The 111,511-nt window shown below is 71.2% G+C and carries 93 protein-coding genes and 1 riboswitch (1 of these 94 running past the window's edge); of the genes, 52 read left to right on the forward strand and 41 right to left on the reverse strand.

From position 1 onward, the window contains the following. Positions 1-155, forward strand: partial view of an FAD-dependent monooxygenase gene (locus K8638_RS30980; RefSeq protein WP_223758276.1) — the end only. The gene continues 1,342 nt to the left of window position 1, outside the view; only the last 155 of its 1,497 coding nucleotides appear in the window; the start codon falls outside the window, past its left edge; its stop codon occupies positions 153-155. 565 nt (positions 156-720) lie between these two features. Here K8638_RS30980 and K8638_RS30985 read toward each other — a convergent pair. Next, positions 721-1,497, reverse strand: coding sequence for an SDR family oxidoreductase (locus K8638_RS30985; protein WP_370644148.1), 777 nt, complete (start codon positions 1,495-1,497; stop codon positions 721-723). A 197-nt stretch (positions 1,498-1,694) separates the two neighbouring features. On the opposite strand from K8638_RS30985, the gene K8638_RS30990 reads away from it, so the two are divergent. Then, positions 1,695-2,924: a metallophosphoesterase gene (locus K8638_RS30990; protein WP_223758278.1), complete on the forward strand. Its 1,230-nt coding sequence runs from the start codon at positions 1,695-1,697 to the stop codon at positions 2,922-2,924. 12 nt (positions 2,925-2,936) lie between these two features. On the opposite strand, the gene K8638_RS30995 is transcribed toward K8638_RS30990, so the two are convergent. Further along, complete coding sequence (locus tag K8638_RS30995) at positions 2,937-4,493, reverse strand: alkaline phosphatase (protein WP_223758279.1); 1,557 nt, start codon at positions 4,491-4,493, stop codon at positions 2,937-2,939. A 255-nt stretch (positions 4,494-4,748) separates the two neighbouring features. On the opposite strand from K8638_RS30995, the gene K8638_RS31000 reads away from it, so the two are divergent. The 3 genes from K8638_RS31000 (at position 4,749) to fghA (ending at position 7,696) form a co-directional block, all read left to right on the forward strand. Further along, entirely contained in the window at positions 4,749-5,546 is a 798-nt protein-coding gene (locus K8638_RS31000) for a tetratricopeptide repeat protein (RefSeq protein WP_223758280.1), read from the forward strand. A 189-nt stretch (positions 5,547-5,735) separates the two neighbouring features. Then, positions 5,736-6,848, forward strand: coding sequence for an S-(hydroxymethyl)glutathione dehydrogenase/class III alcohol dehydrogenase (locus K8638_RS31005; RefSeq protein WP_223758281.1), 1,113 nt, complete (start codon positions 5,736-5,738; stop codon positions 6,846-6,848). After that, positions 6,845-7,696 (forward strand): S-formylglutathione hydrolase, encoded by an 852-nt coding sequence (gene fghA / locus K8638_RS31010; protein ID WP_223758282.1) that lies wholly within the window; start codon positions 6,845-6,847, stop codon positions 7,694-7,696. The genes K8638_RS31005 and fghA overlap by 4 nt, the downstream gene beginning before the upstream one ends. Before the next feature lie 68 nt (positions 7,697-7,764). On the opposite strand, the gene K8638_RS31015 is transcribed toward fghA, so the two are convergent. The 3 genes from K8638_RS31015 to K8638_RS31025 all read right to left on the reverse strand — a co-directional run bounded on the left by K8638_RS31015 (position 7,765) and on the right by K8638_RS31025 (position 13,278). Continuing rightward, a complete protein-coding gene (locus K8638_RS31015) occupies positions 7,765-7,983 on the reverse strand; it encodes a DUF3185 family protein (RefSeq protein ID WP_223758283.1) in 219 nt (72 codons plus the stop codon). 285 nt (positions 7,984-8,268) lie between these two features. After that, positions 8,269-11,817: a ribonuclease R gene (gene rnr, locus K8638_RS31020; protein WP_223758284.1), complete on the reverse strand. Its 3,549-nt coding sequence runs from the start codon at positions 11,815-11,817 to the stop codon at positions 8,269-8,271. A gap of 108 nt (positions 11,818-11,925) precedes the next feature. Beyond that, positions 11,926-13,278, reverse strand: a complete 1,353-nt coding sequence (locus K8638_RS31025) for a protease inhibitor I42 family protein (RefSeq protein WP_223758285.1) — start codon at positions 13,276-13,278, stop codon at positions 11,926-11,928. A 197-nt stretch (positions 13,279-13,475) separates the two neighbouring features. Here K8638_RS31025 and glp point away from each other — a divergent pair, with 197 nt between their 5' ends. The 3 genes from glp (at position 13,476) to K8638_RS31040 (ending at position 16,388) form a co-directional block, all read left to right on the forward strand. Further along, the gene (glp, locus tag K8638_RS31030; RefSeq protein ID WP_223758286.1) at positions 13,476-14,711 is read left to right on the forward strand and encodes a gephyrin-like molybdotransferase Glp; all 1,236 of its coding nucleotides are present in this window, start codon (positions 13,476-13,478) and stop codon (positions 14,709-14,711) included. A gap of 119 nt (positions 14,712-14,830) precedes the next feature. Next, positions 14,831-15,505, forward strand: coding sequence for a GTP cyclohydrolase II (gene ribA, locus K8638_RS31035; protein WP_223758287.1), 675 nt, complete (start codon positions 14,831-14,833; stop codon positions 15,503-15,505). A gap of 49 nt (positions 15,506-15,554) precedes the next feature. Further along, positions 15,555-16,388, forward strand: coding sequence for an MBL fold metallo-hydrolase (locus K8638_RS31040; protein WP_223758288.1), 834 nt, complete (start codon positions 15,555-15,557; stop codon positions 16,386-16,388). Here K8638_RS31040 and lipB read toward each other — a convergent pair. The 4 genes from lipB to lipA all read right to left on the reverse strand — a co-directional run bounded on the left by lipB (position 16,378) and on the right by lipA (position 21,432). Further along, entirely contained in the window at positions 16,378-17,475 is a 1,098-nt protein-coding gene (gene lipB / locus K8638_RS31045; RefSeq protein WP_223758289.1) for a lipoyl(octanoyl) transferase LipB, read from the reverse strand. The genes K8638_RS31040 and lipB overlap by 11 nt on opposite strands. Beyond that, entirely contained in the window at positions 17,472-18,992 is a 1,521-nt protein-coding gene (locus K8638_RS31050; RefSeq protein WP_223758290.1) for a ClpX C4-type zinc finger protein, read from the reverse strand. Before K8638_RS31050 ends, lipB begins: the two co-directional genes overlap by 4 nt. A 127-nt stretch (positions 18,993-19,119) precedes the next feature. Next, positions 19,120-20,409 (reverse strand): dihydrolipoamide acetyltransferase family protein, encoded by a 1,290-nt coding sequence (locus tag K8638_RS31055; protein WP_223758291.1) that lies wholly within the window; start codon positions 20,407-20,409, stop codon positions 19,120-19,122. 93 nt (positions 20,410-20,502) lie between these two features. Then, the gene (gene lipA, locus K8638_RS31060) at positions 20,503-21,432 is read right to left on the reverse strand and encodes a lipoyl synthase (RefSeq protein WP_223758292.1); all 930 of its coding nucleotides are present in this window, start codon (positions 21,430-21,432) and stop codon (positions 20,503-20,505) included. 175 nt (positions 21,433-21,607) lie between these two features. Here lipA and K8638_RS31065 point away from each other — a divergent pair, with 175 nt between their 5' ends. Next, a complete protein-coding gene (locus K8638_RS31065) occupies positions 21,608-22,399 on the forward strand; it encodes a DUF72 domain-containing protein (RefSeq protein WP_223758293.1) in 792 nt (263 codons plus the stop codon). A gap of 41 nt (positions 22,400-22,440) precedes the next feature. On the opposite strand, the gene lpdA is transcribed toward K8638_RS31065, so the two are convergent. Next, complete coding sequence (gene lpdA, locus K8638_RS31070; RefSeq protein ID WP_223758294.1) at positions 22,441-23,838, reverse strand: dihydrolipoyl dehydrogenase; 1,398 nt, start codon at positions 23,836-23,838, stop codon at positions 22,441-22,443. Positions 23,839-23,918: 80 nt separating this feature from the next. Here lpdA and K8638_RS31075 point away from each other — a divergent pair, with 80 nt between their 5' ends. Further along, on the forward strand, positions 23,919-25,058 hold the full coding sequence (locus tag K8638_RS31075; protein ID WP_223758295.1) for a hypothetical protein: 1,140 nt from the start codon (positions 23,919-23,921) through the stop codon (positions 25,056-25,058). A gap of 35 nt (positions 25,059-25,093) precedes the next feature. Here K8638_RS31075 and K8638_RS31080 read toward each other — a convergent pair whose 3' ends face one another. The 11 genes from K8638_RS31080 to hisG all read right to left on the reverse strand — a co-directional run bounded on the left by K8638_RS31080 (position 25,094) and on the right by hisG (position 33,466). After that, complete coding sequence (locus K8638_RS31080) at positions 25,094-25,543, reverse strand: DofB protein (RefSeq protein ID WP_223758296.1); 450 nt, start codon at positions 25,541-25,543, stop codon at positions 25,094-25,096. Positions 25,544-25,804: 261 nt separating this feature from the next. Then, the gene (locus K8638_RS31085) at positions 25,805-26,158 is read right to left on the reverse strand and encodes a hypothetical protein (protein ID WP_223758297.1); all 354 of its coding nucleotides are present in this window, start codon (positions 26,156-26,158) and stop codon (positions 25,805-25,807) included. 83 nt (positions 26,159-26,241) lie between these two features. Then, a complete protein-coding gene (hisIE, locus tag K8638_RS31090) occupies positions 26,242-26,883 on the reverse strand; it encodes a bifunctional phosphoribosyl-AMP cyclohydrolase/phosphoribosyl-ATP diphosphatase HisIE (RefSeq protein WP_223758298.1) in 642 nt (213 codons plus the stop codon). Beyond that, complete coding sequence (gene hisN, locus K8638_RS31095) at positions 26,880-27,662, reverse strand: histidinol-phosphatase (protein ID WP_223758299.1); 783 nt, start codon at positions 27,660-27,662, stop codon at positions 26,880-26,882. Before hisN ends, hisIE begins: the two co-directional genes overlap by 4 nt. Continuing rightward, complete coding sequence (gene hisF, locus K8638_RS31100; RefSeq protein WP_370644149.1) at positions 27,659-28,423, reverse strand: imidazole glycerol phosphate synthase subunit HisF; 765 nt, start codon at positions 28,421-28,423, stop codon at positions 27,659-27,661. The genes hisN and hisF overlap by 4 nt, the downstream gene beginning before the upstream one ends. After that, positions 28,420-28,956, reverse strand: coding sequence for an imidazoleglycerol-phosphate dehydratase (locus tag K8638_RS31105; protein WP_223758301.1), 537 nt, complete (start codon positions 28,954-28,956; stop codon positions 28,420-28,422). The genes hisF and K8638_RS31105 overlap by 4 nt, the downstream gene beginning before the upstream one ends. Further along, on the reverse strand, positions 28,953-29,669 hold the full coding sequence (locus K8638_RS31110; protein WP_223758302.1) for a 1-(5-phosphoribosyl)-5-[(5-phosphoribosylamino)methylideneamino] imidazole-4-carboxamide isomerase: 717 nt from the start codon (positions 29,667-29,669) through the stop codon (positions 28,953-28,955). The genes K8638_RS31105 and K8638_RS31110 overlap by 4 nt, the downstream gene beginning before the upstream one ends. Beyond that, entirely contained in the window at positions 29,666-30,259 is a 594-nt protein-coding gene (hisH, locus tag K8638_RS31115) for an imidazole glycerol phosphate synthase subunit HisH (protein WP_223758303.1), read from the reverse strand. Before hisH ends, K8638_RS31110 begins: the two co-directional genes overlap by 4 nt. Beyond that, positions 30,256-31,296 (reverse strand): histidinol-phosphate transaminase, encoded by a 1,041-nt coding sequence (locus K8638_RS31120; RefSeq protein ID WP_223758304.1) that lies wholly within the window; start codon positions 31,294-31,296, stop codon positions 30,256-30,258. Before K8638_RS31120 ends, hisH begins: the two co-directional genes overlap by 4 nt. Beyond that, a complete protein-coding gene (gene hisD, locus K8638_RS31125; RefSeq protein WP_223758305.1) occupies positions 31,293-32,606 on the reverse strand; it encodes a histidinol dehydrogenase in 1,314 nt (437 codons plus the stop codon). Before hisD ends, K8638_RS31120 begins: the two co-directional genes overlap by 4 nt. Continuing rightward, positions 32,606-33,466 carry an ATP phosphoribosyltransferase gene (hisG, locus tag K8638_RS31130; protein WP_223758306.1) on the reverse strand — a complete coding sequence of 287 codons (861 nt, stop codon included), beginning with the start codon at positions 33,464-33,466 and terminating at the stop codon, positions 32,606-32,608. The genes hisD and hisG overlap by 1 nt, the downstream gene beginning before the upstream one ends. A gap of 301 nt (positions 33,467-33,767) precedes the next feature. Between hisG and thiO the strand changes: the two genes are divergently transcribed. The 3 genes from thiO (at position 33,768) to moaA (ending at position 37,417) form a co-directional block, all read left to right on the forward strand. Beyond that, positions 33,768-34,886: a glycine oxidase ThiO gene (gene thiO, locus K8638_RS31135; protein ID WP_223758307.1), complete on the forward strand. Its 1,119-nt coding sequence runs from the start codon at positions 33,768-33,770 to the stop codon at positions 34,884-34,886. Positions 34,887-35,179: 293 nt separating this feature from the next. Continuing rightward, the gene (locus K8638_RS31140; protein WP_223758308.1) at positions 35,180-36,415 is read left to right on the forward strand and encodes an HD domain-containing phosphohydrolase; all 1,236 of its coding nucleotides are present in this window, start codon (positions 35,180-35,182) and stop codon (positions 36,413-36,415) included. Positions 36,416-36,424: 9 nt separating this feature from the next. After that, on the forward strand, positions 36,425-37,417 hold the full coding sequence (moaA, locus tag K8638_RS31145) for a GTP 3',8-cyclase MoaA (RefSeq protein ID WP_223758309.1): 993 nt from the start codon (positions 36,425-36,427) through the stop codon (positions 37,415-37,417). 85 nt (positions 37,418-37,502) lie between these two features. On the opposite strand, the gene K8638_RS31150 is transcribed toward moaA, so the two are convergent. Both K8638_RS31150 and thiC read right to left on the reverse strand, forming a co-directional pair. Then, the gene (locus K8638_RS31150; RefSeq protein ID WP_223758310.1) at positions 37,503-37,871 is read right to left on the reverse strand and encodes a DUF4870 domain-containing protein; all 369 of its coding nucleotides are present in this window, start codon (positions 37,869-37,871) and stop codon (positions 37,503-37,505) included. A gap of 130 nt (positions 37,872-38,001) precedes the next feature. Beyond that, entirely contained in the window at positions 38,002-39,882 is a 1,881-nt protein-coding gene (thiC, locus tag K8638_RS31155) for a phosphomethylpyrimidine synthase ThiC (RefSeq protein WP_223758311.1), read from the reverse strand. 41 nt (positions 39,883-39,923) lie between these two features. Then, positions 39,924-40,032, reverse strand: a riboswitch (TPP riboswitch). Positions 40,033-40,257: 225 nt separating this feature from the next. Here thiC and K8638_RS31160 point away from each other — a divergent pair. The 6 genes from K8638_RS31160 to K8638_RS31185 all read left to right on the forward strand — a co-directional run bounded on the left by K8638_RS31160 (position 40,258) and on the right by K8638_RS31185 (position 46,619). Next, positions 40,258-40,689: a CBS domain-containing protein gene (locus K8638_RS31160; protein WP_223758312.1), complete on the forward strand. Its 432-nt coding sequence runs from the start codon at positions 40,258-40,260 to the stop codon at positions 40,687-40,689. 108 nt (positions 40,690-40,797) lie between these two features. Next, entirely contained in the window at positions 40,798-42,210 is a 1,413-nt protein-coding gene (locus K8638_RS31165; RefSeq protein ID WP_223758313.1) for an SLC13 family permease, read from the forward strand. Between the two features lie 119 nt (positions 42,211-42,329). Next, the gene (locus tag K8638_RS31170; RefSeq protein ID WP_223758314.1) at positions 42,330-42,812 is read left to right on the forward strand and encodes an OsmC family protein; all 483 of its coding nucleotides are present in this window, start codon (positions 42,330-42,332) and stop codon (positions 42,810-42,812) included. Next, positions 42,803-44,221, forward strand: a complete 1,419-nt coding sequence (locus K8638_RS31175; RefSeq protein WP_223758315.1) for a sigma-54 dependent transcriptional regulator — start codon at positions 42,803-42,805, stop codon at positions 44,219-44,221. Before K8638_RS31170 ends, K8638_RS31175 begins: the two co-directional genes overlap by 10 nt. Before the next feature lie 104 nt (positions 44,222-44,325). Then, on the forward strand, positions 44,326-44,718 hold the full coding sequence (locus tag K8638_RS31180) for a BlaI/MecI/CopY family transcriptional regulator (protein ID WP_169348348.1): 393 nt from the start codon (positions 44,326-44,328) through the stop codon (positions 44,716-44,718). Then, positions 44,718-46,619, forward strand: a complete 1,902-nt coding sequence (locus K8638_RS31185) for a M56 family metallopeptidase (RefSeq protein WP_223758316.1) — start codon at positions 44,718-44,720, stop codon at positions 46,617-46,619. Before K8638_RS31180 ends, K8638_RS31185 begins: the two co-directional genes overlap by 1 nt. Before the next feature lie 31 nt (positions 46,620-46,650). Here K8638_RS31185 and K8638_RS31190 read toward each other — a convergent pair whose 3' ends face one another. From K8638_RS31190 to K8638_RS31210, 5 genes are all read right to left on the reverse strand, one after another. Next, positions 46,651-47,760: a sensor histidine kinase gene (locus tag K8638_RS31190; RefSeq protein WP_223758317.1), complete on the reverse strand. Its 1,110-nt coding sequence runs from the start codon at positions 47,758-47,760 to the stop codon at positions 46,651-46,653. Next, positions 47,757-48,470 (reverse strand): response regulator, encoded by a 714-nt coding sequence (locus K8638_RS31195; protein WP_223758318.1) that lies wholly within the window; start codon positions 48,468-48,470, stop codon positions 47,757-47,759. The genes K8638_RS31190 and K8638_RS31195 overlap by 4 nt, the downstream gene beginning before the upstream one ends. Next, entirely contained in the window at positions 48,445-49,635 is a 1,191-nt protein-coding gene (locus K8638_RS31200; RefSeq protein WP_223758319.1) for a sensor histidine kinase, read from the reverse strand. The genes K8638_RS31195 and K8638_RS31200 overlap by 26 nt, the downstream gene beginning before the upstream one ends. Before the next feature lie 82 nt (positions 49,636-49,717). Further along, positions 49,718-50,545 (reverse strand): hypothetical protein, encoded by an 828-nt coding sequence (locus K8638_RS31205; protein WP_223758320.1) that lies wholly within the window; start codon positions 50,543-50,545, stop codon positions 49,718-49,720. 216 nt (positions 50,546-50,761) lie between these two features. Continuing rightward, positions 50,762-51,943, reverse strand: coding sequence for an SRPBCC family protein (locus K8638_RS31210; protein WP_223758321.1), 1,182 nt, complete (start codon positions 51,941-51,943; stop codon positions 50,762-50,764). A 219-nt stretch (positions 51,944-52,162) separates the two neighbouring features. On the opposite strand from K8638_RS31210, the gene K8638_RS31215 reads away from it, so the two are divergent. From K8638_RS31215 to K8638_RS31270, 12 genes are all read left to right on the forward strand, one after another. Then, a complete protein-coding gene (locus K8638_RS31215) occupies positions 52,163-52,846 on the forward strand; it encodes a phosphoribosyltransferase (RefSeq protein ID WP_223758322.1) in 684 nt (227 codons plus the stop codon). Positions 52,847-53,025: 179 nt separating this feature from the next. Next, positions 53,026-53,799, forward strand: coding sequence for a hypothetical protein (locus tag K8638_RS31220; protein ID WP_223758323.1), 774 nt, complete (start codon positions 53,026-53,028; stop codon positions 53,797-53,799). A gap of 167 nt (positions 53,800-53,966) precedes the next feature. Beyond that, on the forward strand, positions 53,967-56,090 hold the full coding sequence (locus tag K8638_RS31225) for a PAS domain-containing protein (protein WP_223758324.1): 2,124 nt from the start codon (positions 53,967-53,969) through the stop codon (positions 56,088-56,090). After that, on the forward strand, positions 56,087-57,448 hold the full coding sequence (locus K8638_RS31230) for a sigma-54 dependent transcriptional regulator (RefSeq protein WP_223758325.1): 1,362 nt from the start codon (positions 56,087-56,089) through the stop codon (positions 57,446-57,448). Before K8638_RS31225 ends, K8638_RS31230 begins: the two co-directional genes overlap by 4 nt. A gap of 96 nt (positions 57,449-57,544) precedes the next feature. Then, positions 57,545-57,922 (forward strand): response regulator, encoded by a 378-nt coding sequence (locus K8638_RS31235; RefSeq protein WP_223758326.1) that lies wholly within the window; start codon positions 57,545-57,547, stop codon positions 57,920-57,922. A 4-nt stretch (positions 57,923-57,926) separates the two neighbouring features. Beyond that, entirely contained in the window at positions 57,927-59,876 is a 1,950-nt protein-coding gene (locus tag K8638_RS31240) for an OmpA family protein (RefSeq protein ID WP_223758327.1), read from the forward strand. Beyond that, entirely contained in the window at positions 59,873-61,042 is a 1,170-nt protein-coding gene (locus tag K8638_RS44985) for a FecR domain-containing protein (RefSeq protein WP_370644151.1), read from the forward strand. The genes K8638_RS31240 and K8638_RS44985 overlap by 4 nt, the downstream gene beginning before the upstream one ends. Positions 61,043-61,052: 10 nt before the next feature. Continuing rightward, positions 61,053-62,468, forward strand: a complete 1,416-nt coding sequence (locus tag K8638_RS31250) for a CHASE2 domain-containing protein (protein WP_223758328.1) — start codon at positions 61,053-61,055, stop codon at positions 62,466-62,468. 103 nt (positions 62,469-62,571) lie between these two features. Continuing rightward, a complete protein-coding gene (locus K8638_RS31255) occupies positions 62,572-64,371 on the forward strand; it encodes a diguanylate cyclase domain-containing protein (RefSeq protein ID WP_223758329.1) in 1,800 nt (599 codons plus the stop codon). Between the two features lie 51 nt (positions 64,372-64,422). Further along, complete coding sequence (locus K8638_RS31260; protein WP_223758330.1) at positions 64,423-65,034, forward strand: aspartyl/asparaginyl beta-hydroxylase domain-containing protein; 612 nt, start codon at positions 64,423-64,425, stop codon at positions 65,032-65,034. Then, positions 65,024-65,230, forward strand: coding sequence for a Nif11-like leader peptide family natural product precursor (locus K8638_RS31265; RefSeq protein ID WP_223758331.1), 207 nt, complete (start codon positions 65,024-65,026; stop codon positions 65,228-65,230). The genes K8638_RS31260 and K8638_RS31265 overlap by 11 nt, the downstream gene beginning before the upstream one ends. Beyond that, positions 65,227-66,216: a sulfotransferase family protein gene (locus K8638_RS31270; protein ID WP_223758332.1), complete on the forward strand. Its 990-nt coding sequence runs from the start codon at positions 65,227-65,229 to the stop codon at positions 66,214-66,216. The genes K8638_RS31265 and K8638_RS31270 overlap by 4 nt, the downstream gene beginning before the upstream one ends. Here K8638_RS31270 and K8638_RS31275 read toward each other — a convergent pair. Then, entirely contained in the window at positions 66,213-67,181 is a 969-nt protein-coding gene (locus K8638_RS31275; RefSeq protein ID WP_223758333.1) for a ribokinase, read from the reverse strand. The genes K8638_RS31270 and K8638_RS31275 overlap by 4 nt on opposite strands. Before the next feature lie 384 nt (positions 67,182-67,565). Between K8638_RS31275 and K8638_RS31280 the strand changes: the two genes are divergently transcribed. The 5 genes from K8638_RS31280 to K8638_RS31300 are packed head-to-tail and all read left to right on the forward strand — an operon-like array spanning position 67,566 to position 72,184. Then, positions 67,566-68,261: a TetR/AcrR family transcriptional regulator gene (locus K8638_RS31280; RefSeq protein ID WP_223758334.1), complete on the forward strand. Its 696-nt coding sequence runs from the start codon at positions 67,566-67,568 to the stop codon at positions 68,259-68,261. Beyond that, on the forward strand, positions 68,258-69,055 hold the full coding sequence (locus K8638_RS31285) for a CoA transferase subunit A (protein ID WP_223758335.1): 798 nt from the start codon (positions 68,258-68,260) through the stop codon (positions 69,053-69,055). The genes K8638_RS31280 and K8638_RS31285 overlap by 4 nt, the downstream gene beginning before the upstream one ends. Further along, positions 69,052-69,792, forward strand: coding sequence for a CoA-transferase subunit beta (locus tag K8638_RS31290; protein ID WP_223758336.1), 741 nt, complete (start codon positions 69,052-69,054; stop codon positions 69,790-69,792). The genes K8638_RS31285 and K8638_RS31290 overlap by 4 nt, the downstream gene beginning before the upstream one ends. A 42-nt stretch (positions 69,793-69,834) precedes the next feature. After that, positions 69,835-70,872, forward strand: coding sequence for an alcohol dehydrogenase catalytic domain-containing protein (locus K8638_RS31295; protein WP_223758337.1), 1,038 nt, complete (start codon positions 69,835-69,837; stop codon positions 70,870-70,872). A 52-nt stretch (positions 70,873-70,924) separates the two neighbouring features. Next, the gene (locus tag K8638_RS31300) at positions 70,925-72,184 is read left to right on the forward strand and encodes a hydroxymethylglutaryl-CoA synthase family protein (protein ID WP_223758338.1); all 1,260 of its coding nucleotides are present in this window, start codon (positions 70,925-70,927) and stop codon (positions 72,182-72,184) included. 49 nt (positions 72,185-72,233) lie between these two features. Here K8638_RS31300 and K8638_RS31305 read toward each other — a convergent pair whose 3' ends face one another. Both K8638_RS31305 and K8638_RS31310 read right to left on the reverse strand, forming a co-directional pair. Further along, positions 72,234-74,573 (reverse strand): PQQ-dependent sugar dehydrogenase, encoded by a 2,340-nt coding sequence (locus tag K8638_RS31305; protein ID WP_223758339.1) that lies wholly within the window; start codon positions 74,571-74,573, stop codon positions 72,234-72,236. A gap of 270 nt (positions 74,574-74,843) precedes the next feature. Further along, positions 74,844-75,800 carry a hypothetical protein gene (locus K8638_RS31310; protein ID WP_223758340.1) on the reverse strand — a complete coding sequence of 319 codons (957 nt, stop codon included), beginning with the start codon at positions 75,798-75,800 and terminating at the stop codon, positions 74,844-74,846. Positions 75,801-76,055: 255 nt separating this feature from the next. Here K8638_RS31310 and K8638_RS31315 point away from each other — a divergent pair, with 255 nt between their 5' ends. Continuing rightward, the gene (locus K8638_RS31315; protein WP_223758341.1) at positions 76,056-76,400 is read left to right on the forward strand and encodes a hypothetical protein; all 345 of its coding nucleotides are present in this window, start codon (positions 76,056-76,058) and stop codon (positions 76,398-76,400) included. A 12-nt stretch (positions 76,401-76,412) separates the two neighbouring features. Here K8638_RS31315 and K8638_RS31320 read toward each other — a convergent pair whose 3' ends face one another. Beyond that, positions 76,413-77,651, reverse strand: coding sequence for a mechanosensitive ion channel family protein (locus K8638_RS31320; RefSeq protein WP_223758342.1), 1,239 nt, complete (start codon positions 77,649-77,651; stop codon positions 76,413-76,415). 307 nt (positions 77,652-77,958) lie between these two features. Here K8638_RS31320 and K8638_RS31325 point away from each other — a divergent pair, with 307 nt between their 5' ends. Further along, positions 77,959-79,260: a DUF2254 domain-containing protein gene (locus tag K8638_RS31325; protein WP_223758343.1), complete on the forward strand. Its 1,302-nt coding sequence runs from the start codon at positions 77,959-77,961 to the stop codon at positions 79,258-79,260. A gap of 6 nt (positions 79,261-79,266) precedes the next feature. Here the strand turns inward: K8638_RS31325 and K8638_RS31330 are convergent, their stop codons facing one another. From K8638_RS31330 to K8638_RS31350, 5 genes are all read right to left on the reverse strand, one after another. Continuing rightward, positions 79,267-80,376: an AI-2E family transporter gene (locus tag K8638_RS31330; RefSeq protein WP_223758344.1), complete on the reverse strand. Its 1,110-nt coding sequence runs from the start codon at positions 80,374-80,376 to the stop codon at positions 79,267-79,269. A gap of 123 nt (positions 80,377-80,499) precedes the next feature. After that, the gene (locus tag K8638_RS31335; RefSeq protein WP_223758345.1) at positions 80,500-81,084 is read right to left on the reverse strand and encodes a superoxide dismutase; all 585 of its coding nucleotides are present in this window, start codon (positions 81,082-81,084) and stop codon (positions 80,500-80,502) included. A gap of 31 nt (positions 81,085-81,115) precedes the next feature. Continuing rightward, complete coding sequence (locus tag K8638_RS31340) at positions 81,116-81,586, reverse strand: flavin reductase family protein (RefSeq protein WP_223758346.1); 471 nt, start codon at positions 81,584-81,586, stop codon at positions 81,116-81,118. 84 nt (positions 81,587-81,670) lie between these two features. After that, positions 81,671-83,014, reverse strand: a complete 1,344-nt coding sequence (locus tag K8638_RS31345) for a hypothetical protein (protein ID WP_223758347.1) — start codon at positions 83,012-83,014, stop codon at positions 81,671-81,673. A gap of 6 nt (positions 83,015-83,020) precedes the next feature. Further along, positions 83,021-84,115 (reverse strand): amidohydrolase family protein, encoded by a 1,095-nt coding sequence (locus K8638_RS31350; RefSeq protein ID WP_223758348.1) that lies wholly within the window; start codon positions 84,113-84,115, stop codon positions 83,021-83,023. Between the two features lie 294 nt (positions 84,116-84,409). On the opposite strand from K8638_RS31350, the gene glsA reads away from it, so the two are divergent. Further along, positions 84,410-85,477: a glutaminase A gene (gene glsA, locus K8638_RS31355; protein ID WP_223758349.1), complete on the forward strand. Its 1,068-nt coding sequence runs from the start codon at positions 84,410-84,412 to the stop codon at positions 85,475-85,477. 4 nt (positions 85,478-85,481) lie between these two features. Here the strand turns inward: glsA and K8638_RS31360 are convergent, their stop codons facing one another. Next, the gene (locus tag K8638_RS31360; protein WP_223758372.1) at positions 85,482-86,708 is read right to left on the reverse strand and encodes a DcaP family trimeric outer membrane transporter; all 1,227 of its coding nucleotides are present in this window, start codon (positions 86,706-86,708) and stop codon (positions 85,482-85,484) included. Positions 86,709-87,012: 304 nt separating this feature from the next. Here K8638_RS31360 and K8638_RS31365 point away from each other — a divergent pair, with 304 nt between their 5' ends. After that, the gene (locus K8638_RS31365) at positions 87,013-87,594 is read left to right on the forward strand and encodes an Imm52 family immunity protein (protein WP_370644154.1); all 582 of its coding nucleotides are present in this window, start codon (positions 87,013-87,015) and stop codon (positions 87,592-87,594) included. Positions 87,595-88,198: 604 nt separating this feature from the next. Here the strand turns inward: K8638_RS31365 and K8638_RS31370 are convergent. Beyond that, positions 88,199-89,116: a DUF2381 family protein gene (locus K8638_RS31370; RefSeq protein ID WP_223758351.1), complete on the reverse strand. Its 918-nt coding sequence runs from the start codon at positions 89,114-89,116 to the stop codon at positions 88,199-88,201. Positions 89,117-89,211: 95 nt separating this feature from the next. Continuing rightward, complete coding sequence (locus tag K8638_RS31375) at positions 89,212-91,122, reverse strand: serine/threonine-protein kinase (protein ID WP_223758352.1); 1,911 nt, start codon at positions 91,120-91,122, stop codon at positions 89,212-89,214. 172 nt (positions 91,123-91,294) lie between these two features. Here K8638_RS31375 and K8638_RS31380 point away from each other — a divergent pair, with 172 nt between their 5' ends. Beyond that, positions 91,295-92,854: a hypothetical protein gene (locus K8638_RS31380; RefSeq protein ID WP_223758353.1), complete on the forward strand. Its 1,560-nt coding sequence runs from the start codon at positions 91,295-91,297 to the stop codon at positions 92,852-92,854. A gap of 87 nt (positions 92,855-92,941) precedes the next feature. On the opposite strand, the gene K8638_RS31385 is transcribed toward K8638_RS31380, so the two are convergent. After that, the gene (locus K8638_RS31385) at positions 92,942-93,763 is read right to left on the reverse strand and encodes a hypothetical protein (RefSeq protein ID WP_223758354.1); all 822 of its coding nucleotides are present in this window, start codon (positions 93,761-93,763) and stop codon (positions 92,942-92,944) included. Positions 93,764-93,859: 96 nt separating this feature from the next. Here K8638_RS31385 and K8638_RS31390 point away from each other — a divergent pair, with 96 nt between their 5' ends. From K8638_RS31390 to K8638_RS31440, 11 genes are all read left to right on the forward strand, one after another. Continuing rightward, entirely contained in the window at positions 93,860-94,810 is a 951-nt protein-coding gene (locus K8638_RS31390; protein ID WP_223758355.1) for a RimK family alpha-L-glutamate ligase, read from the forward strand. 237 nt (positions 94,811-95,047) lie between these two features. Further along, positions 95,048-97,402: a phosphoenolpyruvate synthase gene (gene ppsA, locus K8638_RS31395; RefSeq protein ID WP_370644152.1), complete on the forward strand. Its 2,355-nt coding sequence runs from the start codon at positions 95,048-95,050 to the stop codon at positions 97,400-97,402. Positions 97,403-97,430: 28 nt separating this feature from the next. Further along, positions 97,431-99,308, forward strand: coding sequence for a GAF domain-containing sensor histidine kinase (locus K8638_RS31400; RefSeq protein WP_223758356.1), 1,878 nt, complete (start codon positions 97,431-97,433; stop codon positions 99,306-99,308). After that, positions 99,305-100,045 (forward strand): TVP38/TMEM64 family protein, encoded by a 741-nt coding sequence (locus K8638_RS31405; RefSeq protein WP_223758357.1) that lies wholly within the window; start codon positions 99,305-99,307, stop codon positions 100,043-100,045. Before K8638_RS31400 ends, K8638_RS31405 begins: the two co-directional genes overlap by 4 nt. Positions 100,046-100,098: 53 nt before the next feature. Then, positions 100,099-101,361 (forward strand): cytochrome-c peroxidase, encoded by a 1,263-nt coding sequence (locus K8638_RS31410; protein WP_223758358.1) that lies wholly within the window; start codon positions 100,099-100,101, stop codon positions 101,359-101,361. A gap of 144 nt (positions 101,362-101,505) precedes the next feature. After that, positions 101,506-102,975, forward strand: a complete 1,470-nt coding sequence (locus tag K8638_RS31415) for an NADH-quinone oxidoreductase subunit F (RefSeq protein ID WP_223758359.1) — start codon at positions 101,506-101,508, stop codon at positions 102,973-102,975. Then, on the forward strand, positions 102,963-105,644 hold the full coding sequence (gene fdhF, locus K8638_RS31420; protein ID WP_223758360.1) for a formate dehydrogenase subunit alpha: 2,682 nt from the start codon (positions 102,963-102,965) through the stop codon (positions 105,642-105,644). The genes K8638_RS31415 and fdhF overlap by 13 nt, the downstream gene beginning before the upstream one ends. Then, positions 105,644-106,126: an adenosine-specific kinase gene (locus K8638_RS31425; protein WP_223758361.1), complete on the forward strand. Its 483-nt coding sequence runs from the start codon at positions 105,644-105,646 to the stop codon at positions 106,124-106,126. The genes fdhF and K8638_RS31425 overlap by 1 nt, the downstream gene beginning before the upstream one ends. 178 nt (positions 106,127-106,304) lie before the next feature. Further along, entirely contained in the window at positions 106,305-109,514 is a 3,210-nt protein-coding gene (locus K8638_RS31430; protein WP_223758362.1) for a kelch repeat-containing protein, read from the forward strand. Between the two features lie 171 nt (positions 109,515-109,685). Then, the gene (locus K8638_RS31435) at positions 109,686-110,987 is read left to right on the forward strand and encodes a hypothetical protein (protein ID WP_223758363.1); all 1,302 of its coding nucleotides are present in this window, start codon (positions 109,686-109,688) and stop codon (positions 110,985-110,987) included. Beyond that, positions 110,984-111,358: a DUF2019 domain-containing protein gene (locus K8638_RS31440; RefSeq protein WP_223758364.1), complete on the forward strand. Its 375-nt coding sequence runs from the start codon at positions 110,984-110,986 to the stop codon at positions 111,356-111,358. The genes K8638_RS31435 and K8638_RS31440 overlap by 4 nt, the downstream gene beginning before the upstream one ends. Positions 111,359-111,511: the final 153 nt, after the last annotated feature.

A 111,511-nucleotide genomic window follows, 5' to 3' on the forward strand; every position in this document is an offset into this window, starting at 1 on the left:
CGGGCGCGTGGGAGCTCCCGGTGTTCGGTGCGGTCGCTGCGCCCACGGCCGTTCTGGTTCGGCCCGATGGCCATGTCGCGTGGGTGGGAGACGGCACGGATTCGGGGCTGCGTGACGCGCTCACCCAGTGGTTCGGACCGCCCACGCCGGCGTAGCGCTGCTCGTACCAACGCCGAGCCCCCCATGGGGCACACTGCTGCCCAGGCCGCCCTCCCATGAGGTGCGCGGCAGCAGCGGGTGGCCCCATGCCCCTGGAGACGGCCTGGCCCCATGTGGCTGGCGAAAGTGTCCGTCCCCTGGCCCCATGAGCCTGGAGACCGACACTCGCGGTGTCCGCTCCTTCATCCGCTCCTTCCTGGCCGCTGCCTCAAGCCCCGCGCGCACCTCCTCCGCACCTGCTTGAGGGACCAGAAATGGCCGCAGTTTGGCGCCTGGAGCGAAGACGCCGTGGAACCTCGTGAGGTTTGCCCGAGGCACCAGGCACGAGGGACGCCAGGCGACGCAGCAACTCCAACCCGGTGAAGAAGATCCTTCAGCGCTCCACGCGGCCTTCGAGGGTGATGACGCACTTCGCGAAGAAGGGGCCCTTCACCCCCCTCCTACACACGATTCGGGACTTGACCCTTCCCGGCGCGGTGCCCCGGAGTTGCCGGCTTCCTCCGTCTCTTCGACCCCCTCGGGCAGTGGGGCCCGGGGCGGGAGCAGGACCGATATGAGCATTCAGCGTCCGAAGCGGGCGGCCATCTCCTGCTCGAACGCTCCCACGTCGCGGTAGTAGCGCTCGACCTGGGCCTGGGTGGCCAGCTGGGTATAGGCCTCCGCACACGGATGCTCGATGACGTCGAGGATGGCCTTCGCGGCGTCCTCCACACCCTGGGCTCCGGACAGCGTGCGTGAGTCCGGGCCTCCGCCCAGCGCGTTGTCTCCGAAGCCCGTCGCAACCACGCCCGGCATCACCACGGTGACGGTGATGCCCGGATGCGTCTCCAGCAACTCCTGACGCAGGCAGGCGCTGAGCGCGTTGAGCGCGTGCTTCGCCGCGCTGTACGCCGAGCGGTGCGGAACGATGGGCAGCCGCCCCAGCGTGCTGGAGATGTTCACAATCTGCCCCGCGTTCCTCGACTGGAAGTGCGGCAGCACCACCTGCATCCCATAGAGCGCGCTGTTCACGTTGTCGCGCCACATGGCTTCGAGGTCCTCGTCCGTCAGCTCCGCCACGGACCGGGTGATGCCGCGGCCCGCGTTGTTCACCCAGACGTCGATGCGGCCGAAGCGCGCCAGCGCCGCGTCACGCAACCGCTCCATGTCCGCCCGCCGCGTTGCATCCGTGACGACGGCGATGGCCTCACGCCCTGCCTGGGCCGTAGCGGCCTCCAGCTCAGGCTGCCTGCGCGCGGCCAGCACCAGCTTCGCACCCTTCCCTCCCGCCTGGCGCGCCAGCTCCGCGCCGATACCCCCACTCGCTCCCGTGATGACGATGACCTTGTCCATGACCATTCCTTGATGCCACGTCCGTGCCGCTGGCCGGAATGTAGCCGCACGAGCCGGCATGCCACGGGACGAAGACCGTCCGCGAACATGCGGACGGAATCACTGTCCATTACTCCCCCCCCCGGTGCTTGCGGCTCGGAGGCCCGTTCACATCGTCTCGCCGTGGTACCCTCCTCTCACGCCTCATCCGTGGGACCCGCCCAATGTCGTTCCGGCTCTTCTCCTTCTCGATGCTCATCGGGCTCGGCGCCGTGCTCGGCCACCTGTACCTGTACCGGCGGCTGGTGCGGCACCTGCTGCATGGCCGCCTGCCGAGGCTCCTGGCCCTGACCGTGTTCGTCCTGCTGACGCTCGTGCTGGGCTTCCGGCGCACGCTGCTGGACGCACTGCCGGAGCGGCTCGGGGGCTCCGTCACCGTGGCGACGTACACGTGGATGGGCGTGGCGCTGTGCATGGTCATCGCGCTGCTCGTGCTGGACGCGGGCCGGGGGCTCGCCTCTCTCATGCGCCGGGTCCTGCCCTACAGACCTGCCGGGCCAGTGCCTGCCTCCCAGGTCGCCTCCCCTGCCCTGGCGCCTGTCCCTTCACCGGCCATCGACGAGGGTCGGCGCCGCTTCCTCGCGCGCACCATGGCGGGCGGAGCCTTCGTCGCGGGCGGAGGGCTGGCCACGTATGGAAGCTGGCGGGCCTTCGCGCCGCCCCAGGTCACCGAGCTGGCGGTGAAGATTCCGAAGCTCCCCAAGGCGCTGGATGGGCTCAGCATCGTCCAGCTCACGGACATCCACGTGGGCCACTTCATCCAGCGGCGCTTCATGGACGAGCTGGTCCGGCAGGCCAACGCGCTCCGCCCGGACCTCTTCGCCATCACCGGAGACCTGGTGGACGGCGACGTCCCCTCGCTGGGCGGGGCCGTCGCCGCGCTCCGTGACTTGAAGTCGCGCTACGGCAGCTTCTTCGTCACCGGCAACCACGACTACTACTCCGGCGACGAGGAGTGGACGGAGTTCCTCCAGTCGCTCGACATCCAGGTGCTGCGAAACCGCCATGTGCGCATCGGCGACGCGGGCGGTTCGCTGGACCTCGTGGGCGTGGACGATTGGAGCGGTGGCAGGAGGCGGAACAAGCAGGGCTATGACCTGGAACGGGCGCTCATGGGGAGAGACCCAGACCGGGCGGCGGTGCTGCTCGCGCACCAGCCCGCCAACTTCAAGGCCGCGGCGGAGCGCGGCATGGACCTGCAGATCTCCGGGCACACGCACGGCGGGCAGCTCGTGCCGATGACGCTCTTCATCGGCCTGGCCTGGGAGCACGCCGCGGGGCTCTACCGGCATGAGGACTCCCACATCTACGTCAGCCGCGGCTGCGGCTTCTGGGGGCCGCCCATGCGCGTGGGCAGCCCGCCGGAAATCGTCAAGCTCGTGCTGACTGCGTGACGCCCGCGTCCCTCAGGCCTCGGGCTCCAGCTCCACCTGGTGGAGCGCCGCTCCGGTCAGGTCATGCAGGGCCACGGTGAGCGCCCCGCTCTTTCCGCGGATGCGCACGCTGCCGAAGTACTGCTGCCCTTCCCAGGGCGCCGCGTTCATCACCGTGGCCGGGCGCTGCCAGTGCACCTTGGGACCGAAGGTGTCATCCAGCGGGCTGGGGCCGAAGGTGCCCGCGTGCAGCGGCCCCGCGACGAACTCCCAGAACGGGTCGAAGTCGCGGAAGCGCGCGCGGTCCGGGTGGTAGTGGTGCACGGCCGGGTAGTGCACGTCCGCCGTGAGGAAGAGCACGTTGCGCACCCGCCGGGCCTTGAGGAAGGACAGCAGCTCGGCCAGCTCCAGCTCGCGGCCCAGGGGCGCTCCGGCGCCGTTGGCCCAGGCCTCCATGTGGGGGCCGTCCGCGTGCGAGCCATCCGCGACGACGAGCCCCAGGGGCATGCTGGTGGCAATCACCTTCCACGTCGCGGTGGACGCGGCCAGGGCCGCCTTCAACCCGTCGAGCTGCGCGCGCCCCAGGAAGGCCGTGTCGGGGCCGGGGCGCTCCTGCCGGTTGGGGGTGTTGGGTCCCCGGAAGGCGCGCACGTCGGGGATGAACACGTCCAGGTGCTGGCCGTAGGAGAGCTGCCGGTGGATGCGCCCCTCGGCGCGCGCCGCGCCGCCCACGGGTGTGTACTCGAAGAAGGCCTGCCGCGCCCGCGCCGCCAGCACGCCCGCGTCCGACACCTGCGTGTAGCGCGGGTCATCCGCGAGGCTGCGCCCCGGGTACCAGTTGTTGCGGACCTCGTGGTCGTCCCACTGGTACGCGATGGGCACCTCGCGGGCGAAGGCACGCAGGTGCTCGTCCAGGAAGTTGTAGGCGAAGTTGCCGCGCATCTCCTCCAGCGTCTCGGCCACCTTCGACTTCGCGGGGGTGACGCGGTTGCGCCACACGCGGCCGTCCGGCAGGGGGACCTCGGACACCAGCGGGTTGTCCGCGTAGATGACGTCTCCCACGTGCAGGAAGAAGTCCGGGCGCAGGGCGCGCATGGCCGCGAAGCCCCGGTAGCCACCCCACTCCGGGTTGATGCCCCAGCCCTGCCCGCACACGTCCGCGCTCCACGTGAAGTGGACGTCCGTCCCCCCGCCCGCCGCCGTGCGGAAGCGCCCCTCCCACGACTCGCCCGCGCGGCCACCGTCCTCCGCGAGCACCCGCACGTGGACCTCCCGCCCGGGCGGCAGCCCCGTGAGGTCCACCACGCCGGTGAAGTTGGAGGCCTCCGTCAGCGCCGGGCCCTCCACGCGCTGCACGCCCTTCACCCACCGGGGGTCCTCGCTCCACTCCACCACCAGGCGCGAGGCCCGGTCCGCCTTGCCCCACACCGTCACGGCGCCGGCCCTCAGGTCTCCGAGCTGCGCTCCCAGCGGGAGCCCGGGCCCGGGACGCGGCGCGGGCGTGCGGCGGGTCGTCGTGGCCGGGGCGGCGCAGCCGGCGGCTGCGAGCATGAGCCCCTGGATGACGGTGCGGCGGGGAAGGACGGGCATGGCGTGGGCCTCCATTCGCGGGGAGCGCAAGTTAGCAGTGACACGGTGGGTGGGCGTGCCGAACACACCGGGGGCGCGGACGGGCCGGGAGACCGGGGCGGCAGGCGTCCGTGGCGAGCGGCGGCAGCCAGGCGACTTCGGGTATGCTCCCGGCACCATCAGGACCCGTGAGGGAGGGTCCGCTGGATGCTCTCACTGGCAGTTCAAGACCGGGCCGGGGTCGACGCCCCCGGGCCCCGCGCGAAAGGTTCACACATGAAGCGACTGGGAAGGGTCGGTCTGGTGCTCGGAGTTCTCGCCCTGGGTGGCACCGTCGGCTGTAAGGACGAGAAGCAGGAGGCCGCCAAGGCCCACCGCATCAAGGGCAGCGACCACATGAGCAAGAAGGAGTGGAAGGAGGCGGCCGCCGCGTACGCCCTTTCGCTCGAGGCCGACCCCAAGCAGGAGAAGGTCTGGGAGAAGAAGGCCTTCGCTCACATGCAGATCGGCGAGATGGACGAGGCCTCCAAGTCCGTCATGAAGATCATGGAGATGAAGACCACGCCGGCGGAGAAGGCGGAGCTCTACCGGACGCTGGCCAGCATGTACATGAACAGCAGCACCGAGGAGGCCGAGAAGTACTTCAACGAGGCGCTGAAGCTCGAGCCGAAGGACGAGGCGTCCCTGGGCTGGATTGCCGAGATCTACGCGCAGCGCGGCGGCGCGCGCTCCATGTCGGCCCCCATCGTCAAGGCCGACCTGGAGAAGTCGCTCAGCTATTACGACCAGGTGCTGGCCATCAACGTCAACTCCGCCAACACGTACCTCAACAAGCGCGTGGTGATGGGCCGCCTCATGGAGTACGAGCGGCAGCAGAAGGAGATGGCGCTGGCGGAGGCCGCGGAGAACGCCAAGGACAAGACCATCGTCGACGAGGCCAACGCCCGCGCCGAGGAGCACCAGAAGCGCATCGACGAGTACCAGGCGCAGTTCGCCGAGATGACCAAGAAGTTCAGCGAGGCGCAGAAGGCCGCCAAGGCCGGCGCCGGCGCGCAGGCGACGAACAAGCCGTAGGCGTCACGCCACTCGCAGCACGCAAGGGCCTGGGACCGCGAGCCGGTGCCGGGCCCTTCGCGTTTCCGGTGTCCCTCACCTACCTCCAGGTGAGTGTCCACTCATCGAGGCTCGCGGAATTCTTCCTGCCCTCCCCACCGCGCGCGGCCTACTCTTCGCGCTTCAACAACCTCGCAGGGAGATGGGTGTATGGACATCCGAGCAGCGGTGGCGGTCGCGGCGGGCAAGCCCTTGAGCATCGAGACGGTGCACCTCGAAGGTCCGAAGGCGGGCGAGGTGCTCGTCGAGCTGAAGGCCACCGGCATCTGCCACACGGATGAGTTCACGCTGTCGGGGGCGGACCCGGAAGGACTGTTCCCCGCCATCCTCGGCCACGAGGGCGCGGGCATCATCGTGGACGTGGGCCCCGGCGTGACGTCGGTGAAGAAGGGAGACCACGTCATCCCGCTGTACACGCCCGAGTGCCGCCAGTGTAAGTCCTGCCTGTCTCGCAAGACGAACCTGTGTACGGCCATCCGCGCCACGCAGGGCAAGGGGCTGATGCCGGACGGCACCAGCCGCTTCCGCCTGGGCAAGGAGCGGGTCCACCACTACATGGGCACGTCCACCTTCGCGCAGTACACGGTGCTGCCGGAGATCGCCGTGGCGAAGATTCGCGAGGACGCCCCGTTCGACAAGGTCTGCTACATCGGCTGCGGCGTGACGACGGGCATCGGCGCCGTGGTCTACACCGCGAAGGTGGAGCCGGGAGCCAAGGTGGTGGTGTTCGGCCTGGGCGGCATCGGGTTGAACGTGGTGCAGGCGGCTCGCATGGTGGGCGCGGACCAGATTGTCGGCGTGGACATCAACCCCGCGCGCAAGGCCATGGCGGAGAAGTTCGGCCTCACCCACTTCGTCAACCCGAAGGAGGTGGAGGGCGACCTGGTGCCGTACCTCGTCAACCTGACGGGCGGCGGCGCGGACTACAGCTTCGAGTGCATCGGCAACGTGAAGACGATGCGGCAGGCGCTGGAGTGCTGCCACCGGGGCTGGGGCGAGAGCATCATCATCGGCGTGGCCGGCGCGGGGCAGGAGATCAGCACCCGGCCGTTCCAGCTCGTCACCGGGCGCGTGTGGAAGGGCAGCGCCTTCGGCGGCGCGCGCGGCCGCACGGACGTGCCGAAGATCGTCGACTGGTACATGGAGGGGAAGATCAACGTCGACGACCTCATCACCCACACCCTGGCGCTGGAGGACATCAACAAGGGCTTCGACCTGATGCACCGGGGCGAGTCCATCCGCAGCGTGGTGAAGTACTCATGACGGCCGCCCCCACCCTGCTGAGCGAGCACCGCTGCTTCGGCGGCACCGTGGGCTTCTACCGCCACGCCTCCGAGGCGTGCGGCGGCGACATGCGCTTCGGCGTCTACGTCCCGCCGCAGGCCCGCGAGCGGAAGGTGCCCGTGCTGTACTACCTCGCCGGCCTCACGTGCACGGAGGACACCTTCCTCATCAAGGGCGGCGCGCAGCGCATGGCCGCGGAGCTGGGGCTGATGCTGGTGGCTCCGGACACCAGCCCTCGCGGCGCGGGCTTCCCCGGCGAGGACGCGTCCTGGGACTTCGGCGTGGGCGCGGGCTTCTACCTGGATGCCACGGTGGCACCGTGGTCCTCGCGCTACCGCATGGGCACGTACGTCACGAAGGAACTGCCGGCGCTCATCGCCGCGCACTTCCCCGCCCGGGCGGACCGCGAGGGCATCTTCGGGCACTCCATGGGCGGGCATGGCGCGCTGGTGTGCGCGCTGCGGCAGCCCGGGCGCTACCGCTCCGTCTCCGCCTTCGCGCCCATCGCCGCGCCCATGCGCGTGCCGTGGGGACAGAAGGCGTTCCGGGGCTACCTGGGCGAGGACACGGAGGCGTGGCGCCAGTACGACACCACCGAGTTGCTGCGCGCCTCGAAGACGCGCCTGCCTCCGCTGCTGGTGGACCAGGGGACGGGTGACAAGTTCCTCCAGGAGCAGCTCAAGCCGGAGTTGCTGCGGGAAGCCTGCGAGGCGGTGGGCCAGCCGCTCGAGCTGCGCATCCACGAGGGGTACGACCACGGCTACTACTTCGTCTCCACCTTCATGGAGGACCACCTGCGCCACCATGCGGCGGCGCTGAACGCATAGGCGGGTTGGCCTCAGGTCCGATGAGGATACGCGGAGCGCGGCCGAGGTGCCGCGCTGCTCGTCTTCGGCTACCGGCGCCGGCGGCCACCTCCGAAGAGCGCCAGCAGCACGCCGCCCGCGAGCGCCGCGGCTCCGCCCGCGACGTACATCGTGTTCTCCTCGGTGTGGCGGCCGGTGACGACCTGCATGGCACGCTCCGAGAGGGACTCCCTCGCGCGCAGCCCCGTCCACAACACGATGCCTCCCGCGACGGCGAGCATCACTCCCACGAGCCGGACGACTCCCACGTTGCCTCCTTGCGGTTCGCGGAGAGCATACCCGCTCCGCGCCATGGCGCGGGGGGGACCGTTGGACTGACGGCGCCTCGGCGGCTGGAGCGGAAAACCCGGCACCGCCGCGCCTTGCCAGCGCGGAACGTTCCATTCCGGCGCGGCCGGATGGCGGTGGGCAAGGGGCACCTTTCGCGGTGGCCGGAATGGAGGCTCCGTTCCGGCATGGCCCAGGGTGGCGGGCGCGGGGCACCCATCCCTCTCCACCTGAAAGAGGAAGCGGGTGCCCCGTGGCTGCGGGACTCAGCGCTTCCGGCCCGTCGACGTCCTGGTCCGCGTCCCGGCCCCGGGGGCGCGGGACTTCGGGGGCTTCCTGGCACTGGCCTTCGTCGTCTTCCTGGCCTTGGCCTTCGTCGCCTTCGCCTTCGCCTTCGCGACCTTGGCCTTGCCCGTCTTCTTCGCGGCCCTGGCCGTGGCCTTCTTGCGCGGAGCCGCGCTCTTCTTTTTCGCCGCGGCCTTCCGCTTCGCCGCCTTGCGCGTGGCCCTCCGCGACGGCCCAGGCCCGCCCTCCTCGCGTATGGCGGGGGCCGGCTCGGCCGCGGTGCTCACCTGCTCGGGCACGGTGGGCATAGCCTCGGCGGCAACGTGAGGCACTCGCTCCTGTGGCCTCGGCTCCGGCGTGACGGCCACGGGCTCCGGCACCGCACGCTCCGCGGGAATCTCGGGCCTCGCCTCGGGTGCGAAAGCCCGCGCCTCGGGAGCCTCGGGCTTCTGCTCGGACGGAGCGAATGCCCGCTCCTCGGCGGGCTCAGGCCTCGGCCGGGGCGCGGGGAACCTGGGGCCCTCGGGCCGGCTCGGCCCGGACCTCGGAGGATGGGCGGCGCCACGGACTTCCGCCCTGCCCCGCTTGCCCTGCGCGGCCAGCGCCCGGATGCGGTCGAACCCGGGATGGGGAGACCGGGCGGCCTCTCCGCCCTCGGCCGGCCCGCCCGCGGCCTCCCACGGCGCCGGAGCGCGTGTCACCGGCTCCGGCACCTGGACTGCCGGCTGGCGCTCCTCGCGCTCCGCCGCGGGGAACGGCGGCGGCTCGGGCCGCACGAACATCCGGCGCTTCGGGCCCTTGCCCGCGCCCTGGACCGGACCGGGCCTTCGCAGCTCCTCCTGCCACGGGCGCTGGAACCGGGTGCCGGCCCGGGCCGGAGCCGCTTCCTCGCGCCGGCCGTCGCGAACGAAGCGCCCACGCGGGGCCTCCCGCACGAACTCCCTCGGACCACCCGCCGCGGCGGCCTCGCGCTCGCGGCGTCCGGGACGTCCCGCCCGCTCACGGCCAGGCCCACGAGGCGCCTCCGCCTCCCAGGCCCGGCGGCGGTGTGGCGCGCCCATCTCGGCGCGGGACAGCGGCGCCTCGCCGTCGAACTGGAGCGCCTCGAAGTCCATCTTCCGCGCCGTGACGTTCACCGACGCCAGCCGCACGCGCAGCCTCTGTCCCACGCGCACGCGGCGCCCGTTCGCGTACACCAGCGCGTGCGTCAGCTTGTCCAGCTTCCCGCCCGGGCCGAGCGTCTCCGCCTTCACCAGCCCTTCCACGTGCTCCTCGTCCAGCTCGACGAAGAAGCCGAAGTCGGTGATGGCCGCCACCGTCGCGGCGAACTCCTCGCCCACGCGGTCCTTCATCAGCAGGCACGCGTAGAAGGACACCACCTCGCGCTCCACCTGCATGGCCGCGCGCTCGCGCTCGGAGCTCTGCATGGCCATGTCCTCGAGCTGCGCCTCCTCGCGCTCCAGCATCGCTTCCGAGGGTTTCTTCCCGTGCCGCGCCCAGTGCGCCTTCAGCAGCCGGTGCACCAGCAGGTCCGGGTAGCGGCGAATCGGCGAGGTGAAGTGCAGGTAGTGCTCCGCCGCCAGGCCGTAGTGCCCCACGCGCGACGCCGTGTAGACGGCCTGCATCATCGAGCGCAGCAGGAGCTGGTTCAGCGCCCGCTGCTCCGGGTGGCCGGAGAGCTGGGAGATGAACGCATCCAGCTCCTTCGACGGCACGCCGTCCTCGAAGCGCAGCTTGAAGCCATACGCCTCCGCCAGCGCGGCGAAGGTGGCCAGCTTCTCCGGGTCCGGCTCTCCGTGGAACCGGTACACCGTGGGCAGGCCCTCGTCCTGGAAGAAGCGGGCCACCGCCTCGTTGGCGGCGAGCATGCACTCTTCAATCAGCCGGTGGCTGTCCTTGCGCTCGTGCTTCTCCATGCGCTCGGGCAGGCCGTCCTTGCCCAGCACCACCTTGTGCTCGGGCAGGTCGAAGTCGATGGCGCCGCGGTCCTTGCGCATCTTCATCAGCGCGCGCGCCAGCGCCATCAGTTGCTCGAAGTGCGCCTTGAAGGCGTTGCGGTGCGGCACGTCCTTGCCGTCCAGGACGTCCTGCACCTCGTTGTACGTGCACCGCGCGGCGCTGCGCATCACCGCCGGGTACAGCGCGTACGAGCGCCGCTGGCCGTGGCGGTCGAACGTCATGTCCGCCACCATGCACAGCCGGTCCTCTTCCGGCCGCAGCGAGCAGATGCCGTTGCTCAGCCGCTCCGGGAGCATGGGCAGCACCCGGTTCGGCAGGTACACGGACGTGGCCCGCCGCAGCGCCTCGGTGTCGAGCGCGCTGCCCCGGCGCACGTAATGGGACACGTCGGCGATGGCCACCACCAGCCGCCACCCGTCCCCCTGGGACTCCGCGTAGACGGCGTCGTCGAAGTCGCGTGCGTCCTCGCCGTCGATGGTGATGAGCGGCATGGAGCGCAGGTCGCGCCGCCCTTCGCCGCGCGCCTCCTCCTCCGTCACCGTCACCGCGTAGCGGTCCGCCTCGTCCATGGCCTCCGGAGGGAACTCGTCGGAGAAGCCCTGGGAGAACGCGGTGCCCAGCACCTCGGCGCTCGGCTCACCGGGCTTGCCGAGCGAGCCGGCCACCTCGCCGAACAGCCCCCGGTCCGGGTCCAGCAGGTGGGCGCCCACGCCCAGCCGCACCTTCACCAGGTCGCCTTCCTGCGCCATCTGGGTGAAGGGCACGCGGATGGGGCCCGGCAGGCTCGTGTCCGTGGGGTACACCAGCGCGTGGCGGCCCTGCTCCACGTAGGTGCCCACCGCCAATTCGCGCCGGCGGTCCACCACCCGCACCAGCCGGCCCTCGTAGCGTCCGGGCCGCCCGGATACCTCCACCACCACCCGGTCATTGTCGAGCGCCCGCTGCGCCTCGCCCGGGGGCAGGAAGATGTTCTCCCCCTCGCCCGCCAGCGGGTGCACGAAGCCGTAGCCATCTCGGTGCACGTGGAGGGTGCCTTCCACCGTGTTCAGCGCGTCGCCCGCGAAGCCGCCACCGCGGCGCCCGAAGCGCTCCTCCGTGCCGCCCCGGCGGAAGTGGCCGCCACCGAACGCCTCCTGGCCACGCGAACCCCGGCGCTCACGCCCGTGGCGCTCCGCACCGGGCCCGGAGTCCCGCTCCGGGCTCCGGGCCCGGGAGCCCTGCCCCTCGGGAACCCGGGGGCCCCGGCTCCACTCGTGCTCCCGGCCCTGGGGGCCTCGGGACGGGCGCCGCCACTCGGTCCGGGCCGCCTCGGGAGCCCGCTGCTTCCAGGGGCTCACCGGCCGGCCGGCCGCTTCTCCGCCCCCAAGGCGGGAGGGCGTGGGGGCCTCCATGGGAAGGAAGCGCTTGCCCTCCTTCACCACATGGCCCTGGCGCACCAGGTCCCTCAGGGCGCGCTTGAGCTCCGTCTGCTGTCCCGGGTGCAGGCCCGCGAGCCGAAGGAGTTCCTTGATGCCCAGCGGGTGGTCCGCGTCTGCGAGAATCTGTCTGAGTTGGTCTGGAGAGAGGCTCACGGGTGGGGTCGCGGCTCGGCCGCTACGGGAACGGGTAAGCCCGGAGCGCCCGGACGGGAACCCCCCGGCGACCGGCCGCTTCCCGGAGCCTGCTCCGGGCGGCGACCCTCAGGGCTTGACCGTGACGTTGATCTTGAAGGAGCGGTCCACCTGGCTGGGCGAGAAGGCCTTGGCCAGGAAGAACTCCACCTCGAAAGTGCCCGGGTTCCTGGGCGTGAAGAAGAACTCGCGGGTGGCCGGCCCACCGTTGGGTCCGGGCTCGAAGTTGGCCTCGCGCAGGCCCACGCGCTTGGCCACCGTGGGCTCGATGGCCCAGGTGAAGCCGGGCTGCTCCGGCAGCCGCACGGTGAGCCCATGGTTGAGCTTCACGTCCACGGACGTGGGCACCTCGCCCTCGATGTGGACCAGCTCCATCTCGTCGCGGGACACGGCGCGGGCCTCGGACGGACGCGGCTCCACGTTCTCCGCGGCAATCCTTCCGCCCCAGCCGGACGTCTTGTCCACCACGCCCATCACCTGGAGCGTGTGGCCCACGTGCTTGCGCAGGGCCTTGCCGGCGGCCTTGCCCTCGACGATGAACGAGACCTGCTGGCGGGTGCCCCCGTTGGACACCACCAGGACGTACTCCTCGCCCGTCATCTCCAGGTTGCCCCGGATGCCGGCGAAGCCCTTGATGCCCGCGCCCATGCCGGCCGCCGTCACCATGGAGACCTCGCCGGGTGACAGGTAGCGCAGCCGGGGCTCCGTGTCCGCGGGCGGAGCCTCCACCACCTCGGCCTCCGGCTTCTTCGCCGAGTACTTGCGCACGTCCACCACGCCGCCGTGGTTGGTCGTCTTGCGGATCAGCCCGCTGACGGAGACCTTGTGGTCCACGTAGGCCGGGAGGATCTCCTGATCAGGCCCCTGGAGGAGGAAGGTCAGCTCGCGCTTGTCGCGGCCGACGACCACCAGGTGCGGCAGATCGTTGGTCACCACCAGCCGGCCCTTGAGGCTGCCCTCGCCCATGACGCCGCGGCCCTCGCCGGCGGTGAGCAGCTGCTCCATCTCGCGCTTGGTGAGCGGCTCACCCGGGGGCGGCAGCTTGGTGGCGCGCGGGCGGGGCTTGTCCACGGCGGGGGGCGTGTAGCCGGTGCCCGCCTTCGCCGCGCCCTTGGCGGCCGGGGCCGTCTTGGCGGTGGCGGCGGGCTTCGCGGCCGGGGCACCCTTCTTCGCCGCGGGCGCCTTCGCGGGCGCCTTTTCGGCGGCGGCCTTCTCCGGAGCGGCCTTCTTCGCCGCGCCCTTGGTGCCGCCCTTCGTCACTTCCGCCGCCGCCTTCACCAGCTTCGTCGCCACTTTCGCCACCCGCTTTGAGGCGTTCTTGATCAGATCCAGCCGGGCGGTGTTGTCCTTCTTCGCAGCGGGCTTTGCGCCAGCCTTGCCAGCGGGAGTCGTCTTCTTGGCCCCGGACTTGGGCTTGGCCATCGACGCAGTCTCCTTGAGAGTTCCCGTGTCCTTTCAACGGGTTGGCGGGCCGCCCCGAGGGGGCAGGCAAGCCTCGCGATCACGGTTGCTTGTAACGATGATCAGCAGGGCTGTCAAACTAACACTTGATTTTCCCACGGAGTTTCTCCGCGTACCGGACCCGAGCCGAGCGCCCGGCATGTGGCTATAAGCCGGGCATGAACGACGCCGCCGCCCCATTGTTGTCCGTCGAGGAGGCCCGCGCGCGGGTGCTGTCCCTGGCCTCCCCGCTGCCCTCCGAGTGGGTCCCCCTGGAGGCCGCCCTGGGCCGCGCCCTGGCCGACGACGTGACGGCTCAGCGCACCCTGCCTCCCTGGGACAACTCGGCCATGGACGGGTACGCGGTGCGCAGCGCGGACCTGGCGGCGCCCCCGCCGGTGCGGCTGGCGGTGGTGGAGACCGTCTATGCCGGCGCGGCGCCGAAGCGGGAGGTGGGGCCCGGGACGTGCGCGCGGATCATGACGGGAGCCCCCCTGCCGGCCGGGGCGGACGCGGTGGTGATGCGCGAGCGCACGCGGCCGGTACCCGACGGCGGCGTGGACCGGGTGGACATCCTGGAGCCGGTGGGGCCGGGGAACTTCGTCCGCCCTCGGGGCGAGGACGCTCGGGAGGGCCAGGTGCTGCTGCCGCGGGGCACGCCGCTGGGTATTCCCGAATTGGGGCTGCTCTGGGCCCAGGGACTGGCGTCCGTGGCGGTGCCCCGGGCGCCCCGGGTGGCCCTCCTCTCCACCGGCGACGAGTTGTGCCGCGCGGACGAGGCGCCCCAGGGCCGCATCGTCGACACCAACGCCCCGTCGCTCGCGCTGGCGGTGCGGCGCGCGGGCGGGGTCCCCACCCTGCTGGGCATTGCCCGGGACACCCGCGATTCGGTGGAGGCGGCCCTGTCCCGGGTGGACGGCTTCGACGTGGTGCTCACCAGCGCGGGTGTATCCGTGGGCGAGCGGGACTACGTGAAGGAGGTGCTGGCGGCCCTGGGCGTGGAGCAGCACTTCTGGCGCGTGGCCATCAAGCCCGGCAAGCCGCTGCTGGTGGGCCGGCGAGCAGGCACCCTCTTCTTCGGGCTGCCCGGCAACCCCACCTCGTCGCTCGTCACCTTCGAGCTGTTCGTCCGCCCCGCCCTCCGCCGGCTGCTGGGCCTCGCCGACGTGGAGCCCGGCCGGGTGCCCGGGCGCCTGGACGGCCGCCTGTCCAAGCCCGCCGGCCTGGCCCACTTCGTCCGCGTCACGGCCGCCTGGAGGGAGGGCGGCCTCTGGGCACGGCCCCTCTCCACCCAGACGTCGGGTGTTCTGAGGTCTGCTGCGGCGGCCACCCACCTGCTGCACTTTCCCAGGGAGGCCAACAGCCTGGCTCATGGGGACCCCGTGGAATTGCTTCCGCTCTCCTGGGTGGCCTGAGGAACGGACGACCGGTCACTGCATCCAATGGACCGAGCGCGCGGAAAAGCTCTGAGGCTGCCTTGACTTGCGACCGTGGGGACTCCTAACAGGGGGCCCTGCACCGGAGACAACTCGACATGTCGGATACTCGCTCACCCCAGGTCCTTCCGACCCGAAAGCACACGCAGCACCTGGAGCGGTTCTCGGAGGCGGACGTGCCCACCGCGCGTGGGACGCTGCGGACCATCGTCTTCCGGGACAAGCGCAACGGCCGGGAGCACGTGGCACTCGTCGTTGGCGACGTGAAGGGCATGGAGGGGGTGCCGGTGCGCATCCACTCGGAGTGCCTGACGAGCGAGGTCTTCGGCAGCCTGAAGTGCGACTGCCGCCAGCAGCTGGACCGGGCACTGGATTTCATCACCCAGGGTGGATTGGGGGTCGTCCTGTACCTGCGCCAGGAAGGCCGGGGCATCGGGCTGGGGAACAAGATCAAGGCCTACGCCCTGCAGGCCAAGGGGCTGGATACCTACGAGGCCAACAGGCAACTGGGCTTCGCGGACGACCTGCGCACCTACGACATCGCGGCGGAGATGCTGCGGAACCTCGATGTGCGCTCGGTGGACCTCATCACCAACAACCCGCTGAAGATCGCGGGCATGGTGGAAGAGGGCATCCCCGTCCGGCGCCGAATCCCTTCCCGGACGGAGCACAATCCGCATAACGTCGACTACCTGAGGACAAAGCGTGAGCGTACGGGGCACCTGATTGAGCTCTTCGCCGAGGACGACGACACGGAAGCCAAAGCCGGCTGAGAAGCCGCCCGCGCGGCGGAGGAATGCCGTCGCGCGCAATCAGGCCCGCGTGCCCTTCGAGGTGCGCTTCTGGGGCGTGCGCGGCTCCATCCCCTCGCCCGGCCCGCGGACGAAGCGCTACGGCGGAAACACGCCGTGCGTGGAGCTGCGCTGCGGAGACGAGCTGCTCATCTTCGACATGGGCTCGGGAGTGCGGGCGCTGGGTGACGCGCTGCTGGCCGCGGCGAAGCCGGTGCGCGCCTCCATCTTCATCTCGCACTACCACTACGACCACCTGCAGGGGCTGCCCTTCTTCGGCCCCATCTTCGTGCCCACCAACGCCTTCACGTTGCACGGCTCGCCGCGCAACGGCCAGACGCTGAAGCAGATTCTCGGCGGGCAGATGGTGCAGCCCTACCATCCGGTGACGGCGGAGGGGGTGTTCCGGGCGCAGCTCACGTACCGGGATTTGTCGGCGACGGAGACGCTCGAGGTGGGCCCGGCGAAGGTGAGCATGCTGGAGCTGAACCACCCGGGCGGCAACCTGGGCTACCGCGTGGACTGCGGGGGCCGCTCGGTGGTGTACGCCACGGACGTGGAGCACGGCAGCGCGTTGGACTCGGGGTTCTTCGAGTTCGCGCGCGGGGCGGACCTGCTCATCTACGACTCCATGTACACGGAGGACGAGTACCACGGCCGCTGCGGGCCGGCCCGCACGGGCTGGGGTCACTCCACGTGGCAGGCCGCGGTGCACGCGGCGGACGCGGCCGAGGTGAAGACGCTGGTGCTCTTCCACCATGACCCGTCGCGCGACGACGCCGGCATGGACAAGCTGCTGCGTCAGGTGCGCAAGCACCGCCCCGAGGCCATCGCCGCCAAGGAGTCCATGGTCATCAAGCTGTAGCCGCGGCGCCCTTCCCGGCCACCGCGCGCTTCACCGTCTCGCGCAGGCCGCGGAAGGGCAGCCGCTCCAGGGCCGTGGGCACGTCCACCCACTCGAAGGCGTCGTGCTCGGGGCCCAGGCGCACCTGGGCGTCCGGGGCGCAGTGGACGGCGAAGGCGTGCTCCTCCACCAGCTTCGGCGGCAGCGCCTCGCCCAGGGCGAAGGCATGGCGGTAGTCCAGGTCCACCGGCGTCACGCGCAGCCCCGTCTCCTCCTCCAGCTCGCGAGCGGCGGCCCGGGCGGGGGACTCGCCGGGCTCCACGCGGCCGGTGAGGACCTGCCAGAAGCCCCCGCGCTCCGGGGTGCGGCGCACGAGCAGCACGCGGGCCTCCGGGCCGTGGCCGCGCACCACCGCGACACTCACCGTCTTCATGGGCTCGGGCGCGTCCACGCGCTGGCTGTCGAAGACGGCGCAGAAGCTGTCGGCGATGGCCTCCTCCACCTCCGCCATGGGGATGGGGTGGCCCAGCTCGCGCTGCATGGAGGTGACGCCGGCCTCGCGGATGCCGCAGGGGACGATGAGCTGGAAGTGCTCCAGGCGCGTGTTCACGTTGAGCGCGAAGCCGTGCGTGGTGAGCCAGCGGGAGAGGTGCACGCCAATGGCGGCGATCTTCCGCGCGTCCGGTGAGCCCTCCTCGCCAATCCACACACCGGGCCACTTGGGGATGGGGCCGGCGGTGATGCCCCACCGGGCGAGCACCTGCATGACGGAGCGCTCCACGTCGCGCACGTAGCGGCGCACGTCGTGGCGCTCCGGCGGGAGCAGGAAGATGGGGTAGCCCACGAGCTGGCCGGGGCCGTGGTAGGTGACGTCGCCGCCGCGGTTGGTCTCGAAGACCTCCGCGCCCTCGGTGGCGAGGCGCTCGTCGCTGGCGACGATGTTCTCGCGCTTCGCGGCGCGGCCCAGCGTGAGGACGGGCGGGTGCTCCAGCAGCAACAGCACGTCGCCGGACAGCCCCTGGCGGCGCGACTCACTGAAGAGGCGCATCAGCTCGAGGCCGTCGTCGTACTCGACCCGGCCGAGCCGGTAGACGGTGATGGTGTTCACGAAGTCCCCTTCCGCCGGCCCTTGCGAGGCGAGGCCGGCTTCGCCGCGTTCTCCAGGCCCCACGTCCCCGCGGGCACCCGGCTGAGGAGGGCATGCAGTTCATGGCCGGCGCGCGGCGAGCGCACGGCCTCCGCCGCGAAGGCGGCGAGCACGTCCTCGGAGAGAGGGACCGCCGGCTCGCGCAGGGCCAGCCGCCGCCGGGCGATCTCCATGTAATCGGCCTGGGTGGGCGCGTGCAGCGGAAGCAGCACCTGCACGTGCTCCAGCAAGCTCACGGGCACGGCGCCGCGTACGGACTGGGTCAGCACGGCCGTGGTGGGGACCGGAACGCGGCTGGAGTCGTTGCGCAGCACGGGGCCCCGGGTGTCCGGGCAGAGGCCTCGCGCGCTGAGGAGCACCAGGTGGCGCGGGTGGCGGGCCAGGAAGGCGGCGAGCGTCGCCTGGGCCGCGGCGTCCAGGCGGTCCACGTCCTCGACGAGGAGCGGCCGAGGCGGAGGGGCCTGCTCCAGCGCGGAGATGGAGATGAGCACGCCCCGTTCCTGCCGCTGGAGCTGCTGGAACCAGACGCTCTTGCCACAGCCCTCGGGGCCCACGGCGAGCAGACACCGCGCGCCGGCCTGGAGTGCCCCGTCGAGCAGCCCGCGGGCCTCCGCCTGGCCCACCAGTTCCATGAAGGCACCGGAGGGCTCCATGGGGCGCGGGCGCGCGGGAGGCGACGCGGGCGAGACGTCGCCCAGCAGCGAGAGCGACTCGGACAGGCAGCCCTTGCAGATGAAGGCTCCGGCGGGGCCGGCGACGAGGTCGCCCACCTCGGCACGGGGGCGGCAGCAGAAGGAGCACCAGGCGTCCAGCGCCGCGTCCGCGCGTGTCGGCCCCCGGTCGATGAGGCGCTTCTCTCGCCGGCGCCGGGGTGGGGTGTCCGGGCTGCCGTCCTCCGCGAGGGCACTCCCCTGCCCCTCCGCCGCGAAATCAGGCGCGGCCACCGAGGCCGCCGCCGGAGGAATGCCGGCCCCACCCGCTCGGGCCACCTCGGAGACATCCACCGACGCGGCGACGCGCGCGAGCTGAACCTCCAGCCGCTGCAGGTCCTCCGCCACCTCGGTCTCGATGACCCACGTCTTGACCTCGCCCTGTCCCTCCAGGGAGTCCACGGCCATGCCGGCCTCGCGCAGGGCGTCCTCGATGAGCCGCTGTCTGAGGACCCGCTCCGGCAGGGGCTCCGCTTCCAGCGAGCGCTCCAGCTCCGATGCCAGCCGGGAGTCCTCGTCGTCCTCCTGCCGTGGGCGGGCGAGCAGGGTCTCCGGCATCCACTCCAGCCGGTTCACCTCCTCGGCGATGTCCACACGGCTGCCGTCCAGCTTGCGAGCGTGACGCAGGAGCTGCAGCGCACGGGGCGCGTTGCCGGCCTTCCGGTAGGCTTCCGCCGCCTTCTGGAGGTACTCCACCGCGCGCGCGACGTCCCCCTGAATCTCGGCGGACTGGGCGGCGCGGAGCAGGTCGCGAGGGTTGTCGGCCATACGCGGAGAGCCTAATCGTCCCGGGGCACCGGCGCGCGGCTCCCCAGGGTGGCGGGCAGCTCCATGCGCTGCCCGGCCAGGTACCCGGGCGGCCGGGGAAGCAGAGCCGCCCGGTCTTACTCTCACCTCAAGCCATGGCCAGGAACAGCAGGTCCGGCTTCTCCAGGTACTTGATGACCTCGTAGACGAAGTCCGCCGCCACCGAGCCGTCGATGATGCGGTGGTCGCAGGACAGCGACAGGTTCATCATGTCGCGCACCACCACCTGGCCGTCCTTCACCGCCGGGCGCTGCTTCAGCTTGTGCACGCCCATGATGCCCACCTCGGGGTGGTTGATGATGGGCGTGGCGAACAGGCCGCCGCTCTGGCCGAGCGACGTAATCGTGAAGGTGCCGCCCGTCAGCTCCTCCATCTTCAGCTTCCGCTCGCGCGCGGCGGCGCCCAGGCGTGCCGTCTCCTGAGCCAGCTCGGCCAGCGTCAGCCGGTCCGCGTCCTTCACCACCGCCACGGTGAGGCCGTCCGGCGTCGCCACCGCCATGCCGATGTTGTACTCGCCGCGCACCACCAGCTCCTGCGTGGTCTCGTCGAAATTGGCGTTCAGGTGCGGGAACTTCTTCAGCGCGGCGATGGTCGCCTTGATGATGAACGGCAGGTAGTTGAGCTTCGTGCCGTCCCCGGCCGCCGCGAGCTGCTTGTTGAGCCGCGCGCGCAGGGCCACCAGCTCCGTGGCGTCCACTTCCTCCACGAAGGCGAAGTGCGGCATCGTGAACTTCGACCGCACCATCTTCTCGGCGATCTTCTTGCGCAGGCCGCGGAGCGGAATCCGCTCGTCCGCCCGGCCGGAAGCCACCGGCGGGGCCGCGGGACGCGCCTGCTGCGGGGCCGCCGGCGCCACCACGTTCTTCTGGGCGCCACCCTCCAGCGCCGCCACGACGTCCGCCTTCGTCACCCGCCCCTGCGGGCCGCTGCCCGCGATGGCCGACAGGTCCAGGCCGTGCTCGCGCGCCATGCGGCGCGTCACCGGAGTCGCCAGCACCTTGGTGGCCGAGGCCGGCGCGCCCGCGCCATTGCCCGTCGCGGCAGCCGCCGCCGGAGCCGCACCCGCCGCGGGCGCCGAGACGGGAGCCGCCGCCGCGCCGTGCGCGCCATGACCCGCGGCCTGCACCGGCGCCGCGCCTTCAATCTCCAGGGTGACCAGGAGCTGGTGCACCTTGGCCATGTCGCCCTCCTTGCCGTGCGTCTTCACGACACGGCCCGCCTTGGGGCTGGGGACGGTGACGGTGGCCTTGTCCGTCATGACCTCGGCGAGCACCTGGTCCTCCTTGACCATGTCGCCTTCCTTCACGTGCCACTTCACCAGCTCGCCCTCCATCACGCCTTCGCCGAGGTCGGGGAGCTTGAATTCGAAAGTCGCCATGGGGTCGTCGTCTTTCCGTGAGGGCTGGGGTGTGCGTCCGGCCACGAATCGAGCGGTGGCCTGGACGAAGGTCAGGGAAGTGTCAGGCCCGGCTCAGCCGAGGCGTTCGATGCGCTCGCGCTCCATCAGTCCCTTCATGAAGAACTCGGCCGCGCGGTAGCTGGAGCGGACGAGCGGACCGGAGGCGACGTAGAGGAAGCCGTAGGACTCGGCCAGCGTCTTGTACGCCTCGAACTGGGCCGGGGTGACGAAGCGCTCCACGCGCAGGTGGTACTGCGAGGGCTGGAGGTACTGGCCCAGCGTGAGCACGTCCACGCCCACGCCGCGCAGGTCCTTGAAGGTCTGCTCCAGCTCCGCGTCCGTCTCGCCCAGGCCCACCATGACGGAGGTCTTGGTGTACAGGCCCTCGGGGCGGTTCTTCAGGTACTCCAGCACGCGCAGGGACTGGCGGTACGTGGCGCGGCGGTCTCTCACGGTGGGGGTGAGGCGCTCCACCGTCTCCACGTTGTGGGCCACCACGTGCGGCTTCGCCTCGGCCACCGTGGCCAGGTCCTTCTCCACGCCCTTGAAGTCGGGGATGAGCACCTCGACGAGCGTCTTGGGGCTCTCGCGGCGCAGCTCGCGGATGGCGGAAGCGAAGTGGCTGGCGCCACCGTCCGGCCGGTCGTCACGGTTCACCGAGGTGACGACGATGTACTCCAGGTCCATCTCCTTCACCGCCTGGGCCAGGTGGATGGGCTCCATCGGGTCCAGCGGCGGGGGCGCACCCACCTTCACATGGCAGAAGCGGCAGGCGCGGGTGCAGACCTCGCCCATCAGCATCACCGTGGCGGTGCCGCCGCCCCAGCACTCGGCGATGTTCGGGCAGCGGGCCTCCTCGCACACCGTGGCCAGCTTCGTGCGCTTCACGATGGCTCTGACCCGCTCGTACCCCTCGCCATGCGGGAGCCGCACCTTCAGCCATTCCGGCTTGCGGGTGGTCTCAGTCACCTGGGGAAGCGGGAACCGATCGGGAGTCGCCATGGGTCGCGGGCCTTCTATGGGTTGGGCGAAAGACGTTCAAGGGGAAGCCACTAACGCGAGGCGTCACCCCCCGCCAGCCGCTTGCCTGTTGTCGTCTCCCTACTAATGCCCTCGAGGCGGGCAGGCAGCCCGGGCGGGGGAGGCACCGCCACGCCTGGATGCCCAGGCTGAGGGCATGGCCGCCATCCACCTGGGGACCAGCGGGTACGTCTACAAGCACTGGAAGGGGCTGCTCTACCCCGCCGGCCTGCCAACCCGCCGCTGGCTTCCCCGGTACGCCCAGGTGTTCACCACGGTGGAGCTCAACGCCACCTTCTACCGCCTGCCCACGGCGCGGGCCGTGGACGGCTGGCGCGACGCGGTGCCTCCGGGCTTCCGGTTCGCCTGCAAGGGCAGCCGCTTCCTCACCCACATGAAGCGTCTGTCCGACGTGGGCGAGGGCCTGGAGCGGTACTACACGCCGGTGCTCCGGCTGGGCCGGAAGCTGGGCCCCGTCCTCTGGCAGCTCCCGCCGCACATGACGAAGCCGGACCCGGAGCGGTTGGACCGGTTCCTCGCCGCGCAGCCCCGGGGCGTGCGGCAGGTCATCGAGTTCCGCCACCCCGCCTGGTACCACCCGGAGGTGCTGGAGGTGCTCCGCCGCCACCGCGCCGCGCTGTGCGAGCACGACCTGGTGCAGGTGCCCGACCCCGCCCCGAAGCCCACCGCGCCCTTCCGCTACATGCGCTTCCACGGCGCGAGCAGCCGCTACGCCGGACGCTACGGGCGCGAGGCGCTGCGGCCCGTGGCCCGCGACTTGAAGTCCTGGCGGGAGCGCGGACACACCGCGTGGGTGTACTTCAACAACGATTTGCACGGGCACGCGCTGCTGGACGCGTTCGACCTGGCGGACCTCGTCGACGTGCCGGTGCACGTGCCCCCGGAAATGCAAAGGCCGCCCGCGGGCCTGGAGCCCGGGACGGCCTGAGCGGGCTCACGCGAGGTGGGCCCGGGAGACGGCGCGAGAGACTAGAAGTGGCGCGGGTGGCCCAGCGTGGCCTCGGCGCCCTCGTGCATGATCTCCGAGAGCGTGGGGTGCGCGTGGATGGTGCCCGCCAGCTCCTCGGTGGTGATCTCCAGCTTCAGCGCGACGCACGCCTCGGCCAGCAGCTCGGTGGCGTGCGGGCCGATGAGGTGCACACCCAGCACCTCGTCGTACTTCTTGTCGGAGATGACCTTGATCATCCCCATGGACTCGTTGGAGATGGCCGACTTCGTCACCGCGCCGAAGGGGGCGATGGTGAACTTCACGTCGTAGCCACGCTCCTTGGCCTTCTTCTCCGTCAGGCCCACCGAGGCGACCTCGGGGTAGCAGTACGTGGCCGACGGGGTCAGGTCGTAGTTGATGGGCTGCGGGTTCTTCCCGGCGATGTGCTCCACCGCCACCACGCACTCGGCGCTGGCCATGTGCGCCAGCATCGGCGTGGGGATGACGTCGCCCACCGCGTACACGTTGGGCTCGGTGGTGCGCATCATCGAGTCCACCTTGATGAACCCGCGCTCCGGCTTGATGTTCGTCAGCTCCAGGCCGACGGAGTCGGTGACGGGCGCGCGGCCCACCGCGGACAGGAGGAGCTCCGCCTCCAGCGTCTTGGTCTCGTTGCCCACCTTCATGGTGACGCGCACGCCGTCCGCCGTGTGCTCCACCTTCTCCACCGCGGAGCCGGTGTGCACGTCGATGCCGCGGCGGCGGAAGATCTTCTCCAGCTCCTTGGAGATGTCCGCGTCCTCGATGGGAAGCAGCGCGGGCATGTACTCCACGATGGAGGTCTTGCTGCCCACGTGGTTGAACACGGAGGCGAACTCGCAGCCCACCGCGCCGGCGCCCAGGACGATGATGCTCTTGGGGATGCGGTCGATCTCCAGGATGGAGTCGCTGTTCATCACCCGCTTGTGGTCCACCGGGACATTCGGCAGGGACTTGGGCACGGAGCCGGTGGCGATGATGATGTTCTTCGCCTCCAGCACCTGCTTGGAGCCGTCCTCGGCGGTGACCTCGACCTTGCCCTTCCCGGCGATGCGGCCATGGCCCTTGACCACGGTCACCTTGTTCTTCTTCATCAGGAAGTCGATGCCGCCGGCGCCCTTGGTGACCACCTTGTTCTTGTGGGCCATGGCGTTGGCCCAGTTGATGGTCGGGCTGGACACGTCGACGCCGAAGGTGCTGGCCTCCTTGACGTGGTGGAACAGCTCCGCGGTCCACAGGAGGGACTTGGTGGGGATGCAGCCGCGGTGGAGGCAGGTGCCGCCCAGCCGCTTGTCCTTCTCGATGATGGCCGTCTTCAGCCCGAGCTGACCGGCGCGGATGGCACCCACGTAGCCGCCAGGGCCCGAACCGATGATCACCACGTCGAACGTCTCAGCCACGCACGCCTCCGTAACTATTGCGGATGGAACCCGGGGGGGCTGATAACCCCCGGTCCCGGTTGGAATCAAGGAGTTTGCTCTTGCGCCGCTTCCCGCTCCGGACACTGCTGCTGATGGTGGTAGCGCTGATCGCCTTTGGCCGCCTCTATTGGGTGACGCACCAGGATGTGTCGCCCGAGGCCCGGCCGGAGGACCGTCCCCGGCGGGAAGCCCCCGCCGAGGCCTCCGCTCCCAAGCCCCTCCCCTCCCCCGAATGCCGCACCCTGTCAGGCGCCATCGAGGCCGCACTGAAGGCTCCGGAGGACGCCCAGGCCCAGGCCGGGGCCCGGAAGCGGATGGACGCCTGCCCGGAGCCCCCCGAGCGCGCCTGCGAGCTCGGCACGGCGCTTTCCGCGCGGGCCCCGCTCGCCGCCGGTGAGGACGCCCCCCTGCGCGGGCTGCTGGCCTCCCTCTGTGAGCGCTGCCCCTCGCCCTTCAACGCCTGTGTCCAGCGCGTGGCCCAGGGCCTGCTGGAGGGCGCCCTGGGCCGGCAGCCGGACCTGGCGGACCTGCGCTGGAGCCTGGAGCACGCCGGGAAGGGCACGGAGGATGCCTGCGACTCGCTCGTCAAGCTGGGGCTCGCGCCGGCGGCCCAGGCCGACGTCACCCTGGCGCCCGCCGTGCGCGCCATCGTCGTGGAGCTGGCCCCCCTCTGCGCGAAGGCGGGCCATCTGCCCGGCCCGGTGCTGCGCGCCGCCGCCGTGCACCAGGGCCAGGAGGTGGCCCCCGCCCTGGTGGCGCTGGCCGCCGGGGCGACGGTGGAGACGGCCGCCGTGGAGCCGGACCTCGTGACGGGCGCGGAGCCCGGGCGGCAGGCGTTCGACCGGGACGTGAACACCGGCGTCCGCGTGAGCAATGCGGCGCCTGGAAAACGCTGGGCGGCGGACGGGGCGCTGCGGGCGGGCTACACGCCCACACTGAAGCACCTGGAGACCCTGCGGATTCGCGCCACCGGACCGGGCACGCTCAGGGCCATCGTCCGCACCCCGGCGGGGGTGGGCCTCAAGGACCCGGAAGGAGGCTTCTCCTTCGTCAACCCCACCGTCTGCCGCTACCAGGGCAAGGGCCAGTGGGAGGTCTGCAAGCTGGCCGTGCCCCTGCTCGACGTGGACGCGGTGAGCGTCTTCCCGGAGCGCGCGGACGGTGAGGTGAAGGAGCTGGAGATCATCGGCGCGAGGTAGGCGCCGCGCTCACCGGGGCTCCGGGTTCGGAGCCCTCAGCCCAGCAGGCCCTTCTCCCGGGCCAACTGGAAGATGGGCGCCGCGTCCTTCTTCAGCACCGTGCTCACGTCCTTGACGATGGCATCACCCGACTTCGCCACCGACAGGAAGTTGTCGAAGGTGCGCGTGAGGATCAGCACGCCGGAGATGATGACGCGCTGGAGGTTGTGCTGGAGGTCGGTGCCCTCGTAGATGAGCCACGCCTGCTCCACGCAGGTACGGCGCGCGTCCAGGAGGAACTGGTTCAGCACCGTGCGCTCCGCCGCGTCCGGAACCTTCGACTTGGGGCTCACCGACCCGACGTAGATGAGGTTCGCGCCCAGCCGTTTGGACGCATCCTGCATCTGCGCCAGGATCGTCGTGACGTCCTCCTTCGTCGGAGGATTCGGCCAGCGGGTGAAGATGACGCGGTCGATGATTTCAGCCTTGTAGGTGGGGCCGTTCACGATGCCTCCGGTGAGGCGGACGGTTTCCAAGCGCCCGGCCGGCGATCTCCACTCCGCCGTGCGCACGAATGTGTAGCAGGAACACTCCTCCCGTTGAAGAGAGTGGCCTCTGCCCCCACCCCGCTCGCGTGGCAGCTACGCTGTCAGGCTGCAGTCCTGGCGTACAAAACCGTCCGGGTCGAGGCTGACACTGCCCCTACAGGCCTCCATGACTCAGGAATGCCGTGAAAGTCCCGACCCTGAAGCGCGCACCGGAGCGCTTCAGGGCGCTGGTGTCTGGCCGCCCGGTTCGGACAGGCCCGCCGGCATTCCCGCTTCGGCGGGCGCGGGCGTCATCGTGGCGGACGACGGCTTGCGGGCGCGGCGCACGGTCTTCCTGGCCGCGGCAACGCGTGGGCGCTTGCTGACGGCGCGCGCCGGGGTGCCCTGGCGCTTCACGGCGCGCTGTTTGCGTGTCTTGCGTACGCCCGTCTTCTTCGAGTCCACCTGCTTGCGCTGCGCCTTCATCTCCGCCGACTTCTTCGCGACGCGCCCCGCCTGTTGCGTCTTCCGCCGCGAGGACTTCACCTCCTTCTTCTTCGCCGTCGTCTTCGCCTGCTTCGCCTTTGAGGCCATTCGTGAATTCCTCCTGTGTGTGCAGTTATGCACGCTCGGTGCGAATGGCCACTGCCCCGGCGGAAGGAGCGCGGGGGCGGTGCTCAGCGCGAGCTTCCTGGAGCGGCTGGCTTCGCGGCGCGGCGGGCGAGGACGGCCTTCACGTCGTCCAGCGTGAGGCCCAGCGGCTTCACGGCGACGAGCACGTGGTAGAGCACGTCCGCCGCCTCCTCCACGGCGCGCGCCGGGTCCGCGTCCGCGCACGCCGTCACCAGCTCCGCGGCCTCCTCGCCCAGCTTCTTCATCCGGAGGTTGCGGTCGTCCAGCAACCGGCGCGTGTAGCTCGGCTTCTCGCCCTCGGGGGGCGCCTGGGTGGCGCGCAGGGCAATGGTGGCATCCAGCGCGGCCAGTGCGTCCCAGCGCCCGGGGCCGAAGCAGGTCTCCTCGCCGGTGTGGCAGGCGGGGCCGGCCTTCGCGACCCGGGCCAGCACCGCGTCCCCGTCGCAGTCCGCGCTGAGCGACACCACGCGCTGCACGTTTCCGCTGGTGGCGCCCTTGTGCCACAGGCCCCGTGTGCGCGAGCGGTAGTGCATCTCTCCGGTAGCCAGCGTGCGTTCGAGCGCCTCGCGGTCCGCGTGCGCCACCATCAGCACGTCCCCGGTGCTCGCGTCCTGCGTCACCACCGTCACCAGGCCATTGCCCTTGCCGAAGTCCAGCCGGTCCAGGTCCAGCGTCACCGCCGTCATCGCCGCACCTCCGTCGCGCCGAGCCGCTCGCGCACCACCCGCGCCAGGGCCCCGTTGGTGGCGATGCAGTTGCCGCCGAAGGAGGTCTGCCTGCCCGTCCAATCGGTGAACACGCCGCCGGCCTCCTCGATGATGGGCTGCAGCGCCGCCGCGTCCCAGAGCGACAGCACCTCGTCAACCATCACCTCCGCCCTGCCCGTGGCCACCAGCAGGTAGCCGTAGCAGTCGCCCCAGGTGCGGTCCATGGCCGCCTCCCTCGCGAGTGCGCGCCAGGCCTCGCCCCGCTCCGGGTGGAGCATGAAGCGCTCGTCCGTGGACAGCACCACCGCCTTCGACAGGTCATCCTGCGTGGAGACGCGCGTCGGCCTGTCATTCCAGAAGCAGCCCTGCCCCGGCCCGGCCACCAGCAACTCCCCCACGGCGGGGAAGTACGCGGCGCCCGCGAGGATGCGCTCCCCCTTCGCCACCGCCACCAGCGTGCCCCACAGCGGCACGCCGCGGATGAACGTCTTCGTCCCGTCGATGGGGTCCAGAATCCAGCGGCGCTCGGCGCCCGGCCGCGTCTCGCCGAACTCCTCGCCCAGGATGCCGTCCTCCGGGAAGCGGGCCGAAATCCAGTCGCGCGCCGCCTGCTCGGCCGTCCGGTCCGCCACCGTCACCGGCGTGCCGTCGGACTTGGTGTCCACCGCGATGCCGCCGCGGAAGAAGCCAAGCGCCACGTCCCCGGCCTTCCGGGCCACCTCCGCCGCCGCCTGCAGCAAGGCCTGCCTGTCGTTCATGTCACGCTCCGGATGTTCAGGCCGCCCTCGCGGAGCAGCGACTTGATGGCGCCCACCGTGGTGACGCCGTCGTGGAGGATGCCGGCCACCAGCGCCGCGTCCGCCCCACCCCGCGTGAGCCCGTCCCGCACGTGCTCCGCGCTGCCCGCCCCGCCCGAGGCGATGACCGGCACATCCACCGCATCCGCCACGGCCCGCGTCAGCTCCAGGTCATAGCCCGAGCGCGCCCCGTCACGGTCGATGCTGGTGAGCAGCACCTCACCCGCCCCGCGCGCCACGCACTCGCGGGCCCAGGCCACCGCGTCCAGCTCCGTGGGCCTCTTCCCGCCGTGGGTATAGACGCGCCAGCGCCCGTCCTCTCTCTTGGCGTCGATGCTGGCCACCACGCACTGCGCGCCGAAGCGCTCCGCGCACGCGGTCAGCAGCGCGGGGTTGGCCACCGCCGCCGAGTTGATGCTCACCTTGTCCGCGCCCGCGCGCAGGGCCCGGCCCACGTCGTCCACCGTGCGCACGCCGCCGCCCACGGTGAGGGGAATGAACAGCCGTTCCGCGGTGCGCTGCACCAGCTCCCAGAGGGTGCCGCGCTCCTCGGCGCTCGCGGAGATGTCCAGGAAGGTCACCTCGTCCGCGCCCTCCTGCTCGTAGCGCCGGGCCAGCGCCACCGGGTCGCCCACGTCGCGCAGGCCCTCGAACTGGACGCCCTTCACCACGCGCCCGCCCTTCACGTCCAGGCAGACGATGAGTCGCCGGGTGAGCATCACTTCACCTCCAGGGCCACGGAGCCCTTCATGCTGAACACCGTGCCCGAGTCCGCCATGGCATCGCGCAGCGCGAGTCCCAGCGCCTTGAAGGCCGCCTCCGTCGCGTGGTGGCTGTCCTTCCCGCGCAGCACGCGCAGGTGCAGCGTCACCTTCGCGTGCTCGCTGAACGAGCGCATGAAGTGCTCGTACAGCCGGTTCTTCAGCGGGCCCCGGTAGTAGAAGCGGCCGCCCGCGTCCAGGCACGCCTGCACCAGCGCGTCGTCCATGGGGATGGTGCGCTCCGCGAAGCGCGCCGCGGTGGCGGGAATCACCTTCTGCACCGCCGTGCCCAGCGTAATCGCCACGTCCTCCATGAGGTGGTGGGTGAGGTCTCCCCGCGCGTGCAGCTTCAAGTCGAGCCCCGCGTAGCGCCCGAAGGTGGACAGCATGTGGTCGAAGAACTTCAGGCCCGTGTCCACCTGGGTGACGCCCTTGCCGAGCGCCAGCTCCACCTGGACCTTCGTCTCCTTCGTCTCCCGAATGACGGTGGTCATCCCGCGAACTCCCGCGCGACGTCGCGCGCATCCAGCCTTCCCGTGTACAGCGCCATGCCGATGACCGCCCCATACGCGCCCGCGGCCGCGAGCGCCCTCAGGTCCTCCAGCGTCGTCACCCCGCCCGAGGCGTAGAGCCGGTGGCGGCTGGTGCGCGCCACCTCCTGCATCAGCGGCAGGTCCACGCCCGACAGCTGTCCTTCCTTGTGCACCGCCGTCACCAGCAGCCCGCCCAGCGCCAGCGGCTCCAGCGCCGCGAGCACGTCGCGGATGTCCCGCGCGCTGCCCGCCGTCCAGCCGCGCGTCACCACCTCGCGGCCCTTCACGTCCGCGGCCACCACCACCCGGCCCGGGAAGCGGCCCGCCACCTCCGCCAGCCACGCGGTATCCTCGATGGCCCGCGTGCCCACCACCACGGAGGAGGCGCCACCCTCGAGCACGGCCCCCACCCGGTCGGTGTCACGCACGCCGCCGCCCACCGTGAAGGTGAGGCCCTGTTCATATGACGTGAGCCGGAAGATGGCGTCCGCGTTGGAGCCCTTTCCGAGCGCGGCGTCCAGGTCCACCACGTGGAAGGTACGGAAGCCGTGGCTCCGCCACCTCCTCAGTGCGTCCAGCGGGTCGTTCACCCGGACCTTCTCCGCGTCGTACGAGCCGCCCACGAGCTGTACGCACGCGCCCTCGCGCAGGTCGATTGCGGGAATGGCAATCACGGCGCCACCTCCTGGAGGAAGGCCTGCACGAAGCGCACGCCCGCCACGGAGGACTTCTCCGGGTGGAACTGCACGCCCACCACCTTCCCGCGCCGCACCGCCGCCGGGAAGCGGTCGCCCTCGTGTGTCGTCCACCCGGTGACGACGGAGGCATCCGTCGCGCGGCAGACGAAGCTGTGCGCGTAGTACACGGTGTCCAGCTTCGCGGTGGCCAGCGTGCGGTCCTCCTCCACGCTGTTCCAGCCAATCTCCGGCACCCGCCGCGCCGCCAGCCGCGTCACCCGCCCGGAGAAGTAGCCCAGGCCGGCGCCACCGCCCTCGTCGCTGGCGTCGAAGAGCAGCTGCATGCCCAGGCAGATGCCCAGGCACGGCAGGCCGCGCTCCAGCGCCTCGCGCATGGCCTGGCGCCCCGGCTCCAGCCGCGCCGCCGACGCGCCGAAGGCCCCCACGCCCGGAAGCACCAGCACGTCCGTGTCCAGCGCGCGCACCGGGTCCTCCTGGATGCGCACCTCCGCGCCCGGCGCCGTCGCCAGCGCCTTGGCCAGCGAGTGCAGGTTGCCCGCTCCGTAGTCGAACAGGGTGACTCTCATCGCAGTGACTCCCGCAGCGCCGCGAGCGCCGCCTCCAAGAGGGGCCAGGGGCCACTGCCAATCCGGAGCGCGTCCCCCACCCCGGTCAGCCCCTGGAAGGCCCGCACATTCACGTCCCGCTCCCGCATGCGCTCCGCCACCTTCGGCGCGCCCCGCAGGGGCACCATCAGGAAGTTGCCCTCCGACGGCAGCGGCTTCAGCCCCAGTGCCACCAGCGCTCCGCGCAGCCGCTCCCGGTTCTCCACCGCCTCCCGGGCCCGGGCCTCCACCCAGCCCTGGTCCTCGGTGAGCACGGCGATGGCCATCGCCTCCGACAACGTGGTGAGCATGTACGGGCCCCGGGCCTTCTCCACCTCGGCCACCACTTCCGGCGCGCCCACCGCCCAGCCCACCCGCATGCCCGCCAGGCCATACGCCTTCGAGAAGGTGCGCGTCACCAGCACGTTGCGCCGCGTGCGCGCCAGGTCCAGGAAGCCCGGCCCGGACGCGAACTCCGCGTACGCCTCGTCGATGATGACGACGCCGGGCGCCCGCTCCACCACGCGCTCCACCGCGGCGCGCGACAGCGCAGTGCCCGTGGGGTTGTTGGGCGAGCACAGGTAGATGACCTTCGCGCCGGTGGCCAGCAGCGCGTCCGCGTCGATGTCGAAGTCCGGCCTCAGCGGCACCGGCGCGGCCTTCACCCCGTTCATCTTCGAGTACAGCGGCACCATGACGAAGGTGGGGTCCTGGAAGGCCAGCACCTCACCCGGCTCCAGGAAGGCGCGGACGGCGCTGTCGATGAGGCCGTCCGAGCCGCAGCCCGTCGCCACCGCCTCCGGCGCCACCCCGGCGTACGCGGCCACCGCCCGGCGCAGGTCCGGCGAGTAGCCCGCCGGGTAGTGCGTCACCGAGCGGAGCGAGGCCCCGCGCAGCACGCGCTCCGCGGCGGGCGGCGTGCCGAAGAGGTTGGTGTTGTCGCTCAGGTCCACCCGGCACGGCTTCTTCGCCGGCGAGTAGAGGGGGATGTCCCGGTAGGACGCTCGGGTGGGAATCATGCGTTCCTCCAGGCCCGCGCCGCGTCCGCGTGGGCGAACAGGCCCTCGCTGTCCGCGAGCCGGCCCACGTCCTCGGCGAGCAGCGCCGCCGCCCGGGGCTCCACGCGCTGCCAGGTGGTCCACCGGTAGAAGTCCAACAGGTTGAGCCCCGAGTACGCCCGCGCCAGCCCCGCGGTGGGCAGCACGTGGTTGGAGCCCGTCATGTAGTCGCCGTAGGCCACCGAGGAGCGCTCGCCCAGGAAGACGGTGCCCGCGTTGCGCACGCGCGCCAGGTCCGCCTGGGGCGACGCCGTGGCGAGCAGCAGGTGCTCCGCCGCGAAGTCCGCCGCGAAGGGCCACGCCTCCTCCAGCGAGGACACGCTCAGCACCGCTCCTCGCGAGCCCAGCGCCGAGGTGACGATTTCCCAGCGCTTCGCCTCCTGCGCCAGCCGCTCCACCGCCGAGGCGATGGCGTCCGCCAGCGCCTGGCCCACCGCGAGCGTCACGCAGGCGGCCTCCGGGTCGTGCTCGGCCTGGGCCAGCATCTCCCGCGCCACCGCGTCCGGGCTCGCCGTGCCGTCGGCAATCACCAGGATTTCGCTCGGGCCGGCGGGCGCTTCAATCGCCACCGCGCCCACCACCTGGAGCTTCGCCTCGGCCACGTACGCGTTGCCCGGCCCGACGATGCGGTCCACCCGGGGCACGCTCTCCGTGCCGTAGGCCATGGCCGCCACCGCGCCCGCGCCGCCCAGCGAGAAGACCCGGTCCGCGCCCGCGATTGCCGCCGCGGCCAGCACGCTCGCGTGGGGCAGCCCATCCGGCCCCGGCGGCGAGCAGACGATGACCTCGCCCACCCCCGCCACCTTCGCCGGCACCGCGCCCATGAGCACGCTGCTGGGGTACACGGCCCGGCCTCCGGGCGCGTACACGCCCACGCGGCCCAGCGGGTCCGGCCGCCGTCCCACCAGCACGCCCGGCTCCGTCTCGATCTCCACCGCGCGCGGCTTCTGCGCCGAGTGCGCCCTGGCGATGTTGCGCGCCGCACGGGACAGGGCTTCGCGTACGCCGGGGTCCAGCGCCGCCAGCGCCGCCTCCCAGCGCCCGCGCGGCACCTCCAGCGACGTCAACTGCACGCGGTCGAACTGGCGCGCCAGGTCGAAGAGCGCCCGGTCGCCTTCGGCGCGCACCCGGGCGATGAGCTCGCTCACGCGGGAGGCCACGCGGGCATCGGACCCGCCGCCCGCGCGGTCCAGCAGCCGGCGGCGATCCTCCGCGGACAGGCCGGACAGCGGGCCGCGGTACCTGAGGACGGGAGAAGCGGAGGTATCCATCACGCCATCAGCCTTTCGATGCGGGTGACCAGGATGCCCTCGCAGCCCAGGGCCTTCAGCGCGTTGACGGTGCGGTAGATGGTCTTCGAGGGCACCACCGCGTGCACCGCCACGAAGTTGCCGCCGTCCAGCACGTCCACCACCGTGGGGCCGTTGAGGCCGGGTAGCACCTCGCGGACCTGCCCCAGCACCTTCTTCGGCACGTTGGCCATGAGGTAGCGCTTGCCACGGGCCGCCAGCACCGAGCCCAGCGCCAGCGTCAGCTCCTCCAGCTTGCGCTGCGCCTCGGGGGTGTTGCCCTTGCAGGCCACCAGCCGCGCGCTGGACTCCAGCACCGTGGCCACCTCGCGCAGGCCGTTCATCTTCAGCGTGGAGCCGGTGGACGTCAGGTCCACCACGATGTCCGCGATGCCCAGGTGCGGGGCAATCTCCGCCGCGCCCGAGACCGGCACCACCGTCACCTTCTGCCCGCGCTTGTCGAAGAACGCCTGCGTCAGCCGGGGGAAACACGACGCCACCCGGCTCCCGTTCCTCACGTCATCCGGCGTGTTGATGCCGCTCTCCTCGCGGGTGGCCACCACCAGCCGGCACCGGCCGAACTCCAGGTCCATCAGGTGGTCCAGCTCGCGCCCGGCCTCGTTCACCAGGTCCCACCCCGTGACGCCCGCGTGCGCCGCGCCGTCCGCGACGAACTCGGGGATGTCCTGGGCCCGGACGAAGATGGCTTCGAACTCGCCGCCGAGCGACGCGGTGAGCGCGCGCTCTCCGCGGGCACGCACCTCCAGGCCCGCGTCGTTGAACAACTCCCTGACTTCTTCGGAGAGGCGGCCTTTGTTGGGAAGGGCAATCTTCAGCAGCATGGGTGGGCCTTCGAGGGGCTGCGGGGGAAGAGGTGCGCGGAAACGAAAAAAGGCCCGTCCTGGGGGGACGGGCCTTCGTCGCTGCGGCTTGTGCCGGGTGGGTGTGCGCTCTAGCGGTTCACCCAGGCATGCGCATGGCGATCGAACCCGTCCGGGCCGAGCCGATGGTGCGCATGGTGGTGATGGAAGGCAGAGAGCACGGCCCCATCAGTAACGAGAAAGCCCCCCGCCGTCAACCGAGCCCCGGGTGGACCTGTCTTGAGGCTTGCAAACGAGGGAGTGGGCGAGCAGGAAGCGGCCCATGCGAGTCTCGGACATCATCATCGTGGGCGGTGGCATCATGGGCTGCGGCATCGCCCTGCGGCTGCGGCAGGCAGGCGTGCGCGTGACGGTGCTGGAGCGCGCCATTCCGGGCGCGGAGGCCTCCAGCGCGGCGGCGGGCATCCTCGCGCCGCAGATGGAGGCGGACGGGCCCGGTCCCTTCCTCGAGCTGTGCCTGCGCAGCCGGGGCCTCTACCCCGCCTTCGCCGCGGAGCTACGCGAGCTGACGGGCGTGGACGTGGCCTACCGGCCGTGCGGCGTGCTCAAGGTGGCCTTCGACGAGGCGGGGCTGCACCACCTGGACGCCACGGTGGCGTGGCAGCGGGGGCTGGGCCTGCGCGCGGAGCTGCTGGACGGCGCGGCGGCCCGGGAGCTGGAGCCCCGCCTGTCCCCGAAGGCGCTGGGCGCCGCGCACTTCCCGGATGATCACCAGGTGGACAACCGGCTGCTGGTGCGCGCGCTCTCCATGGCGGCCGCCCGCGTGGGCGCGGAGTTCCGCGGCGGCTACGTGCGCGGCGTGGTGCACGAGGGCGGCCGCGCGGTGGGCGTGGACCTGGACGGCGAGGTGCTGCGCGCGGACGCCGTGGTGCTGGCGGCGGGCTCGTGGTCCGCGCTGGTGCAGGGCGCCGGCGTGGAGGCGAAGGCGGTGCGGCCGGCGCGGGGGCAGATGGTGCAGTTCCAGACGCGGCTGCCGGTGCTGGACCGCATCGTCACCTCGGAGAAGGGCTACCTGGTGCCGCGCGCGGACGGGCGCGTCATCGCCGGCAGCACCATGGAGCTGGTGGGCTTCGACAAGCAGGTGACGGCGGCGGGACTGGCCCGCATCCTCGGCATGGCGCTGGAGCTGTGCCCGGAGCTGGGCTCCGCGTCCGTGACGGACTCCTGGGCGGGCTTCCGGCCCTGGACGGAGGACCGCTACCCGTACCTCGGCGAGGGCCCCGCCCCCGGCCTCTTCCTCGCCACCGGGCACTTCCGCAACGGCATCCTCCTGGCCCCCATCACCGCGAAGCTCGTCGCGCAGGCGGTGCTCGGCGAGAAGCCCACGGTGAGCCTGGCCCCCTTCCGGTACGATCGCGCCCCCGCGAAGGCCCAGGGCTGAGGGATGACGGGGTCCGAGGTGGGGAACGGGGCGCCCCGGGGCCACCTCGGACGTCGGGAATCCCGCACAATCCGTCAGGGCGGGCAGGCGCCCCCGCCCCCGGGCGGGCGGACAGGCGCTCCAGGCGTTTCCCAGAGGGAAAATGGCCCTGATCCGCGCCTGCCGGCTCCTCTTCCGGCCAGCGGCCGGGTACCCTCCCTGTTCGCTGGGAGATCAACCGCGAACCCGGAAAGGGTGGTAATTTCTCGCACTCGTTCGCCTTTGAAACCCGGAAACCTCTAGAATCAACCGCCGTGGAAGCCATCCCTCCTGCCCCACCCAGAATCCTCATCGTCGATGATGACGACTCCGTACGCGACGTCATCTCCGTCCTCCTCCGGGAGGAGGGCTACAACTGCGTCGTCGCGAGTGGTGCCGAGATGGCGCTCGATGTCGCTAGCGAGGAGGACACTCCGCTCGTCATCAGCGACATGAAGATGCCGGGCAAGGACGGCCTGTGGCTCCTGGAGAACCTGCGCGAGCGGCTCCCGGACACCTCCGTCATCATGCTCACCGGCTACGGCGACACCGAGTCCGCCGTGGACTGCCTGCGCCGCGGCGCGGTGGACTACCTGCTCAAGCCACCGAAGCTGACGGACCTGATCCGCGCCATCGAGCGCGCGCTGGCCAAGCGCCGCATCGAGATGGCCCGCAAGCGCTACCAGAAGAAGCTGGAGCGCAAGGTGCGCGACAGGACGGCGGAGCTGCGCAACGCCCTGCGCGACATCGCCAACACGTACCAGAACACGCTGCTGGCGCTGGTGGCCGCGCTCGACGCGCGCGAGCACGAGACGAGCGACCACTCCCAGCGCGTGGTCAGCTACACGTCGGCCATCGCCCAGCGCATGGGCATCCAGGGCAAGGAGCTGGAGGAGATTGGCCGCGGCGCGCTCCTGCACGACATCGGCAAGATTGGCGTGCCGGACGCGGTGCTGCTCAAGCCGGGCAAGCTCACCCCGGACGAGTGGATGGAGATGCGGAAGCATCCGGAGATCGGCTTCCAGATGATCCAGAACATCCCCTTCCTGGACACGCCCGCCTCCATCGTCCTCTCCCACCAGGAGCGGTGGGACGGCGCCGGCTACCCGCGCAACCTCCAGCGGCACGAAATCCACATCGGCGCGCGCATCTTCGCCGTGGCGGACACGCTGGACGCGATGACGAGCGACCGGCCGTACCGCAAGGGCACCACGTTCGCCAACGCCATCCAGGAGATCCGCCGCTGCGCCAACACGCAGTTCGACCCGGAGGTCGTCCGCGCGTTCCTGGACATCGGCGAAGAGGGCCTCGTCCGCATCAAGGAGGAGATGAAGCTGAAGAAGGGGCTTCCCCAGGCGGAGGTGGAGGCCACCGACGCCGAGGCGGAGCTGGCCCGCCTCACCGACCTGGATGACGACGCCGACGCCCCCACTTCCGGCCGCTCCATCACGCCGGAGGGGGCCGAGTCGAAGGACGTCGTCAAGCGCTCCGCCACCGGCAGTGAGAGATAGAGCACGCGGATGACGGATCCGCTCGCGCCGCCCCTGCTGGATGCCCAGGGACGCCGGATGACGTACCTGCGGCTGAGCATCACGGACCGCTGCAACTTCCGTTGCAACTACTGCTCGCCCGCGTCGTGGGGCGGGAAGCGGGACATGCTGGACGCGCGGGAGCTGGCGCGCATCACCTCCGTCTTCGCGAGCATGGGCATCCGCCGGGTGCGCCTCACCGGAGGTGAGCCGCTCATCCGCCCGGACATCCTGGACATCACCCGGAACATCGCCGCGCTGCCCGGCATCCAGCACCTGGCCATCACCACCAACGCCAGCTTCCTCGCCCCCCTGGCCGTGCCGCTGCGCGAGGCCGGCGTCACCCAGCTCAACCTGAGCCTGGACACCCTCTCGCCGGAGACCTTCCGGCGCATCTCCAGGCAGGGCGACTTCGACAACATCCTGCGCGGAATCGACGCGGCGGCGGGGGCGGGCTACGCCTCATTGAAGCTCAACGCCGTGGTGATGCGCGGTGTGAATGACGGCGAGGTCCCCGCGCTGGTGGCGTACGCGCACGCGCGCGGCCTCACCCCGCGCTTCATCGAGCTGATGCCCTTCGGCCAGGGCACGCCGGTGCCCACCGCGGAGCTCATCGAGCGGCTCCAGGCGTCCGGGCTACCGCTGGAGCCCGAGCCCGAGGAGGCCTCGGACGCCGCCTCCCTCACCTCCGGCCCCGCGCGCTACTGGCGCGCGCCCGGCGGCCGCGTGGGCTTCATCTCTCCCCTCACCCAGAACTTCTGCGGCGGGTGCAACCGCGTGCGTGTGGCGTCCAACGGCGACCTGCGAAGCTGCCTGGGCGGACGCGCGCAGGCCCCGCTGCACCAGCTCATCCGCGGCGGCGCCAGCGACGTGGAGCTGGCCGTGGCCATCCGCCGGGCGCTGGGCGACAAGCCGGACGGACACCGCTTCACCGAGCCCGGCAACGGCGCCACCCTGCTGTCCATGATGGGCATCGGCGGCTGAAGGCCGGCACGACGCCGGGCCTGCCCTGGAAACACCTCGGGCGGACCCGCGCGTTCGCGCCCGGTCCGCCCGATGGGACGCCTCGTTACTTCACCAGGCGCAGGGTCGCCGGGTAGCGGTACGACTCGCCCTTCTGGGTCTTCATGCCGGCCATGATGCCCAGGACGATGGCGGCCAGCATGACCAGGGGCAGCAGGAGGGCGCCGATGCAGACGGCCGTCAGGACGCCGCTCAGCACGTAGCCGATGAACACGGTGATCTGGAAGTTGAGCGCCTCGACGGCCTGCGCCTTCACCCAGGCGGACTTCTCACCCTTGCCCTGCATGATGAACAGGGGAACCAGGATGGGAAGAATGATGCCCCCGATGTGCGCCAGGAGCGCCGCGTTCCTCTCATCCTCCGTGGGAGCAGGGCTCCCCGTGAGGTACGAATCGACTGGCTGCTGTGTCTCCATCCAGAATCCCTCCCGAAAGACGCGGGCGCGGCGGGCGCGCCCTTCCCACCCAACATGACATGTGCCCGCGCTGATTGTCACGTCGCGGACAGGTGCTCTGTCAGGTCATCCTCCCCTGCCGTCCGGGCCTTCAGGCCCGGCGGTACAGCTCGCCTCCGGCCTTCTTGAATTCCTCGCTCTTCTCCTCGAGACCGGACTTCAGCGCCGCGTCCTCGGTGACGCCCGTCTTCGCCGCGTAGTCGCGGACGTCCTGGGTGATCTTCATGGAGCAGAACTGGGGGCCGCACATGGAGCAGAAGTGGGCCACCTTGGCGCCCTCGGCGGGCAGCGTCTCGTCGTGGAAGGCGCGGGCGCGCTCCGGGTCCAGAGACAGGTTGAACTGGTCCTCCCAGCGGAACTCGAAGCGCGCCTTGGACAGCGCGTTGTCCCGCGCCTGGGCGCCCGGGTGCCCCTTGGCCAGGTCCGCGGCGTGGGCGGCGATCTTGTACGTAATCACGCCCTCCTTCACGTCGTCCCGGTCCGGCAGGCCCAGGTGCTCCTTGGGCGTCACGTAGCAGAGCATCGCCGTGCCGAACCAGCCGATCATCGCCGCGCCAATGCCGCTGGTGAAGTGGTCATACCCCGGCGCGATGTCCGTGGTGAGGGGCCCCAGCGTGTAGAACGGCGCCTCGCCGCACACGGCGAGCTGCTTCGTCATGTTCTCCTGGATGAGGTGCATGGGCACGTGGCCCGGGCCTTCGATCATCACCTGCACGTCGTGCTTCCAGGCCACCTTCGTCAGCTCGCCCAGCGTCTCCAGCTCGCCGAACTGCGCCGCGTCGTTCGCGTCGGCGATGGAGCCCGGCCGCAGCCCGTCTCCCAGGCTGAAGCTGACGTCGTACGCCTTCATGATCTCGCAGATCTCCTCGAAGTGCGTGTAGAGGAAATTCTCCTGGTGGTGGGCCAGGCACCACTTGGCCATGATGGAGCCGCCGCGGCTGACGATGCCGGTGAGGCGCTTCGCCGTCCACGGCACGTAGCGCAGCAGCACGCCGGCGTGGATGGTGAAGTAGTCCACGCCCTGCTCGGCCTGCTCGATGAGCGTGTCCCGGAACAGCTCCCAGGTGAGCTCCTCCGCCTTGCCGCCCACCTTCTCCAGCGCCTGGTAGATGGGCACCGTGCCGATGGGCACCGGCGCGTTGCGCAGAATCCACTCGCGCGTCTCGTGGATGTTGCGGCCGGTGGACAGGTCCATCACCGTGTCCGCGCCCCAGCGGATGGACCACACCATCTTCTCCACCTCCTCCTCGATGGAGGAGGTGACCGCCGAGTTGCCGATGTTGGCGTTGATCTTCACCAGGAAGTTGCGGCCGATGATCATCGGCTCCAGCTCCGGGTGGTTGATGTTGGCGGGGATGATGGCGCGGCCGCGGGCCACCTCGTCCCGGACGAACTCGGGTGTAATCACGCGCGGGATGGAGGCGCCCCAGGACTGGCCCGGGTGCTGGGCCGCGAGCGAGGCCTCCACCTGGAGGTTCTCCCGCAGCGCCACGTACTCCATCTCCGGGGTGATGATGCCGCGCCGGGCGTAGTGCAGCTGGGTGACGTTGCCGCCCTTCTTCGCGACGCGGGGCTTGCGGCGGTGGCCGAAGCGCAGGCCGGCCAGCCGCGGGTCGTCCTCGCGCGCGCGGCCGTACTCGGAGGTGATGCGGGGCAGCTCGTCCGTGTCGCCCCGGCCCAGAATCCAGGACTCGCGCACCGGGGGCAGGCCCTGCCGCGGGTCGATGGGCGCCGAGGGGTCCGTGTACGGACCGCTGGAGTCATAGACGTAGACGGGCGGGTTGGGCGTCAGCTTCGCGTCCGGACCCGGGCCGTGACGCGTGGGCGTCTGGCTGATCTCCCGGAGCGGGACGCGCAGGTCCGGGTGCAGCGCCCCGTGGACGTACACCTTGCGCGAGGCTGGCAGCGGGCCCCGGCTGATTCCCTCCAGCACCTTCCCATCGACCTTCAGGCTCCTGGACGCTCCGCTCATCTCGCTTCTCCTCGGCGGCGGACGGGCAGGCGGGCGGGGAATGGAGCCCCGGGCCGCTTCCCTCCGCCGGAATGACCCGGTTCAGGTTCCAAGGGTTGGCCGCTCGCCGCGGCCGTCTCAGCCCCTCCAGGGGCACCCCTAGCGACAGGGTGAGCACTTAGCGCACAGGCCAGCGGCCTTCAACCGGCCCGGAAGGCGGGTGTTCGGCGGTGCTCAAATGTTTCTGGCGCGCAAACGCTGCGGAGGGCATCTAGGAGACGCAAAGCTTGCGTCCTCCAGGAACTGGAAACACTGTTTCCCAGGAGCAGCGCTCTGCTGGCCCCGGACCTGCAAAGCAAGTGGCCCGACAGAGGACGCATCACCCCGGAGAGCCCGATGCAGATCGTTGGTGAGCTGATGACCCGCGACGTGGTCACCCTCAAGGAGACCCAGAACCTGGCCAAGGCGGACGAGCTGCTCCGCCTCCATCGCATCCGGCATCTCCCCGTGCTGCGGCAGGGCAAGCTGGTGGGGCTCATCACCCACCGGGACCTCCTGAGGGCCGCCGCCGTGCACGCCACCGACCCGGCGGCGCAGCCGCTGTGGGCCGCCGACATCATGACTCGGGACGTGACGACGGTCCGCCCGGAGACGCCGCTGAAGGAGGCGGTGGATTCGATGCTCAAGCACAAGTACGGCTGCCTGCCCGTGGTGGACGCGAGCGGCACCCTGGTTGGCATCGTCACGGAGGCGGACCTGGTGCGGTACGCGCAGCACCTCATCGCGGAGCGCGACCGGCACGAGCTGGCGGCCGAGTTCGGCGCCTGAGTCTTCCCCCCGGCCCGCGTGCGGCATGACGCGGGCGCGCCCTGTCTTCCCGCCCTTGCCGACGCCCGCCCCCTCCGGAGGGGGCGCCTCCTCGACGTGTAAGGCCTCATGACTCCCTCCCCTCCCGTACCGCTGCGCGCCACCGAGGCGCGGGGCTCCCCGAGCGTCTCGCCGCCCGCCGAGGCCTCTTCGCGCCGGCAATGGCTGCGCCCCGCGCTGGCGGTGGCCGGCGTCGCCCTGGTCGCACTGGTGGCTGGCTTCGGGGTGGAGGGGCCTGTCGCCTCGCGCACGGTGCTGATTGGTGGCGTGTGCCTGGTGCTGTGGCTCACGGAGGTGGTGCCGCCGTTCGTCCCCACCCTGCTGCTGATGGGGGCCACGCCCACGCTGATGGCGTCACTGGACACGGCCTACCGGCTGCCCGCGGTGATGGCGTGGAGCTCGGACCCGGTGTTGCTCCTCTTCCTGGGCGGCTTCACGCTGGAGGTGGCGGCCCGGCGGCATGGCCTGGACTTCACGGTGGCCCAGCACGTGGTGCGGCTGTCTCGCGGACGGCCCCGGCTGCTGCTCCTGCTGGTGATGGGCGGCGTGGCGTTCCTCTCCATGTGGATGTCCAACGTGGCCGCGGCGGCGATGATGCTCGCGGCGCTGCGGCCCATCCTCCAGGCGACGCCGGCGGGGGCGCCGCTGCGGCCCGCGCTGCTCCTGAGCGTGGCCCTGGGCGCCAACTTCGGCGGCATGGGCACGCCGGTGGGCAGCGGCCCCAACGCCCTCGCGGTGTCCGCCGCCAGCGCGTACTCGCAGGTCACCTTCGCGAAGTGGATGGCGCTGGCGCTGCCCCTCACGGCGCTGATGCTGCTGCTGGGCTTCGGGCTGGTGCTGCTGCGCTTCCGCGTGGGCGGCCGGCTGGAGTTGCCCGCCCAGGAGCTCCGGCCGCTCAGCCGCGCCGGGCGCCGGGTGCTCGCGGTGAGCGCGGCCTGCGCGGCGGCGTGGCTGGCCGAGCCGCTGCACGGCGTCCCGGCGCCGGTGGTGGCGCTGGGGGCCATCATCATCCTCTTCGGCAGCGGGCTGCTGAAGCGCGAGGACCTGGGGAAGCTGGACTGGTCCACCCTGCTGCTCATCGCCGGGGGCATCTCCCTGGGCCGGTTGATGGAGCACTCCGGACTGGTGGCGCGCGCGCTGGCCGGAGCGGACTTCAGCGGCTGGCCGGTGACGGCGCAGCTCGGGTTGCTGGTGGTGGTGGCGGCGGTGCTGTCCGCGGTGATGAGCAACACCGGCACCGCGGCGCTCCTCATCCCCCTGTCCATGCAGCTCCACCCGGCCGCCTCCACGCCCATCCTCGTCGCGCTGGGGTGCTCGTTCGGCATCCCCTTCGTCATCAGCACCCCGCCCAACGCCATGGCCGCGGGCGAGGGGCTGGACTCGTCCGAGATGTTGCGGCTTGGAATCCCGCTCATGGTGGCCGGCTGCCTGCTGGTCAGCCTCACCGGGCCCGCCATCCTTCGCATGTTCGGGCTACCATGATGTTTCCTGATTGGCGGCAGCTGTCCCCGGGGGCAGGGAGCGGGTCGGGGAAGAAGCACCGGCGCGGCACAGGGGTTGAAAGGGCGTTGCCTGCGCAGGGAATGGCAGGAGGCAGGCCCATGACGTCCGTGACCATTACCGAGTACGAGACGCGGCTCTTCTGGCAGGGCGCGCGCGGCGCCGTCCTGACGACGGACCAGGCGCCTCCTGTCCCCATCGGCTGCCCGCTGGTCGAGCCGGAGAAGGGCAACGAGGGCCGGTGGGCCCCCGAGTCCCTGCTGGTGGGCGCGGTGGAGGGCCGCACGCTGCTGGCCTTCCTGGACCGGGCGCGCGACGCGGCCGTGCCGGTGCTGTTCTACCAGAGCAGCGCGGTGGCCCGGGTGGTGGGTGCCCCCGACCAGCCGCCCCACCTGACGGACCTCATCGTCCGCCCCCATGTCGCCGTCTCCAGCGAGGCGGACGCGGAAGAAGTCCGCCGCATCTTCGCCGAGCTGCCCGCTCACTGCTTTCCCAGCTCCATCATCCAGCTCACCCCGCGCATCGAACCCGTGGTGGAGACCTGGAACGTCCATTCACACCCCGAGAGCCCTCCATGTCCCTGAAGCGCATCCTGGTCGTCGACGATGAGGACAATGCCCGCCGGGCGATTGCCACCATCCTCCAAGAGGAGGGCTACGAGGTGGCCCAGGCCGCCAACGGCGCCGAGGCCCTGACGCGCATCGCCGAATTCTCCCCCGCGGTGGTGCTCACCGACGTGCGCATGCCGCAGATGGACGGGCTCACCCTGCTGAAGACGGCGCGCGAGCAGGGCAGCGACGCCACCTTCGTGATGATGACGGCGTTCGCCAGCGTGGAGACCGCCGTGGAGGCCATGAAGTCCGGGGCCGACAACTTCCTGCTCAAGCCGCTGGACGCGGAGCAGGTGCTGGTCATCCTCGCCAAGGCGCTGGAGAAGCGCAGCCTGCGCGAGGAGGCGGAGGCGCTGCGCGACCAGGTCCGCTCGCGCGTCAAGCGCTTCCACGACATCATCGGCGAGTCGCCGCCGCTGCAGGGCATCTACGACGTCGTCCGCCGCGCCGCGGGCACGCGCGCCACGGTGCTCATCCTGGGCGAGTCCGGTACGGGCAAGGAGCTCATCGCCCAGGCGCTGCACCAGGAGTCACCGCGCAAGGACAAGCCCTTCATCCGGGTGCACTGCGCGGCGCTGTCGGAGAACCTGCTGGAGAGCGAGCTGTTCGGCCACGAGAAGGGCTCCTTCACGGGCGCGGTGGCCCGGAAGGAGGGCCGGTTCGAGATGGCCGACGGGGGCACGCTCTTCCTGGACGAGATTGGAGAGATTTCCGCGGCGGTGCAGGTGAAGCTGCTGCGCGTGCTGCAGCAGCGCGAGTTCGAGCGCGTGGGCGGGACGCAGACGCTGAAGGTGGACGTGCGCATCGTCGCGGCCACGCACAGGGATCTGGTGGCGGAGGTGAAGGCGGGCCGGTTCCGCGAGGACCTCTACTACCGCCTCAACGTGGTGAGCGTGACGCTGCCGCCGCTGCGCGAGCGCAAGAGCGACATCCCCGCGCTGGTGAACCACTTCCTGGAGAAGTACAGCGATTCGTACGGCAAGGAGGTGCGCGGGCTGGCGCCGGGCACGCTCCAGGCGCTGCTCTCCCACGACTGGCCGGGCAACATCCGCGAGCTGGAGAACGCGATTGAGCGCGCGGTGGTGCTGGCGCAGGGCAGCGAGCTGACCACCGACGACCTGCCCCCCGTGCTGCGTGGACCCCGGCCCAACGGTACGTCCGCGGGCGCGCTCATCCCCGGCGCCACGCTGGCGGCCATCGAGCGCGAGGCCATCCTCCGCACGCTGGAGATGGTGCAGGGCTCCACGTCCCGCGCGGCGGAGGTGCTCGGCATCAGCGTGCGGAAGATTCAGTACCGCCTCAAGGAGTACGCCGCGCAGAACGGCGGCGCGGCCCTGAAGGCCGTCCCCGACGAGGAAGAGGACCTGGCCGCGGAGTCGTAGTCCCGGAGCGGAGTTGACGTGGTGCGGCGGCGGCGGGGGTCCGCCCGCCGACATCTACGACGCTCGTCGTTGACACTTACGACGTGCGTCGTAATACTCCTGGTATGACTCCCGCCCTGCCACAGCCCACTCGTGCCGAGCTCGCCATCCTGCGAGTCCTCTGGAAGCTGGGACCCTGCACGGTACGTCAGGTCCACGAGTCGCTCCGGGACACCCAGGACAAGGACACCGGCTACACCACCGTCCTCAAGCTCCTCCAGAACATGACGGAGAAGGGGCTCGTCCAGCGCGACGAGAGCGAGCGCACCCACGTCTACGAGGCCGCCCTCAGCGAGAAGCGCACCCAGCGCGACCTGCTCCGCGACCTGATGGACCGGGCCTTCGGAGGCTCGGCCACCACCCTCGTGGCCCAGGCCCTCTCCATGAAGCGGGCGTCCGCCGAGGAGCTGGCGGAGATCCGGAAGCTGCTGGACGAGCACGAGAAGCGGGGGAAGTAATGGACGCACTGCATATGCTGTCGCAGCAGCCCATGTTCCTCGCCCTGGAGCAGGCCCTGCTCGGGTTCCTCTGGCAGGGCGCCGCCGTGGCCCTCGTCGTCGCCGGGCTGCTGGCGTTGATTCCCCAACACGCCGCCCGCGCCCGCTACGCCACGGCCTGCCTCGGCCTGCTCGCCATGGCCGTGCTCCCGGTGGTCACCTTCTTCTCCGTCCTGGCCGAGGCCTCCCGCCTCGTCTTCTCGGAGACCATCACCGTCGCCGGCCTGCCCACCGCGGTGACTCCGGACGCCACCCTCACGGTGACGGCCGTGTCCGCGCTCCCGGGTGACGCGTCCTGGCTGGAGGTGCTGCGGCCGTGGCTGCTGCCGGCCTGGTGCTGCGGTGTGCTGCTGCTGTCCGCCCGCACCCTGCTGGCCTGGGCCATGACTCAGCGCCTGTCCCGCCAGTGCACCCTCGAGCCCGAGGCCCCCTGGCGTGACGCCCTCCAGAAGGCCCTGTCTCGCATGCGCATGGCCGGCCCCGTCCGCCTGCTGGCCTCCGCCAGCATCGACGTGCCCATGGTCATCGGCCTGTGGCGGCCCCTCATCCTCGTGCCCGCCGTCGCCATGACGGGCCTGTCCCCCGTCCAGCTCGAGGCCATTCTCGCCCATGAGCTGGCCCACATCCGCCGCCACGACTACCTCGTCAACCTCCTCCAGTCCCTCGTCGAAACCCTCCTCTTCTACCACCCGGCCGTCTGGTGGCTGTCCCACCGCATCCGCGAGGAGCGCGAGCACTGCGCTGATGATCTGGCCGTCCAGTGCTGCGGTGACGCCTACCTCTACGCGCGCGCCCTGGCCCACATCGAGCAGCTGCGCCTCGCTCCCTCGCCCCAGCCCGCCCTCGGCGCCTCCGGTGGCTCGCTGCTGACGCGCGTGCGCCGCCTGCTCGCCGCCTCCGAGGCCGCCGCTCCACGCAGGCCCTGGCGCCTCGCCAGCGGGCTCGGCGGCGCGGTGCTCGCTGTGGTGCTCGGCACCTCGCAGGTGCCGGAGACGGCGCTCGCCGAGCCGGCTCCCGCCCCCACGCCGGCGGATGTGGTGGCCCTCCCCCTCGAGGTGTCCGCCCCGTCACATGACGCCCCGGAGCCTCGCCCGCTGGTGGCACCCGCCTCGTTCGTGTCCCCGCCGGACGCCTCCGCGCCGGTTCGCACCACGCGTCCGGTCATCCGGGTGGCCCAGAAGGTGGAGCGCCCGTCCGTCGTGAGGGTCCGCGCCCCGCGCCGCGCCCCGCTGCTCATCCCGGACACGCAGTCCATCGCCCGGACGGAGCTGCCGCGCGTCCCCTACTCGCTGGACGCCGAGCCCCCCGCTCCAGTGGAGGCCGCCGCGCCGGTGGCGGAAGAGGCGGCTCCCGCCGAGGCCGTCGCGGCCGCCCCCACTCCCCCGCCCGAGCCCGCCCCGCCCGCGGTGCTCGAGCTGGGGCCCGGCATCACCCCGCCCCGGTTCATCTCCGGGGAGCGGCTGCACTACCGCGACCTCACGTATGGCCTCCGGCGCGCGCTGGCCTCCTTCCCCAAGGGGGCGGTGATCGCCCGCTGCACCATCACCACCGAGGGCAGCGTCACCGACTGCAAGCCCATCCAGGGGCTGCGCGGACTGGAGGAGACGGTCATCCGCACCATCTCCACCTGGCGCTACGAGCCCGCGATGCTCGCCGGCAAGCCCGTGGCGGTGCACTACGTGTTCGACATCTGGTTCAGCAACGAGCCCGGTGGCGCTCCGGTGCAGCCTCCGGGCCGGCATCTCGCGAGCGTGGACCTCTCCCAGTACCAGAGCGGCGCCGCGGCCCAGCACTCGTGCATCGTGTGCAAGCGCTTCAGCACTGACGGCCGGGTGCTCTTCCGTTCGGGCGGCGCCTTCTGATGGGCGCCCCCTCCCCGCGCGAGGCGGGGAGTCAGCGCGTCGCCACGGGGAGCTGGAGGATGAAGCGGGCCCCGCCGCCGGGGGCCGTGCCCACCTCCAGCGTGCCGCCATGCTGGGTGACGATGGCGTGGACGATGGAAAGCCCCAGCCCCGAGCCCTGGGCCTTCGTGGTGAAGAAGGGCTCGAAGATGCGGTCTCGGACTTCCGGGGGGATTCCCGGGCCGGCGTCATCCACCATGAGCCACACGCGAGAGCCCTCGTGCCCCGCGGACACCGTCACCTTGCCGCCCGCCGGAGTGGCTTCCAGCGCGTTGAGGCACAGGTTGATGAGCACCTGCCGCAGCCGCTCCTCCTCACCCGCCACCGGGGGGATGGCTCCCTCCACGAAGGTCTTCTCCAGCATCACCCTGCGCGCGTCGGCCTGACCGCTCAGCAGGTCCACCACCCGCCGCAGCAGCTCCCTCACGTCCACCGCGCCCGGGCGGAACTCGCGTGGCCGCGCGAACTGGAGGAAGTCCTCCAGGATGTGGTCCAGCCGCCGAATCTCGTCGCGCACCAGCAGCAGCGGCTCCAGCAGCGGCTCCTGCTGCGTGTCCGGCAGCCTCCGCACCCGCCGCTCCAGCACGGAGAGCTGCAGCGCCGCCGCGTTCAGCGGGTTGCGGATTTCGTGGGACAGGCCCGCCGTCATCGTCCCCACGGCCGCCAGCTTCTCCGTCATCTGCGCGCGCCGCGCCAGCTCGCGCTTCTCCCCGTGCAGCCGCACCTGGCGCATGGCCTGCTCCAGCGTCAGCAGCAGCTCCTGCGGGGCGCAGGGCTTCATGAGGTAGGCGCACGCGCCCGCCCGCACCGCGGCCACCGCCGTCTCCAGCGTGGCGAAGCCCGTCAGCAGCACCACCTCCGAGTCGGGGCTGCCATTCTTCAGCTCCGCCGCCAGCGCGGTGCCGTCTCCGTCCGGCAGGCGCAGGTCCACCAGCGCCACGTCGAAGCCTTCCCTCGCGCGCTCACGGGCGGCCCGGCAGCTCGTGGCGCCGCGCACCGCGTACCCCGCGTCTCCCAGCAGCTCCTGCAGGTTGTCGAGGAAGGCCGCGTTGTCATCCACCACGAGGACGGTGGGCAGGGACTTGGGGGTGGGCTCGCTCATGAGACGCGGGCGGGGCGCGCGGCGTACGCCGTCTCCAGCGCGTGCACCAGCGCGCGGGTGTCGAAGGGCTTGGAGAAGACGCCCGAGGCGCCCTCCGTCGGGACCGCGTCCGGGAAGGCGGTGATGATGAAGGTGGACAGGTTCGGGTAGCGCGCGCGCAGCCGCCGCAGCGCCTCGCCGTCCGGGCCTCCGGGCACCCGCAGGTCCACCAGCGCGGCGAAGGGCTCCACGCAGGAGATGCGGTCCGTGTCCAGCACCGAGCACGCCGTCACGCACGAGAAGCCCTTCGCGCGCAGCACCTCGGTGAGGTTGTCGCTCAGCGCCGGGTCGTCCTCCACCAGCACCACCAGCCCGTCGCGGCGGGCCCCGGACAGCAGCCCCACCAGCGTGGGAATGGGCACCGGCTTGGGCAGCACCGCGAGCAGGCCCTCGCGGCGCGCCGTCTCCAGGTCGTCCTCGCGGGGATAGGCGGTGATGACCACCGCGGCCAGCCCCGGGTCCACCCGGCGCAGGTGGTGCACCGCGTCCGCGCCGCTCATGCCCGGCATGCGCATGTCGGTCAGCAGCGCGTCGAAGCGCGTGGTGCGCGCCAGCCGCAGGGCCTCGTCACCGCTGGTGACGACGGTGGCCTGGTCGCCCTCGTCGCGGAGGATTTCCGCCAGGTTCTCCGCGAAGGCTCGGTTGTCATCCAGCAGAAGGTACCGACGCATGGGCGTCCTCCGCGGGCATGAGGGGAAGACGGAGCACGAAGCGGGCTCCAGCACCGGGCCGGGGAGCATAGACGATGCTCCCACCATGGCGCTCCAGAATCCGCCGGACGAGCGGCAGGCCGAGCCCGATGCCGCGCGCCTTCGTGGTCATCAGCGGCTCGAAGAGGCGGCGGCGGATGGCGTCGCTCACGCCGGGCCCCGAGTCCTCCAGCACCAGCTCCGCGACGCCCGGCTGGGGCGTGGTCGCCGACAGCGACACCGTACCGCCCGACTCCTCCAGCGCCTGCACCGCGTTCTCCAGCAGGTTGACGAACACCTGACGGAGCTGGCCCGCGTCGCCCTGGACCGGAGGAAGCGAGGGCAGCCCCTCCGCGCTCACCGTCACCGACTCGGGCCGGTGCACGGCCTTGAGGGCCTCCTGCCAGACCTCGTCCAGCCACACCTCCTGCCGCTGCAGGGGGCGGTCCCGAATCATGTCCAGCAGGTCGGAGACGATGCGGTTGGCGATGCCCACCTGCTCGCCGATGCGATCCAGGTGCTTGGAGGTGCGCTCGTCCACGGCCGCGGAGCGGCCCCTGAGGATGTAGAGCGACGTCTCGATGACGCCCAGCGGGTTGCGCAGCTCATGGCCGATGGAGCCCACGAGCTGGCCGAAGGTGGACAGCCGCTCGCTGCGCGCCTGCTGCGCCAGCAGGTCCTCGCGGTAGGTGTGGAGCATGATGGCCAGCTCCAGGTCGAGAATCTTCCCCAGCGCGACGCGCGTGGCCCGCAGCATCTCCGGCTGGTCCAGCCAGGCCGCGTCGATGACGGCGTTGAGCTCCTGCCGCAGGATGTTCATCGCGCCGAACATGTAGTGCTGCGGCAGTGAGATGCGCACGTGCATGCGCCCGATGCGGCAGCGCAGGTCGTAGTAGTCCTCGTCCCAGGGGCCGTGCAGGAGCTGGCCCATCCATGCTTCCAGCGTGCCGCGGAGATGGCCGACCTGGCTCTCGCCGCCCGCGAGCGCCTGCCGCGCACCCTCGTGCTCCAGGATGCGGTCGTAGAAGACGCGGGCGATGCGGGGGAAGTGGGGTTTCGCGAGGGCATGCAGGGCGACGAGGGCCTGCGCGTCCCCCTCGTCGAAGCCCACGTACCTCTTCAGTTCCTCGAACAGGGTTTCCGCCATGATTGATTGGGGTGGGAGCCTAGCCAGGAAGAACGCACGACCGCAGGTGAATCCTCCTGGCGCCTGTCCTTCTTCCAGCTTTTCAGCCTGCTTCGGCTGATGGGGCCCATGGGAGGGCCTCCACGGCGCAGCCCGCCCTGCGGGCAAGCTCCATCAGCAGCAGCTCCCGCTGGACGCGCAGGTCGAGCTGCCGCCGCTGCTGGTGCTTGAGGAAGTGGAGTCCGTGGACCACCTCCATCATCGTCGCCTCTCCCGCGCCCAGGCCCAGGATGACGGCGCCCAGGGCCTCCTCGGCCACCGGCAGGAGCTGGTCCTCCAGCGCGCCCAGCCTCCGGTCCAGCGCCGTCAGCTCCGTCACCAGCCGGTCCACCTCCGGAGGCAGCGCCGCGGCGCGGCCCGTGCGCGCGAAGACGAGGCCCGCCAGCGCCTCGCGGTCCAGCTCCCCGTCCCGGCTCCAGGGCGGGGCGCGCTCCCCTTGGAGCACCTGGAGGTCCGGGTCCAGCTTCCCCAGCCTCGCCAGAAGCTCCGCGCGCGCGTCCGCCAGCAGCTGAATCTCCCCATCCGCGGCCAGGGCCTCCGCCTCCAGCATCACCCGCTCGTGCGCGAACACGGCCTCCGGGGGCGAGTCGGCGGAGAGCAGGATGAGCCGCTCCAGGAACTCGCGCACGCCCTCTTCAATGGCACGAGCCTCGCCGTTGTGGCGCAGCCAGAGCCGCACGCGCGCCGCGTCCCTCCCCGGCGACTCCAGGAAGCGCGCCAGCGACAGCTCCGGCGCGCGCGGGGCCTCCTTCGCGGCGGCCGGGCGCTTGGGGGCCATGAGGGGGGAGCCCGGCTCCAGCCCGCTCGCCTGCCCCGTACCGGCGGCGAGGAGCAGGCACAGGCACATCGGTATCACGTCGCGCATGGCCATGAAGGCTCCCATCGCCGGCACCGGGGAGGTCCGGCATCTCCGGGTTGAGCAAGCCCCGCGCCACGGGCTTCTCGCTGGAGAGCCGGGATTCCGGACGCAGGAATTGCGCGCGGAGGGGGCTCGCGGGAGGGGCGCGCAGAATCTGCGCCGGGAGCTGTTCAGACAGGCGGGAGGAGTCCGCCCCCGCTCATCGGGGCTGAGCGGGGGCACGGCGTGTCAGTGCATCGTCGTCGGGGACGTGCGCCCGGGCGCGAGCTGCTCGCGTGTCACCGTCTCATGGCCGGTGGCCTTGCCGCGCTCCAGCAGGGACTTGAAGCGCAGCAGGTCGTCATCCATCTGCTTCTTCGGGTCGGCGCCCAGCAGCTTCGCGAAGGCGTGGCCGATGGCGCCAGCGGGTGGGTTGTACGAGAGGCGGATGTCCACCCGCGTCCCGCCGCCCGGCGTGGGCTCGAAGTGGATGATGCCCGAGTTCTTCACCATCGTGCCCTTCACGCTCCGCCATGCGAGCACCTGGTTGGGGATGCGCTTGGTGATGATGGCGTCCCATTCGAAGTGCGTGCCCGCGGGGCCCTGCACCCTCCAGTGAGAGCGCTCGTCGTCGCTCACGCGGACCTCGTCCACGTGGGTCATGAAGCGCGGGAAGTTCTGCATCGCGCTCCAGAAGGCGAACACCTCCTCCACCGGCGCATTCACGGTGATGTCCTTCTGGAGCGTGATGGCGCGCGTGCCGGCGCCCACGCCCGTGAGGCGCTTCGCGTCCAGGTTGGTGAGGGCCCGGATGCCGAGCACCAGTCCACCGAGGCCGGCCAGCGTGCCGATGAGGCCCCGCTGCCAGAAGCCCCACCCCGTCAGCGTCAGCCCTCCCAGCGTGCCGAACAGGCGCGCCGTGGGAGACCAGTGGTTCTGGATGAAGGGCCACGCCTCACCGAGCCGCGCCACTCCGCCTTGCAGGTCCGGATGGGTTCCGGGCTCCGGGTATGGGTTCAGCCGGTTGTCCACGCCCCGGACGCCGCGCACCCGGCCGATGCGCGGCACCACGCGCTTCAACTCGTGGAGCAGGATGGCGCCCTCCAGCACCACCGTGCCGTCCCGCGCGGAGACGTGGACCGCACCGGGGTGCGAGCACACACGGCCCAGCGCCGAGCGCACGCGTTCCTCCAGTGTCACGTCATCCACCGGACGAGAGCGCAGCTTGCGGAAGGACTCGAAGAAAACGCCGCGGGTGCGGTGGGACAGGTCTCTCGCCACGATGCCCACCGCGCCGCTGGCTTCATGCGCGGCGTGAACGGCCCGGCCCTGCAGGTGTGCCCTCCGCCAACGTCCACTGCGGGGGTCCGCCCAGTACATCAGCCCCGCCCCCATCCCCACTCCGCCGATTCCCCACCAGGCAGCCTTCATTGCGTGTCTCCTGTGTCTTGGCGTTCCTTCCACGGAACGTGAAGGCGCTGGTTGCGCGGTGCAGCAACCAGGAAGGGTGCCCCCGCCCATGTCATGTCGGAATGCCCGGAGCCCGGGCGGACGGGCAGGCGTTCGCGAGCCGCCCTCGTGGAACGGGGGACGAGAGGTGTCCATTTTCATTCGAGAGGAGTGTCCCGAACGGGGCGCGAGGAGCGGAACATGCGAGGGCCCGAGTTCCTGGACCGTTACGAGGGAGGCCTCGTGCTCGCGGGCCTCTTGCGGGCCTACGCGCACCAGCCGGACACCGTGGTGCTGGCGCTGCCGAGGGGCGGCGTGCCCGTGGCCTATGAAGTCGCGAGGAAGATGGGCGTGCCGCTGGACGTGTTCCTGGTGCGCAAGCTGGGGGCGCCCCGGCACGAGGAACTGGCGATGGGGGCCATCGCTTCCGGCGGGGTGCGGGTCCTCAACCGCGAGGTGCTGGATGAGCTGAACATCTCGGAGGCGCAGATCGACGCCGCCGCCGCGCGCGAGGGATTGGAGCTCCAGCGGCGCGAGCTCCGGTACCGGGAGGGACGGCCGCCGCCGGACGTGCGCGGGCGCACGGTCATCCTCGTGGACGATGGCCTGGCCACGGGCACCACGATGCGCGCCGCGGTGGCCGCGCTGCGCCAGCAGGAGCCCGCGCGAATCGTGGTCGCGGTGCCGGTGGGCGCGGTGGAGTCCTGTGACGACCTGGCGGACGAGGCGGACGAGGTCATCTGCGCCCGCAAGCCGGAGCCGTTCCATGCGGTGGGACTGTGGTACCGCGACTTCGCGCAAACCTCGGACGAAGAGGTGCGCGAGCTGCTGGCCCGCGAGGCCCGGGAGCGGAACGCGGGCCTGGAGCAGCCTTCCGCGGTGTGAGGGCACGGCTGTTGCCGCGGCGGGGTATGGACGACCCGGCGGAAGGGGATGCACATACAAGCGGATTGATGACGACCCACCGGGTGCCTCATCAAACTGATGAAATACGAACCTTGAGTGTGAGCTTGAAAATACATACCGTGAAGTCGTCGCAAATCGCGACACTCACGGGAGAATGAATGAAGCTGTCGAAGATGGCTTTGACTCTTGCGTTGGTGCCAGCCCTCTCTCAGGTGGCGAGTGCCGAAGCGCCCCTCGAACACGGAGCACCGGCCGAAGTCGAAATCGCGAATCAGGCGGCAATCAAGAACGAACGAGCGTTCCTCGCCTCCGCCGGTCCCGAGTGGAAGCGGATTGACGACGGAGCCTACGCCGCACGCGCCAGCAATGGCATCAGCTACACCGTGTTTCATGGCGCGGCGGGGAAGGACAGCGTGGTGCGCGACCTGTGGCGGGAGCTCGCGCAACTGGAGGCGAAGAAGCACTCGAGCATCCAGCAGGAGCGAGACGGGGCGCTCTCCAGGGAGCAGTCGATTCTCGAAAGCCTGCGTCAGCTCGAAGAGCCGGATGCCAATCTCGATGCAGGCTCCGCCTCCTATGTGTGTGTGCCCTTTGGTGCTGTGTCCACCTTCGAGGTGGGGTTCTATGGCACGTTGGTCTACGGGCGGATAACGTCGACACTGGGGTATGACGACTGGGGATTTCCGATCCCGATTGGTGCCGCCTACGCCCGCGTCGAGGCGACGGATCTCAGTACCGGGTACACCCTCAGCGCGTATAGCTACGATTGGGTGGGACAGGAGCTCTCGGTCTCGCTGAATACGAGCAATAACTGGGACTGCGGGATGAGGACGGTGCAGCGCGTGCAGGGTTGCGGCAGCTTCTATGAGGTGCGGCGCGAGGCGTCGTGCTCCTCGCTGCCCGCGTATTCAGAGGTTGTGACGCAGTATTGAGCGGAGAAGGGGGGCGTCTCTCCCTGGGCTCGATGAACCCAGGGGGAGACCTGCCGCGGAGGGCCCGTCCCCCCGCCCGGCTCCCCGCCGGGGCCTCGGTCCATGGGCCGGCCGCGAGACGACGGGCGGTGAATCTGGTCTAGGCTCCCGCGGCCCTGTCCGCCGCCATGACCGAGTCCCCCACCCGCCTCCAATTGGTGCTGGCCGTCCTCGTGGCCACGGGGCTCGCCGCGCTCGTCGCGTGGGTGGGCTCTCGCCTGGGCTCCGAGAGCCCCCTGGCCCGCGTCCTCGTCCCCACCGTGCTGGTGCTGGCCACCACCGGCGTCCTCGCCACGCTGTGGGCCCGCGCGCAGGGCCGTACCCGCCACGAGCGCGATGCCGCGCTGCGCACCGCCGGTGAGGCCAGCGCCCTGCGCGAGGCCGTCATGGACGTCACACCCGTGGGCTTCGCCTTCTTCGACCGCGACCTGCGCTACGTCCACGTCAATGCCGCGCTCGCCGCCATGAACGGCCTGCCCGCCTCCCACCACCTGGGCCACCACGTCACCGGGGTGATGCCCGAGCTGGGCAGACTGCTCGCCCCGCGTCTCCAGCGCGCCCTGGAGACGGACGCCCCCATCCAGGACACCTGCCTCCAGGTGGAGACCCCCGCCGCCCCCGGAGAGCCCCGCTTCTGGTTCGGCAGCTACTCGCGCGTGCGCGGCGCCCGCGGCGAGGTGCTGGGCGTCATCGCCGCCCTCTCCGAGCTCACCGAACGCATGCGCGCCGAGCGGAGCCTCCAGGAGCACGAGGGACGCCTGGACGTCCTCACCCGCTCGCTGCCGGACTACCTCTGGGGCGGCAAGCTGCGCGGCGGCGTGCTGCGCGACTTCTACTGCACCCCCGTCATCGAGCGCACCACCGGCTACCCCGCCTCCGCCTTCGCGCAGTCCAGCCCGGACGGCGGTCCTCCCCCTCTCTGGGCGGAGATGATCCACCCCGAGGACCGCGCCCGCTACCGCGCCGCCATCGAAGGACTGGCCCCCGGCGCCGAGGTGGAGCTGGAGCACCGCCTCATCTGCGCCGACGGCCGCGTGCGCTGGGTGCGCAGCCGCGCCGCCGCCTCCGCCCCGGACTCCCAGCGCGAGCTGCATGTGGGCTGCGTCGTCACCGACATCACCGACCGGCGCCTCGCGGATGACCTGCGCCAGCGCCTCCACGACAGCTTCCGCCGCTCCGCCCAGGAGTGGCGCCGCACCTTCGACGCCGTCGCCTCCCCGCTCCTCGTGCTCGGCGGGGACACCACCATCCATCGCCTCAACGCCGCCGCCGTCACCTTCTTCGACGGCCTGGACCCCTCCGGGCAGCCGCTGTCCACCGCGCCCCAGACGCCGCTGCGCGCCGGCATCCTGCCCCTCATCGAGGAGCTGCGCCGCACCCGCGGCACCGCCACCCGCGAGGTGACGGACCCTCAGTCGCGCCGCACCTGGGAGGTGTCCGCGGCGTGGGTGGACGAGGCCGGAGGCGAGGACTCGCGCATCATCCTCGTCGCCACCGAGGTGACACACCTGCTGGAGCTCCAGGCCAGCCTGCGCCGCAGTGAGACGATGGCCGCGATGGGCGCCATCGTCGCCGGCGTGGCCCACGAGGTGCGCAACCCCCTCTTCTCCATCTCCGCGGTGGTGGACGCGGTGGACGCCACCTTCGGCGCGCGCGCGGAGCTGCAGCCGTACCTGGAGGTGCTGCGCGGCGAGGTGAAGCGCCTCAACCACCTCACGCAGGAGCTGTTCGAGTACGGCCGGCCCACCCGCGGCGAGTGGGTGGAGGGCCCGGTGCGGCCCGTGGTGGAGGAGGCCCTGTCCGCGTGCGCGCTGAGCGGTGAGCAGGCCGGCGTGGCGGTGGTGCGCGAGCTGGCGCCGGAGCTGCCGCCGGTGCGCATGGACTCGCGGCGGCTGTTCCACGTCTTCCGCAACGTGGTGGAGAACGCCGTGCAGCACTCGCCCCGGGGCGCCACCGTGCGCGTGGCAACGCAGGCCGTGGAGGAGGCGGGCCGCGCGTGGGTGCGCTGTACCGTGCATGACGGCGGGCCGGGCTTCCGCGAGGAGGACCTGCCGCACGTCTTCGAGCCCTTCTTCAGCAAGCGCCGCGGCGGCACCGGCCTGGGCCTGTCCATCGTCCAGCGCATCCTCGAGGAGCACCAGGGCGTCATCCGCCTGCGCAACCACCCGGACGGAGGTGCGGAAGTCACCCTGTTGCTGCCCGCCGTTTCCTCGCCTCCCTCCGCTCAACCCCTAGACTCCCTGGCCTCATGACTCGCACCCGCATCCTCCTCGTGGACGACGAGCCCGGCATCCGGCTGGGCATGAGGGGCTTCCTCACCGCCCACGGGTTCGACGTGGACGAGGCCACCACCCTCGCCGAGGCGCAGGAGGCCTTCCGCACCACGCGCCCGGACGTGGCCGTGGTGGACTACCGCCTGACGGACGGCACCGCGCTGGAGCTGCTGCCGCGCCTCAAGGACATCGACGCGTCGGTGCCGCTGGTGGTGCTCACCGGCCATGGCTCCATCGAGCTGGCCGTGCAGGCCGTCAAGGAGGGCGCGGAGCAGTTCCTCACCAAGCCGGTGGAGCTGAGCGTCCTCAAGGTGGTGCTGGAGCGGCTGGTGGCGCAGCGCCGCGAGCGGCAGCGCCAGCGGGCGGACCGCTCGCGCACGGCGCGCGCCACCGTCAACCCCTTCCTGGGAAGCAGCGCCGCCATCCGCGCCCTCCAGGACCAGGCCGAGCGCGTGCTGCACAGCGACAGCCCGGTGCTCGTCACCGGCGAGACGGGCAGCGGCAAGAGCGTGCTCGCCCGCTGGCTGCACGAGGGCGGCCCCCGCGCGGAGGCGCCCTTCGTGGACCTCAACTGCGCGGCGCTTTCCAAGGAGCTGCTGGACTCGGAGCTGTTCGGCCACGAGAAGGGCGCCTTCACCGGCGCCGTCACCGCCAAGCAGGGCCTGCTGGAGGTCGCCGACCAGGGCACCCTCTTCCTGGACGAGATTGGCGACATGGACGTCGCCGTCCAGCCCAAGCTGCTCAAGGTGCTGGAGGAGAAGCGCTTCCGGCGGTTGGGCGACGTGAAGGACAGGCGCGTGGACGTGCGCCTCATCGCGGCCACCCATCAGGACCTGGGCACCGCCGCGCGTGAGAAGCGCTTCCGCAGCGACCTCTACTTCCGCATCAGCACCCTCATCCTCCACGTGCCCGCGCTGCGCGAGCGCCCCGAGGACATCCCCGTCATCGCCCGGCACTTCCTCGCGCAGATGAGGACCGAGCGGGGCCGCGGCGGCGTGGATCTCCAGCCGGACGCCGAGGCCGCCCTGGTGCGCTACCCCTGGCCCGGCAACATCCGCGAGCTGCGCAACGTGCTGGAGCGCGCCATGCTGCTGTCCGGCGGAGGCCCCCTGTCCCGGAGCGACCTGCGCTTCGAGGCCGTCGCGGACGACGCCGGCGCGGAGGAGGACCTCACCCTGGAGGAGGTGGAGCGCCGCCACATCGAGCGCGTGCTGCGCCGCGAGCATGGCCACGTGGAGCGCGCCGCCGCCCGGCTCGGCATCCCCCGCTCCTCACTTTATGAGCGGTTGAAACGTTTGGGCATCAACCGGTCCGGATTCCAGAAACCGGATCCGTAAGCTGGACAGGCAGCCGGGCCTGGGTGGCAATCCCCTGGAATTTCCTGGACCCGGGGCCATATAGACCCCTGGCCCCGGGCTTGCTGAGGGCCGCCCGTGGCCCAGAACCTCCTGATTGTCGATGACGAATCCTCCCTCTGCTGGGTGCTGGGGCAGTTCTTCACGAGCGCGGGCTACCGCGTGGACTCGGCACGGGCGCTCGATGAGGCGCTGGGGCTGATGACGACGGGCCGGTACGACCTGGTCATCAGCGACCTGCGCCTGAGCGGCACGCAGTCCGAGGAGGGGCTGCTGCTGGCGGACTTCGTGCGCCGGTTCGCGCCGGAGACGCGCGTGGTGCTACTCACGGCCTTCGCCACGCAGGAAATCACCGAGCGGGCGCGGGAGCTGGGGGTGGACCTGGTGCTGCCCAAGCCACAGCCCCTGCCTGCCCTGGCCCGGCACGTCTCCCAACTCCTCACCGCGGCGCGATGAAGACATGAACGGCAACGGCACAACGGACACGTGGGAACAGGCCCCGGAAGCCGCCGGCCCGGACGACGGCAGGGACGAGCAGGTGCCCGCCGGCGATTTCCTCGCTCCGGATGGGGACGACGGCTCCCGGGACGAGGAGGCCGTCGCCTCATTCGCGGAGCGGTTGCACGGGCGGCTGGCGGCGCTGATTGCCGGCCTGGTGATGGTGGTGGCCCTCCCCGGTGGCGTGGCCATGGCCCAGCCGGCGGCGTCCCAGGCCATCGACGTGCAGCAGTACAAGCCGGGGCCGGGCGCGTATGACGTGCTGGGCCTGCACGGCGCGCGCGTGGGTCCGCACCGGGGCTGGAACCTGGGGGTGTCGCTCAACTACGCGGACGACCCGCTCAACGTGCTGGACCCGCGCGAGGACGCGTTCGTCTACCGCATCGTCGACAGCCAGCTCACGCTGGATTTGATGGGCGCCGTCGCCCTCTTCGGCTGGCTGGAGCTGGGCGCATCGCTGCCCGTGTCCACCACGACGTCCGAGCCGGCCGGCCCCATCTCCCCGAGCTTCGCCAGCGGCGTGGAGGCCACGGGCGTGGGCGACCTGCGGCTGGTGCCCAAGGTGCGGCTGCTGTCCACCGGGGACGGCCTGCACCTGGCCTTCGTGGCGCCGGTGACGCTGCCCACCTCGGGTGGCTCGAAGTTCCTGGGCTCGGACGGCCTGACCTTCCAGCCGCGCTTCGTGGCCGAGTGGGCCGGCACGCCGGTGCGCCTGCTGGCCAACGTGGGCCTCAACCTGCGGCGCGAGGCACGACTGCGCAACCTGCGCGTGGGGAACGAGCTGACCTACGGCGTGGGCGCGGAGGTGCCGCTGACGCAGGCGCTGTCCGCGGAGGCCACGCTGGCGGGTGCGCTGGGGCTGAAGGAGACGAACACGGAGGAGCGCCCGCTGGAGGTGCTCGGCGCGCTGAAGTACCGCTTCCGGGAGGGGCTGGCCGCGCACGTGGGCGCCGGGCCGGGCCTCACGCGTGGCTACGGCACGCCGGGCTTCCGCGTGCTCGCGGGGCTGTCGTGGACCGCTGCCTCGCCCGCTTCCGCGCCCGCCGCCACTCCGGGCGCCGTGGCCTGCGCGGCGGGGCCCGAGGACTTCGACGGCTTCCAGGACGACGACGACTGCCTCGACCCGGACGATGACGCCGACGGCATCCTCGACGGCCCGGACGTGTGCCCGGGCGAGCCGGAGACGGTCAACGGCTACCAGGACGCGGATGGCTGCCCGGACACCCCGGACGCGTGGCGGCCGGTGGCCTCGAACAGCGGCCAGCCCTCCGGGGCTCCGGCGCCGCTGGCGCTGCCGCCCCCGGCCGTGGACTCGGATGGGGATGGACTGCTGGATGTCGAGGACCGGTGCCCCGGCGCGGCCGAGGACCTGGACGGCTTCGAGGACGCGGACGGCTGCCCGGAGACGGACAATGACCGTGACGGGCTGGCGGACGCGTCGGATGCGTGCCCGCTGGAGGCCGAGGTCATCAACGGCGCGAAGGACGACGACGGGTGCCCGGACAAGGGCCAGTCGCAGGTGCGGGTGGAGGGCTCGCGCATCCTCATCCTGGACAAGGTCTATTTCGCCACGGGCAAGGACATCATCCTCGACAAGTCCTTCCCGCTGCTGAAGCAGGTGGCGTCGGTGCTGAGGGCGAACCCGCAGCTCGCGCTGGTGCGGGTGGAGGGACACACGGACGACCAGGGCTCTGACACGAGCAACCTGGACCTGTCTCAGCGCCGCGCCAACAACGTGCGTGCCTTCCTGGTGAAGGAGGGCATCAGCGAGGTGCGACTGGAGGCGGTGGGCCACGGCGAGACGAAGCCGGTGGACACCAACGCAACGCCGAAGGGGCGCGAGAACAACCGCCGTGTCGAGTTCAACATCGTGAAGGTCGCCGAGCCCTCGGCGGCGGGAGGGACGCCGTGAAACGCGCTGCTCCGTGGATGATGGTGTGGGTGCTCCAGGCCACTCCCGCCCTGGCGGTGGACGCCGGGGAACCCTGTGGTGGCGTGCGCTTCGAAAGCGGACGCATCGAGACGGGCCGGCCGCTCGCCCCGAAGGGGCCGGAGACGGAGGCCTGCCTGAAGCACGTGGCCGAGGCGCTCAAGGCGAGGCCGGCCATCCGCTCGGTGACGCTGGCGGCGAGGCTGCCGGACGCGGAGCGGCTGGACGGCCAGGGACTGGCGGTGGCGAAGGCCGCGGCGGAGGTGCTGGTGGCCGCGGGCGTGCCCCGCACGCGGGTGTCGGCGGTGGCGCCTCCGGCCGTGCCGGGCGAGCCGGGCCAGCTCCAGCTCGCCTATGTCGAGCGGCCCGCGCAGCCGGTGGTGGCCCGGCTGCGAGCGGCCAGCGGCGACGTGTCCGCGGGCACGGTTCCCGCGGAGCTGCGTCCGAGGACGACGGGCGACGCGCTCTACGCGGGCGAGCTGCTGCTCACCGGAAAGGGAGCGCGCGCGGAGCTGGCGCTGGCGGACGGCAGCACGGTGCGGCTGATGGAGGACGGCATGCTGCGGCTGGGCGCCCTGGAGCTGATGGCCAACCTGCGGCGCAAGGTCCAGCTCGAGCTGCTGCGGGGCACGGTGGAGACAGTCGCTGCGCCCGGTGGCGAGGGCTCCATCTTCGAGGTGCGCACGCGCGGCGCGGTGGCCGGCGTGCGCGGCACCCAGTTCCGTGTCTCCGCGCAGGAGGACGGCATCAGCCGGCTGGAGACGCTGGAAGGCCGGGTGGGTCTCATCGCGAAGAAGGGAGACCTGGACGTCGTCGGTGGCTACGGCTCGCGGGCGATGCCGGACGGCGCCACGGAGCCGCCGCGCCCGCTGCTGGTGGCCCCGACGATGGTGGACCCGCGCGACGGCACCTTCCCGGTGGCGCCGAAGCTGACCTGGGCGGCCGTGAGCGGAGCCCGGAGGTACCGGGTGGAGGTGGCGCGCACGGCGGACTTCGGCGCGGGCGTGCGGACGTATGACGCCCGGGGCGCGGAGCTGGAGGTGCCGGACCTGGGCGAGGGCAAGTGGTTCTGGCGGGTGCTGGCGGTGGACGCTGACGGCTTCATCGGCTTCCCGTCGAAAATCTTCGCCTTCGACGTGCGGCCCTGAGTCACGCCCCATGAGCACGTCCCCCGCCGAGTCCGCCCGTCGTTCCAGCCCGCGGCGCCCCGCCGTGTTCCGGGCGCTGGGCGCGCTGGTGGGCGTGGCGCTGGCGGGGGTGACGGCGGCCACGGGCGGCGCGCCGGGCTTCCTCGAGCGTGGCCTCTATGACCAGGCCGTGAGCCGGTGGCTCCCCGAGGTGCCCCGGAGCGCGGACATGGTGCTGGTGGAGGTGGACGACCGCGCGCTGGCCACCCTCGGCGAGCGCTGGCCGCTGTCGCGCGCGACGTGGGCCCGGGCCTTTCGCGCCCTGGCGGCGCAGCGTCCGGCGGCGGTGGCCGTGGACGTCATCTTCGACCAGCCCGGACCTCGCGAGGCGTTGGAGCTGGGCGAGGACGTGCTGGAGGCCCTGCGCACCTCCGGGCTCGCGGAGCAGCCCGCGGGCGCCGCGCTGGCGGCGGACCTGGAGGCACGGCTGCACGCGCAGGACGGCGATGCCCGGCTGGCCGAGGCGCTCGCCGAGAGCGGTGGCGTCATCCTGGGCGCCGCGGCGCTGACGGAGGACATGCCGGTGATGCCGCCCCTGGAAGACGGCGCGCTGGACACGCCCCTGCCGCTGCCCGGAACCGCGCCGCGGCTCCAGGCCCGGGCGATGGCGGGCAGCATCGCCCCGCTGCGCATGGCGGCGCGGAGCAGCGGCACGCTGAACATGCTGGTGGACGGCGACGGCGTCATCCGCCGCTATCCCTACGCGGTGGGCGTGGGGGGACGGGCCTGGCCCTCGCTCGCGCTCGCCACCGCGCTGCACCTGATGCCCGAGCGGGCCGCGTCGCTGAGGGCCCTGGCGGCCACGGACCAGGGAGCTCCGCTGATGCGGCTGCCCGCGCCGGATTGGCTGCCCCGGGTGAGCCTGGCCGACGTGCTGCACGCGGACCCGGCCTCGGTGGGGCTGGACCTGGCGCTGCGCGGGAAGACGGTCTTCGTGGGTGTCACCGCGATGGGGCTGCACGGCCAGAGCACGCTGCCGGGACAGGTCGCCGTGCCCGGGGTGGAGATTCACGCCTTCGCCCTGGACAACCTCCGCTCGGAGCGGCTGCTGCGCTCCTCGGGACTCGCCGCCTGGGGGGGTGTGCTGGAGACGGCGGCGGTGCTGCTGGCCTTCGCCGTGCTGTGCAGGCGCTCCCGCTCGCTCGGCGCGGTGCTGCGGGCGGCGGTGCTGCTGAGCCTGCTGCACCTGGCGTTGGTGGGCTGGCTGGCCGCGGACCCGGGCTGGGTGCTGCCCCTGGTCCCCGCCTGGGTGGGGCTGGGACTGATGCTGGTGGTGGACTCGGTGGCGCGTGGGGAGGAGCTGGGCCAGCAGCGGAGCGCCCTCCGCCGCCTGTTCGTCCGCTATCCCCAGGGAGCCCCGGAGACGCCTCCCGGCTCCGGTCAGTGATTCCCTTGTTGTCTTGAAACTCCAGTAACACAGGAGCGGGAAGCGCCTGTCCGCTCGCCTGGAAGCGCGGGCCGTCGCGTATCCGTGGCAGCATCCCACGGACATGTCCTCGTACGCGCTCATCGCCGAGCCCGACCCCGCCCGAGCGGCGGGACTGCTCTCACTCCTCGCGGGAGAGGGACTGGAGGGTGTGATGGCGCGCGACGGTGCGGAGGCGCAGGAGTTGGTGCGCCGGCGTGGCGCGCCCTCGCTGCTCGTCACGGACCTGTCCCTGCCTCGGCTGGACGGCTTCGCGCTGCTGACGTGGCTGCGGGAGCGCTCCGACGCGGCCGGCACGCGGGTGGCGGTGGTGACGGCCTTCGACGAGCTTCGGGTCCGCGCCTGGCAGCTCAAGGACGTGCTGGGCATCGACGCGCTGCTGAGCCGCCGGGCCTCGGCGGACCTGGTGCGGGACACCGTGCGGCGGGTGCTGTCCGGCCAGCGTGCTCCCCTCCCCGCTCCGGCGGAGCCGGGGGCCGAGCAGGAGCGCCTGCGGCTGGCGCGCATCGACTCGATGCGGCTGGTGGACGAGGGGCCGCCGGAAGCGGAGCTGCAGGAGCTGGTCACCGAGGTGGCGCAGGCGTTCGGCGTGCCGGTGGCGCTGCTGTCCCTGGTGCTGGGAGACCGGCAGTGGTTCAAGGCGCACGTGGGCCTGCCGCCGTCGCTCGCGAGGGCGCGGGAGACGCCGCGGGACTGGTCCTTCTGCCACCACGTGGTGCAGGGCCACGAGTCGCTGGTGGTCCCGGACGCCGCGCGCCATCCGGTGTTCCGCGACAACCCGCTGGTGCGGGACGGAATCATCGGCAGCTACGCCGGCGCGCCGCTGGTGACGTCCACCGGTGAGGTGCTGGGCTCGCTGTGCGTCATCGACACGCGGCCGCTGGTGCTGGGCGCCGAGGACCTGGCGGCCCTGCGCGAGCTGGCCCGGCGCGTGGCGGGCGACATGGAGCAACGGGCCCGCGCCCGGCAGGGCACGCGAGGGATGGCCCGGGAAGGTGCGCGTCCGGAAACGGCGCTCACGGAGGAGTCGGCGCTGGCGCTGCTGCGAGACGCGGTGCGGGCGCTGGACGTGCCCGTGCTGCTGGTGGCGCCCGGACGCCGGCCCTTCGCGTGCAACGGGGCGCTGGCGGACCTGCTGGGCCTCCCGGCCGAGCGCATTCCGGGGCTGTCCTTCGAGGCCTTCTGTCAGCACGTGGCGGGGCTGACGGCGGACCCGGCGCTCACGCTGCGGCAGCTCGACCTGGCCTCGGAATCCTCGCGCGGATTCCACCTGACGCTGGCGCTGGAGAGTCCCCGGCCCCGCCGGCTGCGGTGGGTGGCCCGGCCCTTCCCCGTGCCCGGAGGCGTGGCGCAGTTGCTGACGCTGTCGGACGTGGGGAGCCCGGTGTCGCCCCGCGACGAGCGGGAGCGGCTGCTGCGCGTGGACGCGCTGACGGGGCTGGACACGCGGCGCGCGGGCGAGGAGCGGCTGTGGCGGGAGATTGGCCGCTGCCGGCGGGACGGCGTGCCGTGCGGCGTGCTGCTGGTGGACCTGGTGGGGCTCGGCCGGCTCAACGCGGAGCGGGGCTTCGACGCGGGAGACGCCGTGCTCCGTGGCGTGGCGCGCCGGCTGGAGGGCCTCGTCGCGCCGTCCGGCTTCGCGGTGCGCTGGGAGGGCGGAACGCTCCTGGCGGCGCTCCCCGGAGTGGACGCCGCCGGCGCGGAGGCCGTGCGCCACCGGCTCCACGGCGTGCCCGGCTCGCCGGAGGTGGTGTCCGCGGCCGTCGCGGTGGAGGGCGAAGAGGACCCACAGGGCACCCTCACGCGGGCCCAGGCGGCCCTGGCGCGGGAGAAGGCCGGATACCGGGCGGCGCGACTGGGGTGAGGCCGTGCAAGAATGGGGCGCTTCCGCACGCCGCGCGGAAGAGGAGCCCGCATGTCCCCTTCGTCTCCCGTGCCCGACCGCCTCCGCCTGCCATTCCACTTCGACGTGGCCCGCCTCCAGGAAGAGCTGGCGCGACTTCCGCCGGAGGCCTGGGTGCCCCACTTCAACAAGCGCGAGTACGAGGGTGAGTGGAGCGGTGTCCCCCTGCGCTCCGTGGGAGGCGTGGAGGGAGGCATCTACCCCGACCCCACCGGCAGGGAGCGCTACGCGGACACGCCACTGCTCGCGCGGCACCCCGTCTTCCGCGAGGTGCTAACCGCGTTCCAGTGTCCCATCGGCTCCGCGCGGCTGCTGAAGCTCGCGGCGGGAGCGCGCATCCGCGAGCACACCGACTACAACCTGGGCTTCGAGGACGGCGAGGTGCGGCTCCACGTGCCCATCGTCACGCACCCGGACGTGGCCTTCTTCCTATCGGGCCAGCGCGTCGTGCTGCGGCCGGGGGAGTGCTGGTACCTCGACTTCAACCGTCCCCACCGGGTGGAGAACCCCACCAGCACGGACCGCGTCCACCTGGTGATGGACTGCGTGGTGGATGACTGGCTGCGCGCCGTCTTCGCCGACGCCGTCGCAAAGCAGGCACGCGAGGCTTCCGATGCCGCATGAGGACTTCGTGCGCTTCCGTCAGCTCGTGCTGGAGGACACGGCCCTCCAGGAGTCCTTGATGGAGACGGCGGACACGCAGACCTTCATCGCGTTGGCGCGGAGGCTCGGCGCCGAGCGCGGCTGTCACTTCTCCGCCGAGGACGTCCAGGAAGCCATGCGCGCCGCCCGCCGGACGTGGCGGGAGCGGTGGGTATGAGTCTCGCGCCCCTGGACGGCTGGGTGCCCGGCCGCATCTACGTGGCCGAAGGCCGGCTGCGCGTGGACTGGTGCCACCTGGGCACGCAGCGCTTCGCGGATCCGTTCTTCGACCAGACGCTGGAGCGCCGCCTCCGCCATCCCTTCGCCCTGCTCTTCCGCCACCAGACCTCCCTGGAGACGCTGGTGGAGCGGCACGCCGCGCGGCCCGGGCTGCCAGTGCGAGGGCTCGTCTTCCACATGTCCCGTTGCGGCTCCACGCTGGTGGCGCAGATGCTGGCGGCGCTCCCCCGGCACATCGTGCTGTCCGAGGCGGGCCCGGTGGATACGGTGCTGCGAGCGCACCTCCGCGTGCCGGGCATCTCCGACACACAGCGCATCGAGTGGCTGCGCGCGGTGGTGGGCGTGCTCGGCCAGCGGCGCAATCCCGAGGAGCAGGCGGTCTTCCTCAAGCTGGACGCATGGCACGTACTGGAACTGCCCCTGCTCCAGCGGGCCTTCCCGGGCGTGCCGTGGCTCTTCCTCTACCGTGACCCGGTGGAGGTCATGGCGTCGCACCAGAACCACCGGGGCGCGCACATGCTGCCGGGCCTGCTGGAGCCGGCGCAGCTCGGCCTGGAGCCGGGCGCGCTGGAGGGCATGCCGCTGGAGGAGTACGGCGCCCGCGTCCTGGCCCGCATCTGCGAGGCCGGGCTGAAAGGCTACCGGGAGCGCCAGGGGCCCGCGCGGCTGCTCGAATACAAGCAGCTCCAGACGGACGGCGCCGCCCTGCTCACGGACCTCTTCGGCCTGGAGCTGACGGCGGGGGATGCCGAGCGCCTGCGCGGCGCCGCGGAGCGCGACGCGAAGAACCCCGTGCTCACCTTCGAGGACGACACCGAGGCCAAGGCGCGCCAGGTCTCCGCGCTGTCGCGGGAGCTGGCGGAGCGGTGGATCCGCCCCGTCCATGACGCACTGGAGGCCGAGCGTCTCCGCGGTCCTCCCTAGTGATGCGGCGCCGGCTCGGGCCACGTGCCCGAGGGCCCGAGCCGCGCGAGCCGGGCCTCCACCTGCTCCCGGTTGGGCAGCCCCGCGAGGGCCCCCAGCCGCAGCGTCGCCAGCGCCGACGCCTCGTGGGCGAAGCGCGCCGCCTCCGGTAGGGACTTCCCCTCCGCCAGCGCCACGGCGAGGGCCGCGCAGAAGGCGTCCCCCGCGCCGGTGGTGTCCGCGCGCTCCAGGGCCACGTCCGGCAGCCACAGCTCCTCCTCGGAGGAGAGCACGAGGCTGCCGCCCGGCGACGCCACCACCGCACCGCCCACCCCGCGCCGCAGCAGGTTCTCCGCGGCGCGCCTGGCGGAGTCCCTGTCCCTGACCTCCACGCCCGTGAGCGCCTCGGCCTCCCGCGCGTTGGGGCGGATGACGTGGACGGCCTCCAGCAGGTCCTCCGGCAGGTCCATGGCGGGGGCAGGGTCCAGCACCACGCGCGAGCCCGCCGCGCGGGCGATGTGGACCGCGGCGCTCACCACCTCCAGGGGGACTTCGAGCTGGGCGAGCAGCACGCGCGCGGCGGAGAGGCGCTCCTCCGCCCGCATCACGTCCTCCACCGTCATGCAGCGGTTGGCTCCCGGCGCGCAGAGGGTCTGCGACCGTCCCGCCTCGTCCACCATCTCCAGCACCACGCCGGTCAGCTCCCCCGAATCTCGCGCCACCGCCCCGACGTCCACGCCCTCGCCTTCGAGCTGCTCCAGCAGCGCGAGCCCGCGCGCGTCCATGCCCACGCGTCCGACCAGCGCCACGCGAGCGCCCAGCCGCGCCGCGCCCACTGCCCCGTTGGCGCCCTTCCCTCCCAGGCTCTCCAGGAAGAGGTGGCCCCGCACGTTGTCTCCGGGCGCGGGCAGCCGGGGGCCCTGCACGAGGAAGTCCGTGTTGATTCCGCCGACCACGACGATGTCGGCCTGCTCGTCCGCTGCCATGGCTCGCCTCCTCCGCCGGCCCGCTCGACATGCCCGGAGGCGCCACCGGTGGAACGCGAAGGGGCCATGCCACGCGGGACATGCGGCAGCCTTCAACGTACGCACGGCACCGGCGCGAGCCCCCGGAGGGCATTCCCTCTGCTCCTGCTCCGAACGGCGGAAGGGAGGCTTCCTCCCCGGCCTGGCCCCAGGCCGTCCGGCCGGGCAGGCCCTGGAGCCCCTGCCCTCCAATCATTCATAACCCATTGAACTTCCTGGCCTTTTCGCGCCCGCTGTCACAAGCGCCCGCACGTCGAGGATTGACTCTCCGCGTCGCATGGTATTACCTACCGGTCGGTAGGCTGCTTGCTATAAGAATTTTACAGCATCACGGGAGGAGCACCCATGACGCACACCGGGCGGAAGCCGGACGAGGGAGAGCGCTACCGGGCCATCCTGGAGACGGCGGCGCGGCTCATCTGCGAGCGGGGCTACGAGGGCACCTCGATGCAGGAGATCGCCGCCGCGTGCCGGATGACGAAGGCGGGGCTCTACCACCACATCCAGAACAAGGAGCAGCTCCTCTTCGCCATCATGAACTACGGGATGGACCTGTTCGAGGAGCAGGTCCTCTCGAAGGTGCAGGACATCGCGGACCCGGTGGAGCGGCTGCGCGCGTGCATGCGCCACAACATCCTGCTGGTGACGCGCGGGTGGTCCAAGGAGGTCATCATCATCCTCCACGAGCACGCCACGCTGACCGGCGAGGCGCGCGCGTTCATCGACGCCCGGAAGAAGAAGTACGTGGACTTCCTGCAGGAGGCCTTCGCGCAGGCCGCGGCGCAGGGGCGCATCCGCCCCGTGGACCCGACCATCGGCGCGTTCTCGTTCCTGGGCATGGTCCTGTGGATCTACAAGTGGTTCAAGCCGGACGGGCGTCTCACGGACGAGCAGATCGCCGACGGCATGGTGGACCTGCTCTTCCCCCAGGTCGCCGCCGCGGGCGCTGAAGGGCAGCCGGGCACGTCCCCGCTGCGCGTGGTCCGCCCCACCGGCACCACCGGCCCGGACTCCTCGGGCACCGGCACGGAGACGCCATGAAGACGGCGCGCTGGTGCTCGCTGGAAGAGGCGGTGGCCTCCATTCCGGACGGGGCGTCGCTGGCCACGGGTGGCTTCATGCTCGGCCGCGCGCCCATGGCGCTGGTGATGGAGCTGATTGCCCAGGGCAAGCGGAAGCTGGGCCTCATCTCGCTCCCCAACCCGCTGCCCGCGGAGTTCCTCGTCGCGGGCGGCTGCCTGGACCGCGTGGAGCTGGCGTTCGCCGCGCTGAGCCTGGAGGGCCGGGTGCGGCCCATGCCCTGCCTCAAGCGGGCCATGGAGCAGGGCACCCTCTCCTGGCGCGAGCATGACGGCTACCGCGTGGTGCAGCGGCTGCGCGCGGCGTCCATGGGACTGCCCTTCATCCCCGCCCCGGACGCGGACGTGTCGGAGCTGGCGGAGGCGGAGCCGCCTCGCATCGTGATGGACCCGTTCAGCGGGCAGCCCGTGGCGGTGGAGCCGGCCTTCTACCCGGACGTGGCGCTCATCCACGCGCGCGCCGCGGACGAGCGCGGCAACCTCTACATGGAGGATCCGACGACGGACCTGCTCGTCGCCGGCGCGGCGCGGCGGGTGATTGCCACGGTGGAGGAGCGCGTGGCGCGGCTGCCCCGTGCCACGGTGCCGGGCTTCCAGGTGGACCGCATCGTCCTCGCCCCGGGCGGAGCGCTGCCCACCGGCTGCGTGGGGCTGTACCCGCATGACGACGCCATGCTGGCGCGCTACCTGTCGCTGGCCGAGGCCGGACGCGAGGCGGAGTTCCTCCAGTCGCTGGTGGCGCGGAGGGCGGCATGAGCGCGACGGTCGACGCGACTCCGGCGGAGACGGTGGTCTCCCTCCTGGCGCGGCAGATTGACGACGGCGCCGTGGTGGCCACGGGCGTGGCCTCGCCGCTCGCCATCCTCGCGATTGCCGTGGCGCGGGCCACGCACGCACCGGGCCTGACGTACCTGGCCTGCGTGGGCTCGTTGGACCCGGACCTCCCCACCCTGCTCCCCTCCTCCGAGGACCTGGGCTACCTGGAGGGCCGCACGGCGGAAATCACCATTCCGGACCTCTTCGACCACGCGCGGCGCGGCCGGGTGGACACCGTCTTCTTCGGCGCGGCCGAGGTGGATGGCGCCGGCTGCACCAACATGACGGCCAGCGGCAGCCTGGACCGGCCGAGGACGAAGTTCCCGGGCGTGGCGGGCGCGGCCACGCTGCGGCAGTGGGTGCGGCGGCCGGTGCTGCTGGTGCCCCGCCAGTCGCGCCGCAACCTGGTGCCCTCGGTACAGGTGGCCACCACGAGAGACCCGCGCCGGGCGGTGACGCTCATCTCCGACCTGGGCGTGTTCGAGCTGGGCTCGACGGGAGCGCGCCTGCTGGCACGCCACCCGTGGGCGACGGAGGAGCACATCGCCGAGCGCACCGGCTTCGACTTCAAGGTGCCGGAGTCGCTCCCCGTCACCCCGCTGCCGGACGCGCGCACCGTGGCGGCCATCCGGGCCATCGACCCCAAGGGCTACCGCGACCCGCTCGTCGGCGCCTGAAGCACCGCTACCAACACATCTGGGTTTCACGGAGGCACGGAGATGAAGGCCGTCGTTCTGCGCAGCTTTGGTGAAGCAGGCAACCTGAAGATGGAGACCGTCCCCGTGCCCCGCCCGGGGCGTGGCGAGGTGCTGCTGAAGGTGCACGCGTGCGGCGTCTGCTACCACGACGTCATCAACCGCCGGGGCAACCTGCCGCGCACCAGCGTGCCGGCCATCCTCGGCCACGAGGCGGCGGGCGAGGTGGTGGACGTAGGTCCCGACACGCCGGGGTGGAAGACGGGAGACCGCGCGGCCACCCTGCAGCGCCTGTCGTGCGGCGAGTGCGCGCTGTGCAAGAGCGGGCGCAACAGCCTGTGCAAGACGGACAACCGCTTCTTCGGCGAGGAGCTGCCCGGCGGCTACGCTCAGTTCATGGTGGCCCCGGTGGCGGGACTGGGCCGGGTGCCGGCGTCGCTGCCCTGGGAAGAAGCGGCCACGGTGTGCTGCACCACGGGCACCGCGGTGCACACGCTGCGCACGCGGGGGCGCATCCGCGCGGGTGAGACGGTGCTGATTACCGGCGCCAGCGGCGGCGTGGGCCTGTCCTCGGTGCAGCTCGCGAAGCTGGACGGGGCGCGCGTCATCGCCGTGACGTCGGGCGAGGCGAAGGTGCAGGCGCTGAAGGACGCGGGCGCGGACGAGGTCATCGTCTCACGCGGCCTGGACTTCGCGGCGGACGTGCGCAAGCGCACGAAGGGCGCGGGCGTGGACGTGGCGATTGAAATCGTCGGCAGCGCCACGTTCGACCAGACGCTGAAGTCCATGGCGCCGGGCGGCCGCGTGGTGGTGGTGGGCAACCTGGAGTCGGGAGTCGTTCAGCTCAACCCGGGGCTCGTCATCGTGAAGGAGCTGGAGATTCTCGGGGCGTACGCCACGACGCAGCAGGAGCTGGACGAGGCCCTGCGCCTGACGGCCACCGGCGGCGTGCGGCAGTTCGTCACGGACAAGGTGCCGCTGGCGGAGGCCGCGAGGGCGCACTTCCGGCTGGAGAACCGCGAGGTGGCGGGCCGGCTGGTGCTGGTGCCGCCCGAGGCGTGAGCACGGGCGCGGTATCTGGAATTCGGAGCACGCAGCGGAAGCGAGGAGTCCCATGAAGAGGCGTGTTGGAATCGAAGCGTTGGCGGTGGCGGTGCCGTCCCGGTACGTGGACATCGAGGATCTGGCGCGGGCGCGTGGCGTGGACCCGGCGAAGTACACGGCGGGCCTGGGCGCGAAGGAGATGGCCGTCACGGACCCGGGCGAGGACACCGTGGCGCTGGCGGCCACGGCGGCGGCGCGCCTGCTGAAGCAGCAGGACGTGGACCCCTCGCGCATCGGCATGCTGGTGGTGGGCACGGAGACGGGCATCGACCACTCGAAGCCGGTCGCCTCGCACGTGCAGGGGCTGCTGAAGCTGCCGCGGAACATGCGCACGTACGACACGCAGCACGCGTGTTACGGCGGCACCGCGGGGCTGATGGCGGCGGTGGAGTGGATTGCCTCGGGTGCGGGCGCGGGCCGCGTGGCGGTGGTGGTGTGCTCGGACATCGCGCGCTACGGGTTGCACACGGCGGGCGAGCCCACGCAGGGCGGCGGCGCGGTGGCGTTGCTGGTCTCCGAGCAGCCCGACCTGCTGGCCATGGACGTGGGGCTGAACGGCACGTGCACCATGGACGTGTACGACTTCTGGAGGCCCGTGGGCCGGCGCGAGGCGCTGGTGGACGGGCACTACTCCATCAACTGCTACCTGGAGGCGCTGGCGGGAGCGTACCGGGGCTGGCGGGAGAAGGCGCTCGCGGCCGGGCTGGTGCGCTGGTCGGGCACGCTGCCGGGCGAGCAGCTCGCGCGCATCGCCTACCACGTGCCCTTCTGCAAGATGGCGCGCAAGGCGCACACGCAGCTGCGGCTGTGTGACTTGGAGGACGCGGTGGGCCCGGGCCCCGGGACGCCGGAGGCGCGCGAGGAGGTGGCGAAGTCCCAGGCCAGCTACGACGCGCAGGTGGCCACGTCCCTGGGGCTGAACGCGCGCATCGGCAACGTGTACACGGCGTCGCTCTACCTCGCGCTGGCGGGCCTGCTGCGGCGCGAGAGCGCGCAGCTCGCGGCGCAGCGAATCGGGCTGCTGTCCTACGGGAGCGGCTGCATGGCCGAGTTCTACTCGGGCGTCGTGGGCGAGAAGGCCGCGGAGCGCATGGCGCGCGCGGACCTGGAGTCGGTGCTTGCGAAGCGCGAGCGCGTCTCCGTGGAGGAGTACGAGCGGCTGATGAAGCTCCCCGCGGACGCGCCCGAGCCCGTGGCGCCGGCGCCCGGTGCGTTCCGTCTCACGGAGATTCGCGACCACAAGCGGCTGTACGCGGAAGGCGCGCCCTGAGGGAGAGGGCCACGGGGGGCCGGACGCCTGGCTCCCCGCTCGCCCGGCCTCACCTCCACCAGCGGAGCCCCGCCACCGCGCCTCCGTAGTTCTCGTAGTACTCCATGACGACGCGGTACGTGCCGGAGCGCAGGTAGCGCCACGTGACGTACGCGGTGGGCGACTGGTCCTTCCAGCCGTCGATGATGCGGGAGCCCCCTACGTACACGCGCACGCCGTCATCCGCCGTGGCCGCGAAGAAGTAGCCGCCCGAGGGCATGTAGAAGTACCCCGTGAAGCGCACCGAGAAGTTGTCGGCGCCCACCCACAGCGGCGAGGGGCTGCCATCCCCCCAGTTATGGGAGAGCGGTGCGGACTCGCACCGCACGAGCACGGGCGCGCCCGCCATCACCCGGTTGTTGAAGTACTCCGCCCGGTACATGCCCCGGGGGCACTCGCTCTCGAAGACCGGTGCGAAGAGGGCCGTGTACGTGGCGTCGGAGGTCCCCACCACGACCTCCCGCTGCCCTGCCCCGCCGTCCGCCCAGCCCTGGAAGACGGAGTCCGCCTGGGGTGAGGGCGCATAGAAGGTGTGCGTGGAGCCGACGATGACCGGGCGGACCATCGGTGTCATCCCCGCCGACCCGTCGAGCACCAGCTCCAGTCCCGGAGGGGAGCTCTCCAGCCGGAGCAACACGGTCCACGGATGGACGGTCACCGTCGCCGAGCCCGTCAGGCCCGCCGAGTCCGTCGCGGTGAGCGTGAGCTCGAAGTACACCTGGTCGCCGTGGTCCGCGACGGTGAAGCTCCCGCTGGAGCCCGTGCTCGTGGAGTACGGGTGGGCGTGGCAGTCCACCCCGGTGCAGTGGTGGAGCGTGAGCGTCCACGACAGCCGCGCGTCGGGAATGGGCCCGTCCTCCGCGTCCGTCGCGGAGCCTGCGTAGGTCACCACGTCGCCGACCTTGAAGCGGTACGACGTGGACGGCGCGGTGATGGTGACGACGGGCGCATGGTTGCCCACGGAGACGCGCACGCTCGCGGAGCCGCTGCCGCCCCGCCCGTCACTGACAGTCAAGCGGGCCGTGTAGACTCCGGCCACCGGGTAGGTGTGCTCCGGGTGGGCGAGGCTCGACGTGGAGGTGCCGTCTCCGAAGTCCCACGTGTACTGGAGCGCGTCTCCGTCCGGGTCGACGGTGCCCGCGCTGGAGAACCGCACGAGCAGGGGCACGCCGCCGTTGTCCGGCTGGGCGGAGGCCACGGCGGTGGGCGGTGTGTTGCCCACCGTGTAGCGGATGCGGCGCAGCTGCCCGGCGATGATGTCGACGTAGAAGAGGTTGGTGTCGGGGCCGATGTCGATCCCCACGATTCCCCCCACGCCGGTCGCGAAGGTCGTCACGCTGCCGGGGATGAGGTTGTCCTGCTCGTCGACGCGCAGGACGCCAATCCATTGCTCTCCATAGTCCGAGAAGAAGTAGGCCCCGCGCCACTCCTCCGGGTACGCCGCTCCGGTGTAGAAGGCGCCGCCCGTGGCGGTCCTCCCGGTGCCGTGGTCCCAGACATGCAGCGGCGGCTTCACGGCGGAAGGGCCGCGCGAGTAGAGCGCCTGACATACCTGCTTGGGCTCATAGCCGGGCTGGCGGTAGTAGCCCTCGTAGCAGGGCCAGCCGAGGTTGGCGCCGGCGCTCGCGACGTTGATCTCCTCGTAGTCGTTCCAGCCGACATCGCCCAGGTATGGGACGTCGGTGCCAGGGCGCAGGTTGAACCGGTAGGGGTTGCGCAACCCGTACGCCCAGACCTTCGAGCGGTTGGCGGCGGCGTCCCCTGTCCAGAACGGATTCGAGGAGACCCCCGCCCCCAGGGGGGTGATGCGCAGCACCTTGCCCGCCAGCGAGTCGAGGTCCTGGGCGCGCAGGGCATTGTCGTCGACCCCGCCGAAGAGGGCCCCGTCCCCGATGGAGACGAAGAGCGTGCCATCCCGCGCGAAGCGCACGTTGCCCACGGTGTGCGAGGGGCTCTCGGAGGGAATGCAGTCCGCGCCGCGGGGAAAGTCATTGCAGGTGCTGCCCACCACCGTGCCGAGCAGGACGCGCTCGCTCGAGGGCGAGGCGGTGTCTCCCGCCGCCGTGTACCGGGCGAGGCGCGCGGTCTTCGGACCGGTGTCGTCATCGGCGTCCTCGTCGTAGGTGTAGAGCAGGTAGACGAAGCCGTTCGTCGCGAAGGCGGGGTCCACCGCGAGCCCGAGGAGCCCCCGGTCATGATGGCCATTCACCCTGTCCCGGATGTCGATGAAGGGCGTGGGCTGGAGCACCCCGTTCTTGAAGAGCCGGACCACACCGGCCTTCTCCGCGATGAGGAGCCTCCCGTCGGGGAGCGCCGCGAACGTCGTCGGGTACGCGAGGCCCGAGACCACGACCTCCTGGGTGAAGCCCCCCGGATACGCAATGGGACTCCAGGACCAGGCCCCTGCCACCAGGCTCCATGTGAGACAGACGAATAGACAGACAGCGCTACCGTGAGACCGGCGGCACGAGACGCTCATGCACACTCCGCGAAGGAATCAGCGAGGGTGGCGGCAAGCTGGTGTCTCCGCCGCTCCAGACCAGGGGCGCCCTGGCCGTGGGTCAATGTCGTCACATGGAACAGACACCGCCCTGGCGGCGTGGCTCACGGCCCGAGCCGTCTAGGCCATGCGCCGCCGCACCGTCAGCCAGGACAGCGCCATGAGCGCGCTGCCCGCCCCCACCACGGCCACCGAGGGCCGGCGCAGGGCCGCGCCAATCGCCTCCAGCACGCCCCCCGTGAGCTCCCGGCCCGCGTGCCGCAGCACGCCGATGCCTCGCAGCGCCCCGTGCCAGCGGCGCCCCTGGCTCTCCAGCGCCCCACCCGCGCCACGGACGGTGGCCGCGGCGGAGCGCTCGGCGAGCTTCTCCAGTGACGCGCCCAGCACCTCGGTGGAGGCCACCGCGCTGGAGGCCAGCTCCTCGCGGATGCCCGCGGCCAGTCCTCGCACCAGCCCGCGGCCCGCGTGCTCGAGCAGCCTCGTGAGGTCCGCGGACTCCTCCCGCAGCTTCGACTCGAGCCCCTCGACGAGCCCCCGCCCCACCTGCGTGGCCACCTCCGCGCCCAGCGGCGCCAGGCTCCGCGCGTCCTCCAGCAGCAGCGGCACGGCCTCGTGCAACTCCTCGGCCGCCGCCTTCACGAAGCCCCGGGCCATGAGCCCGGCCCGGTCCCGCGGCGCGCGAATCTCGATGGTGCGCGAGTGGGCGAACTCCACCACCTCATCGAACAGCCGGTTGAGGCGCACGATGAAGTCGCGCAGGGGCATGCCACCGTTCTCCCACTCCCGCTCCAGCACCTCCAGCGCGCCCCGCATCGCCGAGGACGCCAGCGTGTGGGCCGCGCTCCCCGCCCCCGCGCGCTCACGCTCGGCGGCATCGTGTACCAGCCGCCCGAGCACGGTGAGCGAGTCCTGGATGAGCTCGCGCACCTGTCCGTCGAGCTCCGGCGCCTCCTTGCGCAGCCCCTCCGCCGCGCCGCTCACCGCTCCGCTCACCGCCTCGCGCGCGGCCAGGCGCTCGAGCCCCAGCGCCAGGTTCCGAAGCGCCTCGATAGGGCCCGTGCGCCGCTCAGTCGCCATCTGCCGCTCCGTCCTTCCCGGGAGGCTCCTCTCGCCGTCGAGGAGCTCCTGCCTGGAGGGTGCGAACGGAGTGACTCCAGGGCAACAAACCGCACCGCCGCGGGCCAGGGCCGCCAACGGGCCCCCGCACGGCCGCCCGGCGGGTTCCCCTCGTCAACACACCCATGACGGAATTGGTTGACGCTCAAACCATGTATATCCATAGGTAGGTGCGTGACTGACGCAGCCCTGTCAGAGCGAGTGCGGGGATTCCTCATGGCGCACATCGACTCTGTCGAGAAGCTGGAGGTCCTCCTCCTGCTTCGGGCTCGAGCGGAGCGGGAGTGGACGGCCTCCGAGGTGGCCCTGGAGCTGCGCATCACCGAAGTCTCCGCGGCCGCGCGGCTGGAGGACCTCACCACCCATGCGCTGCTCGTGGGCGACGCGGGACGTCCCGAGAAGTTCCGCTACAGCCCCCCGCGCTCCGAGGACGTGCGCTCCGTCGCGGAGCTGGCGGCGGCGTACGCCGAGCGGCGCGTGAGCGTCATCACCTTCATCTTCACGAAGCCCCAGAGCCACGTGCAGGGCTTCGCGGATGCCTTCCTGCTCAGGAAGAAGTAGGGCCCGGCCGAATCACTCTCCGGGCCTGACGGCGAGCACATTGCCTCCGGGTCTGCCCGTGCTGGACGCGGGCGTCGTCCCGCGCGGCAGTTCCAGCGGGCCGGGGAGCTCGAGGTTCGCCTCGGCCCGCACGCGCGGCAGCCCGTGAGGCTGGCGCTGCAGCCACGCGATGAGCTTCTCGCGCACCAGGCACCGCAAATCCCACGCCTTTCCCGCGTCCGCCGCGCTCACCAGCGCCCGAAGCTTCATGGTCCGCTCGGTACAGTCCGTCACCTGGAGGCCCTGGGCCTTGCCGTCCCACAGCCCCCGGGACTCCTCGTCGAGGATGCGCTTCAGCTCCGCGCGCGCCGCCTGCACGTCCACGCGGAAGTCCGCGTACACCTCCACCGTGCCCAGGATGTCCGGCGACACCTTGCTCCAGTTCTGGAAGGGCTTCTCCAGGAAGTGACTCATCGGCACCACCAGCCGCCGCAAATCCCAGACCTTCACCACCACGTACGTGAGGGTGATTTCCTCCACCCAGCCCCACTCGTTCTCCACGATGACGGTGTCGCCAATGCGGATGGGCTGGGTGATGGAGAGCTGGATGCCGGCCAGCAGCGTGGAGATGGACTTCTGCGCCGCCAGGCCGATGACCAGACCCGCCAGGCCCGCGGACGCGAGCAGCGACACACCCACGTTGCGCACCGCCTCGAACTGCAGGAGCAACAGCGACGCGGCCACCAGCACCACCGCTACGTCGGCCACGCGCCGGAGCACCGCGAGCTGCGTGCGGAGCCCCCGGACGCGCCCCACGTCCGCGCCGCTCGACTCCTGTGCCACCGTCTGCTCCACGAAGCGCGAGGCCAGCTTCACGAAGCGCAGCAGGAACCACGCCACCGTGGCGATGACCACCGAGCGCGCCCCGAGTTCCACGGCATGCCGCGCCTCGGCTGGCAGCCGCAGCGCCAGCGCGCCCGCGGCAACCACCACCGCGGACAGCAGGTAGCGCAGCGGCCCCCGCCCCGAGGCCACCAGCTGGTCATCCCACCCCGAGCGCGTCAGCCCCGTGGCCCGCACCGCCATCCGCAGCGCGACGCCCTCCAGGGCGCGCCCGGCCAGCCAGCCGCCCGCCATGACCAGCCCCAGCCCCAACCACTGCCACAGCTCCATCGCCCCGAAGGGCCGCGTGAGGAAGACCGCCGGCAGCGCCGCGCGCAGGGACTCGGCCTGCGCAGAGGACAGCAGGGCGAAGAGGACGGAGCGACTCATGATTTCCATTTCCGGAATGGGGCCAGCGCGGCGAGCGGAAGCGTCCGGGGGCTTCTTTCCCGCGGACGCTCCCTCTCACCCAGAGTGCAAATTGATTTGAGTTCAAACAATATGTCGAAATGAGCGCCGCGCGTCCAGCAGCCCGTGAAGGGCCGCCCGCGCGGAGGCGCGAGCCCTGGCGGGGGCGCTCCCTGGCCGGCGGGGAGGGCGGCCCCTCCCGCCTCACGACAGCGTGGCCAGGATTGAGGCGGGCTCCCGCGACACCGCCATCCCCGGCGGCCCGCGCGTCCCCACCGGCCGAGCAACCATGAATCAGCGACTCGCACGCCTCACCGAGCGCATCGGCACGAGCTACTGGCTGGTTCCGTCGCTCTGTGTGGCGGGGGCCATCGGCCTGTCCCAGGGCGTCGGGGCCGTCGACGCACGCCTCCCCCAGCATGAGCACGCCTGGTACCTCTTCCGCGGGGGGCCCGAGGGCGCCCGCTCGGTGCTCTCCGCGGTGGCCTCGTCGATGATGACGTTCGCGGGCCTCGTCTTCTCCGTCACCATCCTCGTGCTCCAGCAGGCCAGCAACCAGTTCTCCCCGCGCATCCTCCGCAACTTCCTGCGGGACCGGCGGAGCCAGTTCTCCCTGGGCATCTTCATGGGCACGTTCGTCTACGCGCTGCTGAGCCTGCGCAGCGTGCGGGGCACGGCGGAGGGGCTGGACATCGAGAGCCATGTTCCGTCCCTGTCGGTCTGGCTCGCGGTCGTGCTCGCCCTGCTCTGCGTGGGCACCTTCATCTACTTCATCCACCACGTCGCGCAGTCCATTCGCGCCGTGGTCATCCTCTCCCGCATCCACGACGAGACGCGCCTCACACTGGAGCGCATGTACCCGGAGGGCGTGGGCGAGGACATGGAGGACCCGCGCACCACGTGGCCCGAGGAGCCTGCCTCCCTCATCGTGCCGTCCCCCGCCGCTTCCGGAGTGCTCGTGTCCGTGGACGAGGACCGCCTCCTCGCGTGCGCGAAGCAGGCCCGCGTCACCGTCGCGCTGGTGCCGATGATGGGCGACTTCGTCCCCCAGGGCGGCCCGCTCTTCGAGGTGTGGGGTGAGGCCTCGGCGCTCGACGTGAAGGCCCTGACGGAGCGGGTCGGCATCGACCGGGAGCGCACCCTCCGGCAGGACGCGGCCTTCGGCTTCCGCCAGCTCGTCGACATCGCCGAGCGGGCCCTCTCACCCGGCATCAACGACCCCACCACGGCCGTGCAGGTCATCGACCAGCTTCATGACCTGCTGCGGTGCATGAGCCGCCGGCGCTTCCCCACTCCGCTGCGAAAGGACGAGGATGGGGCCTTGCGGCTCATCTGCCCGCGGCCGGACTGGGACGCCTACGTGCGGCTCGCCGTGGATGAGATACGCGAGTACGGCGAGGGCTCCATCCAGATTGCCGGGCGCCTGCGCTTCCTGCTGGAGGACCTGCTGAGGGTGGCCCCGGCCTTCCGGCGTGGTGAGCTGGTGCGGCAGCTCTCGCTGCTGGAAGCGAGCGTCGAGCGCGCCTTCGAGGACGGACGCGAGGCCATGAGGGCCGAGCACGCCAACCCGCAGGGGCATGGCCCCCATTGAGTCCGCTCAATGCTCCAGCGGCACCCCGGCATCCGGTCCGCCGCGCTCCTCCGGCCGCTCCCGCTCGCGGGTACGCAGCTTGCGGCCCTCGGCGAGGAAGGCCTGGGTGCCCGCCGTCACCATGGCCAGCAGCGGTACCGAGACGAAGGCCCCTGCGATGCCACCGGCCAGCGCCCCCGCGGTGACGGCCAGCAGCAGCACCGCCGGGTGGAGCGGCAGGACGCGGCCCATCACCAGCGGCTGGAGGACGTTGCCCTCGAGCTGCTGGACCGCGAGCACGATGCCCAGGGTGAAGAGCGCCTCCCGGGTGCCCACCGTGGCCCAGGCCACCAGCACCGCCAGCACGCCCGTCACCAGCGCGCCGATGACGGGCACGAAGGCGCCCAGGAAGACGAGCAGCGCCAGCGGCAGCGCCAGGGGGATTCCGAGCAGCAGCAACCCGGCGCCGATGCCCACCGCGTCGGCGAGCGCCACCAGCAGCGTGCCACGCACCCATTGGCTCAGCGTCCGCCACGCCCTGCTGGAGGCGGCGGAAGCCAGCCTGCGCCGCCGGGGAGGCAGCAGCGAGAACGTCGCGCGCAGCATCCGCCCCCCATCCCGCACGAAGAAGAAGGTGAGGACGAGCACCAGCAGCACGCCGCTCACCACCGAGACGAGCGCCGTCAGCCCGCTGGCCGCCCCCATGGCGAGCGCCTGGGCATTCTCCCGCACCCACCGCTCGGCCTGGGCGCCCAGCGCATCCAGCGCGGCCTGCTCGCCCGGGAGCAGGCGCGTGAGGGACGTCGCCAGGTCCTGCGCCCGCTGAGCCAGCATATCGGCGTGCGCCGAAATCCGGTCCACCATCCTGGGGATGATGAAGGCGAGCAGCCCACCGACGAGCCCGAGGCCGAGCACCAGGGGGACCAGCGCCGCCAGACTGCGCGGAAAGCGGTGCCGCGCGAGCCACTCCGCCGGCGCCTGGAGCAGCGTGGTGAGCAGCAGCGCCACGAATAACGACAGGAAGACGAGCGGCACGCTCCGGACGACATAGGCCACGACATACAGGAAGGCGGCCACCAGCAGGCACTGCCCGCTGAACCGCGCCAGGCCCTCCAGCGTGGGACGTGCCCAGCTCACGCGTGTCCTCGCCCGTGGAGTCGCTCCATGGGAAGGAACATGCGCACGGCGGCCCAGGGGCGGGCCGCCGGCCATCCAGCCGGGCCCCGGTCAGCCTCCTCCGCGCTGCCCGGGACGCGAGCCTCAGGCGCCCTTGAGGTTCTGGGCGACGAAGTCCCAGTTCACGAGCTTCTCGAGGAAGGTGTCGATGTACTTGGGACGGGCGTTGCGGTAGTCGATGTAGTACGCGTGCTCCCACACGTCGATGGTGAGCAGGGCCTTCTGGCCGTGCTTCATCGGCAGGTCGGCGTTGCCCGTCTTGGTCACCTTGAGCTTGCCGCCCTCGAGCACGAGCCAGGCCCAGCCCGAGCCGAACTGGGTGGCGGCGGCGTTGGCGAACTCCTCGCGGAACTTCTCGAACGAGCCGAAGTCACGGTTGATGGCGTCCGCGAGCGCGCCCGTCGGCCGCCCGCCGCCGTTCGGCTTCATGCAGTGCCAGTAGAAGGTGTGGTTCCACACCTGGGCGGCGTTGTTGAAGACACCTCCCTCGCTGGAGAGGATGACCTCCTCGAGCGACTTCTCGGCCTCCGGCTTGCCCTCGAGCAGCTTGTTGAGGTTCGTCACGTACGCGGCGTGGTGCTTGCCGTGGTGGTACTCGAGCGTCTCCGCGCTGACGTGGGGGGCGAGGGCATCCTTCGCGAAGGGAAGGTCGGGCAGCTTGAACGGCACGGGTGTGTCCTTTCGTGGTGCGTTTGGGTTCCTACTTCAGCGCGCGGTACGCGCGGTTCCAATAAAGGAGCGGCTCTCCGTCCACGCCACGGTGGACGGCCACCACCCGGCCGACGAGCAGCAGGTGGTCTCCGTAGCGGCGCAGGTCATGCAGCGCGCACGAGAGCCCGACGAGGGAGTCCCGGACCCGGGCGTTTTCATCGAACGCGGCCTCCTCGGCCTCGCCGCGCGCGCACCGGGCCGAGACCTCCTGCTGGGCGGAGGACAGAACGCTCACCGTGAAGCGCTCGGACGACTCCACGCGCTTCAGCGTCCGCGAGCCCTCCTTGAGCGCGACCAGGACGAGCGGGGGCTCCAGCGAGAGCGAGCTGAAGGAGCTCACCGTCATCGCCGCGATGCCCTGCGCGTCGCGAACGGCGACGACGGACACACCGCTCGCCCACCGGGACAGCGCCTCCTTGAAGTCGGGAGCGGGTACGCCTGGGTGGGAGCTCGAGTCCATGCCCCTGCTCTACCGGTTCGGCGCGCATCTGTCAGCGCCTTGTCCAACAGGTCGACCGGGTGCCAATAGAATGGAGGTCGCGCCTCAGAGCAGGATGTCGGTGCCAATCGAGAGGGTCGGTCCGGTCTGCCCCGCGGTGTAGAAGCCGAAGTTGGACCCGGTAGGGCTCTTCCGGACGTAGATGAAGTGCAGGTTCAGCCTCCAGCTTCGCGCGGCCATGGGGAACACGCTGACACCTCCCGACAGCTCCCAGGGCTTCCGGCCGAAATCGTCGAAGACCAGCGAGCCGGTGGAATACACGCCCAGGTACTTCGGGACGGCCATGTACATCGCCTGGGCGAAGAAGCCGTGGTCGAAGATGGACTCGTGCGGCACCGGCCCGGTGGCCAGGAAGTCCGAGAGCCGGCGGAAGAAGTACTCCCCCTGTAACGTAAAGCCGCGGTACTTCGCCCCGGCGTCGAGCGCCAGCACCTGGTACGTGAGCTTCTGGACCGTCACTCCGTCCGCGAGCGCGCCATCTTCGAACGCCAGCAGTCCGTCCGAGAGACGAATCTGGGTCTCGTTGGGGGGCAGGCCCAGCTGGTTCGCCCGGTCTTCCCGCGCGTGCGCGGCGGAGATGCCGAAGCGGGTGGCGACCCGCGAGTGCTCCTCGAAGTCCGCCAGCCCGCCCCGCAGGCCGAACTCGCCGGTGGTGGGCATCCACGCGAGGGACGCGCTGTAGGCCAGGTCGCGGGCGTCATTGGTGGCGGTGATACCAAGCTGGCTCAGGTTCGTGTTCACGGAGACCGTGTAGAACAGCCGGGAGAGGGGCTCGCCCTTCGCCCACACACCGGAGGAGAACCCTCCTCGAAAGAACTCGTCTCCCATCTGCCGGTCGCTCGAGGCCCAGAACGGATGGGAGCCCTGCATCGAACGGGAGGTGAGCGTGGGACCGATTCCGGCGCCCAGCGTGAGGAACCTGTTGAACTTGAACTGCAGGTTGCCGAAGGCCAGCGTCTGCTGGGTGGTGGGCAGCGACCAGACGGTGAGCGTGTAGGTCAGGCGCGGATGGAGCGCGAAGCCCGAGAACCAGATCATCGTGCGGTGCCAGTTGATGTCGTTGCGGGTCTTGACCTCGCGCTCTCGTCCCAGATGGTCGACGAACGTCTGCTCCGCCGGAAGTTGATTCAGATAGCGCACCAACCCATAGAGGCTGATGTTCAGACTGCCATATTCGGTCTCCAGGACTTGAAAGCCCCGGGCCGGCCTGAACTCGCCGGCAATGGCATTCTCGGCGGGCTCCAGGTCCTGGTCGGCGGGCTCACGCTGTGCCGGTGGCTCGACCTGGGCTTCATCCTGGGCCTGGGCGCGCAGGGGAACGACTGCCGAGGCGCTGGCGAGCATCACCAGCAGGGGGCCGAGGGAGTGTCGACGGAGCGTGGAGAGCATGGCGCACTAGGGGGAAGCAGAGCGGTTGCGTTGGGAGCGCTCCCACGCGCGGACCTTCACCCGGGCCGCGTCGAACAGGCGCTCGTGATTGCCCTTGAGCAGCTTCTCGCGGACGTCCGGTGCCAGCAGCTCCAGCACCGGAGCGTACTGCTCGTAGACGCGCAGATAGTCGGCCTGGTTGGCGGGAGCGACCTCGTCGGTGCCGAAGAGGAAGCGGTCTGGATATCGGGTGATTGTCTCCGCCACCCGCCGTGTCGTCTCCGGAGTGGCCACGGCATACTTCGCGACCTCGCTCCAGGAGAAGTCCATGTGCACGTGGCGAAGCTCCGGGTCCGCGAGAATCTCCTCCACCAGCACGAGGTGATGGAGCACCGGACGCACGACCCGGCCGACGCCCAGGTGCGCCCAGATGATGGGGGTCTTCGGATGGCGCCGGAACAGGGCCTTGAGCTGCTCGAAGTGGACCGGCGCCTTCTCCCGCTCGGCGAAGGGCACGTCGATGTCGTTGTGGAGAATCACCAGCAGCCCCACCTCGCCCGCGAAGTCCAGGATGCGGTCGACGGCCGGGTCGGTCAGGCTGGCGACTTCGCCGGCGACCTTCGCCGACACGAACTCCTTGTGGATGGTGAACTCGCCGATGCCGCTGAACACACCGGGATAGAGCGTGAGCACCCGCCGGATGTGATCGACCGCGTACATGTCGGTGGGGTTGAAGCCGGTAATCATCGGGTCGAAACGCGCTCGCTGCTCCCTGGGCAGGGACAGATAGGCATTGGCGATGAACGCGTCGGTGAAGGAGTAGTAGTAGAGCGGTGCGTCGGTCTGCAGGTAGTAGGTGGGAGCGAACTCCCCGGAGACCCGATGGGACCACTGCTGCTGGAGGGGAATGCCAAACAGGGTGGCCCGGCCGACCTTGTTTCCCATCACCCGCAGCATGTCGCGGATGTCGGTGCCTTCCTGGACGTAGTTGGTCAGGTGCACGTGGGAGTCATTGAACAGGAAGGACCGCTGGGCGGTTTGTCCCGCGGCGCCCGTCGCCGCGAGCAGGCCGAGCGCGAGCCACGGGCCATGCACGTTCATCGAAATGGGCGCTCGCGGCATGGTGGGCCTCCGGCCAGGGGGAGCACGCTAGGCACGCCATTCCCACCGGACAATGCACCGCGGTGCCGGGGGATGACTCGCGGAAGACGAAGCGGGCGTGGGGGCGAATCCACGACACGCCAACGCATCGGATGGACGCCCTCTCGCGTCGCGGCCTTCGGGCCGGGCGCATGAGACACCCTCCCGAACGCTGTCCTCCCGAGGACATCGACCTACGATTTCCGCTGGAGGCTGTCGGAAACCGGAGGAATCCCCATGCGTGCAGGCAACCGCTCCAGCTGGAGAGCTCTACTCGTGGCAGTCGCCGTGCTGGCGGCGGCTGGTGCTTCGGCGCAGGCACCCGCGCAACCCACCACACGCCCTCGTCCCCCCCCGGCGGCCGGGCTCCCCACCGACGCGGAGCTCCAGTCGGCGATGCAGCGGGCCTATACGGCCAACAAGGGAGTCACCGAAGGCAAGAACGCCGACTACATCCCGGCGCTCGCCAAGGTGGACCCGAACCTGTTCGGGATTGCCATCCTCACCGTGGACGGACGCGTCTTCTCCATCGGAGATACCGGCCAGGCCTTCTCCATCCAGTCCATCTCCAAGCCCTTCGTGGCGGCGAAGCTGATGTCCGAGATGGGAATCCAGCAGGTGGAGGAGAAGCTGGGGGTGAACGCCACCGGCGAGGCCTTCAACTCCATCGAAGCCATCGAGCGGAACAAGGAGGCCAAGGATCCTCCCACCGGAAATCCCCTGGTGAACGCGGGAGCCATCGCCGCGGTGGGGAACCTGAAGGCGGCCAACGCCGATGCACGGTGGAGCAGCGTCCTGGACACCCTCGGCGCGTTCGCGGGGCGGAACCTCGTGATGGACCAGGAGATCTACAAGTCCGAGGCGGCGACCAACACCCGCAATCGCTCCATCGCGGATCTGCTCAAGGCGTATGAGGTGATTCCGGGCAACCCGGCGGAGGCGCTCGATGTCTACACGCGCCAGTGCTCGGTGGCGGTGAATGTGAAGGACCTGGCCATGATGGGGGCCACGCTCGCGACGGGCGGAGTCAATCCCCTCACCGGCAAGCGGGTGGTGAGCCCCGACGTGGCCGAGCGGACCCTCGCGTTGATGATGACCGCCGGGCTCTACGAGGACTCCGGCGCGTGGGCCTTCGAGGTGGGGGTGCCCGCCAAGAGCGGCGTGGGCGGCGGCATTGTCGCGGTGGTGCCGGGCAAGTATGCGGTGGCCGCGTTCTCTCCGCGCCTGGATGAGGCGGGCAACAGCGTGCGGGCGCAGAAGGCCATCGATTCCATCGTGGGCGAGCTCGGCGGCAGCGTCTTCCGCGTCGCGCAGCGTCCCTCGCCGGGTCCCACCCGGCGGTAGGCGGTCACTTCCCTTTCTGGAACTTGTGGCTGAACGAGTACTTCATCGAGAACTGCACGCGGTAGTCGTCGTAGGTCCACCCGTCCCGGAAGTTCCGGCGTTGGCCCCACTGGAACTCCGGACCGAAGAAGAAGTTCTCGTTGGGGTGGACCAGCACGTTCGCCAGGGCGTAGTGCCCCGCGCTGAAGGCCCTGTCGTTCTGGCCGTTCGAGTTGAGCACCTCCACGAACGAGTGCCCGAGCGTGCTGGTCAGCCACGAGTTCCAGGACAGGTCGAGGAAGGCGACCGTGCCCAGCACCTCCAGGCCCACGCCCTCCACGGGCCGGTCCGCATCCGCCGGGTTCGTCTTGACGGCGATGTCCGCCCCGGCGTCGTTCATGTAGTTCTCGATGGCGGAGCCGTAGACGACTTGAAGCTTGAGCACCGCCTGCAACCAGGGGAGCTTCAGGTTCGAGCTCAGGTTGGCGCCCCAGCCGACCACCTCTCCGGACAGGTCGAGCGCGTCGGTGCCCAGGTCGTCCCACTTGAGGTAGCGGAGGATTCCCGCCAGCTGCACATGGCCGAAGGCGCCGGTGTACCGGTAGTGGGCCACGAAGTCGGGAGCGGGAAAGCGCGGGGTGACGTCCTCCAGCTCGAGCCGCTGGGAGTAGTCGTCGACGTCCGCCGCGCCTCCCGGGCTCTCGACGGAAAGGTGCACCTGGTGGCCCATGCCCTGGAGCGGGCGCCAGCGGATCTGTGCATTCCGGAAGAACACCATCCCGTTGGGTCCCCAGTACTCGATGGAGTTGGGGAACACGTCGGGGTCCATGAACCCGCTCCAGGTCTGTCCCGCGCCGAACTGCCCCAGCTCGCCGAAGGCGTGCCGCAACCGGAAGGTGGTCTGCCCCGCGTCGTCGCCGACTCCGAACAACTCCGCCTCGAGGTGGACCTTCAAGTCGCCCAGCCCGGTGGGCAGCAGGCTCTTCATTCCGAACCGGCTCTGCCGGACGCCGAAGAAGAAGCGTCCCTCGCCGCCGAACTCGCCATCGAATGAGGGCAGCTTGGTGGGCCGCACGACGTCGAACCAGTCGGGGTCGATGGTCCCGAAGTTGTAGCCCGTGTCCGTCATCGCGAAGCCGAAGACTTCCAGGGAGGGCCCGGAAGGCTTCTCCTCGTCCTGCGCACCCGCCGGGAGTGCGTAGAGACACCACAACGCCAACAGCCCGCTGGCCGCGCGCCGCACGATTCGCATCACGGGTTCCTCCACGGTGGCGCGAGACTGGGGACGGGCCTCTCACCCGTCAATCAGACCCCTGGCGGCCCATGGCGCCGACCGCTTCGCAATGGACAGCGAGAGGGTGACAGTGTTCAGTAATGGCATACAGACGAGACGCTGTCTGTCTGGCCTGTATCTCATCGGATGATGGGTACACCCGGCAGGGCATGAGCAGACGGCCTGCTCATGAATCAGCACCGCCGGGCCCGCCGTACTTCTCCGTGCGCGCCTTGCCGACATTCATCCCCGGGCTCGCTGATAAGCAACCTGCGTGACCGACATGCCCAGCCCCCGTCCCCCCATTGAGACCTACTATGCCGGCGCCTACTGGGGCCCCCGGAAGGAGTCCCCTGAGGAGTGCGCCCGGCGCGCGGTGACGTTTCTCAATCTGCTGGCTTCGTGCGCCCCCCTGCTCGCCAGTTGGAACAAGATTCCCAAGCCGCGCGGCCGGGGCCGCAAGACGCCCCTCATGCCACCCGACTTCACTGCCCTCACCGAGGCGTTCCGGCGCGGCGTCAATCGGGAACCCGGGGGACCGGCCATCGAGCACCTGGGGCTGAGGGTCTCGGCCTACAATGATGGCACCCGTGATGACTTCGTTTCTCTGAGCATGCTCTGCGGCAGCTATGCGACAGGACGAACATCCAACGCGTGCGTGCTGAACCCGCCGTCAAGGGGGCCGAATGCGGAGCGCATCCTGAGCGCCCCCGTGCTGACTGCGGTGGTGCACAGTATGGCCATTGATTGGGAACCGGATTGGGCGGTGGCCATATCCCATGCGCATCGGGACGTCTTGGAAGCGGACGCCAAGGATGATGTCTGGACCGGCTGGGTGACGCGTTCGCCATCTACGACGTGCTGAACGAGGGCGCGCTTCCACAGGCCGGCGAGCCGGACATCGTCTCCAACGAGGCCCGGAAGGACCTGGCGTCCATCATCCAGGAGGCCATGAGGCACTGGCGGCCCAGATGGCGACATTCGAGACCGGGGGGCCGAGAAAGTCCCTGAAGCACCTGCCGCGCGCGGCTGCACCCGCCAGTGGAATGAACGTTCCTTCCACCGGGCGTCGCGTCCCCCTGGCCTGGGGGGGCAATGCTCCCCGGCCTGCTCTTTCTGGAGCGGAGCGTCCATTCCGGGGCCCTGCCGGTCCTCACCGCGCAAGGCCCCGCCTCCCGCCATGCCCGTCCCCGGGCTGCCCCTCCCTGGAACGGAACCTCCATTCCGGGGGACCTGCCGCCCTCACTGCCCAAGGCCCCGACTTCTCGCCATGCCCGTTCCCTGGCCGCCCCTCCCTGGAACGGAGCCTCCATTCCGGGGAACCTGCCGGGCTCGCACTGCCCAAGGCCCCCATCTTCCCTCCATGCCGCGCCCCGGGCCGCGCATGTCTGGAATGGAAGTTCCGTTCCGCGCGGGCCTGCCAGGCTCCCGCCGATCACGGGCGGCCCCTCGACCGTCACGAACGGTGCTCACAGGAACGTCACGTTGCTGAGGGTAACGGGGGGACGACCATCCTCGCCCCACAGCGTGAGGACGAAGGGGACGTGAGCCACGTTCTTCGTCGAGTCCGCCTCCACGATGACGCGGCGTGCCGCCCCGGTGGACACGGAATCGTCCTGCCACACCGACAGCACTGTGAGCTCCTCACCTGCCCCGCTTCGCAGCCTCGCTCTCTCCGCGTTCCAGGGGCCTGCTCCTTCGGAGACCTCCAGCCACAACTCCACCGCCACACGCCTGGCGGAGCGGTAGCTCCAGGCGGTTCGCACCTCGAGAGCTTCCCCAGGCTGCGGGAGGTCGCCCCCTGTGAGCTCCCGCGCGGCCACACCCTCGCCGTCCATGTGCCCAGCGGCAATCAGCGCCGAGAGTCCTCCGGGGTGTTTCCGCCCGGCGTGCAGACGGTCCATCTGCTCATGGCACTCCCGGATCCGCGCGTCCTTCTCCCTCAACTCGGCTCGCAGAGACTCGGAGGGACGCCGCTGCCGGTAGACCTCCACCTGCCGCTCGGCCTCGGCCGCATGCACCACGAGCGTGAAGGTGACGCTGGCAGGCTCTACATCCCCTTTGAAGGGCACCGTCAGCCGAAGGCGCTGTCCGGGAACGGCCTTCTCCGAGGGCACGAGGAGAATCGACTCATCCGCGATGGACACCCACGGTCGCTCGCGCCCTTGCAGCGTCACGGTTTCCCTGTCGATGACCGCGCCGTGAAAGCGGAACGCGGTGGTCAGCCCCGGACGGATGACCACCTCATGCGCGGGGTGGTCCCCATCCTCCGCCAGCTCGATGTGGCGGACTCCAGGAGCCTCAGGCACCGGAGTCGGCTGCGCGGCGGCGGAGCCCCCCACGAGGAGGGCGAGGAGTAGGAGCATGGTGGCAGTCGGCTGGAGCACGCGAGGTGACCTCCTGGGTGGCTTCCGTGGCGCCCGCTCCTACCACTCCCCCCGCTCGACGTCGTGCCTCCACCGCCGACGTCTCCGGCCCGCCTTCACTCGAAGCGGTCGACCGCCCTTACACTTCCGACACTGAAGACCCGAGCGGTATCGGGGCCTCCGCCCGGCTGGCGAATGAAGCCGCGGTTCTTGTCGTTGCCAAGCAGCTGCATACAGACCGGGATGCGCTCCCCATCCGGCGTGAGCGCCTCCGTCATGCGACCGTACACGCGCGTCTCCCCGATGATGAGCCGTCCACGGAGGCGCGTGGGTGACTTCATCTTGTACCAGTAGCCCACCACCTCGACCTCGGTGTAGCCCTCGCGCACGGTGATGTACTCGCGCCGCGTCCCGGGGAAGTCCACGGGGTGGATGTTGCCAACGATGATGCCGAGCTTCTCCATGGCCGCCTCCGCCCCCGGAGGACAACTCTCGGACGGAGGCTCCGCGCGCACGGGGGCGCTGGTGCAGGACAGCGCCGCGGACGTGGCGCCCACGCAGAGCGCCTTGCCCACGGAGCCCAGGCCCGGAGTCTTGCGCGGAGTGGCGGGGATGGAAGGTGCGGTGGCCAGCTTCTTCTTCACGGGAGCCTCGTCCTCGACGAGCGTCGCGGGAGCGGCGACGGCCGCAGGGGTGGGGGCCGCCGGAGGCGGAGCTGCGGCGGCGGCAGTCTCGGAGGGCTCCACCTCCCGCGCCACTTCATGGCCCACGGCCTCGGGAGGTCCTCCGGCCACAATGGCCACCAACGAAGCGACGGGCTCTTCCACCACGGGAGACAATGGCCACCCGCTCACCGCTGAAGCCCCCAGGCCTGCGACGGCCAGCGCCACCACGAGGACAGCGGGCGAAAGCCCTCCCCGCCTCCGCGCCCCACGCGAGCCCGGAGCCGGCACCGCCCGCGGGCGCCTCCAATGGGGCCGAGACTGGGACAGGACAGGCCCCAGCACCAGCCCGCGGGGAGCCGGCGTCGTCGACCGCGTCGGCCCCTCGGGCAGCCGGATGCGCCGCCGCGCGGCTCCAGCCTCGTCCAGCGCGTCCTCCCATTCGAACAGACTCCGCTCCCACTCCTCGCGATGGCCAAGGGCCACCGCCGCCACGAGCGCCGCATGCACCTCGTGGCCGGACTGGAACCGCGCCTCCGGCTTCTTCGCGAGCAACCGCAGGATGATGTCGCTGAGCGCACGGGGCACCCGGCGGTTGAAGTCCGCGGGCGCGGCCGGCATCACGCTCTCCATCTCCAGGTAGAGCAGGTCCACCGGCAGCTCGGGCGAGAACGGCCAGTGGCCCGTCACCAGACGGTAGAGGCTGACGCCCAGCGCGTGAAGGTCATCGGTGGCCCGGGCCTCGTAGCGGGCACCGGGGCGCTTGTGGTGGGTGCGAAGGAAGCGCACCGCCTCGGGGCTGAGCAGGTGCACGGTGGCCGGAGGCAGCACCGAGGTCGTGACGGTGTCCGCGCCCGCATACCGGCCCACGCCGAAGTCGAGCAGCATCGGCTCGCCGTCCTTCTCACGGATGAGGACGTGCTCGGGCTTGAAGTCACGGTGCAGCACACTCCGGTCGTGCAGCGCCCCGAGCGCCAGGGCCACCTTGCCAAGCGTCTCCGCGAGCTGCCGGGCGGTGGGGTTCACCGTCTCCACCCAGGTGTGCAGCGCCGGGCCCGGCACCCAATCCATGACGAAGTAGAGGTACCCGGTCCTCGGGTGCGGCCACCGTCCGGAGGCATGAAGCCGCACCACGTTCGGGTGGATGCCCCGGGTCATGAGCAGGTGCACCTCCCGCTCGGCGCGCTCATCCTCCCGCCGCAGCGCCAGCTTCAGCGCGTAGAAGTCCCCGGGACGGGTCATGTCCTCCACGCGGTAGACGGCCCCGTAGCCGCCCACGCCCAGCCGCTCCACCACGCGCCAGGAGCCCACCTCCGTCCCGGGCCCGAGCGCCCCGGGGCGCACCTGCCAGTCTTCCGCGTGCATGGGCATCCAACCTTCAACCTTCATCCGAACGTGGTGAACCTATCAGGTTGATGCCCATTCCAGGGCAGCCCGCCCAGGACTGCCCCCTCGCAACCGAGCCTCTGTCTCGCATATAAAATTGGCGCACAATCAAAAACAGGACTGGAAGCCACAGCCCTGGAAAGGTCTCCGAATGCGCCTGGCGTCTTCCCGCACCCGCGTCCCCTGGTTCCTGGGCGCCTGTCTCCTGCTCGGCGGTCCCCCGGCGCTCGCGCAGGAGCAGCAGGAGAAGGCCTCCGGCGCCTATCTCTCCGCGATGACCGGGCCTCTGGAGCGAGTGGAGGCCACCGCCGAGGAACTGGGCATCCCGCTGCCGTCCTTCCTCCGCCGCGAGTTCATCGAGGGCGACCTGCCCTTCCTCGGGCCCGGGAGCCTGCGCGCCGCGGGCTCGCTCGGCATGTGGATGGGCCCCACCGAGCCCGGGGCGGACTCGCCCAACGCCACCATGCTCTTCCCTCTCAAGCCGGGCGTCGCGCCGCTGCGGGACTTCCTGGACCGCGGCGCCCGGCGCCTCTCCCCCAAGTCCGACACCGTGGAGCGCGGGGGCTATTTCTTCCGCCGCACCGAGGGCTTCCTGCTCATGGGGGCCAGCAAGGTGGACATCACCACCGTGGACCCGGAGGCCGTCGGCAAGCGCCTGGGCGCCCCGGGCGTGCTCGCCGAGGTCGACCTCGACCTCGACCGCTGGCGGACCACGGACCCGGCGAGCTTCCGGCAGATGCTGAGCCAAGGCGACCCCTCCGACGGGGCCGGCAACGCCGAGGCGCTCGGCAATGCCATAGGCACACGCCTCATCGAGAAGCTGGTGGACCGCGTGCACCTCACCGTCATGGACGCCGCGCCCACTCCCGCGTTGCGTCTGCGCGTCGCGCTCGAGCCGCTCGCCCCGGAGGAGGCCGCCCCCTTCCCCAGGCCCTCCTTCCCGCGCACGAGCGTGGGCCGTGTCGACATCACCTACGCGTCCACGGAGACGTCGCGGTGGATGCTGGGATTGACGGATGACCTCCTGGATGCAGTCGAGAAGGACAATGGCTTCGCCGACGCCGCGAAGGCGGGCATCCGCCCCGACCAGATGCGCGCCCTCTTCAAGGAGCTCTTTGGAGTGTTCTGGGTGGCCGACTCCCTCTCCATGGCGGTGGAGCCGTCCGGGAGCGGGTTCATCTACCACCAGGTCAATCAGTACCGGCAGCCCGCCGACTTCACCGCGCGGCTGAACACCGTGCTCAAGGGCTTCAGGGACGCGGACAAGAAGGCCATCCGCCGGAACAAGAAGCTCTTCGCGAGCACCACGTACACCGCGGGTGGCGCCCGCATCACCCGGGTCGCGCTTCCGGACAACCTCAACCTCGACTTCGTCGACTCCGGCACGATGGTTCGCATCACCGTCGCGCAGGACAAGGAGCGCCATCTCCCCGCCCTGCTCAACGCACCTTCCGAGGGGAGCATCGCGTCCATCTTCTCCGGCAGCGTGGACACGGGCGCACTGCTCGCGGCCTTCCCGGAGGCGCGCAAGGGTCTGCCTCCGGCGCTGGCCCTCACGCTCGACTCCCTGCGCGGTCAGCTCATCTCCTGGAATACCCGTCCCGAGGGCAAGGCCGCCGTCATGGAGCTGGAGGTCCCCAAGCAGCTCATCCAGGCCGTATTCCGGCGCGGGCACGGCGCGGAGCCCAGCACCTCGTCGCCCGTCCCGTAGCGTCCGGTCCGGGGCCCCATACGGAAGAAGGGCCGGCCGCCTCGTGGCAACCGGCCCTTCTCATGCTGGCGCCGATACGCGGCTCAGCTACTTCGAACCACCCTCCTCGCCGACGGCCAGGGTCGTGATGCCGCCACCCGGAGGAGGCTTCGTGCCACCCTCCTCGCCGACGGCGAGCGTCGTGACTCCGCCGCCCGGAGGAGGCTTCGTGCCACCCTCCTCGCCGACGGCGAGCGTCGTGACTCCGCCGCCCGGAGGAGGCTTCGTCCCGCCTTCCTCGCCGAGCGCCTTGGTGGTGACTCCACCGCCCGGAGGAGGCTTCGTGCCGCCCTCTTCACCCACCGCGAGCGTCGTAACGCCGCCACCCGGGGGAGGCTTCGTCCCACCCTCCTCGCCAAGCGCCTTCGTGGTGACACCGCCACCCGGAGGAGGCTTCGTGCCACCCTCTTCACCCACCGCGAGCGTCGTGACACCGCCGCCCGGAGGAGGCTTCGTCCCGCCTTCCTCGCCAAGCGCCTTGGTGGTGATGGGCGGCTTGGTGCCCCCCTCTTCGCCGACGGCCATCGTCGTGATGGGCGGCTTGGTACCCCCACCCTCCTCACCGAGTGCCTTCGTCGTCACCGGAGGCTTCGTTCCGCCCTCCTCGCCGAGCGCCTTCGTCGTCACCGGAGGCTTCGTCCCGCCCTCCTCGCCAGTCGCCTGCGTCGTCACCGGAGGCTTCGTCCCGCCCTCCTCACCGAGCGCCTTCGTGGTGATGGGCGGCTTGGTGCCTCCACCCTCCTCACCGAGCGCCTTCGTGGTGATGGGTGGTTTGACACCCCCGCCCGGAGGCTTGATGCCGCCACCCCGGGTCGGTGGCTTGGGCATCTCGTACTTGATGAACGACGGCCCCTTGGAAATCTTGCTCACGGAATGCCCCCTCTGCGGACACCTGGATTGTCGTCCGCCGGCCATTGTAGTTGCCTGGAAAAGCAGCGGAACCTCTGCCCCCCTGGGGGAGTGACCTTGAGAATCGGCATCTTCGGTGACGGCAATGACCCGCAGTGCGCGGCGGTTGCACACGAGGCGGGAGTCCTGGGCGCGGAGGCGGTCGTCATCGACAGCGAGGCGCTCGACCACGGCTGGCCGCTGTCCATGAAGGACGACGAGACGTACTACCTCGGGCAGCGCGTGGACGACCTGCGGGGCTTCTACCTGCGCTTCGTCCCCGCCCCCTTCGTCCCCGCCCTGGAGCACGACGGCGAGCTGGTGCTCTACGAGGACTGGCACACCCACTTCATGCAGACCCGAGAGCGCGCCTCGTACTTCGTGGCGTGGCTGCTGAAGCTGGCCCACCAGGGCGTCTCGCTGGTCAACGGGCCGCACGCCGCCAGCGTCATGCAGTACAAGCCCTTCCAGCTCCACGCGCTGCGCAGCCTGGGAGCGCGCGTGCCGCGCACGCTCATCTCCAATGACCCGGCCGCCATCCGCGCCTTCCACGCCGAGGTGAAGGACGTCATCTTCAAGCCCATCATGGGCGGCGCCGTCACGCGGAGCCTCGACGCCGAGGCGCTGGAGCGGCTGGAGGAAGTCACCACCTCGCCCGTCATCTTCCAGGAGCGCGTCCGCGGGGACGACCTGCGCGTCATGCTGGTGGGCGACGAGGTGGTGTCGTGCGTGGCCATCGACACGCCCGAGCAGCACCTCGACTTCCGGGCGGACCCTGTCTACAGCGGTGGCAACGCGGCCTACCGCGAGGTGCCGCTGCCCGAGCCCGTGAAGCAGTTCTGCCGGAGCGCGGCGCGCGCCTGCGGCCTCACCTTCGCCGGCATCGACATCAAGCACCACGGCGACGACTACGTCTTCCTGGAGCTCAACAGCTCGCCCATCTACCTCGACGTGGAGCTGAAGCTGGGGCACCCCATCAGCCGCGCCATCGCGAAGGCCGTGGTGGAGGGCGTGCGCGTGGCGCGGTAGAGCCCGCCCCTCGCGGCGCGATGTTCGCCACGGAGCAGCCGTGCGCCCCCGTGGCCGCCACTCCAGGACACATGCCCGCCGGAGCAATTGCGCGAACAGCGCCCCGGGTCCGAAATTGCCCTCGGAGGCAGGCAGGTGCCTCGAACCCGGGGGTGAGCCCCTGCGAGCGGCCGTCGTCCGCGGGGGCGGCCCGGCCGGGCGGAACGCGGGGGCAACGCCCCGCGAAGGAGCACGGCCATGCAGACGACGTCGACCCCGAGGAACGGTCCTTCGGCGGAGGGTGGCCCGGGAATGGCCGCGCTCTCCCAGCGGGAGGCGCCCCCGGCCCTCATCCTCTGGTTCGAATCCCTGTCGCGTGGCGACACGCCCGTCGCCGGCGGCAAGGGCGCCAACCTGGGCGAGCTGACAAGAGCCGGCCTGCCCGTCCCCCGGGGCTTCGTCATCACCGCCGCCGCCTTCCGGGCCTCCATGGAGTCCGTCCGCTCCCAGTTGTCGGAGCTCTGGCACCGCATCGACCCGGATGACCCGGAGTCGCTCGCCGCGAACTCCGAGGCGCTGAAGCAGTGCGTGTGCCAGGTGGAAATCCCCGCGCCCGTGCGTGCGGCCATCCTGTCCGCCTACCGCCAGCTCGGGAAGGAGCGGGCCGTCGCCGTCCGCTCGTCCGCCACCTCCGAGGACACCGCCGCCACCTCGTTCGCCGGCATGCACGAGACGTACACCAACGTCGCCGGGGACGAGGCCGTGCTGGACCGGGTGCGCGAGTGCTGGAGCTCCGCCTACGGCCAGCGCGTGGTGGCCTACCGCCGCAGCCAGGGCATGTCCGAGGAGCCCACCCTCGCCGTGGTGGTGCAGGAGATGGTGGACTCGTCTCGCTCGGGGGTGCTGTTCACCGTGGACCCATCCACGGGGAACCGGGACCGGCTCGTCATCGAGGGCGCCTTCGGACTCGGCGAGGTCGTCGTCGGTGGGCAGGTGGAGCCCGACACGTACGTGGTGGACAAGCGGCGCCTGCGCATCCTGGAGGCCCGTATCGGCCACAAGGACTTCAAGATTGTCCGCGAGAGCCACGGGAAGGAGCGCCGCGTCGACCTGTCCCCCGAGGAGGCCGGGCGCCGGGTGCTGACGGACGAGGAGATACTCGAGCTGGCGCGGCTGGGGCAGCGCGTGGAGCAGCACTACGGCTCGCCCCAGGACGTGGAGTGGGCGGAGTCGGGCGGACGCATGTACCTCGTCCAGTCGCGCCCCATCACCACGCTGGTGGAGGAGGCGGTGACGCCGAAGAAGCCGGCCGAGGTGAAGGGCCCGGCGCTCGTCACGGGCCTGGGGGCTTCGCCGGGTGTCGTGTCCGGCCAGGTGCGCGTGCTGCACCGGCCCGAGGAGGGGCGGCACCTGCGGCAGGGAGAGATTCTCGTCGCGCCGATGACGTCTCCGGACTGGGTGCCCACGCTCCGCCGCTCCGCCGCCATCATCACCGACAGCGGCGGCATGACGTGCCACGCCGCCATCGTCAGCCGCGAGCTGCGCATTCCCTGCGTGGTGGGGACGCGCTCGGCCACGCGGGTGCTGCGCGACGGCGAGGACGTGACGGTGGACGGGAGCACCGGCCAGGTCCGCGCGGGGCTGGAGGCGGCGAGGCAGGCCCCCGTGCAGGCCGCCCCGTCCCGGGCCCCCGTGGCCACGGAGCCCGAGCCGCTCGCCACCCGGCTCTACGTCAACCTGGCCATGCCCGGGCAGGCGAAGGAGGTGGCGGCGCTCCCGGTGGACGGCGTGGGGCTCTTACGCGCCGAGTTCATGCTCACCGACGCGCTCGCGGGCGTGCACCCCAAGCGGCTGCTGGCCCTGGGCCGGCGCCAGGAGTTCGTGGACAAGCTGGCCGGCTCGCTCCTGGACATCACCCGCGCCTTCCGTCCGCGCCCCGTCATCTACCGGACGACGGACTTCCGCACCAACGAGTTCCGCGGGCTGGAGGGCGGCGCCGAGTACGAGCCCACCGAGGCCAACCCGATGATTGGCTACCGCGGCTGCTACCGGTACCTCCGTGAGCCGGAAATCTTCCAGCTCGAGCTGGAGGTGCTCGCCCGGGTGCGCGAGGAGACGCCCAACCTGCACGTGATGATTCCCTTCGTGCGCACGAAGTGGGAGCTGGAGGCGTGCCTGGAGGCCATGGACCGGAGCCCGCTGGGGCGGCAGCGGGGCTTGCAGCGCTGGGTGATGGCGGAGGTGCCCTCCGTCGTCTACCGCATCCCCGAGTACGCGAAGCTGGGCATCACCGGCGTGTCCATCGGCTCCAATGACTTGACGCAGCTCATGCTGGGGGTGGACCGGGACTCGGAGCTGTGCGCGGAGCTGTTCGACGAGTCGGACGCGGCGGTGCTGGACGCCATCATCCACATCATCCGGGCCAGCCGCGAGGCCGGCCTCACCGCGTCCCTCTGCGGCCAGGCGCCGTCCAACCGCCCCGAGTTCGCCGAGCACCTGGTGCGCGCGGGCATCACCTCCATCTCCGTGGACCCGGGAGCGGTGGAGGCGGCACGGCGGGTCATCGCGGCGGCGGAGCGGCGGCTGCTGCTGGAGGCCGCGCGGGCGCGGTAGGCAGGCTCACCTGGGGGACGGAGCTCGCATGACGACGACGGCTTCAGGGAGCGCCTCCGTTGTCCGGCTCGTGCGGGTGCTCGGCAGGCTGGGGCCCGCCGCCACCGGGCTCGCCTTCCTGCTGGGGGTGGCCGGGCTGCTGGTCTGGAGCCTGGATGACGCGCGCCTCATCCGGGCCACGCTCGCGGCCTCGGTCCTCCTGCTCCTCGCGCTGGCGCTCTTCCTGGGGGTGGCCACGCGCCATGCCATCCTCCTCGCCCGGCTGGAGGACGAGGCGCTGCGCGCCAGCGAGGAGCGCTTCCGCACCGCGTTCGAGGACGCCCCCATCGGCATGGCCCTGGTCGGACTGGACGGCCGCTTCCTCAACGTGAACGGCGCCATGTGCGGCATCGTCGGCTACACGCCGAAGGAGCTCCTCGCCCGGACGTTCCAGGACATCACCTGGCCGGAGGACCTGGAAGCGGACGTGTCGAACGTGCAGCGGCTGCTCCGGGGGGAAATCAGCTCGTACCAGTCGGAGAAGCGCTACACCCACAAGCAGGGCCACCCCGTGAGCGCCCTGCTGACGGGCTCGGTGGTACGCGACTCCCGGGGCACGCCGCTCTACCTCATCGGGCAGGTGCAGGACATCACCGAGCGCAAGCAGTTCGAGAAGGCGCTGCACTTCCTCGCCGAGGCGGGGCCGCGGCTCGCCAGCTCTCTGGACCCCCGGACGACGCTCGCCAACGTGGCACGGCTCGCCGTCCCCGCGCTGGCGGACGGCTGCGTGGTCGGCCTCCTGGACGAGCGCGGGCGGCTCCACTCCAAGGAAGGCGTGGCGGCCTCGCCGGAGCAGTCGCGGTTGCTGGACGAGATGCTCGCCTCCTACCCCAAGGACGCGTTTCGCCCGGGGAGCCTCATGGCCGGCCCGCTCCGGTCGGGCCAGTCCTCCCTGCGCACGGAGTTCACCGCGGCCGCGCTCGAGGCGATGGCCGAGGATGAGCAGCACCTGGGGCTGCTCCGCCGCCTCGCGCCCCTGTCCAGCATCGTCGTGCCCCTCCACGCCCGCGGGCGCATCCTCGGCGCGGTCATCCTCTGGACCACCGAGTCCTCAGGGCGGCGTTACGGCCCCCATGACCTGTCCCTGGCCGAGGCGCTCGCCAGCCGCGCGGCGCTCGCCATCGACAATGCCCGCCTGCACGAGAAGTCCGAGCAGGCGACGCGCACCCGCGACGAGGTGCTGCGCGTCGTCGCCCACGACCTCCGCACGCCCCTCAACGTCATCGGCCTGAGCGCCGGTACGCTGTTGAGGCGCCTGCCCGAGTCGCGGGCCACCGACACGAAACCGCTCGAGTCCATCCGCAAGGCGGTACGCCAGGCGAACCGGCTCATCCAGGACCTGCTGGACGTAGCCCGGATGGAAGCGGGCCGTCTCACGGTGGAACGCCGCCCGCTGGACGCCGCGTCACTCGTCAGGGAGGCCACCGAGCTGCACCGCGCGCTGGCGGAGGCGAAGTCCATCCAGCTCACGGCCGACGTCCCGGAGGACGCTCCCGCCGTCTTCGCGGACCAGAACCGCGTGCTCCAGATTCTCTCCAACCTGCTCGGCAACGCGCTCAAGTTCACTCCCGAGGGCGGGCGCATCTCCGTCCGGGCCGTGGCCGAGGGAGGCCTGATGCGGTTCTCCGTGAGGGACACGGGCGTCGGGATTCCCTCGGCGGTCCTCCCCCACCTCTTCGAGCCCTTCTGGCAGGCCCAGGCAGGGACGTCGGAGGGCGCGGGCCTGGGGCTCCCCATCGCGAAGGGCCTGGTCGAGGCCCATGGCGGCAGCTTCTGGGTGGAGAGCAGCCCCGGCCTGGGAAGCACCTTCTCCTTCACGCTCCCCACCCTGCCGCCGGCCGAGCAGCAGCTCACGTACCACGCATGAGCAGGGAGCCACCCCACAAGCACCACGGGCTCGGCACCGGGACGCATGAGCTTCCGGTCTCCTGGGGCCGGGTGCTCATGCTGGCGCTGCTGCTCGCCGGCCTCGTCGTCCTCGCCTCCTCGGAGGCGTTCCAGTCCGTCCTCCGCCGGGTCCTCTCCGCGGCCGCGCCCGTCATCTCCGAGCACCCCTTCTGGGGCGCGCTCCTCTTCATCTTCCTGTCCGCGCTGTCGGCGATGCTGGCCTTCTTCTCCAGCGCGCTGCTGATTCCGGTGGCCCTCCAAGTCTGGGGGAAGACGCTCTGCGTGCTGTTTCTCTGGGTGGGGTGGATGCTCGGGGGCGCCGCCGCCTATGGCATCGCCCGCTGGTGGGGCCGGCCCGTCATCCGCGGGCTGACCTCCACGAAGCTGCTCTCCCGCTACGAGGAGCGCATCTCCCGGCAGACCCCGCTGGGCGTGGTGTTCCTCTTCCAGCTCTCGGTCCCCTCGGAGATTCCCGGCTACGTGCTGGGCCTGGCGCGCTACGGGCTGCGGCGCTACCTGCTCGTGCTCGCGCTGGCGGAGCTGCCGTACGCGGTGGGCACCGTCTACCTGGGCGCCAGCTTCCTGGAGCAGCACACCGCCGTGCTGGTGGGGCTGGGCGTGGCGGGCATCCTCCTCGGCATCTGGGCCTTTCACGTCCTGCGCAGGCGGCTCGGGCCGACGCCCACCCATGAACGGAGAGGCCCACCGCGGGGGTAATGGCCGCCGCGGTGGGTGCCGCCCAACATCCCGCCTCCCCCCTCGGAGGCGTCATGGCCCGTACGCGTTATTGGTACCCACTGCTGCTCACCCTTGGCGCCCTGGGCTGCGCCAGGGACAGGTCCCCCCCCCAGAAGGTGGAGGCGCGCCCCCAGCAGGTGCCCCCCTTGCAGGTCGCGCTCACTCCCATCGAACAGCTCGGCAGGAACATCTTCTTCGACACCAACCTGTCGGAGCCTCCAGGCCAGTCCTGCGCCGTGTGCCACGGAGAAGAGACGGGGTGGACGGGGCCCGATGAAGAGCTCAACAAGACGGGCTCCGTGTACGAGGGCGCTGTCCCGGGCCGCTTCGGCAACCGCAAGGCCCCATCCATCGCCTACCTCGCCCGGACGCCAGTGCTGAACATGGACTCCTCGAAGCGCCCGGACTTCACCGGAGGACTCTTCTGGGACGGCCGCGCCACCGGCGAGCGCCTGGGTCCCCTGGTGGAGCAGGCGCAGGGCCCGTTCCTCAACCCGGTGGAGCAGAACCTTCCGAGCCCCGAGGCGGTGGTCAACAGGGTGTGTGTCTCGTCCTACGCGGAGCTCTTCAAGCAGGTGTTTGGCGACGTGTGCGGCGACCCGGCTCGAGCCTATGACGACATCGGCCGCGCCATCGCCGCATGGGAGTCCTCCGCCGAGGTGAACCCCTTCTCCTCCAAGTACGACGCATACCTGGCGAAGAAGGTGGACCTCACGGACCAGGAGAAGCGCGGGCTGCAGCTCTTCAAGGGCAAGGCCCGCTGCGACGCCTGCCACCCGAGCACGCCCGGTCCCCAGGGCGAGCCGCCGCTGTTCACCGACTTCACCTACGACAACCTCGGCGTCCCCCGGAACCCGGACAACCCCTGGTACGGCCAGACGGAGTTCAACCCGGCCGGGGCCGCGTGGGATGACCCGGGCCTGGGCGGCTTCCTTCGGGAGCGTCCCGAGTACCGGAGCATGGCGCGAGCCAACCTCGGCAAGTTCCGCGTCCCCAGCCTGCGCAACGCGGACAAGCGGCCCCGGCCGGACTTCGTGAAGTCCTACGGACATAACGGCTACTTCAAGAGCCTCCAGGACGTGGTGCACTTCTACAACACGCGGGACACGCTCCCGCTGTGCGCGGGCGGCCCCCAGGAGGTCCCCGGCCGGGACTGCTGGCCCGAGCCGGAAGTGGGGCTCAACCTCAACGTGGCGGAGATGGGAGACCTCGGCCTCACCGAGGAGGAAGAGGCCGCCATCGTCGCCTTCCTCCAGACGCTCACGGACGGCTTCACGCCGCCCCCCGCGCCCTGAACGGCATGGCCGAGCTGTTCGAAGGGGCAGGCAGGGTCTCGCTCGTCTACACCCTGGTGTACCGGCGGGGGGAACCGCGCCATCCCCCTACTCCGATGACCGGGCGAGGCCCACCTTCACTCCATCACCCTGGGGGGACGCCATATGAAGCCGGGGCAGGACGCGCCGGAGCTCGAGTCCTTCTACCACCTGGGGCATGGGCCTCTCGGGGCGCGTGCGTGCCGTGGCACCGCGTGCTTCGTCGCGCGGCACCTCGACCTCGAGCGCTGGCGGCGGGCCACCTCCGCGGAGGCCCGCGTCTACTGCCTGGGCCAGTGCCACCGCGCGCCCGCCGCCACCGGAGTGGACGCCCGGCCCGCGGTGAAGGTGCATGCGCGCCGCGCCGTCGTCCTGGAGCGCCTCGTTGGCGAAGGGGCACGCGCGCTGTCCGACTACACCCGCCAGGGGGGCTACGTGGCCCTGGAGCAGGCGCTGTCCTCCCCGCCCGAGGCGTTCATCTCCCAGGTAGAACGGTCCGGACTGCGCGGCCGGGGGGGCGCGGGCTTCCCCACCGGACGCAAGCTGCGCGCGGTGGCCGAGGCTCCCGGCGCGGCGAAGTACGTGGTGGCCAACGCCGACGAGGGTGACTCGGGGGCCTATATCGACCGCGTCCTCCTGGACGAGGACCCCCATGCCGTGCTGGAGGGACTGCTGCTCGCGGCGTACGCGGTGGGAGCGCGCCGGGGTTACATCTACGTGCGCAAGGAGTACCCGCTCGCCGCGTGCGTGCTGCACGTGGCCCTGCACGAGGCGCACCGCGCGGGCCTGCTGGGCCACCACATCATGGGCAGCGACTTCTCCTGTGAAATCTCGCTGGAGGTGGGGCGCGGCAGCTACCTGTGTGGCGAGGAGACGGCGCTGCTCAACGCGCTGGAGGGACGCCGGCCCTTCGTGCGCGCCAGGCCGCCCTACCCCGCGCAGGAGGGGCTCTACGGCGAGCCCACGCTGGTGAACAACGTGGAGACGCTCGCCAACCTCCCGTGGATAACCCGCCATGGAGGCGAGGCGTACGCCGCGATGGGGATTCCGGGCAGCCGCGGGACGAAGGTGCTGTCGCTCAACTCGCTCTTCCACCGCCCGGGGCTGTACGAGGTGGAGCTGGGCGTACCGGTGCGCACCGTGGTGGAGGAGCTGGGAGGCGGGCTGCGCACCGGGCCGCTGAAGGGCGTGCTCATCGGCGGGCCGCTGGCGGGCGTGCTTCCACCCCACCTGCTGGACACACCGCTGGGCTTCGAGGAGCTCAAGGCCGTCGGCGCGTCGGTGGGCCACGGCGGCGTGGTGGCCTTCGATGCGAACACGTCCATCGCCTCGCTGGTGCACCACGTCTTCTCCTTCGGAGCCTACGAGTCGTGCGGCAAGTGCACCCCGTGCCGCATGGGGGCCCGGCACGTGGAGCGGCTCTTCGCGCGTGTGCTGGAGACGGGCCCCGGGCCCCGCTCCGGCGCGAGGGACTGGGAGGAAGTGGTGGAGGCGCTGCGCCTCACCAGCCTGTGCGGGCACGGCATCGGCCTGGGGGAGTTCGCCGCCAGCGTGCTGCGCTACTACGCGGAGGAGGTGCGGGCATGCTTCGCATAACCGTGGACGGGCAGCCGCGCGAGTGCGAGCCGGGCACCGTCCTGCAGGCCCTGGAGGCGCTGGGCATCTCCATCCCCGCCCTGTGCAACGACTCGCGGATGGCGCCGGTGGGGGCGTGCCGTACGTGCATCGTGGAGGTGGAGGGCTGCGGCCGTCCGGTGGCGGCCTGCACCCAGCCGGTGACGGACGGCATGGTGGTGCAGACGCGCTCGCCCACGGTGGAGGCGCAGCGCAGGGTGCTGCTGCGGCTGCTGGCCTCGGAGTACCCGGCCGACGCGGTGGCGCGCCACCCGGACAAGCCCTTCCACCGCGCGCTGCGCGAGTACGGACTGGAGGGCGAGTTGCACGGCTCGCACCGGCCGGAGTTGCGGGACGACTCGCACCCGTACATCCACGTGGACATGTCCCAGTGCATCCACTGCTACCGCTGCGTGCGCATCTGCGACGAGGTGCAGGGGCAGTTCGTCTGGCGGGTGTGGAACCGGGGCTCCAACACGCGCATCCTCCCGGACGGGCCGTCGCTGCTGGAGAGCTCGTGCGTGTCCTGCGGCGCGTGCGTGGACAGCTGTCCCTCCGGCGCGCTGGAGGACCGGACGCTGCTCGACCGGGGCTGGCCTGAGTCCTGGACGCTGACCACCTGCCCCTACTGCGGGGTGGGCTGCGAGATGGACGTGGGCACGCGTGGCGGCCGCATCGTCACCGTGCGCCCCTCGCGCGAGGGCCCGTCCAACCGGGGCCACCTGTGCTCCAAGGGGCGTTATGCCTTCGGCTTCGGGGACGCCCCGGACCGCGTCACCGTGCCGCTGCTGCGCGAGGACCGTGGGTGGCGGCGCGCCTCCTGGGACGAGGCGCTGGGCTTCATCGCCGAGCGGCTGCGCCGCCTGCGTGGCGCGCACGGGCCGGACGCGCTGGCGATGCTGGGCTCGGCGCGAGCCACCAACGAGGAGAACTACCTGGCGCAGAAGCTGGCCCGCGTGGTGCTGGGGACGAACAACGTGGACTGCTGCGCGCGCGTCTGCCACGCGCCCAGCGCGGCGGCCCTGAAGCTGATGCTGGGGACGGGCGCGTCCACCAACTCCTTCGCGGACGTGGATGCCGCGCGCACGCTGCTGGTGGCCGGCAGCAACACCACCGAGTGCCACCCCGTCGTGGGCGCCCGCATCAAGCAGGCGGTGCTGCGCGGGGCGAAGCTCATCGTCATCGACTCGCGGCGCACGGAGCTGGCGCGCTACGCGGACGTGCACCTCCAGCCCCGGGCCGGCACGGACGTGCCGCTGCTCAACGCGCTGGCGCACGTGGTGGTGGCGGAAGGGCTGGGGAACGAGGACTTCCTGCGCGAGCGCGTGGACGCGGTGGAAGACTTCCGGGCCTTCATCCGCGCGTGGACGCCCGAGCGGGCCGCGGAGCTCTGCGGCGTGGACGCGGACGCCCTCCGCGGGGCCGCGCGCCTGTACGCGACGAACGGACCGTCCATGATGGTGCACGGGCTGGGGATGACGGAGCACGTGCAGGGCACCGAGACGGTGATGGCGCTCATCAACCTGGCGCTGCTGACGGGCAACCTCGGCGAGCCGGGCACCGGCGTCAACCCGATGCGCGGGCAGAACAACGTGCAGGGCTCGGCGCACATGGGCTGCGAGCCGGGAAACCTCACCGGCTACGTTCCCCTGGAGGCGAACCGCGCGCGCTTCGAGGCGGCCTGGGGCGCGCAGCTCCCCTCCTCCCCGGGTCTGGACCTGATGCGGATGATGGACGCGGCGCGCGAGGGGCGGCTCAAGGCGCTGTGGGCCTTCGGCTACGACGTGCTGCTCACCAACCCGGAGGCCCGCGCCACCCGCGAGGCGCTGGAGCGGCTGGAGTTGCTGGTGGTGCAGGACCTGTTCCTCAACGAGACGGCGCGCGCGTGCGGCCACGTCTTCCTGCCGGCGAGCACCTCCTTCGAGAAGGACGGCACCTTCATGAACGGAGAGCGGCGCGTGCAGCGGGTGCGCCGGGTGCAGCCTCCCGCCGGCGAGTCGCTGCCGGACTGGGAGATTCTCTGCCGCGCGGCCCGCGCGCTGGGACACCCCGAGGGCTTCTCCTTCCAGTCTCCGGAGGAGGTCTGGGACGAGGTGCGGCGGGTGTGGCCGGCGGGGGCGGGCCTCTCCTACGCGCGGCTGGAGACGGGAGGCCTGCAGTGGCCCTGTCCCGACGCGACACACCCGGGCACCCGGGTGCTGCACACGCACCAGTTCGCCAGCGGGCAGAGGGCGGCGCTGCGCCGCATCGACTTCACGCCCTCGCCGGAGGCACGCACGGACGAGTACCCCTTCGTGCTGATGACGGGCCGGAGGCTGTACCAGTTCAACGCGGGGACGATGACGATGCACACGCCCCACAAGGTGCTCCAGCCCGGTGACTGGCTGGACATGGCGCCCGCGGACGCGGAGCGGCTGGGCCTGGAGGACGGGGCGCGCGTGCGGGTGCGCAGCCGATACGGTGAGGCGGTGCTGCCGATGCGCCGGGCCGAGGGCCTGCGCCCCGGCGAGCTCTTCACCACCTTCCACACGCCCGAGGTCTTCATCAACGCCGTCACCGGCCCGCACCAGGACGGGTACACCCACACGCCCGAGTACAAGGTGACGGTCGTCCGGGTGGAGCGCGCGGAGCCGCGAAAGGAAGGTGCGTGATGCGGTTGGAGACGGTGCGCATCGAGAAGCCCGAGGACCTGAATTTCGTCCTCGGCCAGTCCCACTTCATCAAGACGGTGGAGGACCTCCACGAGGTGCTGGCGGGCAGCTCGCCCGTCCTCAAGTTCGGGCTGGCCTTCTGCGAGGCCTCCGGTCCGCGGCTCGTGCGGCGCTCGGGCAACGACGAGGCGCTGATGGAGCTGGCAGTGAAGAACGCGCGGGCCCTGGGGGCGGGCCACTCCTTCATCGTCTTCCTGCGCGAGGGCTTCCCCGTCAACGTCCTCAACGCGCTCAAGCAGGTGCCGGAGGTGTGCCGCATCTTCTGCGCCACCTCCAACCCGGTGGAGGTCGTGATTGCCGAGACGGCGCAGGGGCGCGCGATTCTCGGCGTGGTGGACGGGCAGCCACCGCTCGGCGTGGAGCAGGAGCAGGACGTGCGCGAGCGCAAGGAGCTCCTGCGCCGCTTCGGCTACAAGCTCTGAGCGCGAAGAGACGAGAACCAGCTCGAAGGGCTGGCTGCGTATGAGTCTCTGAAACGGGGGTGTTTTCGTGCGTGAGGCGGACGGTGCGCGTCGCGCGCGGGCCCCCTCGCGTCCTGGTCCGATGGGAAGGCCCCGGCCCACCGCGGGTGGACACCTTCCCATCCCGAAGGAGTTGAACATGGGTTGGATGCGAACGCAGGGGCGCCTCTGCCTGGGCGTGGCACTGCTGGCGGCGGTGTTGGGCTGTGACGTGATGAATGGAGCGGTTTCCCAGAAGCGGGACACCGGCGCATCTGCTGAAGAAGACGTGGCGGCGCTCGGCGCCGTGCCCGAGCGGTGGCTCGCCACGGGCGATATGAACGTGGCCCGGTATACCCACCCGGCCACGCTGCTGCCCTCCGGCAAGGTCCTGGTCTCCGGCGGTTACAACGGGAGTGGCTACCTGGCCTCGGCCGAGCTGTACGACCCGGCCACCGGCGCGTGGACCCTCACCGGGAGCCTGTCCGTGCCGCGCATGGAACACACGGCCACGCTGCTGCCCGACGGGCAGGTGCTGGTGACGGGAGGCGGCAACGGTACCGGGAGCCTGACGTCGGCGGAGCTGTACGACCCGGCCACCGGAACGTGGCGCCAGACCGGGAGCATGGCGACACCCCGTACGAGACACACGGCCACGTTGCTTCCCTCGGGAAAGGTGCTCGTCGTGGGCGGCAACACGCTGTCCTGGGCGACGGAGCAGGCCGAGCTGTACGACCCGGCCACCGGGACGTGGACCTCCGTCAACAGCATGACCGAGGCACGCGAGCAGCACACGGCCACGCTGCTGCCCAACGGCCGCGTCCTGGTCGTCGGGGGGTACTCCTGGGCCGACCCCGAGGAATGGCTGGAGTCCGTGGAGCAGTACGACCCGGCCTCGGGCACCTGGACGTCCGCCAGCAGCCTTCCGCTTCCCCGCGGCCGCCACACCGCCACCCTGCTGCCCTCGGGCAAGGTGGCGGTGGCTTTCGGCGTGGGGCGGATGCCGGACCCGGAGGGCAGTGGAGAGATGGTCAATGGCCTCATGGACACGGTGGCCCTCTATGACCCGGCCTCCGGTACCTGGGCGGAGGCCTGGGGCGGCGGAGTGACGCGCTCGTCCCACACCGCCACCCTGCTCGCCTCGGGGCAGGTCCTGCTGGCCGGAGGCTCCAGTGAGCAGAGCGCCGTCAGCTTCTACTCCGCGAGCCTGGGCATGGGGCAGCTCCCCGCCATGCCCTCGGGGCGCGATTACCACGCGGCCACGCTGCTGAAGGATGGGCGGGTGCTGCTCTCGGGAGGCTACAACGGGGGAACCCTGAAGACGTCCGTGCTGTACCGCCCCCCCGACAGCATGGACCGGGTGGGCACCGAATGGAGCCACACGCCCCGCATGATGGCGCCCCGCGAGGGGGCGGGGACGGTGCGCCTGTCCGATGGCCGGGTGCTGGTGACGGGAGGCCGCAACCACGTGGGCCTGCTCGGCTCCTCCGAGCTGTACACCCCGAGCACCGGCCGCTGGACGAGCACCGGCGCCATGACGACGCCCCGCAATGCCCCCATGTTGATTGCGCTGCCCTCGGGCAAGGTGCTGGCGGCCGGAGGAGAGACTCCCACGGGCTCTTCCCACACCGCCGAGCTCTACGACCCGGCGACCGGCCGATGGACCGCGACCGGGAACATGACGGCGGCGCGCCGGAGCTTCCTGGCCCACGTGCTTCCGTCCGGCAAGGTGCTGGTGGCCGGCGGCGCGAGCAGCGGCTCGACCACCACGGCCGAACTGTATGACCCGGCCACGGGCACCTGGACGCCCACCGGAGGCCTGGCCGAGTCCTGCGACGGTGCCGCGAGCGTGCTGCTGCCCTCGGGCAAGGTGCTGGTGTTCGGTGGCGCCTATCTCTCCGACCGTGTCGAGCAGTACGACCCGGCCACCGGCGGTTGGACACGTCCTGGCAGGCTTCTGCGCGGGCGTTACGGCGGCTTCGCGGCGGTGCTGCGGTCCGGCAAGGTCCTCGTGGCGGGAGGTAACGTCTCCAGCGGCTCCACCTCCCAGGCGGAGCTGTATGACCCGGCCACCGGCACCTCGACGGCGACGGGGAGCCTGAACGCGACCACGCTCCGGGGCCCGGGTGTCTTGTTGAACAACGGCCGGGTGCTGGCGGTGGGGGGCCTCTTCTCCTTCGAGTCGGATACCGCGGAAATCTATGACCCGGCCACGGGGCTCTGGACTCCCGCCGGGACGCTGGGGGCACCTCGCACCGGGCATTCGGTGGTGGTGCTGGCCTCCGGTCAGGTCCTGACGGTGGGGGGACGCACCACGGACCTCTTCCTGGATTCGGCGGAGACGTATTCCCCGAGTGGCACGTGGCGCACCGTCAGCCCCATGAGCAAGGCCCGGTACGGCCACACGGTCACCCCGTTGGGGAGCGGAAAGATACTGGTGGCCGGGGGCGGCGCGGACGTCCCCGCGCTGACCTCGACCGAGGTGTATGACCTGGCCACCAACACCTGGAGCGCGACAGGCTCCATGGCGACGGCCCGCTTCTCGCACACCGCCACCCGGTTGACGGACGGCCGGGTACTGGTGGCCGGTGGCTTCGGTACCTCCTCCATCCTGGGCTCCACGGAGCTGTACGACCCGGCCACGGGGAGCTGGACGGCCGCGGCATCCCTGAACTCCGTCCGCTATATGCACACCGCCACGCTCCTGCCGGGAGGCAAGGTCCTGGTGGTGGGTGGCATCAACGACGCGGGGGGCCTGAAGTCCGCCGAGCTGTACGACCCGGCCACCGGCGCCTGGACGTCAGCGGGGACCCTGTCCGCCGCGCGCTATTTCCATCGCGCCACCCTCCTGCCTGACGGCAGGGTGTTGGTGACGGGCGGCTACGCGGCCGACTTCCTGCCGCCCCTTGCCAGCGCCGAGCTGTATGACCCGGTGACCAACACCTGGCTCCTCATTCCCGCCATGTCCTCCGCGCGAGCCTTCCACTCCGCGACCCTGCTGGCGGATGGCCGCGTGCTGGTGGCTGGGGGCATGGATGGCATTTCCACGAAGGCCAGCGCGGAGCTGTATGACCCGGCCACCAATACCTGGGCGGCCACGGGAGGCCTGGGTGCTCCACGTGACAGTCACGCGGCCCTGGCGCTGTCCACCGGGAAGGTGCTGGTGGCCACCGGCTTCAACGGCGGCGGCATCGTCAACACCGCCGAGCTGTACGACCCGGCCACGGGGACCTGGGCTCCCACCGGAGCGATGGCCATCCCCCGCATGCTCGCGGCCGCCGAGGTACTGCCTTCCGGAGAGGTGCTGGTGACGGGCGGGTGGAACAACTCGAGCCCCGAGCTCAGCACGGTGGAGGTCTACAAGCCCTGAGGCCCGCTCCCGGGCCGGAGGCCGGCGCGTCGCGCTTCCGGTCCGGGGCACGGCCTCCCGCGCGGCTCATGGGCCCCGTGGGCAGACTCTCACGGGAGAGGCCCGGAACGTCATCGGCTCAGGGACCTCCTTCCCGTAGACTGGAGCCCTCCTCGCGCTGGAAGGCGTCTCATGGCAACCCGTCTGGGCGTCACGGCTCTGCTGCTCGCCCTGCTCAATGCGTGCGCCACCCCGCCTGTCGTCCGCCTCGACACGGGGCGGGGCGCGCCCCTGGAGTACAGGCCGGCCTCCTCGAACAAGTCCGTGAAGGTGGACGCGAAAGCGTTCGAGGACGCGCTGACACGATTGGTGCTGAATGCGCCTCTGACGCTCCGCGCGCCCCAGCAAGGACTGCTGGTGCGCGCCTCCTACTCCGGCGATGGCGGTGACGCTCGATGGCAGCGCTTGATGCGCAAGAGCTTCGGCGGTCTCTGCCAGCCGGGCCAGCGTGGGGACAACTGCCTCTCCCTGCTCGATGATGGGATGCGGCTGGGCGAGTGGGACAAGCTGGGAGTCGCCCTGGGCCTGTCGCTCGAGCCCCTCAAAGAGAGCATCGCCAGGGCGGTGGAGAACACGCTGGCCCCGCAGCTCTTCTATTCCGTCATTGCGACGGGCCTCGTCACCTGGGCCGTCCTGGCGGCGAACCCCGAGCCGGTGTTCACCAAGGCGGCGGCCATCGTCTCAGCGGTCCTGCTCGTCTACCTCGGAGTGGAGACCTTCCTGGAGGTGGTGGAAGCGAGCCGGGAGTTGAAGCGGGCCACGGACCGGGCAACGACCTGGGTGGAGTTGGAACAGGCCGGCCAGCGGTTCGCGAACCGGGTGGGGCCAGAGGTGGCGCGCGTCTTCGTCCTCGCGGTCACCGTGGTGGTGAGTCATGGCATGGCCGGGGGCGCCGCGTTCCTGGCCTCGCGGCTTTCGCTGTTGCCCAGGTTCTCGGAGGCAGCGGCGGTGGGGGCCTCACGGGTCGGTATCCACCTGGCGAACGTGGGCGACGTGCGAGCGGTGGCCGTCGTGGGAAACACCGTCGTCGTCTCCCTGCCTGCCACGGCGGTCGTCATGGCGGCCCAGGGCGTGAGCGGGGGAGCCGCGGCCAGGGGTAATCCCACCGGCTTCAGATCCTGGGGCTCGTTCAGCGGTCTCAAGGGTGCTCTGGGCTCAGCGGGCAAGGGTAAGCAGTGGCACCACATTGTCGAGCAGACGCCGGGCAATGTGGAGCGGTTCGGCTCCCATGCGCTTCACAACACGGAGAATGTCATCCCGTTGGATGAGGCCGTCCACACAGGCGTGAGCCGACTCTACTCCTCAATTCGTCCAGGTATCACCAACTCAAGGACTCTGACGGTCCGGAAGTGGCTCAGCACTCAGTCCTATGAGGCTCAGCGCGCGTTTGGACTGAGAGCCATCGACAATGTTCGGAATGGAGTTTGGCAATGAGCAAACTGGAAAAACTCGTTGAGGAATTTGCCCAGAATGTGGCTGCCCAGACGGAGGAGATAGCTCACGGCAGTGCCGCCAAGGGCAATCGTCACGCAAAGCGCTACATCGCGGCATTCGACAAATTGTGCGCGCACGGGGACGCGGGGCGGGATGCACTTGCCGTGCTGTTTACTCACTCTCGAATGGACGTGAGGGTCATGGCCGCGGCCTTCCTGTTGCGCCATCGGACAGCAGAGGCCAAGGCGGTGTTGGAGGAGGCCGCGCAGAGCAGAGGCATAGCAGCACTTGAAGCTCAGCAGACCTTGAAGAACTGGCACGACGGCATCTGGGCGCTGGACCCCTTACGGTGTTCCCCGTCTCGAGGTTGACACCGTCTTCACCGGCTCCAGCTCCACCACCTGCTGGACGCTTTCGAGCGGCACCTGTTCCCGCTCATGCTTCGGGTGTTGACGAGCACCCTGGATGAGGGCTCGAGGCCCGAGTTCGAGCCGGCGGCGTGATGGGTTCGCGCCGCTCGCCCA

The organism is Myxococcus sp. RHSTA-1-4 (assembly GCF_020037125.1).
Lineage (GTDB): Bacteria > Myxococcota > Myxococcia > Myxococcales > Myxococcaceae > Myxococcus.

Excerpts from the sequence above, each read along its gene's own strand:
- K8638_RS30985 (WP_370644148.1), bottom strand. The coding sequence starts at position 1,497 with ATGGTCATGGACAAGGTCATCGTCATCACGGGAGCGAGTGGGGGTATC.
- K8638_RS30990 (WP_223758278.1), top strand. The coding sequence starts at position 1,695 with ATGTCGTTCCGGCTCTTCTCCTTCTCGATGCTCATCGGGCTCGGCGCC.
- K8638_RS30995 (WP_223758279.1), bottom strand. The coding sequence starts at position 4,493 with ATGCCCGTCCTTCCCCGCCGCACCGTCATCCAGGGGCTCATGCTCGCA.
- K8638_RS31000 (WP_223758280.1), top strand. The coding sequence starts at position 4,749 with ATGAAGCGACTGGGAAGGGTCGGTCTGGTGCTCGGAGTTCTCGCCCTG.
- K8638_RS31005 (WP_223758281.1), top strand. The coding sequence starts at position 5,736 with ATGGACATCCGAGCAGCGGTGGCGGTCGCGGCGGGCAAGCCCTTGAGC.
- fghA (WP_223758282.1), top strand. The coding sequence starts at position 6,845 with ATGACGGCCGCCCCCACCCTGCTGAGCGAGCACCGCTGCTTCGGCGGC.
- K8638_RS31025 (WP_223758285.1), bottom strand. The coding sequence starts at position 13,278 with ATGGCCAAGCCCAAGTCCGGGGCCAAGAAGACGACTCCCGCTGGCAAG.
- glp (WP_223758286.1), top strand. The coding sequence starts at position 13,476 with ATGAACGACGCCGCCGCCCCATTGTTGTCCGTCGAGGAGGCCCGCGCG.
- ribA (WP_223758287.1), top strand. The coding sequence starts at position 14,831 with ATGTCGGATACTCGCTCACCCCAGGTCCTTCCGACCCGAAAGCACACG.
- K8638_RS31050 (WP_223758290.1), bottom strand. The coding sequence starts at position 18,992 with ATGGCCGACAACCCTCGCGACCTGCTCCGCGCCGCCCAGTCCGCCGAG.
- K8638_RS31055 (WP_223758291.1), bottom strand. The coding sequence starts at position 20,409 with ATGGCGACTTTCGAATTCAAGCTCCCCGACCTCGGCGAAGGCGTGATG.
- lipA (WP_223758292.1), bottom strand. The coding sequence starts at position 21,432 with ATGGCGACTCCCGATCGGTTCCCGCTTCCCCAGGTGACTGAGACCACC.
- K8638_RS31065 (WP_223758293.1), top strand. The coding sequence starts at position 21,608 with ATGGCCGCCATCCACCTGGGGACCAGCGGGTACGTCTACAAGCACTGG.
- K8638_RS31085 (WP_223758297.1), bottom strand. The coding sequence starts at position 26,158 with ATGGCCTCAAAGGCGAAGCAGGCGAAGACGACGGCGAAGAAGAAGGAG.
- hisIE (WP_223758298.1), bottom strand. The coding sequence starts at position 26,883 with ATGACGGCGGTGACGCTGGACCTGGACCGGCTGGACTTCGGCAAGGGC.
- hisN (WP_223758299.1), bottom strand. The coding sequence starts at position 27,662 with ATGAACGACAGGCAGGCCTTGCTGCAGGCGGCGGCGGAGGTGGCCCGG.
- K8638_RS31105 (WP_223758301.1), bottom strand. The coding sequence starts at position 28,956 with ATGACCACCGTCATTCGGGAGACGAAGGAGACGAAGGTCCAGGTGGAG.
- hisH (WP_223758303.1), bottom strand. The coding sequence starts at position 30,259 with ATGAGAGTCACCCTGTTCGACTACGGAGCGGGCAACCTGCACTCGCTG.
- K8638_RS31120 (WP_223758304.1), bottom strand. The coding sequence starts at position 31,296 with ATGATTCCCACCCGAGCGTCCTACCGGGACATCCCCCTCTACTCGCCG.
- hisD (WP_223758305.1), bottom strand. The coding sequence starts at position 32,606 with ATGGATACCTCCGCTTCTCCCGTCCTCAGGTACCGCGGCCCGCTGTCC.
- hisG (WP_223758306.1), bottom strand. The coding sequence starts at position 33,466 with ATGCTGCTGAAGATTGCCCTTCCCAACAAAGGCCGCCTCTCCGAAGAA.
- thiO (WP_223758307.1), top strand. The coding sequence starts at position 33,768 with ATGCGAGTCTCGGACATCATCATCGTGGGCGGTGGCATCATGGGCTGC.
- moaA (WP_223758309.1), top strand. The coding sequence starts at position 36,425 with ATGACGGATCCGCTCGCGCCGCCCCTGCTGGATGCCCAGGGACGCCGG.
- K8638_RS31150 (WP_223758310.1), bottom strand. The coding sequence starts at position 37,871 with ATGGAGACACAGCAGCCAGTCGATTCGTACCTCACGGGGAGCCCTGCT.
- thiC (WP_223758311.1), bottom strand. The coding sequence starts at position 39,882 with ATGAGCGGAGCGTCCAGGAGCCTGAAGGTCGATGGGAAGGTGCTGGAG.
- K8638_RS31160 (WP_223758312.1), top strand. The coding sequence starts at position 40,258 with ATGCAGATCGTTGGTGAGCTGATGACCCGCGACGTGGTCACCCTCAAG.
- K8638_RS31165 (WP_223758313.1), top strand. The coding sequence starts at position 40,798 with ATGACTCCCTCCCCTCCCGTACCGCTGCGCGCCACCGAGGCGCGGGGC.
- K8638_RS31170 (WP_223758314.1), top strand. The coding sequence starts at position 42,330 with ATGACGTCCGTGACCATTACCGAGTACGAGACGCGGCTCTTCTGGCAG.
- K8638_RS31175 (WP_223758315.1), top strand. The coding sequence starts at position 42,803 with ATGTCCCTGAAGCGCATCCTGGTCGTCGACGATGAGGACAATGCCCGC.
- K8638_RS31180 (WP_169348348.1), top strand. The coding sequence starts at position 44,326 with ATGACTCCCGCCCTGCCACAGCCCACTCGTGCCGAGCTCGCCATCCTG.
- K8638_RS31185 (WP_223758316.1), top strand. The coding sequence starts at position 44,718 with ATGGACGCACTGCATATGCTGTCGCAGCAGCCCATGTTCCTCGCCCTG.
- K8638_RS31190 (WP_223758317.1), bottom strand. The coding sequence starts at position 47,760 with ATGAGCGAGCCCACCCCCAAGTCCCTGCCCACCGTCCTCGTGGTGGAT.
- K8638_RS31195 (WP_223758318.1), bottom strand. The coding sequence starts at position 48,470 with ATGCGTCGGTACCTTCTGCTGGATGACAACCGAGCCTTCGCGGAGAAC.
- K8638_RS31200 (WP_223758319.1), bottom strand. The coding sequence starts at position 49,635 with ATGGCGGAAACCCTGTTCGAGGAACTGAAGAGGTACGTGGGCTTCGAC.
- K8638_RS31205 (WP_223758320.1), bottom strand. The coding sequence starts at position 50,545 with ATGGCCATGCGCGACGTGATACCGATGTGCCTGTGCCTGCTCCTCGCC.
- K8638_RS31210 (WP_223758321.1), bottom strand. The coding sequence starts at position 51,943 with ATGAAGGCTGCCTGGTGGGGAATCGGCGGAGTGGGGATGGGGGCGGGG.
- K8638_RS31215 (WP_223758322.1), top strand. The coding sequence starts at position 52,163 with ATGCGAGGGCCCGAGTTCCTGGACCGTTACGAGGGAGGCCTCGTGCTC.
- K8638_RS31220 (WP_223758323.1), top strand. The coding sequence starts at position 53,026 with ATGAAGCTGTCGAAGATGGCTTTGACTCTTGCGTTGGTGCCAGCCCTC.
- K8638_RS31225 (WP_223758324.1), top strand. The coding sequence starts at position 53,967 with ATGACCGAGTCCCCCACCCGCCTCCAATTGGTGCTGGCCGTCCTCGTG.
- K8638_RS31230 (WP_223758325.1), top strand. The coding sequence starts at position 56,087 with ATGACTCGCACCCGCATCCTCCTCGTGGACGACGAGCCCGGCATCCGG.
- K8638_RS31240 (WP_223758327.1), top strand. The coding sequence starts at position 57,927 with ATGAACGGCAACGGCACAACGGACACGTGGGAACAGGCCCCGGAAGCC.
- K8638_RS31250 (WP_223758328.1), top strand. The coding sequence starts at position 61,053 with ATGAGCACGTCCCCCGCCGAGTCCGCCCGTCGTTCCAGCCCGCGGCGC.
- K8638_RS31255 (WP_223758329.1), top strand. The coding sequence starts at position 62,572 with ATGTCCTCGTACGCGCTCATCGCCGAGCCCGACCCCGCCCGAGCGGCG.
- K8638_RS31260 (WP_223758330.1), top strand. The coding sequence starts at position 64,423 with ATGTCCCCTTCGTCTCCCGTGCCCGACCGCCTCCGCCTGCCATTCCAC.
- K8638_RS31265 (WP_223758331.1), top strand. The coding sequence starts at position 65,024 with ATGCCGCATGAGGACTTCGTGCGCTTCCGTCAGCTCGTGCTGGAGGAC.
- K8638_RS31270 (WP_223758332.1), top strand. The coding sequence starts at position 65,227 with ATGAGTCTCGCGCCCCTGGACGGCTGGGTGCCCGGCCGCATCTACGTG.
- K8638_RS31275 (WP_223758333.1), bottom strand. The coding sequence starts at position 67,181 with ATGGCAGCGGACGAGCAGGCCGACATCGTCGTGGTCGGCGGAATCAAC.
- K8638_RS31280 (WP_223758334.1), top strand. The coding sequence starts at position 67,566 with ATGACGCACACCGGGCGGAAGCCGGACGAGGGAGAGCGCTACCGGGCC.
- K8638_RS31285 (WP_223758335.1), top strand. The coding sequence starts at position 68,258 with ATGAAGACGGCGCGCTGGTGCTCGCTGGAAGAGGCGGTGGCCTCCATT.
- K8638_RS31290 (WP_223758336.1), top strand. The coding sequence starts at position 69,052 with ATGAGCGCGACGGTCGACGCGACTCCGGCGGAGACGGTGGTCTCCCTC.
- K8638_RS31295 (WP_223758337.1), top strand. The coding sequence starts at position 69,835 with ATGAAGGCCGTCGTTCTGCGCAGCTTTGGTGAAGCAGGCAACCTGAAG.
- K8638_RS31300 (WP_223758338.1), top strand. The coding sequence starts at position 70,925 with ATGAAGAGGCGTGTTGGAATCGAAGCGTTGGCGGTGGCGGTGCCGTCC.
- K8638_RS31310 (WP_223758340.1), bottom strand. The coding sequence starts at position 75,800 with ATGGCGACTGAGCGGCGCACGGGCCCTATCGAGGCGCTTCGGAACCTG.
- K8638_RS31315 (WP_223758341.1), top strand. The coding sequence starts at position 76,056 with ATGGCGCACATCGACTCTGTCGAGAAGCTGGAGGTCCTCCTCCTGCTT.
- K8638_RS31320 (WP_223758342.1), bottom strand. The coding sequence starts at position 77,651 with ATGAGTCGCTCCGTCCTCTTCGCCCTGCTGTCCTCTGCGCAGGCCGAG.
- K8638_RS31325 (WP_223758343.1), top strand. The coding sequence starts at position 77,959 with ATGAATCAGCGACTCGCACGCCTCACCGAGCGCATCGGCACGAGCTAC.
- K8638_RS31340 (WP_223758346.1), bottom strand. The coding sequence starts at position 81,586 with ATGGACTCGAGCTCCCACCCAGGCGTACCCGCTCCCGACTTCAAGGAG.
- K8638_RS31345 (WP_223758347.1), bottom strand. The coding sequence starts at position 83,014 with ATGCTCTCCACGCTCCGTCGACACTCCCTCGGCCCCCTGCTGGTGATG.
- K8638_RS31350 (WP_223758348.1), bottom strand. The coding sequence starts at position 84,115 with ATGCCGCGAGCGCCCATTTCGATGAACGTGCATGGCCCGTGGCTCGCG.
- K8638_RS31360 (WP_223758372.1), bottom strand. The coding sequence starts at position 86,708 with ATGCGAATCGTGCGGCGCGCGGCCAGCGGGCTGTTGGCGTTGTGGTGT.
- K8638_RS31365 (WP_370644154.1), top strand. The coding sequence starts at position 87,013 with ATGCCCAGCCCCCGTCCCCCCATTGAGACCTACTATGCCGGCGCCTAC.
- K8638_RS31375 (WP_223758352.1), bottom strand. The coding sequence starts at position 91,122 with ATGCACGCGGAAGACTGGCAGGTGCGCCCCGGGGCGCTCGGGCCCGGG.
- K8638_RS31380 (WP_223758353.1), top strand. The coding sequence starts at position 91,295 with ATGCGCCTGGCGTCTTCCCGCACCCGCGTCCCCTGGTTCCTGGGCGCC.
- ppsA (WP_370644152.1), top strand. The coding sequence starts at position 95,048 with ATGCAGACGACGTCGACCCCGAGGAACGGTCCTTCGGCGGAGGGTGGC.
- K8638_RS31400 (WP_223758356.1), top strand. The coding sequence starts at position 97,431 with ATGACGACGACGGCTTCAGGGAGCGCCTCCGTTGTCCGGCTCGTGCGG.
- K8638_RS31405 (WP_223758357.1), top strand. The coding sequence starts at position 99,305 with ATGAGCAGGGAGCCACCCCACAAGCACCACGGGCTCGGCACCGGGACG.
- K8638_RS31410 (WP_223758358.1), top strand. The coding sequence starts at position 100,099 with ATGGCCCGTACGCGTTATTGGTACCCACTGCTGCTCACCCTTGGCGCC.
- K8638_RS31415 (WP_223758359.1), top strand. The coding sequence starts at position 101,506 with ATGAAGCCGGGGCAGGACGCGCCGGAGCTCGAGTCCTTCTACCACCTG.
- fdhF (WP_223758360.1), top strand. The coding sequence starts at position 102,963 with ATGCTTCGCATAACCGTGGACGGGCAGCCGCGCGAGTGCGAGCCGGGC.
- K8638_RS31425 (WP_223758361.1), top strand. The coding sequence starts at position 105,644 with ATGCGGTTGGAGACGGTGCGCATCGAGAAGCCCGAGGACCTGAATTTC.
- K8638_RS31430 (WP_223758362.1), top strand. The coding sequence starts at position 106,305 with ATGGGTTGGATGCGAACGCAGGGGCGCCTCTGCCTGGGCGTGGCACTG.
- K8638_RS31435 (WP_223758363.1), top strand. The coding sequence starts at position 109,686 with ATGGCAACCCGTCTGGGCGTCACGGCTCTGCTGCTCGCCCTGCTCAAT.
- K8638_RS31440 (WP_223758364.1), top strand. The coding sequence starts at position 110,984 with ATGAGCAAACTGGAAAAACTCGTTGAGGAATTTGCCCAGAATGTGGCT.